The sequence below is a fragment of the Terrisporobacter glycolicus ATCC 14880 = DSM 1288 genome (assembly GCF_036812735.1).
GTDB classification, from domain to species: Bacteria; Bacillota; Clostridia; order Peptostreptococcales; family Peptostreptococcaceae; genus Terrisporobacter; species Terrisporobacter glycolicus.
This window is the reverse complement of record NZ_CP117523.1, coordinates 1-115,343: the sequence shown is the minus strand read 5'-3', so window position 1 is coordinate 115,343 and position 115,343 is coordinate 1. Positions and strand designations below refer to the sequence as shown.

The following is a 115,343-nucleotide window of genomic DNA, read 5'->3' as shown; positions in this document are numbered from 1 at the left end:
AGTATAACTACTGTATCTATAAATATATTCATGCCACCATAATTAAAACATATTATAATTCCTATTATCTGAGTTATGGCAAACATTATTAATACAAATATAAAATTAAACATTAAGCTTCGTTCCCTAAATACTTTCCCATTATAGTTTTTCAATTTTGTATCCCACTCCCCATACTACTTTTAAATATCTTGGTTCTTTTGGATTTATCTCAATTTTTTCTCTTATTCTTCTAATATGAACTGCTACTGTATTTTCCACATTAAAACTTTCTTCATTCCATACTTTCTCGTATATTTCATCTATGGAAAACACCCTTCCTTTATTGGCAATAAGTAAGTTTAATATTTTAAACTCTATAGGAGTTACTTTCACTGTTTGTCCATCTACTTTTACTTCTTTTGTAGACGTATTTAATTCTAAACCACCACTAATTAATACTTCTTTATTATTTGTGTTTTCATTATTATAGGTTCCTAATGCTACATATCTCCTTAAATTTGATTTCACTCTAGCTATAAGTTCTAATAAGTTAAATGGCTTTGTTATATAATCATCTGCTCCTATATTAAGTCCCATTATTTTATCTGTATCTTCACTCTTTGCTGAAACTAATATAATTGGTATATTTTTTTCTTCTCTTATTTTTATTGTTGCTTTTATTCCATCTAGTTTTGGCATCATTATATCCATAAGTATTAGGTGAACATCTTTGTTCACTAGTACATCTAAAGCTTCTATCCCGTTGTATGCTTTATATACGTTATAACCTTCATTTCTTAAAAATATCTCTATCGATTCAACTATTTCTTTATCATCATCTACTACTAATATATTGTACATTCGCCTCATCTCCTTTATACAATTCATTATCACTTGTATTATACACTAGAATCACATACTTTTATAACTTTCATACTTTTTAATATTTTTTTAGATGTATATAAATCATAAAACCTACAAGTGTGCCTAATGAATTTATTAAAGGTTATCGATTCCCGTATATTTTCCACATTTGATAATGCTATTGTAACAATCATGTTCACCCCTTTCTATCTTTTTATACATTTTTTGTCTATACTAATATAATAGAATATAATTCTTACATAATAGTTACTCTATTTCTTAAGGAATTCTTACAAAAAAACTCACAGCAAAAGTGCTATGAGCTTCTAATCAATTAATATTTACTATGCCTCTATTTCTCTTATCAAATTAATCATTTCTATGGCGCCTACTGCACAATCAAATCCTTTATTTCCGGCTTTAGTTCCTGCACGCTCTATGGCTTGTTCTATATTTTCTGTAGTTATAACCCCAAACATCACTGGTATATCACTGTTCAGTGATACATGAGCAATTCCTTTTGATACTTCACTGCATACGTAATCATAGTGCGTTGTATTTCCGCGAATTACTGCTCCTAAGCATATTATTGCATCATATTTATTACTTTTTGCCATTTTTGATGCTATTAGAGGTATTTCAAATGCTCCCGGTACCCATGCAACTTCTATATTATCTTCATCTACATCATGTCGTTTTAGAGCATCTACCGCTCCACCCAATAGCTTAGATGTTATAAATTCATTAAAACGAGCTGCTATTATACCTATTTTTACATCCTTTGATACTAATTTTCCTTCATATATTTTCATGCTTTTTATCTCCTTTTATAATTTTAAACTAAGTAAATTTTATTTTGAGCAACGGATTTGCCTGAAGCTGTAGCGAAGGCATCTCGTTGACGATATGAACTAAGTGAATTTTAATAATTTAAAATATGGCCCATTTTTTCTTGCTTTGTTCTTAAATAAAACACATCATTTATAGTTGGATTCATTTGTATTGGTACTCTTTCTACAATTTCCATACCAAACCCTGATAGTCCATATATCTTTTCAGGGTTATTTGTGAGTAATCTTAGAGTTTTTATACCTAAGTCTCTTAATATTTGAGCTCCTATGAAATATTCCCTCATATCGCCTTCAAATCCAAGAGCCAAATTAGCTTCTAAAGTATCCATGCCTTGATCTTGTAACTCATAAGCACGAAGTTTATTTATAAGACCTATGCCACGTCCTTCTTGTCTCATATAAAGAAGTATTCCTCTTTCCTCCTCTTCTATTTGTCTCATAGCAGCAGCAAATTGTTCTCCACAATCACATCTTAGTGAACCAAAAGCATCTCCAGTTAAACACTCTGAATGTACACGACACAATATATCTTCCCCATCATTTATATCTCCTTTCACTAAAGCTACGTGATGTTCTCCATTTAATTTATTTATATATCCATATGCTCTAAAATCTCCATATGCTGTTGGCATTTTTGTATTGGCTATACACTCTACAAGATTGTCATGCTTTTTCCTATAATCTTGTAAATCTTTTATAGTTATAAATTTTAGGTCCCATTTTTTAGCTAACTCTATTAATTCTATTGTGCGCATCATAGTTCCATCATCTCTCATAATCTCGCAACATAATCCGCATTCTTTCAGTCCTGCTAATTTCATTAAATCAACAGTAGCTTCTGTATGTCCATTACGCTCTAATACTCCATTTTTCTTTGCCAAAAGTGGAAACATGTGACCTGGTCTTCTAAAATCTTCTGGCTTAGAGTTTTCATCCACACATTTCATAGCTGTTATACTTCTTTCTAGTGCAGATATTCCTGTCGTTGTATCCACATGGTCTATGGAAACTGTAAAAGCCGTACTGTGATTATCTGTATTATTGGATACCATTTGAGTAAGTTGCAATTTATCACAAATTTCTTTACTCATAGGCATACATATAAGGCCTTTCGCATGAGTAGCCATAAAATTCACATTTTTTGTTGTCGCAAATTCAGCTGCACATATAAAGTCACCTTCATTTTCTCTATCTTCATCATCAGTAACAATTATTATTTTTCCTTCTCGAAGATCTTGTAAAGCTTCTTCTACTTTATTAAACTCAAACATTCTTATGCCTCCTAAAAACCATTATTTATTAAGAAATCCATTGTTATATTACTTTCATCTTTTTTGTTTTTTTCAAAAGTTATTAACTTTTCCACATACTTACCTATAACATCATTTTCGATATTCACAATATCCCCAACTAACCTGTGGGAAAGTATAGTTTCCTGTGATGTGTGAGGAATAATCGATACACTAAAACTATTTTTATTTACATTTGCAATAGTTAAACTTATTCCATCTATAGCAACAGATCCTTTTTCTACTATATACCTTATTAAGCTATCCTCTACTATGATCGTATACCAAATTGCATTATCATCTCTTTTAATTTTTATTATTCTTCCAGTTCCATCAATATGCCCTGATACAATATGACCACCAAACCTACCACTTGAAGACATTGCTCTTTCTAAATTTACATAACTCCCATTTTTCAAACTTCCCAATGAAGATCTACTCAGAGTTTCATTCATTACATCAGCTGTAAAAGTTTTGTTGCTAAATGTAGTTACAGTAAGGCACACACCATTTACAGAAATACTATCCCCTATATGAATATCTTCAAATATTTTTTTACCTTGTATAGAAAGCACGGAAGATTTATTATTTTTTTTTATACTTTGTATTATTCCTATTTCCTCTATTATCCCTGTGAACATTTATGCGCCACCTCACTTTCTATTAATACATCTTCATCTATTTTTATTATTTTTGTATTCTTTAAATAAAATGAATTCTTAGGATTATCTACACCTCTTCCTGATACTGGAGACTTAGCATTTATGCCTCCAAATATTTTCGGTGCAATATAGGTTTGAACTTTATTAACTATACCACTGTTTAACGCCGACCAATTTAAAGTTCCACCACCCTCTAAAAGAACACTATCTATTTGTTCTTTTCCTAATATAATCATTAATTCTTTCAAATCAATATGATCATCTTTTTTAGGTACAACTATAATCTTACATCCTTTATCTGTGTATGTTTTATGTTTATCTTTACCACTTTCACTTGTAGCTATTATTGTCGGTATCCCATGAGCTGTACTTACTATCTTGCTGTCAATAGGTGTTCTTAGATTAGAGTCACATATTATTCTTGTAGGATTTTTACCATTATCTAATCTACAATTAAGCATAGGATCATCTAGCAATACAGTTCCTATTCCCACCATTATTCCGCTATATTTATGTCTATCTTCATGTACTCTCTTTCTCGAAGCTTCCCCTGTTATCCATTTAGACTGATTAGTATAAGTTGCAATTTTACCATCCATTGTCATTGCATACTTCATTACAACATAAGGTCTTTTTGTTTTTATATAATGAAAAAATACTTCATTTAAATCATCACACTCTTCTTTTAAAAGTCCTTCTATTACTTCCACTCCATTATTTCGAAGTTCTTCTATTCCTTTTCCTCTTACTAATGGATTTGCATCTGATGATCCTATAACAACTTTACTTATACCAACTTCTATTATCGCCTGAGTACATGGTGGTGTTTTTCCATAATGACAGCAAGGTTCTAATGTTACATATATAGTTGCCCCTTTGGGTGATTTTTTACAATTTTTAATTGCATTTCGTTCCCCATGAAACATTCCATAAGCTTTGTGATATCCTTGACCTATTATTTCATTATCCTTTACAATAACAGCACCCACCATAGGATTCGGATTCACAAATCCACAACCTTTTTTAGCAAGCTCTAAAGCCATTTGCATATATTTTTTATCAATCATAGTTCACCTCCAACAAAATTCATACAAATACAAAAAGCCTCGAACAATATGTTCAAGGCAGAATTTCTATAAACTGATTATTCTAATAATATATTCTTATTATAAATCAAAAAACTCTGAAATGATAAATTCATTCCAGAGCATATAATTCAAATTAATAAAAATTAAATTAGATTAATTATTTCATCTTCTTTCATCCAGACTTTACTGTCGGCCTCGGAATCACACCGAATCATGCCATAATGGCTCGTGGGCTATAACCACCGGTAGGGAATTTCACCCTGCCCTGAAGATTTTATTCAATTAAGATAATCATAATTTAATATACTCAATCTGTCAATTAATATTTCATTTCACTTAGAAATAAAATATTAAGAAAAAATACATTTCCATGTTTTAACTTACCATTTTATGGTATATATATAATATAAATAAAAATAGATATTGATTATATAAATTAAATTTGTTAAATCAATGGAGGAGATAATTATGGAATTAAAGGGAAGTAAAACAGAAAAAAATTTACTATCTGCTTTTGCAGGAGAAGCTCAAGCAAGAACTAAGTATACTTATTATGCTTCTAAAGCAAAGAAAGAAGGATATAATCAAATAGCTGATATATTCGAAGAAACTGCAAATAACGAAAAAGAACATGCTAAAATATGGTTCAAACTTTTACATGACGGTATGCCATCAACTCCAGATAACTTAAAGGACGCTGCTTCAGGAGAAAATTACGAATGGACTGATATGTACGCTACTTTTGCTAAAGAAGCTAAAGAAGAAGGGTTCGATAAAATAGCGTATTTATTTAAAGCTGTTGGAGAAATTGAAAAAGAACACGAAGAAAGATACCGTAAACTTCTTGAAAACCTAGAAAATGGAACTATATTCGAAAAAGACGGTGAAGTTTACTGGCATTGTCAAAATTGCGGACACATACATAAAGGTAAGATAGCACCTGAAGTATGTCCTGTTTGTAATCACCCACAGTCATACTTCCAAGTTAGAGCAGAAAACTATAAATAAGCGAGTAATTTATCTCAAATAGATAATTCCAAAACCCAATATTAAGTTAGGCTAACAACTAATAGTTGTTAGCCATTTTTTATAGCTTCATATTATAGCTTCATATTATAGCTTTATATAGTGTTTTCATTAACAATTTAATAAGATACTTTTTTTACTTTTTAATAAATATTTCTTTATTTCCTGAGAAATTATTTAGTTGAAATTTATAATAAAAAAAGATGTATTCCAACATATTGTTGAAATACATCTTGTATATACAATTCGAAAAATTTCCAATATTGAATAAAAACTATCTTTTTGAGAACTGAGGCGCTCTTCTTGCAGCTTTTAAACCATATTTCTTTCTTTCTTTCATTCTTGCATCTCTTGTTAAGAATCCTTCTTTCTTTAAGTCTCCTCTTAACTCAGCATCAGCTTTTAATAAAGCTCTTGATATACCGTGTCTTATAGCTCCAGCTTGTCCAGTGAATCCTCCACCTTCAACCTTTACTATTACATCGTATTTATTTTCATTATTAGTTAAAACTAATGGTTGTTTAACATCTCTTATTAATGTTTCGTAGTTAAAATATTCATTAACATCTCTTCCATTAACTACTATATTTCCTTCACCTGCAACTAATCTAACTCTAGCTACAGAGCTTTTTCTTCTTCCTGTTCCGTAGAATTGAACTTTTTCCATGATAACTCCTCCTTTCACCTATTAATCCTATACGTTTAATTCAACTGGGTTTTGAGCTGCATGTGTATGTTCAGCACCTGCGAATACTCTTAATCTAGTCATCATTCTGCTTCTTAATTTATTTTTTGGTAACATTCCGCTAACTGCATGTGCTACTACTTCTTCTGGTTTCTTTTCCATCATTTCTCTGTAAGTTATTTCTTTTAATCCACCTACATAACCAGTGTGGTATCTATATAATTTTTGATCTAATTTCTTTCCTGTTAAAACTACTTTTGCTGCGTTTACAACAACAACAAAATCTCCACCGTCTACGTGTGGTGTAAATGTTGGTTTATGTTTTCCTCTTAATATAGTTGCTATTTCTGTAGCAAGACGACCTAATGTTTTTCCTTCAGCATCAACTACGTACCAGTTTCTTTGTACGTCAGCTGGTTTAGCTATATAACTTTTCATGGTTGTCCCTCCTTAATTTTCATAATTTTTTTATCTACCGTATATATAAAGTCCGGGGCAATGTGGACTTACTAGCACACTCTTATTCATTTTAATACAATGACCCTGGTGTGTCAAGTTTAATAATGAACTTTTTTAAGAAATAATCCGTGTGCAGGCGCGGTATGACCTGCTTCTCCCCTATCTTGTGAAGCAATTATTTCTTCCAGCGGTTTATCTATTCTTCCTCTGCCTATATCCACCAACGTTCCTACTATAATTCTCACCATATTATATAAAAATCCATTACCCTCCACTTCTAAAACAATTAAGTCTCCACTATACTCAATTGAAATATTATGTATGGTTCTAACTGTATCTTTTACTGATGATCCAGAACTCATAAATCCTTTAAATTCATGTGTCCCAAGTAGCGACTTAGCTTCTAAGCGCATTTTTTCTATATCAAGTTCATATCTGACATGATATGATATATCCTTGTATAATGGGCTTCTATAAGGCTTATTATATATTAAATATCTATATATTTTCCCTGTTGCACTGTATCTAGAATGAAAATCATCAGATACTTCTTGGCAGTCAATTATAGATACATCCTTTGGCAACTTTGCATTTAAGGCATCAGGAATTCTAGCTATGGGTATGCTTGAGTTTGTCTTAAAGTTAGCAACTTGACCTAACGCATGAACACCTGCATCTGTTCTTCCCGATCCTATTATATTTACTTTTTCTTTTGTTATTTCATAGATGGCATATTCTATTGTACCCTGTATACCAGAAGAGTTAGGTTGTTTCTGCCAACCACAATATTTTGTACCATCATATTGTATAGTAAGTTTTAAATTTCTCATTTACTTCCTCATTTATATGAATTTAGTTACTATTATGATTGCCAAAAATACAACTTGTAAAACGTAAGCTATATAATCAGATTTTGTAATTTTAGCTTCTTTCATCTTAGTTCTATTATATCCACCTCTATAACATCTAGCTTCCATCGCCATTGCTAATTCATCGGCTCTTCTAAAAGCACTAACAAATAATGGTACTAATAATGGTACTAAGTTTTTAGCCCTATTTATTATATTACTACTTTCAAAATCAGCACCTCTAGACATTTGTGCTTTCATAATTTTATCAGTTTCATCTAATAATGTAGGTATAAATCTAAGAGCTATTGTCATCATCATAGCTAGCTCATGAACAGGCATTCCTATCTTCTTTAAAGGATTTAACATTCTTTCTATACCATCTGTAAGTTGTATAGGAGAAGTTGTTAATGTAAGTAATGATGTACCAACAACTAAAAATACTAATCTTATAGACATAAAAATAGCCTGTCTTATTCCTTCTTTAGTTAGAGTTAAAAAACCAAACTTCCAAATCACCTCACCAGGTAAAAAGAATATATTTATAACAAATGTAAATAGAATTATCCATCTAAGTGGTTTTATACCTTTTATAATGTATTTAAGAGGTATTTGAGACATTTTTACTACTGCAACTAATGTTGCAGTCACTAATAAATATGGCCAAAATTTATTTACTACAAATAAAGATACCATGAATACTATTGTTGCAATAAGCTTTGTTGTTGAATCTAACTTATGAATACAAGAATTTGCAGGATAATATTGACCTATTGTTATATCTTTTAACATTTCTTTCTTCCTTTCATAAAGTTTAGTATTTCTTCTTTTATTTCTTCTATTGTTAAGACATCAGTTCTTATATCAAAACCTTTATCCTTTAATTTTATAGCTAATTCTAAAACTTGAGGTACATCTAATCCTATTTCTTTAAGTCTTGATGCATGATTATTAAAAATTTGTCTAGGTGTTCCCATAAATTCAATCTTACCATGATTCATAACTATTATAGTCTTAGCTATCTTAGCCATATCATCCATACTATGAGAGGATAGTATTATAGTCATATTACTTTCTTCGTGTAATCTTTTTATTAAAGCAAAGATTTCATCTCTTCCGCCTGGATCCAATCCAGCAGTAGGTTCATCTAGTATTAATAATTCTGGATTCATTGCTATAACTCCAGCAATTGCCACCCTACGTTTTTGACCACCAGATAAATCAAAAGGTGATTTGTCTTTATATTCATTGTAATCAAGTCCTACAGCTTTCATAGACTGTTTTACCCTAATAGATATTTCTTTCTGGTTTAAATTTAAATTAGAAGGTCCGAAAGCTATATCTTTTTCAACTGTTTCTTCAAAAAGTTGATACTCCGGATATTGAAATACTATACCTACTCTTTTTCTAATTTCAGTTAGATTTTGATTTTCACCAGTTATATTAAAATCATTTATGAAAATTTCTCCTGATGATGGTTTAATAAGACCATTTAAGTGCTGTATAAGAGTAGATTTTCCTGATCCTGTATGACCAATTAAACCTACAAAATCTCTATCTTTTATTTCAAATGATATATCATCTATTGCTTTGCTAGCAAAAGGCATACCTTCATCATATATATAAGTTAAGTTTTTTACAACAATTGACATAATTTCACCACCATCTCATCTACTGTTAATACATCATCGTTAATATCCATTCCTTCTTCTTTTAAAGAAGTGGCTAGCTCTGTCATATAAGGAACATCTAAGCCTATTTTCTTAAGCTTTTCTATATTTCTAAACACTTCTTTCGGTGTTCCTTCCAATACTTTTCGTCCTTTATCCATAACTATAACTCTATCAGCTTCTACGGCCTCTTCCATGTAGTGAGTTATGTGTAATACTGTAATATTTTCTTCTTTATTAAGTTTTTTTATTACATTCATAACTTCTTTTCTACCTGATGGATCAAGCATTGCTGTAGCCTCATCAAAAATTATACATTTAGGTCTCATAGCAATTATACCTGCTATAGCAACCCTTTGCTTTTGCCCTCCAGATAATAAGTGTGGCTGTCTATCTTTTAATTCCGTAATTCCTACACTTTCAAGAGCTTCTCTTACTCTTTCTCTAATTATTGAAGGTTCTATACCTAAATTTTCTGGCCCAAAAGCCACATCTTCTTCTACAATAGTTGCAACTATTTGGTTATCTGGATTTTGGAATACCATACCTGCAGTCTGCCTTATATCCCATAGTTTTTCTTCATCTTTTGTATCACTTCCATCTATTAAGATATTACCTTCTGTTGGCATCAAAATAGCATTTAAGTTTTTAGATAAAGTTGATTTTCCAGAACCATTATGCCCAATAATAGCCACGAATTCACCTTGCTTAACATTCAAACTTAAATTATCTATAGCTTTAAAACTAGATTCTTCAGTTATATATTCATATGAAATATTGTTAACGTTTATAATATTGTTCATTTATTCTACTCCTTCTTTAAAGTAGTAATTTAAAATTTGTATCTTAATATTATATCACAGTTCTAATTAAAAAATAATTCCTTTGATTATATAATCTTTTTTAATTAATATTATTTGCATAAAAAAAAGATTAAGCCCATCAAACTTAATCTTTTTTCATATATTTTAACTATTTACTAAACTAATTCAATAAATGCCATTTCAGCTGCATCGCCTCTTCTTGGGCCTTTTTTTATTATTCTAGTATATCCACCATTTCTCTCAGCATATTTTGGAGCTATATCAGTGAATAAGTTATTAACTACTGTTTCATCCATAACGTAAGCTAAAACTTGTCTTCTAGCATGAAGATCTCCTCTTTTAGCAAGAGTTATCATCTTTTCAGCCATTCTACGAGTTTCTTTTGCTCTTGTTACTGTAGTTTCTATTCTACCACATCTTAGTAAGTCAGTTACTAAGTTTCTTAACATAAGGTTTCTGTGTGATGTCACACGTCCTAATTTACGGTAATTAGCCACGCCAATCCCTCCTTTGCTCGCTTATTCTTCGCTAGGTTTAAGTCCTAATCCTAATTCTTCAAGTTTTTGAATAACTTCTTCAAGTGATTTTTTACCAAGGTTTCTAACCTTCATCATATCATCTTCTGATTTATTAGCTAATTCTTCAACTGTATTAATTCCCGCTCTCTTTAAACAGTTGTAAGATCTTACTGATAAATCAAGTTCTTCAATAGTCATTTCAAGAACTTTTTCTTTTTGATCTTCTTCTTTTTCTACCATTATTTCAACGTTGCTTACATGCTCAGTTAAGTCAATGAATAGATTTAAATGCTCAACTAATACTTTAGCTGCAAGAGATATCCCCTCTTGAGGATTAATGCTTCCATTAGTCCATACTTCAAGTGTTAATTTATCATAATCTGATTTTTGACCAACTCTTGTGTTTTCTACATGGTAGCTAACTTTTTGTACGGGAGTGTATATTGAGTCTACAGGTAAAACACCTATAGGCATATTTTCAGTTTTGTTTTCCTCGGCTGGAACATATCCTCTACCTTTGTCAATGTTTATTTCCATATTAAATTTAGCATTATCATCTAAAGTAGCGATTAATAAGTCTTTATTTAATATTTCTACATCTGGTGGGCAGATTATGTCTGCTCCTGTTACAGTACAAGGTCCTTGAGCCTGAATTTTAAGAGTTCTACTTCCTTCACCATCTATAGTTGCAGAAAGTTCTTTTAAAGTTAATATTATTTCAGTAACATCTTCTTTAACCCCTGATACTGTTGAGAATTCATGAAGAACACCATCTATTCTTATTGAATTCACTGCTACACCAGGTAAAGAAGATAATAATATTCTTCTTAGAGCATTCCCTATAGTAGTTCCGTATCCTCTTTCTAAAGGTTCAATGACAAATTTTCCATATCTATAATCTTCACCAAGTTCTACAATGTCTACTTTTGGTTTTTCTATTTCTATCATGGACAAAACCCTCCTTCAAATTTATTAATCCACTGAGGGTAAACACCTCTAAAGAAAAACTTTAGAAGATGCTTATTATTTAGAATAAAGCTCTATGATTAAGTGTTCAGCTATTTCAAGATCTATATCTTCTCTATTTGGAAGAGCAGTTACAGTCGCAGTCATATTTTCTACGTTTGCATCTATCCATCTTGGAGCTACTTTTGTATTTGCTTCTACTATACCTTTGAATTTAGCAGATGATTTAGAAGTTTCTTTAACTGCTATAACATCTCCAACTTTTACAGTTATTGAAGGTATATCAACTTTTTTACCGTTTAAAGTAAAGTGTGCATGAGTTAATAATTGTCTAGCTTCTTTTCTAGAGTTAGCTAATCCCATTCTGTAAACAACATTATCTAATCTTCTTTCTAATAAGCTTAATAAGTTTTCACCAGTTTTACCTGACATTTTCTCAGCACGTTCGTACATGTTTCTGAATTGAGTTTCTAAAACTCCGTATATTCTCTTAACTTTTTGTTTTTCTCTTAATTGTAAACCATAGTTAGAAACTTTCTTTCTCCCTTGTCCATGTTGTCCTGGAGCATAGTTTCTTTTAACTATAGCACATTTATCTGTATAACATCTATCACCTTTAAGGAATAATTTCATTCCTTCTCTACGGCATTGTCTGCATGATGCACCAGTATATCTTGCCATAATTACACCTCCTAATTATACTCTTCTTCTTTTTGGTGGTCTACATCCGTTGTGTGGGATTGGAGTAACATCTTTTATCATTGTTACTTCTAGTCCAGTAGCTTGTAAAGCTCTTATAGCAGCTTCTCTTCCTGAACCTGGTCCTTTTACGAATACTTCAACACTTTTTAAACCGTGTTCCATTGCAGCTTTAGCAGCAGTTTCTGCAGCCATTTGAGAAGCAAATGGAGTTGATTTTCTTGATCCTTTAAATCCTAATTGTCCTGAAGATGCCCATGATATAGCATTTCCATGAACGTCAGTTAAAGTAATTATAGTGTTGTTAAAAGTTGATTGTATATGTGCATGACCACGATCTATGTTTTTACGTTCTCTTCTTCTTACACGAGTAACTTTCTTTTTTTGTTTAGCCATTGTTCGATTTCCCTCCTATCCTAATTTATTATTTTTTCTTCTTACGAGATACAGTTTTTCTAGGACCTTTTCTAGTTCTAGCGTTAGTCTTAGTTTTTTGCCCTCTTAGTGGTAAACCTTTAGCATGTCTTATACCTCTGTAGCATTTTATATCTCTTAATCTTTTTATATTTAAAGCGATTTCTCTTCTTAAGTCACCTTCAACTAAGAAATCAGTGTCTATTATTCTTCTTAATGTATTAACTTCATCATCTGATAAATCTTTGATTCTTATATCTGGATTTATCTCAGCTTTCGCTAATATTTCATTAGCAGTTGCTCTACCTATACCATATATATAAGTTAAGCCTATTTCCGCTCTTTTTTCTCTAGGTAAATCTACCCCAGCGATTCTTGCCATTACTTGCACCTCCTACGACTTAGTTATTTTACTTTTAATTGTTCCACCTGAATATTTATTAAAAAGTATTCAAGTACTGTATTTCCAACGCATCCAGTCAATGTCACATTTAATCATTATAACACATTTAGTGACTTTATGCTAGTAATATTTTCTTATCCTTGTTTTTGTTTGTGCTTAGGATTTTCACATATAACCATTACTTTACCTTTTCTTTTAATGATTTTACATTTTTCGCACATTGGTTTTACTGATGGTCTTACCTTCATTATTATCCCTCCTTAGACTAGTACATAGCCTATTTCTTACGCCAAGTGATTCTTCCTCTTGTAAGATCATAAGGTGAAAGCTCAACATTAACCTTATCACCTTCAAGAATTCTTATGAAGTTCATTCTTAACTTACCAGATAAATGGCATAATACCTCATGTCCATTTTCTAGTCTAACTTTAAACATAGCGTTTGGTAAGTTTTCAATAACTATACCTTCAAATTCTATAACATCTTTTTTGGCCATTATATAATCAGCCCTCCATTTTACATTTAAATACTTAGAACTAAATGCAATTTTTGTGATAGCATCATACTATCCGTTTTATAAACTAGTTAATATAAGAGGTTCACCCTCTGTTATTGCTATCGTGTGCTCATAGTGAGCAGAGTTTTTTCCATCTCCCGTTAATATTGTCCAGCCATCTGCTAAACAGTAAACATGGTGACTTCCTTGATTAATCATAGGCTCTATAGCTAATACCATTCCTGATTTTAACATAGGACCTTTATTAGGTTTACCGAAGTTTGGAATATTTGGAGATTCATGAAGATCTTTACCAATCCCATGTCCAACTAGTGACCTAACTACTGAAAAACCATTTTTTTCTGTGTGTGCTTGTATTGTGTGTGAGATATCCGAAAGTCTATATCCAACTTTCGCGAATTTAAGTCCTTCATAGAAGCTTTCTTTCGTAACTTCTATGAGCTTCCTATTTTCTTCAGATATCAGGCCAACTCCATGAGTCTTCGCAGAGTCACCATGGTATCCTTTATAATAGGCGCCTATATCTATACTTATAATGTCTCCCTCTTTTACTATTTCATTACCAGGAATTCCATGCACAACTTTGTTGTTAATAGAAGCACATATACTTCCTGGAAACCCTCCATAGCCTTTAAAAGATGGTACTGCATTATATTTTTTTATATTTTCTTCAGCTATTTTATCTAACTCTAAAGTAGATATTCCCGGAGTAATAGCATCTCTAATAACTTCATGAGTATCAGCTACGATTTTACCTGCTTCTCTCATAAGTTCAATTTCTGATTTAGATTTTATAATAATCATTAATTATTTACTACTTTCTAAAGCAGATACTATATCATTAAATACTTTATCTATAGATTGTTGCCCATTTATATAAGCTATTATACCTTCCTTAGAATAATAATCCGCTAATGGTTTTGTTTCATCTAAGTAAACTTGTATTCTTTTTGATACAGTTTCTTCATTATCGTCAGCTCTTTGATAAAGCTCACCTTTACATATATCACAAATTCCTTCTTCTTTTGAAGGATTGAATTCTATATGATAAGTAGCACCACAAGATTTGCAGATTCTTCTGCCAACTGCTCTTGCTACTAATTTTTCTTTATCAACTTCTATATTGATAACTCTATCTAATGCCATTCCTGTATTTTTTAAGAAAGCATCTAACTGTTCAGCTTGAGCTACATTTCTAGGAAATCCATCTAACATGAACCCATTTTTACAATCATCTTGAGATAATCTATCTGTAACTAATCCTACAGTTAATTCATCAGGAACTAACAACCCTTGGTCCATAAACTCTTTAGCTTTTTTTCCAAGCTCTGTTCCTTCTTTTATATTTTTTCTGAATATATCTCCTGTTGATATATGAGGTATTTGGTATTTTTCAACTATTCCTGCAGCTTGAGTACCTTTACCAGCCCCAGGAGGTCCTAATAATATAAGTCTCATACTATCATCTCCAATTTATTTTAAAAATCCTTGATAACTTCTCATAACAAGGTGTGACTCTAATTGTCTCTTAAGTTCAAGAGCTACCCCTACAACGATTAGTATAGATGTTCCAGCTAAGCTCATTTGAACATTTAAGAAATGTACTGTGAATGCTGGTATCATCGCAATTATAGCCAAGAATACAGCTCCTGCTAATGTTAGCTTTGATAATATTTTATTTAAATAATCAATTGTAGGCATTCCAGGTCTTACCCCAGGAATAAATCCACCATTGTTTTTCATATTTTCTGCTATATCTTCAGTATTGAATGATATAGTAGTGTAGAAATATGAGAAAAATACTATCAATAGAACTTCTAAAGATCTATATATCCAAAAACCTATGTCTGAACTTGTACTTAGGTAAGTTGATACAAATGTTTGAGCACTTTCTCCCATAAACATTGCTATAGTTTGTGGAAAAGCTAAAAGCGAACTAGCAAATATTATTGGCATAACACCTGATTGGTTTACTTTCATTGGTATATGAGAACTATCTCCTCCATATAACTTTCTTCCAACAACTCTCTTAGCATATTGTACTGGAATTTTTCTAACTGCTTCATTTATATATGTTACTGCCATTATAGTGATTAGCATTACAACAATAATTAATATTGCAGCCCATAAAGCTAAACTCCCTTGATTTACATCTTTTACAGTTCCAATAAGGTCTGTTGGTATTCTTGATATAATACCAACGAATATTATAATTGAACTACCATTACCTAAACCTTTTTCAGTAATTCTGTCACCCATCCACATTACAAGCATACTACCTGCAACTAAAGTTACTATAACTGTACAAATGAAAAATATACTTTTATCAGCTAAAGCTGGTTTAACAATACCAAGAGTTATTCCTATTGCTTGTACAAACCCTAATACTAAAGCTGTATATCTAGTATAAGCATTCATTTTCTTTCTACCTTCTTCACCAGACTTTTGTAGTTCTTTCAAACTATCAAATCCGATTGTAAGAAGCTGTATAATAATTGAAGCTGTAATAAACGGTCCTATACCTAATGCAAATAAAGTAAAGTTACTGAAAGCGCCCCCAACAAACATATTATATAGGGAAAGTAGGCTATTGTTGCCTACCATATCCTTTATAATACTGGTATTGACTCCAGGAACTGGTATAGTAGTACCTATTCTAAATATTAGAATCATCATTAGGGTATATAAAATTCTTTTTCTTACATCTTTCACTTTCCAAGATTGTTTTATCTTTGATAGCACGTAATCACCCCACAAGTGTTGCTAGAAAGCTTAAATTATATTAATTCAGCTTTTCCTCCAGCTTTTTCTATTTTCTCTTGAGCTGATGCTGTGAATTTAGCAGCTTTAACTGTAACAGCTTTTTCAAGATTTCCTTGTCCTAATATTTTTATACCGTCTTTTTCTATTTTACTTACAGCACCTGTAGATTTTAATAATTCTGCAGTTACCTCAGTACCATTTTCGAATCTATTTAAAAGTTCAACGTTAACTTCTGTATATTGCTTTTTAAATATATTTGTGAAACCTCTTTTAGGTAATCTTCTAGCAAGTGGCATTTGTCCACCTTCGAATCCTACTCTAACTCCACCACCTGAACGAGACTTTTGTCCTTTTTGTCCACGTCCTGCAGTTTTACCTTGACCAGTAGCAGTACCTCTACCTAATCTTTTCTTAGCTTTTACTGCTCCTTTAGCAGGTTTTAACTCATGTAGTTTCATGGATTGCACCTCCTTCTTATTCCGTAAATAAATTATTCAGTTATTTCAGTTACTTCAACTAAGTGACTAACTTTTGAGATCATACCTCTCATTTGAGCATTATCTTCTTTAACAACTACTTGTTCTCTTTTTGTTAATCCTAACGCTTCAACGTTTTTTCTTTGGTTAGGAGTAGTTCCTATTGTACTTCTAACTAATTTGATTTGTAATTTAGCCATTTCACACTACCTCCTTAGCCTAAAAGATCTTCAACTTTTTTACCTCTTAGTGCAGCTACATCTTCAGCTGTTTTAAGAGATTTAAGTCCTTCTATTGTAGCATTTACTAAGTTTCTTGGATTTCTAGTTCCTAAGCATTTCGCTCTAACGTCTTTTAATCCAGCTAATTCTAATAAGTCTCTAGCAGCACCACCAGCGATAACTCCTGTACCCTCTTGAGCTGGCATTATTATTATTCTTCCAGCACCGAAGTGTCCGATAACTTCGTGAGGTATAGTAGTTCCTACCATAGGTACTCTTATAAGATTCTTTTTAGCATCTTCTACTGCTTTTCTTATAGCATCTGGAACTTCCATAGCTTTTCCAGAACCTATTCCAACGTGTCCGTTTTCATCTCCAACAACTACTAAAGCTGCGAATCTAAAGTTTCTACCACCTTTAACAACTTTAGTAACACGTCTAACTTCGACAACTTTTTCTTGTAAGTCTAGTTGTTTCGCATCTATTAATTTACGACGCATGTGCATGTCCCTCCTTTTTAATTAGAATTTAAGACCAGCTTCTCTTGCAGCTTCAGCTAATTCTTTTATTCTTCCATGATATAAGTATCCACCTCTGTCGAATACAACTTCAGTTATACCTTTTTCTACAGCTTTCTTAGCCACTAATTGTCCAACTAATTTAGCTGCTTCTTTGTTTCCTGTATGATTAACAGCACCCTTTACATCAGCTTCTAAAGAAGAAGCAGCAACAAGAGTTACTCTATTAGTGTCATCTATTATTTGAGCGTATATATTGTTTGAACTTCTAAATATACATAATCTTGGTCTTTGAGTAGTTCCAGATATTTTTCTTCTTACTCTCTTATGTCTTTGAAGTCTTATAGCATTTTTATCAGCTTTCTTTAACATTGAGCTCACTCCTTTCAACCTTTATTTAATTAGGCTTACTTTTTACCAGTTTTACCTTCTTTACGTCTTACAACTTCACCAGCGTATCTTATACCTTTACCTTTGTATGGCTCTGGTTTTCTCCAGTCTCTTATTTTAGCAGCATAGTTACCAACTAATTGCTTGTCTATACCTTTTACTACTAATTCAGTTTGATTTGGAGCTTCTACAGTTATTCCTTCTGGATCTACCATCTCAACTGGATGAGAGTATCCTAAGTTCATAACTAACTTATTTCCTTGTTTTTGTGCTCTGTATCCAACACCTACTAATTCTAATTTCTTTTCGAAACCAGTATTAACTCCTACTACCATGTTATCTATTAAAGTTCTAGTTAATCCATGTAATGATCTGTGTTGTTTGTTATTTGTTGGTCTTTCAACAGTTATAACATTTCCTTCTTGTTTTATAGTTAAAGCACCATCAAATTGGTTTGTTAAAGTTCCTTTAGGTCCTTTTACAGTTACTGTATTATCAGTAGCTATAGTAACTTCAACACCAGCTGGTACTGTTATTGGTTTAACACCTATTCTTGACATAGTCGCACCTCCTTACTTAGTTCGATTGATTACCAAACGTAGCAGATTACTTCTCCACCAACATTTTCTTTTCTTGCTTGTCTATCAGTTAATATACCTTTTGAAGTAGATATTATAGACATTCCTAATCCGTTTAATACCTTTGGTACTTCATAAGCATTTGTATAAACTCTCATACCAGGTTTAGATATTCTCTTTATACCTTGTATAACTCTTTCGCCTGATTGTCCGTACTTTAATTGTATTCTTATTATTCCTTGTTTCTCATCTTCTATAACATCATAACCTCTAACGAAACCTTCTTCTAATAAGATTCTAACTATCTCTCTCTTTATGTTAGAAGCAGGAACGTCAACAGTTTCATGCTTAACAGTGTTCGCATTTCTTATACGAGTCAGCATATCTGCAATTGGATCTGTCATTGTCATATTGAAACCCTCCTTTCAGTTTAAAAAAATCTTACCAACTTGCTTTTCTTACACCAGGTATTTGACCTTTATAAGCTAATTCTCTGAAGCATATACGGCATATACCAAAGTTTCTTATTACAGAATGTGGTCTACCACATATTGAGCATCTAGTGTATTCTCTTGTTGAATACTTTTGCTTCTTTTGTTGCTTTACAACCATCGCTTTTCTAGCCACTGGAATCCCTCCTTTAATTATTTAGAAAATGGCATTCCTAATAATTTTAATAATTCACGAGCTTCTTCGTCTGTTTTAGCTGTAGTAACGAATATTACATCCATTCCTCTAACTTGATCTATTTTATCATATTCTATCTCAGGGAATATTAATTGCTCTTTAACACCTAAAGCGTAGTTTCCTCTACCATCGAAAGCGTTAGGATTAATTCCTCTGAAATCTCTAACTCTTGGTAAAGAAACAGAAACTAATTTATCTAAGAAGTAGTACATTTTATCAGCTCTTAATGTAACTTTTGCACCTATTGGCATACCTTCTCTTAATTTAAAGTTCGCTACTGATTTTCTAGCTCTAGTTATAACTGGTTTTTGACCAGATATTATTTCCATTTCTTCTACTGCTTTTTCTAATCCTTTTGGATTTTCTTTAGCATTTCCAACACCCATATTGATAACTATTTTATCTAATTTAGGTATTTCCATTATGTTTTTGTATCCAAATTTCTCCATCATTGCTGGAGCAACTTCTTTATTGTATTTTTCTTGTAATCTAGAAGCCATTTAAGGTCCCTCCTTTCAAGCTATATTATATTTCTTTTCCGCTCTTAACTGCTACTCTAACTTTTTTTCCGTCTTTCATTTCAAATCTAACTCTTGTTCCTTTTCCTGTTTCAGGATCAACTGGCATTACATTTGAAACGTGTATAGCAGCTTCTTTGTTTACTATTCCACCTTGTGGGTTTATAGCACTTGGTTTTTGGTGTTTAGTTACTACGTTCACACCTTCAACTATTACTTTATTAGTCTTAGGGAATACTTTAACAACTTTCCCAGTTTTACCTTTATCTTTACCAGCTATAACAACAACTGTATCTTCTCTTTTAACACGCATCATGTCCTATTGCACCTCCTTATTATAGTACTTCTGGAGCAAGAGATACTATTTTCATAAATTCATGATCTCTTAACTCTCTTGCAACAGGCCCGAATATACGAGTTCCTACTGGAGTTTTGTCGTCTTTTATTATAACTGCAGCATTTTCATCAAATGCTATATAAGATCCGTCGTTACGCTTCATACCTTTTTTTGTTCTAACTATAACAGCTTTAACAACTTTACCTTTTTTTACAACTCCACCAGGTGTTGCACTTTTAACAGTAGCAACGATTACGTCACCTACGTTACCATATCTTCTTTTACTTCCACCTAATACACGGATACATAAAAGTTCCTTTGCACCAGAATTGTCAGCAACTTTTAAACGTGATTCTTGTTGTACCATATCGTAATACCTCCTTTTCGAAAAACTACTTAACCTTTTCGATAACTTCTACTAGTCTGAAATATTTATCTTTTGATAAAGGTCTAGTTTCCATTATCTTAACTCTATCTCCGATTGAACATACATTGTTTTCATCGTGAGCCTTGAACTTTTTAGTTCTTTTAACAGGCTTGTTATATAACTCATGACGTACGAAATCTTCAACAGCAACTACTATAGTTTTATCCATTTTGTTACTTACAACACGGCCTATTCTAACTTTTCTTCTTCCTCTTTCCATGTTTAAAAAGCCTCCTCTCCAAATTAAGCTCTAGTTTCGTTTAACTTTCTTTCAGCAAGGATAGTTTTAACTCTAGCTATATCTTTTTTAACAAACTTAATTCTTGCTGTATTTTCTAATTGACCAGTAGCTAATTGGAATCTTAAGCTAAATAATTCACTTTTGAAGTCATTTAATTTGCTAATTAGCTCTTCGCTTGTTAAATCTCTTAGTTCTTTAGCTTTCATCCTATTCACCACCCTTTACTTCTAAATCTTCTTTTTTAACAAATTTACATTTTATTGGAAGTTTATGTGCAGCAAGTCTCATAGCTTCTCTAGCTTTTTCTTCATCTACACCTGCTAATTCGAACATAACTCTTCCTGGTTTAACTACGGCTACCCAATACTCTGGAGAACCTTTCCCAGCACCCATACGAGTTTCAGCTGGTTTTCTTGTTACTGGCTTATGTGGGAATATTTTTATCCAAACCTTCCCGCCTCTTTTTATATATCTAGTCATAGCTATTCTGGCAGCTTCTATTTGATTAGAAGTTATCCATGATGCTTCCATAGCCATTAAACCGAACTCTCCGTAAGTAACTTTGTTACCTTTTTGAGCTTTACCAGCCATGCTTCCTCTATGAACTCTACGACGTTTTACTCTTTTTGGCATTAACATGAGTGTTTCCTCCTTCCTCGAACCTTACTAATTATTTATTACCTTTGTTTTCAGTTCTTTGAGGTCTTTGTCCTTGAGGTCTTTGTCCTTGTTGTGGTCTTTGACCTCTTCTATCAGTTCCTCTAGAATCTCTTCTTCTATTATCTCTTTTGTTATCTCTTCTATCTCTTCTGTTATCTTTTCTTTCTTCTCTTGGATTTATTCCGTTTTTAGTTGGTAATACTTCACCATGACAGATCCAAACTTTTATACCTATTTTTCCATAAGTAGTATCAGCTTCAGCAAATCCATAATCTATATCAGATCTTAAAGTTTGAAGAGGCACATTTCCTTCACTGTATCCTTCAGTTCTAGCCATTTCAGCTCCACCTAGTCTACCTGATGCAGAAACTTTTATACCTTTAGCTCCAGCTTTAAGTGCTCTTTGAACAGCTTGTTTCATAGCTCTTCTGAAAGCAACCCTTCTTTCTATAGCTAAAGCTATGTTTTCAGCAACTAGTTGAGCATTCTTATCTATAGCTCTCACCTCAACTATGTTTACTATTATATTTTTCTTAGTCATTTTTTCTAACTCAGCTTTTAATGCTTCTATTCCTGCACCAGCTCTTCCTATAACAACACCTGGCTTAGCAACATGAAGATCTAATCTGATCTTGTTAGCAGATCTTTCTATTTCTATTCTAGCAACTCCAGCAGAGTATAATTTATTCTTTAAGAATTTACGTATATTGTGGTCTTCTAATAATAACGCTCCGAACTCTTTTTTATCAGTTGTGAACCATCTTGAATCCCAATCTTTTATAACACCGACTCTTAATCCGTGTGGGTTAACCTTTTGTCCCATTTATTTCCCTCCTATCTGTGACTATTTTTTTTCTTTTACAATTACTTCTATGTGAGAAGTTCTTTTTCTTATCATAGTAGCTCTACCTTGAGCTCTAGGCATAAATCTCTTTATTGTTGGCCCTTGGTTAGCAACTATTGATTCTATATATAAATTTTCAGCATTCATTTCGTGATTGTTTTCAGCATTTGCCTTAGCAGATTTTACAACTTTTGCTATATCTGCAGCAGCACCTCTTGGAGTGAATTTTAATATTGCTAATGCTTCATCAACGTTTTTACCTCTAACAAGTGAACATATTTGTCCAGCTTTTCTTGGAGATACACGTACATATTTTGCAATTGCTTTTGCTTCCATTTTTAATATCCTCCTTCCTTAGTAAGAATGGTATTATCTTCTCTTGTTACTCTTTTCGTCGTCTTTGTGTCCTTTAAACGTTCTAGTAGGCACAAATTCTCCTAATTTATGTCCAACCATATCTTCTGTTACATAAACAGGTATATGTCTTCTCCCATCGTGAACAGCTATAGTGTGTTCTACCATTTGAGGGAATATTGTTGAACTTCTTGACCAAGTCTTTATAACTTCCTTATTTCCTGATGCATTCATAGCTTCAACTTTCTTTAAAAGTCTCGCATGTATAAAAGGTCCTTTTTTAGTTGATCTTGACATCTAATTTCCTCCTCTCTGAGTAAAATAAATCCATAAAATCTATTTAATCATCTATTATTTAGTTCTTCTTGAAACTATTAATTTATTAGATGCTTTGTTTTTCTTTCTAGTTTTGTATCCAAGTGCAGGTTTACCCCATGGAGTAACTGGTCCAGATCTACCGATTGGAGCTCTACCTTCACCACCACCGTGAGGGTGATCGCAAGGGTTCATTACAGATCCTCTAACTGTAGGTCTTATACCCATGTGTCTAACTCTACCAGCTTTACCTATAACAATGTTTCCATGTTCTACGTTACCAACTTGTCCTATAGTAGCTTTACACTCTATAGAAACGTATCTCATTTCTCCTGATGGTAATCTTAATAAAGCTTTTGTTCCTTCTTTAGCCATTAATTGAGCAGAAACACCAGCAGATCTAACTAACTGAGCTCCTTTTCCTGGTTTTAATTCTATGTTGTGAATTACTGTACCAACTGGCATATTTTTTAATGCTAATGCATTACCTGGTTTTATATCAGAATCTGGTCCTGACATTAAAGTATCTCCTACTTTTATCCCAACTGGAGCTAATATATATCTCTTTTCACCATCAGCATAGTTTAATAAAGCTATGTTAGCAGTTCTGTTTGGATCATATTCAACAGTTGCAACTTTTGCAGGTATTCCATCTTTATTTCTTTTGAAATCTATTACTCTATATTTTCTTCTGTTTCCTCCACCTCTGTGACGAACAGTTATTTTACCGTGAGCATTTCTACCAGAGTTCTTCTTTAAAGAAACTAAAAGAGATTTCTCTGGTTGGTTAGTTGTTATCTCATCAGATTTTAAAACTGTCATTTGTCTTAAGGCAGGAGAAGTTGGTTTAAACTTTTTAATAGCCATCTTTTATCCTCCTTACGTTAATTAAGGTATTACATTCCTTGGAAGAATTCTATTTCTTTAGAATCAGCAGTTAACTTAACTACCGCCTTCTTGAAACTTGCAGTTCTTCCTACACTTCTACCCATTCTTTTAACTTTTCCATCGTAGTTTAATGTATTTACTTTTTCAACATTAACTCCGAATATAGTTTCTACAGCTTTTTTTATTTCAGTTTTATTAGCATTCTTGCTTACTACAAATGTATATTTGTTTTCAGCCATTTCAGCCATACTTTGTTCTGTAACGATTGGTTTTATTATTATATCGTGTGGATTAGTCATTATGCGTACACCTCCTCCACTTTTTTAACAGCATCTGTTGTTATTACGAAAGAATCGTATTTTAAGATATCATAAACATTTATAGTATTAACTAATGCAGTTTCAACACCTTGTATATTTGCTGCTGATTTTATTACGTTTTCATTTTTCTCAGCCATTACTACTAAAGCTTTTTTACCAGCATTTATGTTTTTTAATACAGCTGCGAAATCTTTAGTTTTAGGAGCTTCCATAGTTAAAGCATCTAATACTATTATTTCGTTGTTTTGTACTTTTGAAGATAAAGCAGATTTCATAGCTAATCTTCTAACTTTCTTAGGTAAAGTATATCTGTAATTTCTTGGTTTTGGTGCAAAAGCAACTCCTCCACCTATCCATTGTACAGCTCTTATAGAACCTTGTCTTGCTCTACCTGTTCCTTTTTGTTTCCAAGGTTTTCTTCCGCCACCTCTAACTTCTGCTCTAGTTTTTGCAGATTGAGTACCTTGTCTTTTATTTGCAAGTTGGTTTTTAACTACTTCATATAAAACATGTTCGTTAACTTCAACATTGAATATAGAATCTGCTAATTCTATTTCACCAACATTTTGTCCATTCATATTCAATACATTTAATTTTGGCATTGTGCATCCTCCTTTCTTAGGTTAGTCTTATTTAGAAGCCTTAACTGCTTCTTTTATTGTTACTACTGAACCTTTAGCTCCTGGTATAGCACCTTTAACTAATATAAAGTTCTTTTCAGAATCAACTCTTACTACTTCTAAGTTTTGAACTGTAACTTTAACGCTACCCATGTGTCCAGCTAGTTTTTTGTTTTTGAAAACTCTACCTGGGTAAGAACAAGCTCCCATTGAACCTGGTCTTCTGTGATATCTAGAACCGTGAGATTCAGGACCTCTTGATTGACCATGTCTCTTTATTGGACCTTGGAATCCTTTCCCTTTAGATATTCCTGTTACATCTATCATTTCACCTGTAGCAAATACGTCAGCTTTTATTTCTTGTCCAACTGTATAAGCATCTACAGACTCAACTCTGAATTCTTTTAAATGTTTTTTTAATGTGTTAGCTGCAGCTAAGTGTCCTTTTTGAGGTTTATTTAAAGATTTTTCTTTAGCATCTACAAAACCTACTTGAACTGCATTATATCCATCATTTTCTATTGTTTTAACTTGTGTTACAACAACTGGTCCTGCCTCAACAACTGTTACCGGGATTACTTCACCAGCTTCAGTAAATACTTGAGTCATACCTATTTTTTTTCCTAATATTCCTTTCATATTAGCACCTCCTATAATTCTTACAGCGGATTACCTAATTGGGTAATCATTCTAAGATAGTCACCTTATAGGATAATATCTTAGGTGTTTGTTCTTATAACTTTATTTCTATATCAACACCTGCTGGTAAGTCTAACTTCATTAAAGAATCAACAGTCTTAGGTGTTGGGTTTGTTATGTCTATTAATCTTTTGTGAGTTCTTATTTCGAATTGTTCTCTAGAATCTTTGTATTTATGAACAGCTCTTAATATAGTAACCACTTGCTTTTCTGTTGGTAGTGGCACAGGTCCTGAAACTTGTGATCCAGCTTTTTTAGCAGTCTCAACTATTTTTCCAGCAGAAAAATCTAATAATTTGTGATCATAAGATTTTAATCTTATTCTTATTTTTTCATTTTTAGCCATGTTTTATTTCCCTCCTTCTTCGCTTGTTTATAATTAGTCCTTATTTATTTTAATACCGATACACAGTTCCGGGTGTTCCTGTTTTTTAAAAGTAAAATATTAAAATTTTAAGACCAATTCTCTTTCCTTATAATTCGTATCTCTCAAGCACACTATTATAGTTTATCTTATTATTAACTTTTTTTCAAGATATTTTTTTATTTTTTGTATACATTATTTTTTTGACCTTTGCATTCCAAAAAATTTTATCTTTTTTTCTTGCAACGACTTGATTAGTATATAATTTTTTTACTCACTTGTCAACATGGTATACAAAAAAAGAGAGGTTTAACCCCCTCTTTATTTCTATATATAAATAACCTATTTATAGATTATTCTATTATTGTTGCTACAACTCCTGAAGCTACTGTTCTTCCACCTTCTCTGATGGCGAATCTTAATCCTTCTTCAACACATATAGAGTTTATTAAATCAACTTCTATAGTTACGTTATCTCCAGGCATTACCATTTCTGTTCCTTCTGGTAATTTACAAGCTCCTGTTACGTCTGTTGTTCTGAAGTAGAATTGTGGTCTGTATCCATCGAAGAATGGAGTATGTCTTCCACCTTCTTCTTTTTTAAGAACGTATATCTCTGCAGTGAACTTTGTATGAGCGTTAACTGAACCTGGCTTAGCTAATACTTGTCCTCTTTCGATATCATCTCTTTGAACACCTCTTAATAATGCTCCTATATTATCTCCAGCTTGTGCGCTATCTAATAATTTTCTGAACATTTCTACACCAGTTACAACAACTTTTCTTGGCTCTTCAGTTAATCCAACTAATTCAACCTCGTCTTGTACTTTTAATACTCCTCTTTCTACTCTACCTGTAGCAACTGTTCCTCTTCCTGTTATAGAGAATACGTCTTCTACTGGCATTAAGAATGGCTTATCTACATCTCTCTCTGGAGCTGGTATATATTCATCTATTTGTTCGAATAATTCAACTATTTTGTCTCCCCACTCTGATGAAGAATCTTCTAATGCTTTTAATGCAGATCCTCTTATTATTGGAGTGTCATCTCCTGGGAATTCATATTCGTTTAATAATTCTCTTACTTCCATTTCAACTAATTCTAATAATTCTTCGTCGTCTACCATGTCACATTTGTTTAAGAATACTACTATGTATGGTACACCAACTTGTCTTGATAATAGTATATGCTCTCTTGTTTGTGGCATTGGTCCATCAGTTGCTGAACAAACTAATATAGCACCATCCATTTGAGCTGCTCCTGTTATCATGTTTTTAACGTAGTCAGCATGTCCTGGGCAGTCAACGTGAGCATAGTGTCTGTTTGGAGTTTCATATTCAACGTGAGCTGTTGATATTGTGATTCCTCTTTCTCTTTCTTCTGGAGCTTTATCTATATTAGCGAAATCTACAGCTTCTCCTAATTGATATCTATCAAATAATGTTTTTGTTATTGCAGCTGTTAATGTAGTTTTACCGTGGTCAACGTGACCTATTGTTCCTATATTAACGTGTGGTTTATTTCTTTCAAATTTAGCCTTAGCCATTGTGAAATACCTCCTAATATATTTTATTATTATAATTTATTATCATAAGACGAGGATAAACCTCGTCTTACTAATTTATTTATTTACAAAGAAAATAATTATTATTTTCCTTCAGCAACTTTCTTAGCAACACTTGCTGGAACTTGCTCATAGTGATCAAATATCATTGTGTATGTTGCTCTACCTTGAGTAGTAGATCTTAATTCAGTAGAGTATCCGAACATTTCTGAAAGTGGAACAAATGCATTTATAACTTGTGCTCCGTTTCTAGCTTCCATACCTTGGATTAGACCTCTCTTAGAGTTTAGTCCACCCATAACGTCTCCCATGTACTCTTCTGGAGTAACAACTTCAACTTTGAAGAATGGCTCAAGTAATACTGAATTACCTTTCTTAAGAGCTTCTTTCATTGCCATTGAACCAGCCATTTTGAACGCCATTTCTGATGAATCGACTTCATGGTAAGAACCATCGTATAATTCAACAGCAACGTCAACAACTGGGTAACCAGCTACTAAACCAGATTGCATAGCACCTTGTATACCAGTATCAGTTGGTCCAACATATTCTTTAGGTACAGATCCTCCAACAGTTTTGTTTTCGAATTTGTATCCAAGACCTGGCTCTTGTGGGTTAACTCTAAGCTTAACATGTCCATATTGTCCTCTACCACCTGATTGTTTAGAGTATTTGTACTCTACATCAACTGGTTGAGTTATAGTTTCTCTGTAAGCAACTTGAGGCGCACCAACATTAGCTTCTACTTTGAACTCTCTTAATAATCTATCAACTATTATCTCTAAGTGTAATTCACCCATACCTGATATTATAGTTTGTCCTGTTTCTTCATCAGTCTTAACTGTGAAAGTTGGATCTTCCTCAGCTAGTTTTTGAAGAGCTATACCCATCTTTTCTTGAGCTGCTTTAGATTTTGGTTCTATAGCAACAGATATAACTGGTTCAGGGAATTCCATAGATTCAAGTATTATTGGATTAGCTGGATCACATAAAGTATCTCCAGTAGTAGTATCTTTAAGACCTACTGCTGCAGCTATATCCCCAGCGTATACCTCTGTTATTTCTTCTCTTGTATTAGCATGCATTTGAAGGATACGACCTATTCTTTCTCTCTTACCTTTAGTAGAGTTAAGAACATAAGATCCACCTTGCATTATACCAGAGTAAACTCTAAAGAATGCTAACTTTCCAACGAATGGGTCAGTCATTATTTTGAATGCTAAAGCTGAGAATGGTTCTTCATCTGATGAGTGTCTTTCATCTTCAGTTCCATCTTCTAATATACCTTTTATTGCAGCTATATCAGTTGGAGCTGGTAAATAATCAACAACACCATCTAATAATAATTGAACACCTTTGTTCTTGTATGCAGAACCACAGAATACTGGGTTCATTTCACATGCTATAGTAGCTTTTCTTATAGCAGTTTTTATTTCTTCTATTGAGAATTCTTCACCTTCAAGATATTTCATCATTAACTCTTCGTCAGTTTCAGCTACAGCTTCAACTAATTTTTCTCTCCACTCAGCAGCTAATTCTTGCATATCTTCTGGTATTTCAGTTCTTTCTATTTCTCTTCCTAAGTCGTCTTTATATATGTGAGCACACATTTCTACTAAGTCAACTTCACCTTCTAACCAATCTTCTTTACCTATTGGTAATTGAACTGGTACAGCATTTGCATTTAATCTGTCTTTCATCATTTGTACAACGTTGTAGAAATCTGCACCCATGATGTCCATTTTATTTACGAATGCCATTCTAGGTACTCCGTAGTTATCTGCTTGTCTCCATACGTTCTCAGATTGAGGTTCAACCCCACCTTTAGCACAGAATACAGCAACAGAACCATCAAGAACTCTTAGAGATCTCTCAACTTCAACAGTGAAATCCACGTGTCCTGGAGTATCTATTATATTTATTCTATGACCTTTCCATTGAGCAGTAGTAGCGGCAGAAGTTATTGTTATACCTCTTTCCTTTTCTTGCTCCATCCAGTCCATTTGAGAAGCTCCTTCATGAGTTTCTCCTATTTTATGAGTTTGTCCAGTATAGAACAGGATTCTTTCTGTAGTAGTAGTTTTTCCTGCATCTATATGGGCCATTATTCCTATATTTCTTGTTTTCTCTAAAGGAAACTGTCTAGCCATGGTTATCCTCCTTAAGATATCCTTTATTATTTCATATCAAACAAATTCTATTCTTTATTTGTATAAAATTAGAATCTGTAATGAGCAAATGCTTTATTAGCTTCTGCCATTTTATGAGTATCTTCTCTCTTCTTAACTGATGCACCAGTGTTATTAGCTGCATCCATTATTTCTTTAGCAAGTTTTTCAACCATACCTTTTTCACCACGAGCTCTAGTATAGTTTACTAACCATCTTAAACCTAAAGTTTGTCTTCTTTCTGGTCTAACTTCTATTGGAACTTGATAGTTAGCTCCACCAACTCTTCTTGCTTTAACTTCTAAAACTGGCATTACGTTGTCCATAGCTTTGTTGAATACTTCTAAAGCATCTTCTCCAGTTTTTTCAGCAACTATAGCAAAAGCATCATACACGATTGTTTGAGCTTTTCCTTTTTTTCCGTCTATCATTAAATTGTTTATTAATTTACTTACCACTTTACTTCCATACATTGGATCTGGTAAAACTTCTCTTTTTGGAACATTACCTTTTCTTGGCATTTTGCTTCCCTCCTTAATTATTAAATCTTAAATCATAGGTACTCGACATAATAAAATGCCGTGATGCCATAAATACGAATATATATTTAAAGCACCGCACTATAATATTGTCATTTTATTGTTTAGTTTAGTAATCTATTTTTTTGCAGCTTTAGGTCTCTTAGCACCATACTTAGATCTTGATTGCATTCTCTTATCAACACCTGCAGTATCTAATGTACCTCTTAATATATGGTATCTAACCCCTGGAAGGTCTTTTACTCTTCCTCCTCTTATAAGAACAACACTATGCTCTTGTAAGTTATGTCCTTCTCCTGGTATATAAGCAGAAACCTCTATACCATTAGTTAATCTAACTCTGGCAACTTTTCTTAAAGCTGAGTTAGGTTTCTTAGGAGTAACTGTTTTTACTGAAGTACAAACTCCTCTTTTTTGTGGAGCACTAGCATCAGTAGATTTTTTGTGTAAAGAGTTGAACCCTTTTTGTAATGCTGGAGCAGTAGATTTCTTTTCTATTGCTTTTCTACTTTTACGAACTAATTGGTTAATTGTTGGCATCATCTGCACCTCCTTTTCAATATTTTCGATCTTAAATGACCGCCAACTAAATCAATATGAATTCATACTGACTTTGTAATAGTTTGTCACTATAAAAGGCCACTATAAATATAGGGCAACATTTAATAGTTTGGTACTTATAGTTCTTTAATTATATATAAATGCTTATTTAAAAGTTTACTAAAAACCAGTGGTTTCAGTAAACTTTTAAATTTCACACTTTTACATTTTAACATCACCGTCAATCGATGTCAAGAACTCTTTAATTTGCATTTTTGTATTATTCTTCTATCTTTTCAACGGCTATATTTCTATATTTTTTCATTCCTGTTCCTGCTGGAATCAGCTTACCTAATATAACATTCTCTTTTAATCCTATTAAATGGTCTTCTTTTCCTTTTATTGCAGCTTCAGTTAAAACCCTTGTAGTTTCTTGGAATGAAGCAGCTGATAAGAATGATTCTGTCGCAAGAGATGCTTTAGTTATTCCAAGTAATACTCTCTTAGCAGTCGCTGGTCTAAGCCCACTAGCTATAGCTTCATCATTACATTTTTCAAATGTTAATACATCTTCATAACCACCTGGTAATAAATCTGTATCTCCTGGGTCTTCAACTTTAACTTTAGATAGCATTTGTCTTACTATAACTTCTATATGCTTATCGTTAACGTCAACCCCTTGAAGTCTATAAACTCTTTGAACCTCTTTAACTATATACTCTTGAACTCCACCTATACCTTTAACTCTTACGATATCATGTGGATTTATAGAACCTTGCGTTAAAGCATCTCCAGCTTTAACCATTTGACCTTGCTTAACTCTTAATCTAGAGTTATACGCTATGGCGTAAACTTGTTTTTCACCTTCATGTGGTACAACTATTATTTCTTTTCTCTTGCCTGTTTCATCTATTTCAACTCTACCATCTATTTCAGCTATTACAGCTAAACCTTTAGGCTTTCTTGCTTCAAATAACTCTTCAACCCTTGGAAGACCCTGAGTTATATCTCCACCGGCAACCCCACCTGTATGGAATGTACGCATTGTAAGCTGCGTACCCGGTTCACCGATTGATTGAGCAGCTATTATACCTATAGCTTCACCTATATTAACTTCTTTTCCAGTAGCTAAGTTTCTACCATAACATTTTGAACAAACACCATGTCTAGTTTTACAGTTAAGAACAGTTCTTATTTGAACTTCTTCTATCCCTGCTGCTACCATCTCTTCAGCTTGTTCTTCCATTATCATAGCATCAGCTTCCACTATAACTTCACCAGTATTAGGATTTACTATAGGATCTATAGTATATCTTCCTACTATTCGGTCATAGATTTCTTCAATAACTTCGTTACCTTCCTTTATAGCTACGATTGTTGAAGTATCAGTAGTTCCACAATCATAATCTCTAACTATAACATCTTGAGAAACGTCAACAAGTCTTCTTGTTAAGTATCCTGAATCGGCTGTACGAAGAGCTGTATCTGAAAGTCCTTTTCTAGCACCATGTGATGATATAAAGTATTCCATAACTGATAACCCTTCACGGAAGTTAGATTTAACCGGGATCTCTACTGTTTTACCAGATGCATTGGCCATAAGACCACGCATACCAGCTAACTGTCTTATCTGGTTTTTAGAACCTCTGGCTCCTGAATGGGCCATTATATAAATATTGTTCATTCTTTCAAGTCCATTCATAAGTGCGTCAGTTACTTTATTAGTAGTTTCTGTCCAAGTTTCTATAACTTTCTCATATCTTTCTTCATCAGATATAAGTCCTCTTCCGTAAGCTTTTTCAAACTTATCAACTTGTTTTTCAGCAGCAGCTATATATTCTGCTTTTTCTTTTGGTACTTTCATATCTGCAACAGCAACTGTTATACCACCAACTGTAGAATATTTAAATCCTAAAGCTTTTATGTGGTCTAGAACTTCTGCAGTTTTTGTATTACCATGTCTTCTAAAGCATTTGTCTATTATTTTACCTAATGCTTTTTTATCAACTAAGAAATCTATTTCTAATTTAAATTTATCTACATTTCTATCTACAAATCCTAAGTCTTGAGGCATATTTTCATTAAATATGAATCTACCTACAGTACTTTCTATTAATCCTTTTGTTCCATCTGGGAATACTTTTCTTACTTTAACAGTAGCATGTAATTCCACAGCTTTAGTTTGGTAAGCCATTAATAATTCATTGTAGTCTTTAAATATACTTCCTGTTCCTTTTTCTCCACCTTGTGATTCTATTGTTAAGTAATAACTTCCTAGAACCATATCTTGAGATGGAGTAGTTATAGGAGAACCATCTTTAGGCGCAAGTATATTATTTACAGAAAGCATTAAGAATCTTGCTTCTGCTTGTGCTTCAACAGATAAAGGAACGTGAACGGCCATTTGGTCACCATCGAAGTCAGCATTATATGCTGTACATACAAGTGGATGTAACTTAATCGCTTTTCCTTCAACTAATATTGGTTCAAATGCCTGTATACCTAATCTGTGTAGTGTCGGTGCACGGTTAAGTAAAACTGGATGGCTCTTGATTACATCTTCAAGTACATCCCATACTTCTGGTTTTACTTTTTCAACTATAGACTTAGCACTCTTAATATTGTGTGCATAACCTTCTTTAACTAATCTATCCATTACGAATGGCTTGAATAGTTCAAGTGCCATTTTTCTTGGAAGACCACATTGATAGAATTTAAGTTCTGGTCCAACAACGATAACAGAACGTCCTGAGTAGTCAACACGTTTACCAAGTAAGTTCTGACGGAAACGTCCTTGCTTACCTTTTAACATGTCTGATAAAGACTTAAGTGGTCTATTACCAGGTCCAGTTACCGGTCTTCCTCTTCTACCATTGTCTATTAGAGCATCTACTGCTTCTTGAAGCATTCTCTTTTCATTTCTAACGATGATATCAGGAGCTCCAAGTTCTAATAATCTTTTAAGTCTGTTATTTCTGTTTATAACTCTTCTATATAAGTCATTTAAGTCAGAAGTTGCAAATCTACCTCCATCTAATTGAACCATAGGTCTTAAATCTGGTGGAATTACTGGTATAGCATCTAATATCATCCATTCTGGTTTATTTCCAGATTTTCTGAATGCTTCAACAACTTCTAATCTTCTTATTGTTCTTACTCTTTTTTGTCCAGTACTGTCTTTTAAGTCATCTCTTAACATTTTAGACTCTTTTTCTAAATCTATTTTTTGTAAAAGTTTCTTAACAGCTTCTGCACCCATTCCAACTTCAAAAGTGTTTCCGTGTTCTCTGTAAACAGTTCTAAACTTATCTTCGTTTATTAACTCTTTTTCATTTAATCCTGTTTCTCCTGGATCAATAACAACATAAGAAGCAAAATATAATATTTTTTCTAGTGATCTAGGTGACATGTCAAGTAAAAGACCCATTCTACTTGGTATTCCTTTGAAATACCAGATGTGAGACATAGGAGCTGCAAGCTCTATATGTCCCATTCTAGATCTTCTTACTTTAGATTTAGTGACTTCAACACCACATCTATCACATATTACACCTTTATATCTAACTCTTCTGTATTTCCCACAATGACATTCCCAGTCTTTTTGTGGTCCAAATATTCTTTCACAGAATAAACCGTCTTTCTCTGGCTTTAAAGTACGGTAGTTTATCGTTTCTGGTTTCTTTACTTCACCATAAGACCATTCTCTTATTCTTTCTGGAGAAGCTAATCCTATTTTAATCGACTCGAAATTGTTTAATTCAAACAAGGAGTTCTCTCCCTTCTATTTGATATTTATTTTATAAAACTACATTTCATAATCATCGTTCCCATCATTACTGTAGTCAAAATCATCGTAACTCATATCATCTAATAATTCTTCATCTTCTTCAACTTCTATTTCTTCTATCATGTGATTTTCCTGAACATCAGTATCATCGCTAACTACTGAACCTTCAAAATCACCTTCTGGTTCATCGAAGTCAACATTTTCTTTAACTTCTAATTCTTCATCTTCTTCTGATAATATTTTTACATCTAAACATAAAGATTGAAGTTCTTTTATTAATACTTTAAATGATTCTGGTATACCTGGTTCAGGTATGTTTTCACCTTTAACGATAGCTTCGTAAGTTCTAACACGGCCAACAACATCATCTGACTTAACAGTAAGTATCTCTTGTAGGATGTGAGACGCACCATATGCTTCTAACGCCCAAACCTCCATCTCACCGAATCTTTGTCCACCAAATTGTGCTTTACCACCAAGCGGTTGTTGAGTAACTAGTGAGTATGGTCCTGTACTTCTTGCATGTAACTTATCATCTACTAAATGGTGAAGTTTTAAGTAGTACATGTATCCAACTGTTATTCTGTTGTCAAATGTTTCGCCTGTTCTACCATCAAATAAAGTTAATTTTCCATCTCTTGAATATCCTGCCTCTTCAAGAGCATCTTGAATATCATACTCATTCGCTCCATCGAATACTGATGTAGCAACATGCCATCCTAATTTCTTAGCTGCAAGCCCTAAGTGCATTTCAAGAACCTGACCAATATTCATACGAGATGGTATACCCTGAGGATTAAGAACTATATCCATAGGTGTTCCGTCTTCCATAAACGGCATATCTTCTTCTGGTAATACTCTTGAGATAACCCCTTTATTACCATGACGTCCAGCCATTTTATCTCCGACTTTTATTTTTCTTTTCTTAGCGATGTAACATCTTACACTTTCGTTTACACCTGGTGATAAGTCATCGCCATTTTCTCTTGTGAATACTTTTATATCAACTATTATACCAGATTCTCCATGAGGAACTTTAAGAGATGTATCTCTAACTTCTCTTGCTTTTTCTCCGAATATTGCACGAAGTAATCTTTCTTCTGCAGTAAGTTCAGTTTCTCCTTTTGGAGTTACTTTACCAACTAATATATCTCCTGAATCTACTTCAGCACCTATTCTAATTATACCTCTTTCATCTAAGTTCTTAATGGCATTCTCAGATACGTTTGGTATATCTCTAGTAATTTCTTCTGGTCCTAGTTTAGTATCTCTTGCTTCACATTCATACTCTTCTATATGAATTGTTGATAATCTATCTTCTTTAACAAGTCTTTCATTTATTAAAACAGCATCCTCATAGTTGTATCCTTCCCAAGTCATGAAGGCTATCAGGCAGTTTCTTCCTAAAGCTACTTCTCCTAAGTCTGTTGCTGGACCATCTGCTATAACATCACCAGCTTCTATCATATCATTTTTGCTTATGATAGGAGTTTGGTTAACACATGTACCAGAGTTAGATCTTTTGAATTTAAGCAGTTTATATTTGTCTTTATTTCCATCTTCTCTTTTTATTATTATTTCATCTGCAGTAACTCTTTCTGCTATACCAGAATGTTTAGCTACCACAACTGCTCCTGAGTCTTTTGCTGCTCTATATTCACAGCCAGTTCCTATGATCGGTGCTTCTCTTCTTACAAGAGGCACGGCTTGACGTTGCATGTTTGATCCCATTAGGGCACGGTTGGCATCATCATTTTCAAGGAATGGTATCATAGCCGTAGCTATAGAAACAACTTGTTTTGGAGATATATCCATAAAATCTACTCTATTAGCAGGAAGTAATTCAACAGTACCATTAACTGTTCTACAAACTACTCTATTGTTTACAAACTCACCATTTTCATTTAATGGTTCATTCGCTTGGGCTCTTACAAATATATCTTCTTCATCAGCAGTTAAATATTGAATTTCATCTGTTATTCTTCCAGTTTCTTTATCATATTTTCTGTAAGGAGATTCTATAAATCCATATTCATTTATTTTAGCATAAGTTCCTAGAGAGTTTATAAGACCGATATTTGGTCCTTCTGGAGTCTCTATAGGACACATTCTACCGTAATGAGAATGATGAACGTCACGCACTTCGAATCCAGCTCTTTCTCTTGAAAGTCCACCTGGTCCTAATGCTGATAATCTTCTCTTATGAGTTAATTCTGACAATGGATTTGTTTGATCCATGAACTGAGATAACTGAGAGCTACCAAAGAATTCTTTAATCGCAGCTGAAACAGGTCTTATATTTACTAATGCTTGTGGAGTTATAGATTCCATGTCTTGTACAGTCATTCTTTCTCTTATAACTCTTTCCATTCTTGAAAGACCAATTCTTACTTGATTTTGTAATAATTCACCAACAGATCTTATTCTTCTATTTCCTAAGTGGTCTATATCATCTATAGTTCCAACATCACAAAATAGATTAAATTGATAGTTTATAGATGCTATAATATCGTCTAATAAGATATGTTTTGGTATTAATTCCCTCATTCTTATTCTTAAAGCTTCTTTTATTTCTTCTTCAGTAGTACATTCAGCTAAAATTTCTTTTAATGTTGGATAATGTACTTTTTCTTTGATTTTTAAATCATCTATATCAAATTTAATATGAGACTTGATGTCTACAAAATTATTTCCTATTACTTTAACTTTTTTGTCTTCTTCAGCTAAAACGCGAACAACGTTTATACCCGAATTTTGTATCTCGCAAGCTTTTTCGTAAGATATTTTTTCTCCATCTTTTACGAAAACTTCTCCTGTTTCAGGATTTATTATGTCTTCGCAAGATATTCTGTTCATTATTCTATAAGCTAATGCTAATTTCTTATTGAACTTATATCTTCCTACTTTTGCTAAGTCATATCTTTTTGCATCAAAGAATAAAGCATTAATTAATGATGATGCACTCTCTACAGTAGGTGGTTCACCTGGTCTTAATTTCTTATAAATTTCAACTAAGCCTGACTCTACTGAATTAGTATTGTCTTTGTCTAATGTAGCTAGCAATCTTTCATCTTCACCTAATAGCTCTTTTATTTCTTCATCTGTTCCTATACCTAATGCTCTTAAAAGAACTGTTACAGGTTGTTTTCTTGTTCTATCAACTCTTACATAGATAACATCATTAGTATCAGTTTCATATTCTAACCATGCTCCTCTATTTGGTATAACAGTTGAAGATATCATTTTTTTACCAGTTTTCATATCTCTATCAAGTGCATAGTATACACCAGGAGATCTAACCAGCTGACTTACTATAACTCTTTCCGCTCCATTAATAACAAAAGTTCCTCTATCTGTCATAAGAGGGAAATCTCCCATGAAGACCTTTTGTTCCTTAATTTCTCCAGTCTCTTTATTTATAAGTCTTACTTTTACATTTAGAGGTGCATGATATGTAGCATCTCTTTCTTTACACTCTTCTATATCGTATTTTGGTTTTTCGTCTAAAGAGTAATCTACGAATTCTAATATTAAATTTCCTGTGTAGTCTTCTATTGGAGAAATGTCCTCAAATACTTCTTTTAAACCTTCTTCTAAAAACCACTTATAGGAATCAACTTGTATTTCTATAAGATTTGGTAAATCAGCTATTTCTTTTATTTTAGAAAAGCTCATTCTAGTTCTCTTACCTATCGTGACAGGGTATGGCATTCACTTTTCACCTCTCAATAATTAAAAATAAAACCATTGTGATTCTAACGCATCTAGGAATTATACCACAAATCTGACTAAATTTCAATATTCTTATTGCCCAATCTTTTTAATTTTATGTATTAAAATTTTATCACAAAATATGCATTATTTATTATGCTCAAAAAATCAAACAATAATTCTAGTTTTTTAAAAAATTTCCAAACTAGAGAATAGAAAACAGAAGTAAGTTTACATCTACTTTCTATTCTCTAGTTTATCATTTCATTTTTAGCTTAAAAAAAGGCATCTAACTAAGATGCCTTTTATATTTTTATATTAGCTTTTAATAACTATATTATAATTATTTAACTTCTACAGAAGCTCCAGTTTCTTCTAATTTAGCTTTCATTTCTTCAGCTTCTTCTTTAGAAACTCCTTCTTTTAATGTTTTAGGAGCGTTATCAACTAATTCTTTAGCTTCTTTTAATCCTAAACCAGTTATTTCTCTAACAGCTTTTATAACTTTAACTTTTGATGCACCAGCGCTAGCTAATACTACATCAAATTCAGTTTTTTCTTCAGCAGCAGCTCCACCAGCAGCACCAGCAACCATTACTGGAGCAGAAGCAGATACACCGAATTTTTCTTCTGCAGCTTTTACTAATTCATTTAATTCTGTAACTTTCATTTGCTCTATAGCTTCTAATATTTGTTCTATTGTCATTTTTCGCACCTCCGAAATTATTTTCTAATTTTTTATTATTATCTTTTATAATTGTTAATTTTTAATTAACTGACAATTAAGCTTCTTGTCCTTCTTTTTCTTTTATTAACGCGTCTAATAAGTAAGCAAAGTTAGACATTGGAGCTTTTAAGCTACCAAGTAACTTAGCAAGAAGAACTTCTCTTGGTGGTATGTTAGCAAATTCAACGATTTGAGCTTCGTTATAGAATGCACCTTCAACAACACCCATTTTTAATTTCATTTTTGGATGAGAATCCATAAATTCTTTTATAACTCTAGCTGGAGCTATTGGATCTTCGTAACCGAATGCTATAGCATTAGTTCCTACTAATAATTCATCATTGAACTCAGATATTCCAACTTCTTGAGCTGCTCTTCTTACTAAAGTATTTTTGTATACTTTGTATTCAACACCAGCTTCTCTCATTTTCTTTCTAAGTTCTGTAACTTCTTCAACTGTAAGTCCTTTGTAATCAACAACTATAGTAGAAGATGATTTTTGTAATTTTTCAACTATCTCTGCAACAACTTGTGATTTTATTTGTAAAGCTTCTCTCATCTAGATGTGCACCTCCTTCACCATGTAGGTTATAATTCGCCGCGATTCATCATATAAAAAGCTTTTATATTATCTATTGCATAGACCACATAAAAGCTTTAGTATTATCATTTATCTAAAACCTCGGTAGGGTATTTAAGCTAAAGCACCTACTGTCTACGGCAAATTTATTCAATTTTATATCAACAAATGTTATATTAACATTTTTGTTAACTTGTGTCAACTGGAATAATTAATCAATAATTAGTCAGTTATCTTAGCTGCGTTTATTTTTACCCCAGGTCCCATTGTAGAAGCAACTGTTATACTTCTTAAGTAAGTTCCTTTTGCTGAAGATGGCTTAGCTTTTACTATAGCAGACATTAATGTTGCAAAGTTTTCAGCTAGTTTTTCTCCACCGAAAGATACTTTCCCTACTGGAACGTGAACTATATTGTTTTTGTCTAATCTGTATTCAACTTTACCAGCTTTTATTTCTTCTATAGCTTTAGTAACATCAAATGTAACTGTTCCTGATTTTGGGTTTGGCATTAAACCTTTTGGTCCTAATACTCTACCTAATCTACCAACTACACCCATCATATCTGGAGTAGCAACAACTACATCAAAGTCAAACCAGTTTTCTTTTTGTATTTTTTGTACTAAATCTTCAGCACCTACGAAATCAGCACCTGCAGCTTGAGCTTCTGCAGCTTTTTCTCCTTTAGCGAAAACTAAAACTTTTTTAGTTTTACCAGTTCCGTGAGGTAATACTATAGCACCTCTAACTTGTTGGTCAGCATGACGTCCGTCAACACCTAATTTTATATGAGCTTCTACAGTCTCATCAAACTTAGCTGCAGCTATTTCAGCAACTAAATCTAAAGCTTCTTTTGAATCATATAATTTTGTTCTATCTATTTTTGCTAATGCTTGAGCATATTTTTTACTTTTATTAGCCATTTTATTTTCCTCCTGTGGTTTATTTACGGTTTTGCAACCTCCCACTTCTATACGAAGTGTCTAATCAAAAATTAGTCTTCTACTATGATACCCATACTTCTTGCAGTACCAGCTATCATTCTCATAGCAGCTTCTACTGAAGCAGCATTTAAGTCTGGCATTTTTAATTCAGCTATTTCTCTAACTTGAGCTGAAGTTAAAGTTGCAACTTTCTTTTTATTTGGTTCTCCAGACGCAGTGTCTAAACCAGCAGCTTTCTTTAATAATACTGCAGCTGGTGGAGTTTTAGTTATGAAGCTGAAAGATCTATCTTGATATACAGTTATAACAACTGGTATTATCATTCCAGCTTGATCTGCAGTTTTTGCATTGAATTCTTTAGTGAATCCCATTATGTTAACCCCATGTTGTCCTAATGCTGGACCAACTGGTGGAGCTGGAGTAGCCTTTCCTGCAGGTATTTGTAATTTTATTTGACCTATAACTTTTTTAGCCATTACGATCGCACCTCCTCAGATTTCCTATTGCGTTATTATATTCTTTCTATGTTTTTAAGACTCATCTCAAGTGGTGTTTCTTTCCCACCAAATGCGTCTATACATATTCTTGCTGTGTCATTATTTGTGTCAACATGTTTAACAGTTCCTGTTTGACCTACAAATGGGCCAGTTGTAATTTTTACAACTTCACCAACTTCTAAATCTTCTGGACCGTTTACTTTAAATACCGTTAAATCAATTCCCATTGCTTCAACTTCGGCTTCACTTAGTGGTACCGGTTTAGATCCAGGCCCTACAAATCCCGTAACGCCTTTAGTATTTCTTACTATATACCAAGATTCATCAGTTATTATCATTTTGATTAAAACGTAACTTGGATATATTTTTCTTTGTCTAACTTTTTCTTTTCCTGTTTTTGTAGTTTCCACTACATCTTCAGTTGGTACAACCACATCTGTTATGAATTGTTCCATGCCTCTTGTTTTTACGGCTTTTTCTATGGTAGCTTTAACTTTGTTTTCATGTCCTGAATAAGTATGAACTACATACCATCTTGCTTCTTGTAACTCTGACATTTGTTTTCTCCTTTTAATCTATTTTAGTATTAATCCTAGTGCACCAGATAATACAGTGTCTAATCCCCATACTAATATAGTAAACGAAATAATTGTAGCTAAAACTATACCTGTGTTTTTTAGCAATTCGGTTTTGGTTGACCATGTAACTCTTGAAAGTTCTTGCTTAGTACCTTTTAAATATCCCACTAAACCAGACTTTTTCTTAACCTTTTGGCTCTCTTGAGTTGCCATCCACACTCACATCCTTAAAATAAGACTATTTTGTTTCTTTATGAGTAGTATGTTTCTTACAGAATTTACAGTATTTGTTTAACTCAATTCTGTCTGGATTGTTCTTTTTGTTTTTTGTAGTGTTGTAGTTTCTTTGCTTACATTCTGAACAAGCTAAAGTTACTTTTACTCTCATCTGCTACACCTCCAAATTTGTAAATACAATAATATATATTGTTAAATAATATCTTAAGCATTTATTTTTAAAATCAACGCTAGATATTATCACCTTCCTTAAATCATTACTTTGTATAAGTTATCACAAATTTATATTGATGTCAATGTTTTTGTAAGTTTACTGCTAAAAAAAGAGAGGCCTTAACCCCTCTTTATTTCTATATATAAATAACCTATTTATAGATTATTCTATTATTGTTGCTACAACTCCTGAAGCTACTGTTCTTCCACCTTCTCTGATGGCGAATCTTAATCCTTCTTCAACACATATAGAGTTTATTAAATCAACTTCTATAGTTACGTTATCTCCAGGCATTACCATTTCTGTTCCTTCTGGTAATTTACAAGCTCCTGTTACGTCTGTTGTTCTGAAGTAGAATTGTGGTCTGTATCCATCGAAGAATGGAGTATGTCTTCCACCTTCTTCTTTTTTAAGAACGTATATCTCTGCAGTGAACTTTGTATGAGCGTTAACTGAACCTGGCTTAGCTAATACTTGTCCTCTTTCGATATCATCTCTTTGAACACCTCTTAATAATGCTCCTATATTATCTCCAGCTTGTGCGCTATCTAATAATTTTCTGAACATTTCTACACCAGTTACAACAACTTTTCTTGGCTCTTCAGTTAATCCAACTAATTCAACCTCGTCTTGTACTTTTAATACTCCTCTTTCTACTCTACCTGTAGCAACTGTTCCTCTTCCTGTTATAGAGAATACGTCTTCTACTGGCATTAAGAATGGCTTATCTACATCTCTCTCTGGAGCTGGTATATATTCATCTATTTGTTCGAATAATTCAACTATTTTGTCTCCCCACTCTGATGAAGAATCTTCTAATGCTTTTAATGCAGATCCTCTTATTATTGGAGTGTCATCTCCTGGGAATTCATATTCGTTTAATAATTCTCTTACTTCCATTTCAACTAATTCTAATAATTCTTCGTCGTCTACCATGTCACATTTATTTAAGAATACTACTATGTATGGTACACCAACTTGTCTTGATAATAGTATATGCTCTCTTGTTTGTGGCATTGGTCCATCAGTTGCTGAACAAACTAATATAGCACCATCCATTTGAGCTGCTCCTGTTATCATGTTTTTAACGTAGTCAGCATGTCCTGGGCAGTCAACGTGAGCATAGTGTCTGTTTGGAGTTTCATATTCAACGTGAGCTGTTGATATTGTGATTCCTCTTTCTCTTTCTTCTGGAGCTTTATCTATATTAGCGAAATCTACAGCTTCTCCTAGTTGATATCTGTCAAATAATGTTTTTGTTATTGCAGCTGTTAATGTAGTTTTACCGTGGTCAACGTGACCTATTGTTCCTATATTAACGTGTGGTTTATTTCTTTCAAATTTAGCCTTAGCCATTTTAAAATACCTCCTGTTGTATTTAATATAATTTAAAATGCTTACTATAAGCCTATGATAAGTATTTTACTATTAATCATTCCTGTTTTCAAGATGTTTTTCCAATTTTCTCTTCACTCTTTGAAGAGCATTATCTATTGATTTTACATCTCTATCAAGCTTGTCCGCAATATATTGATAAGACTTCCCATTTAAGTATAATTCCAGTACTTCAAGTTCTAAATCACTAAGAAGTTCATTCATTTTATTTTCTATGTTTCTTAGTTCTTCTTTGCTTATTATTAGTTCTTCTGGATCAGTAACTATACTAGTTGCTATAATATCCAAAAGAGTTCTATCTGACTCTTCATCATAAATAGGTTTATTCAAAGATACATACGAGTTAAGAGGTATATGTTTTTGTCTTGTTGCTGTTTTAATTGCAGTTATTATCTGCCTAGTAATACAAATTTCAGCGAAACACTTAAATGAATTTGTTTTACTTCCATCAAAATCTCTTACCGCTTTATACAGGCCTATCATTCCCTCTTGAATTATATCTTCCTTATCAGCACCTACCAAAAAGTAGGATTTTGCCTTTGCTTTAACAAAGTTCTTATATTTTGTAATAATGTATTCTAATGCTATTTTATCCCCATTGCTTGCTTTTAATACAATATTATACTCATCCTGCTGGTTATTATCTAAGACTCTGTAATCATTATCATTAGCTACTAACATTAAAATCTCCCCCAATTAAAAGTTTCATAAGTACATTATAGCTTATGAAACTTAGTGTTTTCAATGCTTTCTACGAATGTTCTCAAGTTTCGACAATATATCTTTATCTAACCGTTCTTCCAAAAAATTTCGCTGTATTTTTTGCTGGCGTTTTCCTTGTTCTTCTTTAATTTTTACTATTGCACTGTCTACATAGAGTTTTAACTCTCTCGCTGATATTCTAGAAGCCCCTTTACCTAAAACAATTTGTTGTTCTGCATAGTCGCTAGTGGCAACTTCTATATCGTCATACTTTGATAATGAACTTATGTATTTTTCTATGAAACTGTCTGCTGTTTGATGTTCTTTTGTATAAACTATAGTTATATATTTTCTTTCTTCTATTTTTTCTTTAGAACTTTTCACATTATAAGCATCAAATACTATTATCGCTTTTTTCCCAGTATACTGTGCATATTCAATAATGTAATGAATCAGCTTTTCTCTAGCATCTTCCAAATCATCTTTAGATATTTCTTTTAAATTATCCCATGCGTTTATAATATTGTAACCATCTATTATTAAATAAGCGTTTCTATTGTGTCTCCTCATTTTTTAATTTTTAGCCTTTATTTCTCTGTCTAAATATTTCATAAAGAAGTATTCCTCCTGCTACAGAAGCATTCAGAGATGTTACATTACCTGTCATCGGCATTTTTACAGTAAAGTCACAATTTTGTTTTACTAACCTGGATATACCGAATCCTTCACTTCCTATAACTAGTCCAATAGGACCTGTTAAATTTTGTTCATAGAAAACTTCTCCATCCATATCTGCTGCAGCTATCCAAAGACCTTCTTCTTTTAATCTTTTTATTGTGTTGACTATATTGGTTACTTTACAAACAGGTACATATTCCACAGCTCCAGCTGATGCTTTAGCAACAACAGGAGTAATATGTACAGATCTTCTCTTTGGTATTATAACTCCATGAGCTCCAACAGCATCTGCTGTTCTAATTATAGTTCCTAAATTATGTGGATCAGTAATTTCATCTAATATTATAAAGAACATATCTTCTTTTGTACTTTTTGCTTTTTCTATTAATTCTTCTAACTCATAATATTCATACTCACTTACAACAGCTATTACACCTTGATGTGCATGACTTGTACTTATTTCATCTAATTTATTTTTATTAACATATTGTACAACTACATTTTTATCCTTAGCCATTCCTATTATCTTTTTTATAGAACCTTCTTTTGCTCCATTTGCAATCATTATTTTATCTATCTGTCTATCACTTTTTAAAACTTCAATTACGGGATTTCTTCCCTCTATATTTGTCAATTTCGTTCACCGCCTATAAATTTTTGAATTTTTCCCTTATGCTGACTATTTCACCACAACTCATTTTTCCTTCTGGACATGGTCCTTTTACACACTTCGGTCCACAGTTTTTAAATAGTATTGGTGCAACTGTTTTTACTTCTTTTAGCATCTGCGTTGCTAACTCTCTTATTTCCCACTGTGCTCTTTCACAGCATCTATGTTCAAAGAAATTATATAAACTTCTTGTATTTATTGTAAATACCATTTTAGTTTCACAAGCATTAGGAAATACATATCTAGCATCCTCGATAGCTATTTTTTCACCTTGAGATTTAGCTTCTTTTTCACTTTTACCTTCTTCTATTAATTTCTTATATTTTTTTTCAAATAGTATATCAACTAATTTATCATAATCTTCTTGATCTTTTTTCATAGACTGAATAAATATTTTTTTAGCTTCTTCTATTTTTTCAATTTGTGGAGGAATAATGTACTCAAACTGATCTAGCTTAACATACCTCTGACTTTGCTGAGAAAAACTAGCTATTCTATGTCTTACTATTTGGTGAGAACAACTTCTAGATATTCCTTCTATCCCAAATGTAAATGATACATGCTCTAACGGAGATTCATGTCCCATATTAATCAACACATTTAAAAACTTTTCTATGCTTTCATCACTTAAATTTTCTTCTATTTCATCTACTCCTACTGGAGAATAACAAAGCTTAGCTGCCATAGCTATAACTTTTTCAGGCTGTGGAGTATGTGCTAATAGTTTTACTTTCATCCATTTACCTCCTAGTTCTATTGTTATAAATATATTATACTATATTACCATATAGTTTACGGAATATTTTAAAAAATGATATATAATTCTCTTTATTTCAATAGGTTTACCAACTAAATAAAAAAGTATTGCACAAATGGCAATACTTTTTTTATTACATATTACTTTCTATTATAGAAATCCCTTTATATACTATATATTCAAGTCTTTCTTTATCTTCTTTTAAATATAGGTATCCCACTAGAGCTTCAAATCCAGTTGCACATTTATAATCTATAATGTCTGCATTTTTAGGAGATGTATGAGACTTTTGATTTCTTCCTCTTTTGTATATTCTATTTTCTTCTTCCGTAAGCTCTTCAGCCATACCATGTATTATGGATGCTTGAGCCTTTGCATTTGAATATTTAATTGCAGTTTTGTGTAAATCATTAACTTTTTTATTACAATTGTCTCTTATTAAATATTCTCTTATATAAGATTCATATACTGTGTCTCCTAAATAAGCTAATACCAACGGTGACATTGTCACTAATTGTGTTTTATCCATTTTATGCTCTTCTCCATTTAACTCCTTGTCTTGTGTCTTCAAGTACAATACCTTTTTCTAATAGTTCATCTCTGATTTGGTCAGCTAGTTTAAAATCTTTATTTTTCTTAGCATTTGTTCTCGCTTCTATTAATTTTTCTATTTCTTCATCTAATATATCTTCTTGTTTTTTGTTCACAACATTTAGTACTTCAGTTAATTCATTAAATTCAGCTAAAACTTTATTAGCAAACTCTTTAGTTGAATTTTCATTAACATTAGAGTTCATAAACTTAGCTAATTCAAATATTATACTTACAGCATCAGCTGTATTTAAGTCATCATCCATAGCCTCTATAAATCTTTGTCTAAATGAATTTAATTCTTCTTCTAGTTTTAATTCTTCAGCATTTTCAGCATCATCACTTAATTTACTTATTATGAATTCTAATCTTTCCTTAGCATTGTATAATCTTTCAAGTCCAGCTTTAGATTGATTTAAGATTTCATCACTAAAGTTGATTGGATTTCTATAATGAGTTGATAGCATGAAAAATCTAACTATCTCTAAGTCATATAACTTTGATATATCTCTTACTGTAAAGAAATTCCCTTTTGATTTGCTCATCTTTTCATTATTAATGTTGATGTATTCATTGTGCATCCAGTAGTTTGAGAATGTTTTTCCACTTCTAGCTTCACTTTGGGCGATTTCATTTTCATGATGAGGGAATTTCAAGTCTTGCCCTCCAGCGTGTATATCTATAGTATCTCCTAAATATCTACGAGACATAACAGAACACTCTATATGCCATCCTGGTCTACCTTCCCCCCATGGACTCACCCATCCTGGTTCACCTTCCTTTTTTGCTTTCCATAAAACGAAGTCCATTGGATGTCTTTTTTGGTCATTTACTTCTATTCTTGAACCAGCTTCTAATTCTTCTTGTTTTATACCAGAAAGTTTTCCATAGCCATTGAATTTTTGAGTATCAAAATATACATCTCCATTTACTGCATATGCATATCCTTTTTCTTCTAACTCTTTAACAAACTCAATTATTTCCTCTATATTTTCTGTGACTTGTGGGTGTACAGTTGCTCTTTTTACTCCAAGTCCATCTGCATCTACAAAGTATTCCTCTATATATTTTTTAGCAACTTCTTCTGGTTTTATATTCTCTTCATGACCTCTTTTTATTATTTTATCATCTACATCTGTAAAGTTTTGAACATAAGTTACGTCATATCCTCTATATTCTAAATATCTTCTTAATGTATCAAAGATTATAAATGGTCTAGCATTGCCTACATGAATGTAGTTATATACTGTAGGACCACAAACATACATTTTAACCTTTCCTTCTTCTAATGGTTTAAACTCTTCTTTTGCTCTTGTCATGGTATTAAATAGTTTCATTTTCCCATCTCTCCTTTCTATTTAGTTTCCTTTTTATTATGTATTTAAAATATTATTCTATAAATAAATTTATTTCTTTTTAAGAGTAATGATATTATTATACCCTTATATATTTTGTTTCTAACTTTAATTTTGCTCACATAATCCAAAGAAAATACAAATATTTTCTAATAATTTTGCTCTACTATATTATTATACATAATTAACTCTTTATAAAAAACCTATTCTTTAACTTTTGTTAAATTAAAGCAAAAGAATTGCTACCTTTTTGATAGCAATTCTTATTTATTTATAATATGTTGTTTTTTACATAAGCTAATCTATTTAAGCAAGTATTTTTTCCTATAACTTCCATTATTTTATTAAGATCTGGACCATGCATTTGTCCTGTTAAACTTATTCTTGATCCCATAAATAAGTTTTTACCTTTTATTCCATGCTCTTTTTGTATTTCTTTAAGCATAGCTTTTGCAGTTGATTCATTTAAAACTTCCATGTTAGATAATTTTTCTATTAAGGCATCTACTAAAGTAGGTATATGCTCTAATTTTAAGAAGTCTCTACATTCTTCAGTTTCTAATTCAACCTTATCTCCAAAGAATATCGAAGCATGATCAGTTATTTCTTTTACATATTGCAATTTTTCTTTAAGAACCGAAACCATTCCTTTTAAGAAATCATATTTTTCTTTAGCTTCTTCTTCTGTTACGAAACCAGATTCCACTAAGAATGGTATAGCTAAGTTAGTTAAAACTTCGTCATCTCCATCTTTCATATAGTGTTGGTTAACCCAGTTTAATTTTTCTGTATCAAACACTCCACCGCTCTTAGAAACTCTCTCTATAGAGAAAGCTTGTTCAAGTTCTTCCATAGAGAATATTTCTTGGTTTTCTTCTGGAGACCAACCAACTAGTGCAACATAGTTAACTAATCCTTCTGGTAAGTATCCTTTTTGTTTGAAGTCTTCTACTGCAACGTCACCTTGTCTTTTACTTAATTTTTTCTTTTCTTTATTAAGTATGTTTGGTAAATGTACAAATGTTGGAGCTTCCCATCCGAATGCTTCATATAAGTATACATGTTTAGGAGTAGAAGAAACCCATTCTTCTCCTCTTATTACATGAGTAATACCCATTAAGTAATCATCAACTACAACAGCAAAGTGGTAAGTTGGGAATCCATCAGTTTTTATTAAAACTTGATCATCTAAATCATTAGTATTAAACTCAGTTTCTCCTCTAACACCATCCATGAATTTTATAACATGATTTTCTGGTAATCTAAGTCTTATAACATAAGGCTCTCCAGCTGCTATTTTGGCTTCAACTTCTTCTTTAGAAAGGTCTCTACAGTGACCATCATATTTAGCAGTTTCTCCTGCTTCTCTTTGTTTTTCTCTTACTTCATCTAATCTTTCTTTTGTACAGAAACAGTAGTAAGCTTTACCGTTATCTAAAAGTTCTTGAATATACTTTTGATATATATCTAATCTTTCAGATTGGATATATGGTCCACAATCACCTTTTTGCACCACATTTCCATTGTCATCTAACATAACTCCTTCTGTGTGATTTACGCCAGCCCATTTCATAGCATTTAGCATATTTTCTATTGCACCATCAACAAGTCTTGTTCTATCAGTATCTTCCACTCTTAATATGTATTCACCACCCATTTTTTTAGCGAATAAATAGTTATAAAGAGCTGTTCTTAAACTACCTATATGAACAAATCCTGTGGGACTTGGAGCAAATCTTACTCTAACATTACTCATCTTTTGCCTCCTAAAACTAACCTATTATAATCTTACGTTATTTTTTTTGAATTCTTCTCTAATTCTAGCTTCTATATCTTCTAAAGCTATTAATTCTTTTTCACCAGTTTCTCTTAATACAAATTCAACTTTTCCATCTACTATATCTTTACCAACTGTAATTCTCATTGGTATACCTATTAATTCTGCATCTTTGAATTTGAACCCTGGTCTTTCATCTCTATCATCTAATATAGTTTCAACACCCATAGATTCTAATTGCTTGTAGATTTTTTCTGCATTTTCTACTTGCTCTTCTTTTTTCATATTTACTGGTACAACTATAACATGATATGGTGCTACTGATAAAGGCCATTTTATACCATTTTCATCGTAGTGTTGCTCTATTATAGCTGCTGCTGTTCTTTCAACACCTATTCCATAACATCCCATTTGTATTGGATGTGATTTTCCTTCTTTGTCTACAAAGGTACAGTTCATTGCTTCAGAGTACTTAGTTCCTAATTTGAAGATGTGACCAACTTCAACACCTCTCATTATCTCTAATTCTCCACCACACTTAGTACATTTATCTCCATGTTGTACAGATCTGAAATCTCCTACTACACCTTCGAAATCTCTTCCGTAGTTAGCATTTTTTATATGATATTCAGTTTTGTTAGCACCAACTATTAAGTTAGATTGGTCTACAACCTCTTGGTCTATGAATAAATAATCAGCTTTTATTCCTATTGGTCCAGCGAATCCTGTTTCAGCACCAGTAACTGCTTTAACCATTTCTGCACTTGCCATATCCATTTCTATAACTCCACCTATAGCATTAGCAACCTTAGTATCGTTAACATCTCTGTCTCCTCTAACAACTACTGCTACAGATTTACCGTCTGCATCAAATATTAAAGTTTTAGCACATTTGCTTGCATCTGTATTCATAAAGTTTTGTAATTCTTCTATTGTTTTTACTTCTGGAGTATGAATTTCTTCTAACGCTAACATTTCTTCTTTACATGGTTCATGATTTACTGATTCAGCCTTTTCTATATTAGCTGCATAATCACATTCTTTACAGAATACTATTTCATCTTCTCCAACTTCTGATTTAACCATGAATTCTGCTGAGAAAGCTCCACCTATAGCTCCTGAATCCGCTTGAACTGGTGAATTATCAAGACCACATCTAGCAAATATTTTTGTATATGCATCAAACATGTCTTGATATGACTTGTCTAGTCCTGCTTCATCCATATCAAAACTATAAGCATCCTTCATTAAGAATGTTTTAGTTCTCATAACACCAAATCTTGGTCTTCTTTCATCTCTGTATTTTGCTTGTATTTGATATAAATTTACTGGAAGGTCTTTGTAAGATTTTACTTCTTGTCTTATTGTGTCCGTAAATACTTCTTCATGTGTTGGTCCAAGACAGTAATCTTTCCCAGTTCTATCCTGTAATCTGAACATTTCTGGTCCCATAGCTTCCCATCTACCAGATTCTTGCCATAATTCAGCAGGTATTATACCTGTACAGAATATCTCATTAGCATCTTTTGCATTCATTTCTTCTCTTATTATGTCGCTTATTTTTCTAAATACTCTTAGCCCTAATGGTAAATGATTATAAAGTCCTGAAGACATTTTTTTAATCATTCCTGATCTTAGCATTAACTGATGACTTGTTATCTCTGCATCAGCTGGAACTTCTTTTAATGTTGGTATAAACATTCTTGACATTCTCATATTAAATTACCTCCTAAAATTTATTTTTTAATATAAAGTTTGCTCTGCGCATTTTGAGCAATTAGAAATTATAATTTCTTTAAAAATATAAAAAAGCCCTTCATCTCTAAAAATAGAGACGAAAGGCTGACTTTCCGCGGTACCACTCTAATTAATCATAACAGTTTATGATTCTCTCAAAGGATGTAACGGTCCTGACCCGTAAAAACTTTTTACCGTTTTTATACTAAAAGACTGGTTCAAAAACTTCCTCTTAGGAACTCTCACCAATGTTCCCTCTCTGTAAAGATTTCATTTTTTACTATTTCTTTATTGTTGTTTTTAGTCTTACTTAAGTTGTTTCAAAATATAATAATTTAATGATATAGCATTTCATTTTTATTGTCAACTTCAACTTTTAAATAATATCATTATAATTTTTAGTGTATATTTCAAAATAATTTTATGTTTCTTATATTTTTCTATATGGAAATTATTATATCCAGTAAGTAATACTAATATACTATTTATGAAAAGTTTTTGTGCTAATTTTTTTCTATTTTGTTTACCCTTCTTACTTTTTATTCAGTAAACAAATACTTTGAGATGAAATCCCTTGTTTTTCACCGGTAAAACCAAGGCCTTCTTCCGTAGTTGCCTTCACACTTATATTTTCTATATCTGTATTTAGTACTATTGCAATATTTCTTCTCATTTGTTCTATATGTGGAGCCATCTTAGGACTTTGAGCTACTATTATACTGTCTATGTTATTTATTTCATATCCTTTTTCATTTATTAAGTCATTAACACATTTTAAAAGTTTCATACTATCTGCACCCTTATATTTTTCTTCTGTATCTGGGAAGTGCTTACCTATATCACCCAAAGCCAGTGCCCCTAGCATACCATCCATTATAGCGTGAATCAATACATCTGCATCAGAATGTCCAAGAAGTCCCTTTTCATGTGGAACATTTACTCCTCCTATGATCAAAGGTCTTCCTTCAACAAGTTTGTGTACGTCATATCCTAAACCAATTCTCATTTAAATTTTCTCCTTTTCATATTAATTTTCTCTTAAAATTTCTTCCGCTATTTTTAAATCTTCCGGGGTAGTTATCTTTATATTATTATAAGAACCCTCTACCACTTTAACATTATGTCCTAAATGCTCCATTAACATTGAATCGTCTGTTCCATAATATTTATCATGTTTAGCTTTTTCGTGAGCCTTTATAATAAGTGAGTAATCAAAAACTTGCGGAGTTTGAATTGACCATAATGTACTTCTATTTGGAGTATCACACACCTCATTATTTTTATTTACTATTTTTATAGTATCTTTAACAGGAACCCCTACTATTGCACTATTGTATTCTTTCGCACAAATTATAGATTTTTCTATAATTTCATTAGTTACAAAAGGTCTTGCTCCATCATGAATTAAAACTATTTTACATTTTTTATCTATTTGTTTTAATCCATTATATACAGAGTCTTGCCTTTCTTTTCCTCCAAGAGCAACCTTTATATTTCTATATCCATACTTATTTATAATATTTTTTTGGAAGAATTCTTCTTCATCTTCCCTAATTACTATAATTATTTCTCCAATATTTTTATTTTTATAAAATTTATCTATAGTATGGGCTATTACTTCTTTACCCCTTATTTTTAGAAATTGTTTGTTTATATCAGCCTTCATTCGACTTCCTTTTCCTGCACTAACAATAACTACACTATTCATAATCTCACCTCTTTTTATTACTCATTAATTTATTCTAATAAGTTAAAAAAGCCTTCTAGTCATAGAAGGCCTTTTATATTAATTCTTAGGTTTTCCAAATATCATTCTTCCTGCAGAAGTCTGAAGTACCGATGTAACTAATACATTTATTGTTTCACCAATATGTTTTCTTCCACCTTCTACAACTATCATTGTTCCATCATCTAGGTAAGCTATTCCTTGATTAGACTCTTTACCTTCTTTTACAACTTGAGCTACCATTTCTTCTCCTGGTATTGCAACAGGTTTAACAGCATTAGCAAGTTCATTTATGTTTAGAACTTCTACTCCTTGGAATTGAGCTACTTTATTTAGGTTATAATCATTTGTCACGACTTTTCCATTCATTACTTGAGCAAGCTTAAGAAGTTTACTATCAACTTCTGGTATATCATCAAAATCTTTTTCAGTTATTTCAACTTCTATATCTAATTCTTTTTGAATTATATTAAGTATGTCTAAACCTCTTCTCCCTCTAACTCTCTTTAAATCATCCGAAGAATCTGCAATATGTTGTAATTCATTTAAAACAAACTTAGGTATAATAAGTTTTCCTTCTACAAAACCGGTCCTGCAAATATCGGCTATTCTACCATCTATTATTACACTAGTATCTAGTACTTTTGGTGGTATTGATTTTATAGCATTATCTTTTTTACCTAACTTATCTTTTCCTAAACCTGTAGATAATCTACTTAATTTACCAATATTAAATAAATCTTCTCTACTTTTTAAAGTTATTTTTACACCTATATAACCCATAAATATGTAGATTATTATAGATAAAATTGTTTTGATTAAAGGCATTCCTGAAATTGATCCAAATAATCCACCTACTATTAAATATGCTATAACAAGACCTACTATTAATCCTACTACTCCTAATAATATATCTGTTTGTGGATATTTAGATATTTCTGTATCTAAAATTTTTACAAATCTTCTTACTTTATTGAAAAACCACGGACTTATTAGGTAGAAAAATATCCCTACTAATAGACCTGCTACTAAACTTACTAAATATACATTTTCTATTCCAAAACTAAGTTGTGGAAATATTTTAGCTAAACTTAAATATGAAGTTGTTCCTAATATAACTCCTAAAAGAGATATTAATACTCTTATTATTTTGCTTATCAAAACTTCACCCCCTATAGTGTGATTTATATGATACATCATATATGTGAATTTTTTATTAATTTTTTCTTAAAATTACATTATATTTGCATATCTAGCGATGCCATTCTTTCCATTTTTATAAGTCCATTTTTTATATAAGTTGCTCTTATTTCACCTATCCCTTCAACTTCATCTAAATCCTCAATTGAAGCCGCTTGAATACTTTTGAAGTCATCAAAATAATTAATAATATTCTCTATAATTCCACTTGGTAACCTATGAATTTTATTTAAAACTCTATATCCTTTTGGTCTAATTTCCATATCCATACTCTCAGTTATGCCAGAGTAACCTAAGATCTTTGCTACTTTTACTAAATCAAGTAATTCATCATCTGTCAAACTTTTCATTTTTCTTTGTATTTCTTTTAACTCTACATTGTCTTTTTTATAATCCATATAAATCATCATTCTATCTTTTTTTGTAGTTCCCATTAGTTCTTCTAGCTGCATTCTTACTAGTGTTCCTTCTTCTCCTAGCTCAATTACATATTTTTCAATTATATTTATTATTCTCATAACCATTTCTATTTTTTGAACTACTAGTGCTACTTCATAGATAGTAACCATATCTTTAAATTCAAATGAATTAAGATTTAAAATAGCTTGATCTAAAACTGATTTATACTTTTCTAATGTTTGTAAAGCTTGATTAGCCTTAGTAAATATCTTTGATATTTCTTCAACTACGTATTTTTGTTCTCCCCTGTATACAGTAATTATATTTCTTCTTTGAGAAATAGATATTACTATAGCACCTGTCTGTTTTGCTACCCTTTCTGCTGTTCTATGTCTAGTTCCAGTTTCTGATGTTTGTATTGAATAGTCAGGTATTAACTGTGCATTTGCCAATAATATTTTCTTTACATCATCACTTAAAACTATAGCACCGTCCATTTTAGCCAATTCATACAAATATGCTGGAGAATAGTCTGCATCTATTTTAAAACCACCATCTACGATTTCAGATATTTCATCATCACTGGCCAATACTATAAGTCCACCAGTCTTAGCTCTAAGTACATTATCAAGTCCTTGTCTAAGAGGAGTTCCTGGAGATATTTTTCTAAGTGCATGAAGTAAGTTTTTATTATCCATAATATTATCGATATTATACATTCTTATTCATCACCCCCTTAATACTAGGTTTATAGCTTGTCTTAGATTATCTACAGGTATGATTTCTATTCCTTTTGTATCTTTTACTGTAGCATAATTATTTTTGGGTATAACTATCTTTTTAAATCCTAATTTTTTGCATTCAGCTATTCTTTTTTCTATATAGCTAACAGCTCTAACTTCTCCTGTTAACCCTACTTCGCCTGTTACAACTATATCTCCATCAATAGATATATTTCTAAAACTAGAAGCTACAGATAATATTATGCCTAAATCCATTGAAGGTTCATTGATTTTTATACCTCCAACAACATTTATGTACACGTCTTGATTTTGTATTTGTAATCCTACCCTTTTTTCTAATACAGCTAATAATAAAGCTACTCTGTTGTAGTCAACTCCTGTTGCTGTCCTTTTTGCGATTCCAAAACTTGTTGGAGATACTAATGCTTGTAATTCTAAAAGCATTGGTCTTGTTCCTTCTACAGTTGATATTATCACTGATCCTGATACATCTTTAGGTTTTTCAGAAATTAGAACTTCTGATGGATTTGTTAGTTCTATTAATCCTATATCTTTCATTTCAAATACACCTAATTCATTTGTTGAACCAAATCTATTTTTTACAGCCCTAACAAGTCTATATGTATTATATCTTTCTCCTTCAAAATACAAAACTGTATCAACCATGTGCTCTAGTAATTTAGGTCCTGCTAATGAACCTTCTTTAGTCACATGTCCAACAATAAAAGTAGATATGCCCATCTTCTTAGAAATCTTCATAAATCTAGATGTTCCTTCTTTTATTTGACTTACAGTTCCTGGCGCTGAAGATATTTCTGGGCTGTATACAGTTTGTATTGAGTCTACAATTATCAAATCTGGGTTTATACTATCTAAATAGGCTTCTATTATGCTTAAATTATTTTCTGAAAAAATAAATAAGTTATCAGTATTAACACCTAATCTATGAGCCCTCATTTTTATTTGAGATTGTGATTCTTCACCAGATATATATAATACTTTTTTTCCTGCACAGGCAACATTTCTAGATACTTGCATCAATAATGTGGATTTTCCTATACCAGGGTCTCCACCTACTAAAACTAAAGAACCTTTTACAATTCCTCCACCTAGTACTCTATCTAACTCTTCTATCTCTGTAGAAAATCTTTCTTCATGTTTTATCTCTATGGAGTTTATGCTTATAGGTTTTGAATCTCCTTTGCTTATTACAAAAACTTCCCTTTGAGATTTTTTTTCTTCTATTTCTTCAACAAATGTGTTCCACTTTGTACATTCAGGACATTTTCCTAGCCATTTACTAGTTTCATATCCGCATGATTGGCATACATACTTTGTTTTAATTTTTGCCATTATTATTCACCCTTAAATGCTTTATTATTACTTTATTGTACTATATATTGTTAATATCTGCATATAATATTATTCTGATTTATGTTAAATATATCAAAAAATCTTTATTAAACCTTAAATAGAGGGAGTCTTCTCCCTCTATTTACTAAAAAATTATTTTACTTCAAAAGCCATCTTACCTTCTTTTACAGTAGCTTCAACAGTATCACCTGATTTTATTGTTCCCTGTAATATAAGTTCTGACAATTCATTTTCTAGCTCTTTCTGAATAGATCTCTTTAATGGTCTTGCTCCATATTCCAAATCAAAACCTGATTTTGCAATTAAATTTATAGCCTCTTCATCCATCTCTAGTCTTATAGTCATTTCTTCTAATCTTTCAACTAATGTCTTGCACATTAATTTTACGATTTTAGATATGTCTTCTTTATTAAGAGAATGGAACACTATTATGTCATCGATTCTATTTAAGAATTCTGGCCTAAATTGCTTTTTAAGCTCGACCATAATATTTTCTTTCATTTTTTCATATTCATCTTTTTCTTTGTCTTCCTCATTTGGACTTCCAAATCCTAATGTTTTTTGTTTTTTAATAGTTTTAGCTCCTACATTTGATGTCATTATTAATATTGTATTTTTAAAATCTACAGTTCTGCCTTTAGAATCTGTTAGTCGACCATCATCTAATATTTGTAATAAAATATTAAATACATCCGGATGAGCTTTTTCTATTTCATCAAATAATACAACTGAGTATGGATGCCTTCTAACCTTTTCTGTTAATTGACCACCTTCATCATAACCTACATAACCTGGAGGAGAACCAATTAATCTAGACACTGAGTGTTTTTCCATATACTCTGACATATCTATACGTACTATTTGATTTTCATCACCAAACTCAGCTTCTGCCAAAGCCTTGCTAAGTTCTGTTTTTCCTACTCCTGTTGGACCAAGGAATAAAAATGAACCTATAGGTCTATTCGGATCTTTTAGACCTGCTCTAGCCCTTCTAATAGCTGTAGAAATAGATTTTATTGCCTGATCTTGACCTATAACCCTTTCGTGTAATATATCTTCAAGCTTAAGCAGCCTTTCTGTTTCTTCTTCCATCATTCTATTGACTGGTATTCCTGTCCATAAGCCAACTACTTCTGCAATTACTTCTCCATCTACCATATTGGCGTATTTAGATGATTTGTTCCATCTATCTCGAATTTTTTCTAACTGCTCTTGAGCTTTTCTTTGTTCATCCCTTAATTTTGCAGCTTTCTCAAAATTTTGTCCTCTTACTGATTCTTCTTTTTCTTTTTTAATACTATTTATCTTTTCTTCTAAATCTTTTATATCTTTTGGTGGTGTATTTTCTTTTAGTCTTACCTTTGAAGCTGCTTCATCTATTAAATCTATAGCTTTATCTGGTAAAAATCTATCTGTTATATATCTTACGGACAATTCTACTGCTGCCTTAATAGATTCATCTGTTATTTTCACTTTATGATGAGCTTCATATTTATCTCTAAGGCCTTTTAATATTTCTATAGTATCTTCCTTTGTTGGCTCTTCTATTAAAACTGATTGAAATCTTCTTTCTAATCCAGAATCTTTCTCTACATGTTTTCTATACTCATCTATTGTTGTAGCTCCTATAACCTGTATTTCTCCTCTAGCTAAACAAGGTTTTAATATATTTGAAGCATCTATAGAACCTTCTCCTGTAGCTCCAGCACCTATAATTGTATGCATTTCGTCTATGAATAAAACTATATTTCCTTTTTTAACAACTTCATCTATAACTTGTTTTATTCTCTCCTCAAATTCACCTCTATATTTTGCTCCTGCTAACAGTGAGCCCATATCTAGAGTGTAAAGAACTTTATCCTTTAATGTATCTGGTACCTTTCCTTGTGATATGTCAATTGCCAAACCTTCTGCTATTGCTGTTTTTCCCACACCAGGGTCTCCAATTAGTACCGGGTTGTTTTTTGTTCTTCTACTTAAAATTTGGATTATTCTTTCTATTTCTTTTGACCTTCCTATTACAGGGTCTATTTTATCTTGTTTAGCACTCTCAGTAAGATTTCTACCATACTTATCAAGTAATTTTGATGAAGTACTTTCTGGCGTAGATGATGTTTTATTTACTACTTTGGGTTCAATCGAATAATTATCTATACCCATCATATCTATAATACTTTCAGCAATATCTCTTGAGTCTATATTTAATGATGCTAAAATTCTCATCCCAAGTCCTTCTCCTTCTTGAGCCAGCGCTAATAATATATGTTCCGTACCTATGTAATTTGTCTTAAGTTTATTAGCAAAAGCTCCTGATAGCTCTAGTATCTGCTTTGACCTAGGACTTAATGTTACATCTGTTGTAGTTGCATCATTTTTACCCTCTATTTCTATAATCTTTTTTTCTAGAATATCTTCAGTAACTCCTAATTTATTCAAAACTTTAGCTGCTATTCCATCTTTTTCTTTTAGAAGACCTAGAAGTAAATGCTCTGTTCCTACAATCTTATGTCCAAAGCTTTTTGCTGACTCCACACCTAAGTCAATTGCAGTTTTAGCTCTTTGAGTAAATCTATTGAAGTACATTTTCATCCCTCCTATTTCTTATTTCTATTAGCTAGACTAAACTCTTCTCTTAAAAAATCAGCTCTTTTGGTGTCGCTATAACAAGTCATAGGTGACATTAATCTTAAGGCTGGCTTCATACCTTTCATTAAGTTAATTATTTTTTCCATGTTGATGTCTTTAATATATTCCATCTCAATACCTAACTTAATATTAGACAAGTGCTTCATAGCTTCGTATGCAGATATAATTCTAGCATTTTGTAATATTCCTAAAGATCTATAAACCTCATCTTCTAATTCTATAGAGGCTTCCATTTTTACAATATTTCTAGATTCTTTTTCTTTTGTTACAATATCTTTTGTTAAACTTCTTAGACTTTCAATAATATTTTTTTCTGATCTTCCAATAACTGATTGATTGCTTATTTCATACATATTACCTAATATATTTGATTTTTCATTTGAAATACCTTTTATATTTGCACCTAATTTGTGTGCTATATTGGAATAAGTGTCTACTTTTCTTTGCAAAGACAGCACCGGCAAATGAACTATAATAGAAGTTTTAAGCCCTGTACCCGCATTAACTGGACAACTAGTTAGGTATCCCAACTTATCATCAAAAGCATAGTCTAGCTTACTTTCTAATATATCATCAATTTTATTTGCAATTATAAAAGCATCATCCACATTAAATTTGTCTTCGTATATCTTGATTTTTATATGATCTTCATCATTAACTATTATGCATTTTGTTTTATCTTTGTTAATGATAATTGAACCTATATCATTTGATGAAAATTTATTACTTATAATATTTCTTTCTATTAATGTATTTTTCTCTATTTGACTAATGTCATTTATATTGTATGCAATAAAGTCTTCTTGAAATAAATCTTCTGATTCTAATATTATATTGCTAATTTTATTTGCTATGACTTGAGATTCTGATTGACTTAATTTATGTGGAAAAGGATAATTAGTAATATTTCTAGATAAATCTATTTGAGTACCTATAATTATGCTATCTTCCATAATTCCCTCCTCCTATTCATTACATTCTTCCAGCTCTTTTATTTTATCTCTAATATCAGCTGCTTTTTCATATTCTTCTTGCTCCACAGCCCTATTTAAATCTTCTTTTAGAACTCTCATTTCTTTACTTGTGTATATGTGACTGTTATCTTTTTTAGGCGATTTTCCTATGTACCCTTCATATCCATATATATTTCTAAGTATAGGCTTTAACTGTTTTTCAAACACTTCGTAACATTTACTACATCCTACTTTTCCTGTTTGTCTGTATTCATCATATGTACTGTAGCAATTTGGACATATAATCTCTTTTTCTTCACAGTCCTTATCTATCGCTAATAAATTTTTATTTTTGGTATCTATTGAATCACCTTCACTTATATCAAATTTTTCCATAACATCCTTTATGGAAAATGGATCTTGTGAATTAAATTTAAATAATGGATAGTCCTTAGCACAATCATTACATAAATACATTCGTGTTTCTTGACCATTTATTATGGAGCTAATAAAAACTGACGCTGTTTTCTTATGACATTTTTGACATAACATAATATCACTCCTCTATATTAAATAATTCTTCTATAATATTTTTTAAGATTTTTGCCCTTACTATGTCATTTAATCCATGTATAGGTGAATTTAGAGATTTATCATCTATAGCACATAATATTATTTTTGATTCTCTATTATTAATTAAATTTGTATCTAATAACCACTTAACAAGTACTTTTCCTTGTATATATGTTATTTCTTTATCTATTTTTTTATGTAAGATATGTAAAATTTGTTCTTGATTTGATTTTACAATCTTATCTATTTTTACATATCCTCCTCCACCTTTTTTGCTTTGGATATCATATCCTTTTTCTCTTGAAAACCGAGTTGTCAAAACATAATTTATTTGAGATGGAGCACAATCAAACAAATTAGCAAGTTCATTTCTTTGAATTTGAACTGTATTGCTGTCTTCCATTAAATCTTTAATAAATTTTTCTATTATATCGCTAATTGAAGCCATCCGCATCACCACTTAAATAATTTTTTACTTTGACTTTCTTTGACTATTATTTAATATATATTATATACATATTTTAGTCATATAATCTAATTATTATAAACAAAACAAATTTTTATTTTATATAAAATAAAAAATAAACGGCATGATATTTTTTAATATCATGCCGCTTTCAATATATATTTTTTAATTATTAGCTACACCAATTATTTTTGATGCTAGTTGCTGAGGTACTTCACTATATTTTTCTAATTCCATTTCAAAGAATCCTCTACCTTGAGTCATAGATCTTAAATCAATTGCATATTTAAATGTTTCACTTTGAGGTGCTTCTGCATAAATTACTTGTCTACCCTTCTCATCGGGTTCCATTCCTAGTATTTTTCCTCTTCTCTTATTAATATCACCCATTACATCTCCCATATACTCTTCTGGAACAGTTATAGTTAATTTCATCACAGGTTCTAATAGAATTGGTTGAGCTTCTTCCATTCCTTTTTTAAATGCTATTGATGCTGCCATTTTAAATGCCATTTCTGATGAGTCAACGTCATGATATGATCCATCATATAATGTTGCCTTTATATTTGTAACAGGATATCCTGCAAGTATTCCTTTTTGCATAGAATCTTTTAATCCTTTTTCTACTGCAGGTATATAAGATTTTGGAACAGACCCTCCAAATATCTCTTCAGCAAATTCAAAGTCATCATTAGATCTTGTAAATTTAATTTTTACATCTCCATATTGACCATGACCACCAGATTGTTTTTTATGTTTTCCTTGAACATCAGAATCACCTTTTATAGTTTCTCTATAAGCAACTTTAATATCTTCTAAATCAACATCAACACCAAATTTTTCTTTTAATTTATTTTTAACTGTATTTATATGAAGCTCTCCTTGACCACCAACTAACGTTTGCTTGGTTTCTGGGTTTCTATACCAATGTATAGTAGGGTCTTCTTCTGATATTTTGTTTAATGAAGCTCCTATTTTGTCTTCTTCACCTTTATTTTTCGGTACTACAGAGTAATATATCTGTGGTTTTGGTAAAATAGCCTCTTCTAATAGTGAAGCATTTGCATTTTGTGCTATAGTATTTCCCGTTTGTAGAGAATTTATTTTTGTAACTATAACTATATCACCTGCATTAGCACAATCTATTTCTTCTAACTCTCCATTCTTCATTGTATATATATTAGCAATTTTTTCTTTTACATCTTTATTTATATTAATTACTTCAGTATCTTTTTTCATTTTTCCTTCAACTATCTTTATGTAAGATAATTTTCCCATAAATGGGTCCACCATTGTTTTAAATACTAAAGCTCTTAAAGGATTTTCTTTTTCAATAGCTTTTGGTTGTATATATGAACCTATAGTTTGTAGTATCTCTTGTGACCCTATATTATTTATTGTAGAGCCACATATTACAGGTATTATATCACCACTTTGTATTCCTATTATTATTCCTTTTTGTATTTCCTCTGGAGTTAATTCTTCTCCATTAAAATACTTATCTAAAACTTCATCGTCAGTTTCAGCAATATGTTCCATTAAAGCTTCTTTAACACTTGAAACTTGCTCTTTGAATTCTCCATCTAAATCGTCATCCAAGTTTTCTAATACATTATGTAATTTAACAAATTGTTTATCTTTATATATAGGGCTTATCATTGGTACTATCTTATTGTCATATTTTTCTCTTAGCATTTCTATTGCATCTTTATATCTTGCCTTTTCATTGTCTATTTTGTTTATGAACATAATCTTAGGCATGTTTTCAGTTAATTCTAGTGATTTTTCAGTTCCAACCTGTATAGGAGAAGTTGCATCTATAACTATAATAGCTGCATCACTTGCTCTTAAAGAAGAAATTACTTCACCGCTAAAATCAAAATATCCTGGTGTGTCTAATAAATTATACTTGATACCGTTGTATTCTATGGGAGCTAGTCCTATACTGTAAGTCATATTTACTTTGTCAGATAACTTAGGCATCTTTTTTGAAATATTTGTAGTGTATGCTAGAGCATCAATTAAATTAGATTTCCCACATCCACTATGTCCTAGTATTGCAACATTTCTTAAATCGTTACTATCATAGACTTTCATATTAGCACCTACCTTTTTTAATTATATAAAATTATCAAGTGTTATAAATAATTTTATACTATTTACATGTATAATATTCCCAATTATGTAAGATAAGATGAGATTACCTTATTTTGAGAGAAAATAATTTGACATTCTCTCCCTTGGATTTAAAATATATTTCTACACACATGTGTATTTTTCCTCTTTTTTATATAAAAAAACTCTAAAGTAGTTATTTACTCTACTTTAGAGTTTTTTAGTTCATTATCATTCTATTCTAATGTCATTAATAGTTGTTTATCACAAACCATTTCATTTTCTTTTACTTGTATAGATTTTATTTTTCCATTTGTTTTTGATACTATATTAGTTTCCATTTTCATAGCTTCTATAACAATTAATGGTTGATGCTCTTCTACTTCATCTCCTTCTTTAACAAGAACTTTTATTACCTTTCCAGGAATACTAGCCCCTATTTGTAAAGGATTATCCATATCAGCAGTTTCTACTTGTTTAATACTTCCTGCATAGTTATTATCTTTTATTTCTACTTCTCTATGCATTCCATTTAAATCAAATACTATTGTTCTATATCCGTTTTCTTTTACATCTCCTATATTTCTTAAACTAATAGTTAACATTTTTCCTTCTTCTATTTCCACATCACATTCTTCACCTATATCAAGACCATAGAAGAACACATCGCTTTCTAGTTTAGAAATATCATTATATCCTTGTAAATGTTTTAAATATTCTTCATATACTTTTGGATATAACTCATAGCTTAGTATGTTTCTTATATTCGATCTCATATCAAATTTTTCATTTAAATAATCTTTATCTTTATCAAAATTAGCTGCAGGTATTAATGATCCAGGTCTTACAGTAATGGCTTCTTCACCTTTTAATACTACCTCTTGTAAGTTTTTTGGTATTCCACCTTCTGGTTGACCTATCATACCTTTACAGTAGTCTACTACGGAATCTGGGAATGATAATTTTTTCCCTTCTTCAATAATATTTCCTCTATCCAATTTATTCTTTGTCATAAATATGGCTAAATCCCCTACAACTTTTGAAGATGGTGTAACTTTAATTATATCTCCAACTATTTGGTTAGCCTCTTTGTAGTTTACCTTAAGAGTATCAAAGTTATCTCCTAATCCAAAGCTATCAGCTTGGGCTTTTAGATTTGAATATTGTCCTCCTGGCATTTCATATTCATATATTTCAGCAAAAGAAGTACTCATGCCACTTTCGAATTTTTTATAAATTTGTCTTAAATCTCCGTAGTAACTTGATAGCTCTTCATATCCATATAAGTCAATATTAGTATCTCTCTCTGTATGTTTTAAAGCTTCTACTATGGCATTTAAAGATGGTTGGCTTGTTAAACCTGACATAGTTTGTAATGCAGCATCTACTATGTCTACACCTGCTTCTGCTGCCATTAAGCATGTTGCCACACCATTTCCACTTGTATCATGAGTGTGTAGGTGAATTGGTGTTTTAACATTTTCCTTTAATGACTTAATCAAAGTATGTGCGGCATATGGTTTTAAAAGGCCTGCCATATCTTTTATACAAATTATATCTACTCCTAAAGATTCTAACTCTTTAGCCATTTTTATATAGTATTCTAAGTTATACTTTGACTTATTAGGGTTTAATATGTCTCCTGTGTAACACATTGTACCTTCTACTATTTTTCCAGTTTCAAGTCCTGCTTCTATAGACAATTTCATATTTTCAACCCAGTTTAATGAATCAAATATTCTTATAATATCTATCCCTTGATAAGCAGATTCTTTTATAAAATCTACTATCACATTGTCAGGATAATTTGTATATCCCACGCCATTAGATGCTCTAAATAACATTTGGAACATTATGTCTGGTATTTCCGCTCTTAATTTTTGTAGCCTTCTCCATGGAGATTCTTTTAAGAATCTATAAGCCACATCATATGTAGCTCCTCCCCACATCTCTAGTGAAAATAAATCTTTTTGATACTCATTTGTTTCTTTAGCAACCTGTAATAAATCATAAGTTCTAAATCTTGTTGCAATAAGAGATTGATGTGCATCTCTCATGGTAGTATCTGTTAATAATAATTTCTTTTCATTTTTTATTTTTTCAATATATGCTTTCTTCCCTAGTTTTTCAAACTGAACTCTACTACCTTCTACTTTAGGCACTCTTTCAGTTATTATTCTTGGTTGATGCAATGTTTCAAACTTAGGTTTAGGTATACATTTGTTTTCATTTACTATAACATCACCTATAAATTGAAGTAATTTAGTTCCTCTATCTTTACTTTCTTTTATTTTAAATAATCTAGGATGTTCATCTATAAATTTAGTACTACATCTACCAGCTCTAAACATAGGATCTTGTAAAACATTCACTAAAAATCCAATATTAGTTTTTACTCCTCTAACCCTAAGTTCATTTATAGATCTAATCGTCTTATTAATTGCTCTTTCAAATGTTCTATCCCAAGATATAGTTTTAACTAATAAACTATCATAATATGGACTTATGCTAAATCCTGCACACCCATTTCCTCCATCTAGTCTAATTCCTGCACCAGACCCAGTTCTATATACTTGTATTTTTCCAGTATCAGGCATGAAGTTATTCTTAGGATCTTCAGTTGTAATTCTACATTGTATAGCATATCCTGTTATTGTTACATCATCTTGTGATTTTATATCAATCTCTTTACTATCTAAACTATATCCTTCTGCTACAAGAATTTGACTTTGAACAATATCTATTCCTGTAACCTCTTCTGTTACTGTATGTTCAACTTGAATTCTAGGGTTCATTTCTATGAAATAATGATTATCTTTGCTATCAACTAAAAACTCTAATGTTCCTGCACTTACATATCCTACTTCTTTAGCTATTTTAACTGCATCTGCACAAATTTCATCTCTTATTCTTTTATCTATAGAAAATGCTGGCGCATATTCAATTATTTTCTGATGTCTTCTTTGTACTGAACAATCTCTTTCATACAAATGAACTAAGTTTCCATGCTTATCTCCTAATATTTGAACCTCTATATGTTTAGGATCTTCTATATATTTTTCTATAAAAATCAAATCTGCTCCGAATGCCTTTCTTGATTCACTACATGCTGTTTCATATTCAAGTGCTAAATTTTTTTCATCATAAACTACCCTCATACCTCTACCGCCTCCGCCATTAGAGGCTTTTATCATTACTGGATATCCTACAAAGTTTGCAACTTCCTTTGCTTGTTCAACACTTTTAATTACTTTTTCTACTCCAGGTATAGTTCCTACTCCAACACTATGAGCAACTTTTTTAGAATTTATTTTGTCACCCATTCTTTCCATTATCTCGGCAGATGGACCTATAAATGCAATTCCGTTCTCTTCACATTTTCTTACAAACTCTGGATTTTCTGCTAAGAAACCATACCCCGGATGTATAGCATCTACATTTTTGGCTTTGGCAAGCTCAATAATTCCATCTATATCTAAATAAGCCTCTATCGGTCCTTTATCTTTACCTATTAAATAAGATTCATCAGCTTTCGTTCTAAATAAACTATATTTATCCTCTTTACTATATATCCCAACACTTTTAATTCCTAATTCATGGCATGCTCTAAATATTCTTATAGCAATTTCTCCTCTATTAGCTACTAGTACTTTTTTAAATTTTTTAAGCATATTATCCCCCTTTTCCATATTTAAGTTGTAATATTAAAGATTATAGTCCATAAAACTTTATTTTTGAACCCCTATGAAAGAGTTTCTTAATAATTAATACAAATTCATAAAAATAGGTAAATATATTTTGTGTTTTGGTAAATCTCTATTTCTTAATTAAGTGAAAATAGAATGTTTTTATCATACTTTTCTATAATATTCTGATTGTCATGAATATATATTCCCTTATAAAAAAATAAATCCATATTTATTTTATATTAATAAACATGGATTTATCTTACTTATTATATTAACTTATATCTTATTTCATTACTTTAAATGATAATAGTTACTAAACAATTTATATTTTGTTCTATTTATTTAGAAACTGCGAAAAGTATTTCTAATCTAACTCATTTAGTAATCTTCTAGATACATCATTTAACTTTAATTGTCCTAAGCCTATATATGCCATCGTGAATACTGTTTTAACTACGTCAGATGAATTATCCCATTTATAGGAGATAGAATTTACTAAAGAGTGCTTTGGCATAAAATCTTGCAATCTTATAGCCATTTCTTCTGATAAGCTTATATACTCTTCGAATAAATCTTCTTCACTTATTTCATCTAAATTATAATCTTGATTTAACTCTTCATTTAAAATTTTTACTGGTATGCTTAATTGGTACGCCACAACATCTTCCCTTTTTGTTCCCTTGCACATATCTCTATCTACTTTGAAATCACTATTACCTTCAATTGTTTCTCTTATTTCTTCACTGTCTACTATCTCTTCTCCAAATATAATATACATAATAACACCTTCCTTAGTTTTTATATAAAAGATCTCTATTTTTCATTCATTTTATTTTTGATTAAAACAGTAATATTTATAACTTATTTTATATATTAAAAAACCTCTAGTTAACAAACTAGAGGATAATTGGTGGGACCAACAGGGCTCGAACCTGTGACCCCCTGCTTGTAAGGCAGGTGCTCTCCCAGCTGAGCTATGGTCCCGGGATTTTTATTAATAAGTGGTGCGCCCAGAGGGACTCGAACCCCCAACCTTCTGATTCGTAGTCAGACACTCTATCCAGTTGAGCTATAGGCGCGCGTTTAAATGGAGGCGACACCCAGATTCGAACTGGGGATGAAGGAGTTGCAGTCCTCTACCTTAGCCACTTGGTCATGTCGCCCTTTTTATATTGGTGACCCATCGGAGATTCGAACTCCGGACACCTTGATTAAAAGTCAAGTGCTCTACCGACTGAGCTAATGAGTCATATGTTTTATGGGGTGGATAATGAGATTCGAACTCACGGCCTCCAGAGCCACAATCTGGCGCTCTAACCAACTGAGCTATACCCACCATAATCTAATGCACTAGTTTTTTGTTTTTTTAGTTGATGGTCGAGGTGAAGGGACTCGAACCCCCGGCCCCATGGTCCCAAACCAAGTGCGCTACCAAACTGCGCTACACCTCGAACTAAAAAAGTGGTGGACCATCAGGGACTCGAACCCCGGACCTACCGGTTATGAGCCGGGCGCTCTAACCAACTGAGCTAATGGTCCACGTTATGTGTTATTAAAGTTTAAATGGTAGCGGTAACAGGAGTCGAACCTGTGACCTTTCGGGTATGAACCGAACGCTCTAGCCAACTAAGCTATACCGCCACGTTATTTGAATATGGTGCCCAGAGGCGGAATCGAACCACCGACACGGGGATTTTCAGTCCCCTGCTCTACCGACTGAGCTATCTGGGCATCTGGCGGAGAGGGTGGGATTCGAACCCACGGTGCCGTTAAGCATCACTGGTTTTCAAGACCAGCTCCTTAAACCACTCGGACACCTCTCCTTATAGTTTCCCTATATGCTCTATCAAGCGAGCACTAAGTTGCTAATTTAATATGGCTGGGGATGCAGGACTCGAACCTACGCATGCATGAGTCAAAGTCATGTGCCTTACCGACTTGGCTAATCCCCAATATATAAGTGGTGAGCGCACAGGGATTCGAACCCCGGACACACGCCTTAGAAGGGCGTTGCTCTATCCAGCTGAGCTATGCACCCACATTATAAAAAAAGTGGTGCGGATGAAGGGAGTCGAACCCCCACGCCAATGGCGCTAGATCCTAAGTCTAGTGCGTCTGCCAATTCCGCCACATCCGCGTACTTTAAGTTGGTGGAGGATGGTGGATTCGAACCACCGAAAGCACAGCTAACAGATTTACAGTCTGCCCCCTTTGGCCACTCGGGAAATCCTCCGCATATATAAATGGAGCTGGTGATAGGAATCGAACCTACAACCTGCTGATTACAAGTCAGCTGCTCTACCGTTGAGCCACACCAGCTTAGATAAAATTAAATGGCGACCTGGAAGGGGTTCGAACCCTCGACCTCCAGCGTGACAGGCTGGCATTCTAACCAACTGAACTACCAGGCCGCGTTTGTGTTTTTATGGTGGGACCAACAGGGCTCGAACCTGTGACCCCCTGCTTGTAAGGCAGGTGCTCTCCCAGCTGAGCTATGGTCCCGGGATAAATTAAAATTGGAGCGGGTGAAGGGGATCGAACCCTCACAGCCGGCTTGGAAGGCCGGAACTCTACCATTGAGCTACACCCGCATGGTGACTCATAGGGGAATCGAACCCCTGTTACCGCCGTGAAAGGGCGGTGTCTTGACCGCTTGACCAATGAGCCATTCATATGTCATTTACTTTTTTGCGTCTACCCATTCGTCTCGCAAAATTGGTGCCGAAGACCGGAATCGAACCGGTACGAAAGTATAAGTTTCGCAGGATTTTAAGTCCTGTGCGTCTGCCAGTTCCGCCACTTCGGCACTTTCTTGGCTCCAAGGGAGGGACTCGAACCCTCAGCCTATCGGTTAACAGCCGAGTGCTCCACCGTTGAGCTACCTTGGAATATGGAGGCGACACCCAGATTCGAACTGGGGATGAAGGAGTTGCAGTCCTCTACCTTAGCCACTTGGTCATGTCGCCATATTTAGTGGTGACCCATCGGAGATTCGAACTCCGGACACCTTGATTAAAAGTCAAGTGCTCTACCGACTGAGCTAATGAGTCATATGTTTATGGGGTGGATAATGAGATTCGAACTCACGGCCTCCAGAGCCACAATCTGGCGCTCTAACCAACTGAGCTATACCCACCATAATTGATAAAAGTGGTCGAGGTGAAGGGACTCGAACCCCCGGCCCCATGGTCCCAAACCAAGTGCGCTACCAAACTGCGCTACACCTCGAACTAAAAAAGTGGTGGACCATCAGGGACTCGAACCCCAGACCTACCGGTTATGAGCCGGGCGCTCTAACCAACTGAGCTAATGGTCCACGTTATATTATTAAAATTAAAATGGTAGCGGTAACAGGAGTCGAACCTGTGACCTTTCGGGTATGAACCGAACGCTCTAGCCAACTAAGCTATACCGCCACAATATTTAAATATGGTGCCCAGAGGCGGAATCGAACCACCGACACGGGGATTTTCAGTCCCCTGCTCTACCGACTGAGCTATCTGGGCATCTGGCGGAGAGGGTGGGATTCGAACCCACGGTGCCGTTAAGCATCACTGGTTTTCAAGACCAGCTCCTTAAACCACTCGGACACCTCTCCAGGTTAATGGTGACCCATCGGAGATTCGAACTCCGGACACCTTGATTAAAAGTCAAGTGCTCTACCGACTGAGCTAATGAGTCATATTTATATGGCTGGGGATGCAGGACTCGAACCTACGCATGCATGAGTCAAAGTCATGTGCCTTACCGACTTGGCTAATCCCCAATATATAAGTGGTGAGCGCACAGGGATTCGAACCCCGGACACACGCCTTAGAAGGGCGTTGCTCTATCCAGCTGAGCTATGCACCCACATATATTGTTTGTTTTGTTGGAGCGGGAAACGAGATTCGAACTCGCGACTTCAACCTTGGCAAGGTTGCGCTCTACCACTGAACTATTCCCGCATTTTAGGTATAGTTAAAAAGTGGTGCGGATGAAGGGAGTCGAACCCCCACGCCAATGGCGCTAGATCCTAAGTCTAGTGCGTCTGCCAATTCCGCCACATCCGCATACTTCTTTTGGTGGAGGATGGTGGATTCGAACCACCGAAAGCACAGCTAACAGATTTACAGTCTGCCCCCTTTGGCCACTCGGGAAATCCTCCGTATTATGGAGCTGGTGATAGGAATCGAACCTACAACCTGCTGATTACAAGTCAGCTGCTCTACCGTTGAGCCACACCAGCATATTATTCTTAGAAGTATTATGGCGACCTGGAAGGGGTTCGAACCCTCGACCTCCAGCGTGACAGGCTGGCATTCTAACCAACTGAACTACCAGGCCGCATTTATATTTTTTTGGTGGGACCAACAGGGCTCGAACCTGTGACCCCCTGCTTGTAAGGCAGGTGCTCTCCCAGCTGAGCTATGATCCCGGGATAAATTAAAATGGAGCGGGTGAAGGGGATCGAACCCTCACAGCCGGCTTGGAAGGCCGGAACTCTACCATTGAGCTACACCCGCATGGTGACTCATAGGGGAATCGAACCCCTGTTACCGCCGTGAAAGGGCGGTGTCTTGACCGCTTGACCAATGAGCCATATATATTAAAATGGTTGCGGAGACAGGACTCGAACCTGTGACCTTCGGGTTATGAGCCCGACGAGCTGCCAACTGCTCCACTCCGCGATATTAATTTGGTGCCGAAGACCGGAATCGAACCGGTACGAAAGTATAAGTTTCGCAGGATTTTAAGTCCTGTGCGTCTGCCAGTTCCGCCACTTCGGCACTTTCTTGGCTCCAAGGGAGGGACTCGAACCCTCAGCCTATCGGTTAACAGCCGAGTGCTCCACCGTTGAGCTACCTTGGAACATTACGTGGCTACGTGCTACTCTCCCAGGAGGTCGCCCTCCAAGTACCATCGCCGCTCAAGAGCTTAACTTCTGTGTTCGGAATGGGAACAGGTGTATCCTCTTTGCTATAATAACCACATTTTTTTGCTGAACAAGTATTATAATAACATTTTTTTTAAATCTTGTCAACTTTTTTTTCATTTTTTGAAAGTTTTAGTGCTTTCAAAACTGCTAACATTTAATGTTTACATCATATTTATTGGTCAAGTCCTCGACCTATTAGTATCAGTAAGCTACATATGTTACCACACTTCCACCTCTGACCTATCAACCATGTAGTCTTCATGGGGTCTTAACCTTACGGTGGGAAATCTTATCTTGAAGTAGGCTTCGCGCTTAGATGCTTTCAGCGCTTATCCTTTCCGTACTTAGCTACCCAGCTATGCCCTTGGCAGAACAACTGGTACACCAGCGGTACGTCCATCCCGGTCCTCTCGTACTAAGGACAGGTCTCCTCAAATTTCCTACGCCTGCGACGGATAGGGACCGAACTGTCTCACGACGTTCTGAACCCAGCTCGCGTACCACTTTAATGGGCGAACAGCCCAACCCTTGGGACCTACTACAGCCCCAGGATGTGATGAGCCGACATCGAGGTGCCAAACCTCCCCGTCGATGTGGACTCTTGGGGGAGATCAGCCTGTTATCCCCAGGGTAGCTTTTATCCGTTGAGCGATGGCCCTTCCATGCGGTACCACCGGATCACTAAGTCCGACTTTCGTCCTTGCTCGACCTGTATGTCTTGCAATCAAGCTCTCTTCTGCCTTTACACTCTACGTACGATTTCCGACCGTACTGAGAGAACCTTTGAGCGCCTCCGTTACTCTTTAGGAGGCGACCGCCCCAGTCAAACTGTCCACCTGACAGTGTCCCACTACCTGATTCAAGGCAGCTGGTTAGAATCCCAGTACTACAAGGGTGGTATCCCAAGGATGGCTCCACACAGACTGACGTCCATGCTTCATAGCCTCCCACCTATCCTGTACATGTAGCACCGAGACTCAATGTCAAGCTACAGTAAAGCTCCATGGGGTCTTTCCGTCCTGTCGCAGGTAACCGGCATCTTCACCGGTATTACAATTTCACCCAGTCTGTTGTTGAGACAGTGCCCAAATCGTTACGCCTTTCGTGCGGGTCGGAACTTACCCGACAAGGAATTTCGCTACCTTAGGACCGTTATAGTTACGGCCGCCGTTTACTGGGGCTTAAGTTCACTGCTTCGGTTACCCTAACAGATCCCCTTAACCTTCCAGCACCGGGCAGGCGTCAGCTCCTATACATCGTCTTGCGACTTAGCAGAAACCTATGTTTTTGGTAAACAGTCGCTTGGGCCTATTCTCTGCGGCCATGTTTCCATGGCACCCCTTCTCCCTAAGTTACGGGGTCATTTTGCCGAGTTCCTTAACAACAGTTCTCTGGCTGGCCTTAGGATACTCTCCTCACCCACCTGTGTCGGTTTGCGGTACAGGCACCTTTAACCTCGATAGAGACTTTTCTCGACAGTGTGAAATCAGCTACTTCGCTACTAAATTTCGCTCCGCATCGTACTCCAGCATTATTCAGGCGGATTTGCCTACCTGAACTGCCTCAATACTTGCCCGCACATAACCAACAGTGCGGTTAGCTTATCCTACTGTGTCATCCCATTTCTCAAACGGTTATTGGTGGTACAGGAATATCAACCTGTTGTCCATCACCTACGCCTTTCGGCCTCGGCTTAGGTCCTGACTAACCCAGGGCGGACGAACCTTCCCCTGGAAACCTTGGGTTTACGGCCTGTGGGATTCTCACCCACATCTCGCTACTCATGCCAACATTCTCACTTCTATACAGTCCACATCTCCTTACGGTAATGCTTCAATCCATATAGAAAGCTCTCCTACCCATCATAAATGATGCCGTAGCTTCGGTAGTACGTTTTAGCCCCGGAAATTTTCGGCGCAGGATCACTCGACCAGTGAGCTATTACGCACTCTTTAAATGAGTGGCTGCTTCTAAGCCAACATCCTGGTTGTCTGTGCAATCCCACATCCTTTACCACTTAACGTACATTTAGGGACCTTAGCTGACGATCTGGGCTGTTGCCCTTTTGACTATGAATCTTATCACCCACAGTCTGACTCCCAAGCATAAGAATACGGTATTCGGAGTTTGATAGTCTTCGGTAAGTGCAATACCCCCTAGGACATTCAGTGCTCTACCCCCGTTTCTCTAAATCTTGAGGCTAGCCCTAAAGCTATTTCGGAGAGAACCAGCTATCTCCGGGCTCGATTGGAATTTCACCGCTATCCACAGGTCATCCCCGAGCTTTTCAACGCTCGTGGGTTCGGTCCTCCACGAAATTTTACTTTCGCTTCAACCTGCCCATGGATAGGTCGCCCGGTTTCGGGTCTACGTCAACTAACTATACGCCCAGTTAAGACTCGCTTTCGCTGCGGCTCCACACCTTAAGTGCTTAACCTTGCTAGGTAACGTAACTCGTTGGCCCGTTCTACAAAAAGTACGCAGTCACACAAATAATGTGCTCCTACAGCTTGTAAGTGTAGGGTTTCAGGTTCTCTTTCACTCCCCTCCCGGGGTTCTTTTCACCTTTCCCTCACGGTACTATACGCTATCGGTCACTAGGTAGTATTTAGGCTTGGAGGATGGTCCCTCCTGCTTCCCACAGGGTTTCACGTGTCCCGTGGTACTCTGGATCATATCTGAAGTCTTCTTGTTTTGACTACGTGGCTTTTACACTTTATAGCGGAGCTTTCCAACTCTCTTCGTCTACAATAGCCTCTTCGTTATGATATGTCCGCAACCCCAGTGAAGAAAACTTCACTGGTTTGGCCTGTTCCGCGTTCGCTCGCCGCTACTTACGGAATCGAATTTCTTTCTCTTCCTCCGGGTACTTAGATGTTTCAGTTCCCCGGGTTCCCCTCGCATAGCTATGTATTCACTATACGATACTTAGACATTACTCTAAGTGAGTTTCCTCATTCGGAAATCTTGGGATCACAGTTTACGTGCAACTCCCCCAAGCTTATCGCAGCTTATCGCGTCCTTCATCGGCTCCTAGTGCCAAGGCATTCGCCCTACACCCTTAATAACTTGACCAGTTATTAAATTTGATATTTTTAAAAGTTATCTTCTTTATATGATATATTTTTTAAGAAGTTTATCTTCTTCTTTATATAATGTCATATCACTAAATGTTATGCAGTTTTCAAAGTACTAAAATGCTTACTTAATAAGCACTAATTTTGAGTTTTCATAAAGAACCCTCAAAATTAAACAGTAGGTTAATTCTCCCTAGAAAGGAGGTGATCCAGCCGCACCTTCCGATACGGCTACCTTGTTACGACTTCACCCCAGTTATTGATTTCACCTTCGACACTCGCTTCCCAAAAGGGTTAGCTAAGTGGCTTCGGGCGCCCCCAACTTCCGTGGTGTGACGGGCGGTGTGTACAAGACCCGGGAACGCATTCACCGCAGCATTCTGATCTGCGATTACTAGTAACTCCAGCTTCATGTAGGCGAGTTTCAGCCTACAATCCGAACTGAGAATGGCTTTAAGGGATTAGCTCGGCCTCACGACTTGGCTGCCCTCTGTACCACCCATTGTAGCACGTGTGTAGCCCTAAGCATAAGGGGCATGATGATTTGACGTCATCCCCACCTTCCTCCAGGTTATCCCTGGCAGTCCCTCTAGAGTGCCCAACTTAATGCTGGCAACTAAAGGCAAGGGTTGCGCTCGTTGCGGGACTTAACCCAACATCTCACGACACGAGCTGACGACAACCATGCACCACCTGTCACTTCTGTCCCCGAAGGGAAAAATGCGATTAGGCATCGGTCAAAAGGATGTCAAGCTTAGGTAAGGTTCTTCGCGTTGCTTCGAATTAAACCACATGCTCCGCTACTTGTGCGGGTCCCCGTCAATTCCTTTGAGTTTCACTCTTGCGAGCGTACTCCCCAGGCGGAGTACTTAATGCGTTAGCTGCGGCACCGAGGGGGGTAACCCCCGACACCTAGTACTCATCGTTTACGGCGTGGACTACCAGGGTATCTAATCCTGTTCGCTCCCCACGCTTTCGTGCCTCAGTGTCAGTTACAGTCCAGAAAGCCGCCTTCGCTACTGGTGTTCCTCCTAATATCTACGCATTTCACCGCTACACTAGGAATTCCACTTTCCTCTCCTGCACTCAAGTCTCCCAGTTTCAAGAGCTTACTACGGTTGAGCCGTAGCCTTTCACTCCTGACTTAAGAAACCACCTACGCACCCTTTACGCCCAGTAAATCCGGATAACGCTAGCCCCCTACGTATTACCGCGGCTGCTGGCACGTAGTTAGCCGGGGCTTCCTCCTCAAGTACCGTCATTATCTTCCTTGAGGACAGAGTTTTACGACCCGAAGGCCTTCATCACTCACGCGGCGTTGCTGCATCAGGCTTTCGCCCATTGTGCAATATTCCCCACTGCTGCCTCCCGTAGGAGTTTGGACCGTGTCTCAGTTCCAATGTGGCCGATCACCCTCTCAGGTCGGCTACTGATCGTCGCCTTGGTAAGCCGTTACCTTACCAACTAGCTAATCAGACGCGGGTCCATCTCATACCGCCGGAGCTTTGATAAGAAATACATGTGAATCTCTTATATTATCCTGTATTAGCATACCTTTCGGTATGTTATCCATGTGTATGAGGCAGGTTACCCACGCGTTACTCACCCGTCCGCCGCTCTTCACCGAAGTGAATCGCTCGACTTGCATGTGTTAGGCACGCCGCCAGCGTTCATCCTGAGCCAGGATCAAACTCTCATAAAAAAGTTGTCCATCGCTCAGACTAATCATTATCTGAATATCTGGCTTGGTTTGTTTGTTGTTTCAGTTTAATTCTTAAAGAATTAATTTATTGTTAACCTACTGTTTAATTTTCAAAGTTCTTTGCTTATTTCAGCTTCTTTATTTTACCAAAGCTGTTTTTCTTTGTCAACTACTTTTTTAACAAATTTTTGTTGACCTTTTGTCCCTGTCTCAAGGACAAGTAATACTATATCATCCTATTAATTACTAGTCAATACTTTTTAAAAACTTTTTTTACTTTTTTACTACCTTTAGTGTTTACTCTTTTTACTTTTTTATACTTTTATTTTTTAATTTGACTAATATATACATTTATATGCCAGCCAGTTGCTTAATTCTATTAACATCAAATCCTAGTATATCTTGATTATTTACTACTATAACTGGAACAGATAAATATCCCTTTTTTATTAATTCACGCTTATATTCTTCATTAGAAGATATATTATACTCTATAAATACTATATTGTTATTTTCAAAATATTCCTTTGCTTTTTTACATTGTATACAAGTATCACTAGTATAAATCTCTACTTTTTTCATTTACTGTCTCCTTAAAACGTTTATTACCTTGTTTTTTTGTCAATATTGTATTAGATTATTATTAACTTTAATTATTTATTAATTATCATAATAAATTACTTTTTATATTACATAATTTTTTTTAACAATGCAATATAACTCTAAAATTTATAGGAGGATTTTTTCATGCAGAAAAAAGTTTTAATAATGTCAGCTTCCACTGGTGGTGGTCACAATAGAGCAGCGAGAGCCATAAAAGAAGAATTAACTAACAAATCAATTAATGGTATAACTATTGATTGTGAAATCATCGATAGTTTAAAAATAGTTAATGGAACTATGGATAAACTAATATCTAGAGGCTATGAAAAATCAGCTAAATATACACCTAAAGCTTGGGGTGGTGTTTATAAGTTAACCGAAAGTAGCCTAGTATCTAAAAACGAATTCAAAGATAACCCTTTAACTTCTTTAATATCTAGGAAATTAAAAAAGTTAGTAGAAAATAAAAAACCAGATTTAATCATAGGTACTCATCCTTTTCCTATGATAGCGCTTAGTACTTTAAAGAAACATTCTCAACTTTATGCTAATTCAGAATCAATTACTTTTACTGAAAGTCTACATAAATATTATAAAAATTTAGATATTCCACCTCTTGTAACAGTTTTAACTGATTACACAACTCATTCTGCATATATACAAAATGAGATTAGTTATTATATTGCGGGACATGAATATGTAAAAGAACTATTAATTGAAGATGGCATTGATAAGGATAAAATTAAAGCGTACGGTATACCTGTTGAAAAATCATTCTTATCACATAGAGATAGAGAAATTGTATTATCAGAACTTAATTTAGATCCAAGTAAATTTACAGTTCTTTTAATGGGAGGTAGCTTCGGTGCAGGCAGTATAAAAGACACACTTGCTGAATTAATTTCTATTGATAGAGATTTCCAAATCATAGTTATAACTGGAAGAAATAAATCTTTAAAAGAGAAACTAGAAAAGATCTTAGCTGCTGATGAAGATAAGATCAAAAAGAAAATATGTGTACTTGGATTTACAGATAAAATGAATGATTTACTAGCATCAGTAGATATATTAGTTTCTAAGCCAGGAGGGCTTACTACTACTGAGTCTTTATTAAAAGAAGTTCCTATGATTGTCCCTTATTTCATTCCTGGTCAAGAGGAAGAAAATTTAGACTTCCTTTCTAATTGCGGTGCTTCGTTAAGAACATCTAAAAAATATTCTTTAAGCGTACTATTAAAAGTTCTTATTGATGACCCAAAGAGAATCGAAATGACTAAAGAAAACATAAGAGCTATAAAAAAACTTAATGCATCGCAAGATATTGCTAAGTTAGCCTTTGATATACTATCGAGAGATTAAAATAAGCGTATGAAAATTTAAATTTTCATACGCTTTTATTTTCCTAATATGGCTCGTAGAAATCTTCTTCATAGTCATATTGATAGTTTTTATAGTTATTTCTAAATGCTCCACTATTACCATTCTTATTGAGAGATTTTTTACTTTTTTTATTTTCCAACGAGTTTTTATCAATGTTTTTTGATTTATCTTTGGATTTAATCTTTTTTTCTCTCTTTTCTTTCATTGCATTATGTTCTTCTAAGTTCATAGTCGTTTTCATACTACACCCCTATAAATTTTTTTAATAATTACTATAATTATATAATACAAATTACATTTGTCAATAAATTAATTTTATAATCATTTAGATTCCAATATAAATAAAAACCAAGGATATACCTTGGTTTTTTTATATTTCTCTTCTACCTTCTAACGCTTTCGAAATGGTCACTTCATCAGCATATTCTAAATCTCCACCTACAGGCAAACCATGAGCTATTCTTGTGACTTTTATTCCCATAGGTTTAACAAGTCTCGATATGTACATAGCCGTAGCTTCACCTTCTATAGTTGGATTAGTTGCCATTATTAACTCTTTCACATCTTGATTTGCTAATCTAGTAATCAACTCTCTAATTCTTATCATATCTGGTCCTATACCATCCATAGGAGATATTACTCCATGAAGTACATGATACTGACCTTTGAACTCTTTAGTTCTTTCCATAGCAGCAACATCTCTAGGATCTTCTACTACACATATGACACTAGCATCTCTATTTTTATTAGAACACATACTACATATTTCTTGATCTGATATATTACAGCAAATTGAACAATATTTTATTTCTCTTTTTGCATCTAATATCGCTTTTGATAAAGACTCTACATCATTGTTATTCATATTTATAACATGAAAAGCTAACCTTTGCGCTGTTTTCCTTCCTACTCCTGGTAGTTTAGAAAACTCCTCTATAAGCCTATTAATAGGCTCTGTATAAATTTGCATACTTATCACCTACTAGAATAATCCTGGAATATTCATTCCTCCAGTAACCTTACTCATTTGATTTTGTTGCATATCATCAACTTTTCTTAACGCTTCATTAACTGCACTTAGTACTAAATCTTGTAACATTTCTATATCATCTGGATCTACTACCTCTGGTTTTATAGCTATATCTATAACTTCTTTTTTACCATTAACTTTAACTGTAACAGCTCCACCACCTACTGAAGCCTCAACTTCCTTTGATTCTAACTCTTCTTGCATCTTTTGCATATTTTCTTGCATTTTTTGAGCTTGCTTTAGTATGTTATTCATGTTTCCTGGCATTCCACCAAATCCTTTTTTAGCCATCTTATATACTTCCTCCTTAAATTTCTAATTTATTTTATATCACAATATAATTTTTATCATTTATTATATTATTTTTCAATACTGTCTTTTACTTCTAGTATATTTTCATTCACTATACCTTTAAGTATTTCTTCTCCTTCATCGCTTTTACTGCTAGTTTCTTCTAAGTTCATACTAGCAATTTCAGATTTCAGATATATTTTAAGATGAAAACTTCTATTCAATACTTCTCTTATAATTTGTTCAACATATTTTATAGTTTCTTCTGAACTAAGCCTAGATCTGGCAAAAGAAAAATTATCATTAAATATTATAAATAAAGCATTTTCTTTTACATAAAAACTGCTAACTTCTTTTAGAAGAGCATATATACTTGGTCTTTTATCTTCTTTTATTTTTTGAATTATTTTTTTCCATGATGCTTCTACTAGTTTTACATCTTCACTCTTTACTTGTTCATATATTATATCTTGTTTTTCTTCTTGATTATTTATTTTTTCATTTTTTTTATTTAAACTTGATTCAGGTTCATCTTGTGTTGTTACTACTTTTATATTTCCACTTTCTATTATTTGCTCTAAATTTTCAATTCTTTTTATCAACGCTTCTTTACTTTCATCAAACATAGGTTGTGCTATTTTCATCATAGTAACTTCAGCTAGTATTCTTGTGTTCGAAGATGATTTCATTGAATCTTGTGTCTCTGATAATATATTTAATATTCTTATCAAGTCATTTATATTAATAGTTTTAGCTTGTTCCTTTAATCTTTCTATAGTTTCTTCAGGTAATGATATAATTTCATCCAGATCTTTAGATACTTTACAAACCATTAAATTCCTAAAATGATCTATTAAATCATTTATTAAATTTCTTATATCTTTTCCCCAAATAATAAATTCATTTAATATTTGAAGTGTTTTTTTAGTATTTTCATTTATAATTGCTTCAGATAATTCAAATAATTCATCAATATTAACAGTCCCCAATAATTCTATTACATCATTATACTCTATTATTTCACTTCCAAATGACATGCATTGATCAAGTATACTCAAAGCATCTCTTAGGGCTCCTTGTGAATTTCTAGCTATTAGACTCAGTGCTTTTTCCTCTGCTTGAATATTTTCTTTTTCACATATATACCCCATTCTATTTGCAATATCTTTTGATGATACTCTTTTAAAATCAAACCTTTGGCATCTAGATAGTATGGTTGCTGGTATCTTATGTGGCTCCGTTGTAGCTAATATAAAAATCACATATGATGGTGGCTCTTCTAGAGTTTTTAATAAGGCATTAAAGGCTCCTTGAGATAACATATGAACCTCATCTATAATGTAAACTTTATATTTGGCTTTTGAAGGAGTATATTTTACACTTTCCCTTAACTCTCTTATATCATCTACACTATTATTTGATGCTGCATCTATTTCTACTATATCCATGATATTATCATTTAATGTGTCTACACATATTTCACACTCATTACAAGGTTCTTCATCAATAGAGTTTAAACAGTTAACTGCTCTAGCAAATATTTTAGCTGTAGATGTTTTACCAGTACCTCTAGTTCCAGAGAATAAATATGCATGACCTATATTACTATTTTTTATCTGATTTTTTAAAGTTTTTACTATGTGTTCTTGTCCGACTACATCCTTAAATGTTTTGGGCCTATATACTCTATACAACGCTTTATGCATATTTACATCTCCTTCAAAACTATTTTTACTTTATAAAAAAATCTATCTATAATTTTTTCCAATCCAAATACATTTATATCATATATTTTATAATAAATAAAAATATTTGTTAATTATTTTTATGTACAAAAAAATCCCTATTAAAGGGATTATTATATTTATATATAAATGCTGTACACCATCTATTGATTAATACTTCATAGACGTTACCAAAACAGTTAGCTCAACCTAGGCACTCCTATGTCACATGCAAGGAATCACTTACCGCTGCTTCCTTCCGGATCTGACGGGGTTCATGAGCTTACATTGCACAGGACCTAAGCATCAACACCACTTATTCTGGGCAGCTCTACAAAGTAAAAACCTCTAGATGGAATTCAATCCTGCTATAGCGGATTGCAGGTTACAGGGCACCGCTACCTCCCCATCTAGTACAGCAAAATTACAACCATATTTACTTGTTGGCGGAGAGAGTGGGATTTGAACCCACGATACGTTTTACCGCATACTCACTTTCCAGGCGAGCGCCTTCGACCCCTCGACCATCTCTCCTCAATGTTTGTTTCTAAGAGTCTTGAAAAATTCTTGCAAAATATGCGAACACTCGTCTTTCAGTACACCAAAGGTTACTTCAATATTATTATCTTTATAATAATCCATTTTAAACTCGTGTTGTTTTTCCATTTTTAAGTTTTTTATATGTTTAGCTCCAATAATTAAATTCTTTATTCTAGAATTAATTATAGCTCCACTACACATTATACACGGTTCCATAGTAACATACAAGTCACAATTTATAAGTCTCCATCCACCTAACACTTCAGAAGCTTGTTTTATAGCCAGCATTTCAGCATGAGCTGTACTATCTTTTAATTCTTCTGTAAGATTATGTGCTCTAGCTATAATCTGGTCATCCTTAACTATAACTGCTCCTATTGGAGTTTCTCCTTTATTATATGCCTTATATGCCTCTTTTAAAGCTTCTTCCATGTATAACGATTTCTCCATGATACCTCCTAAACATATAACACATTAATATTATCATAAGTTCTATTATAATTCAACTCATTTATTTTTAATTGAATTTTTTACCATTTTATATGTTTTAGCGATTCGTTTCTCATGAAACATTTGATTTTATTTGTATATTAAAAATAGACAGACTTACAAGTCTATCTTTTTATATCCTTTTACTAATATATAAATTAGTAAAAAAAGATTACGTGGCTACGTGCTACTCTCCCAGGGGGTCGCCCCCCAAGTACCATCGCCGCTCAAGAGCTTAACTTCTGTGTTCGGAATGGGAACAGGTGTATCCTCTTTGCTATAATAACCACATAATCTTTATATAAAGTATTAACTTTTATTAGTACTTTCAAAACTGCTAACATTTAATGTTTTCATTAACTATTTTTAGCAACTGAAATCTTCCTTATAATTATATAATCAAAGATTTAGTTGGCGATATAAACCTTTAGGTTTATTTTGGTCAAGTCCTCGACCTATTAGTATCAGTAAGCTACATATGTTACCACACTTCCACCTCTGACCTATCAACCATGTAGTCTTCATGGGGTCTTAACCTTACGGTGGGAAATCTTATCTTGAAGTAGGCTTCGCGCTTAGATGCTTTCAGCGCTTATCCTTTCCGTACTTAGCTACCCAGCTATGCCCTTGGCAGAACAACTGGTACACCAGCGGTACGTCCATCCCGGTCCTCTCGTACTAAGGACAGGTCTCCTCAAATTTCCTACGCCTGCGACGGATAGGGACCGAACTGTCTCACGACGTTCTGAACCCAGCTCGCGTACCACTTTAATGGGCGAACAGCCCAACCCTTGGGACCTACTACAGCCCCAGGATGTGATGAGCCGACATCGAGGTGCCAAACCTCCCCGTCGATGTGGACTCTTGGGGGAGATCAGCCTGTTATCCCCAGGGTAGCTTTTATCCGTTGAGCGATGGCCCTTCCATGCGGTACCACCGGATCACTAAGTCCGACTTTCGTCCTTGCTCGACCTGTATGTCTTGCAATCAAGCTCTCTTCTGCCTTTACACTCTACGTACGATTTCCGACCGTACTGAGAGAACCTTTGAGCGCCTCCGTTACTCTTTAGGAGGCGACCGCCCCAGTCAAACTGTCCACCTGACAGTGTCCCACTACCTGATTCAAGGCAGCTGGTTAGAATCCCAGTACTACAAGGGTGGTATCCCAAGGATGGCTCCACACAGACTGACGTCCATGCTTCATAGCCTCCCACCTATCCTGTACATGTAGCACCGAGACTCAATGTCAAGCTACAGTAAAGCTCCATGGGGTCTTTCCGTCCTGTCGCAGGTAACCGGCATCTTCACCGGTATTACAATTTCACCCAGTCTGTTGTTGAGACAGTGCCCAAATCGTTACGCCTTTCGTGCGGGTCGGAACTTACCCGACAAGGAATTTCGCTACCTTAGGACCGTTATAGTTACGGCCGCCGTTTACTGGGGCTTAAGTTCACTGCTTCGGTTACCCTAACAGATCCCCTTAACCTTCCAGCACCGGGCAGGCGTCAGCTCCTATACATCGTCTTGCGACTTAGCAGAAACCTATGTTTTTGGTAAACAGTCGCTTGGGCCTATTCTCTGCGGCCATGTTTCCATGGCACCCCTTCTCCCTAAGTTACGGGGTCATTTTGCCGAGTTCCTTAACAACAGTTCTCTGGCTGGCCTTAGGATACTCTCCTCACCCACCTGTGTCGGTTTGCGGTACAGGCACCTTTAACCTCGATAGAGACTTTTCTCGACAGTGTGAAATCAGCTACTTCGCTACTAAATTTCGCTCCGCATCGTACTCCAGCATTATTCAGGCGGATTTGCCTACCTGAACTGCCTCAATACTTGCCCGCACATAACCAACAGTGCGGTTAGCTTATCCTACTGTGTCATCCCATTTCTCAAACGGTTATTGGTGGTACAGGAATATCAACCTGTTGTCCATCACCTACGCCTTTCGGCCTCGGCTTAGGTCCTGACTAACCCAGGGCGGACGAACCTTCCCCTGGAAACCTTGGGTTTACGGCCTGTGGGATTCTCACCCACATCTCGCTACTCATGCCAACATTCTCACTTCTATACAGTCCACATCTCCTTACGGTAATGCTTCAATCCATATAGAAAGCTCTCCTACCCATCATAAATGATGCCGTAGCTTCGGTAGTACGTTTTAGCCCCGGAAATTTTCGGCGCAGGATCACTCGACCAGTGAGCTATTACGCACTCTTTAAATGAGTGGCTGCTTCTAAGCCAACATCCTGGTTGTCTGTGCAATCCCACATCCTTTACCACTTAACGTACATTTAGGGACCTTAGCTGACGATCTGGGCTGTTGCCCTTTTGACTATGAATCTTATCACCCACAGTCTGACTCCCAAGCATAAGAATACGGTATTCGGAGTTTGATAGTCTTCGGTAAGTGCAATACCCCCTAGGACATTCAGTGCTCTACCCCCGTTTCTCTAAATCTTGAGGCTAGCCCTAAAGCTATTTCGGAGAGAACCAGCTATCTCCGGGCTCGATTGGAATTTCACCGCTATCCACAGGTCATCCCCGAGCTTTTCAACGCTCGTGGGTTCGGTCCTCCACGAAATTTTACTTTCGCTTCAACCTGCCCATGGATAGGTCGCCCGGTTTCGGGTCTACGTCAACTAACTATACGCCCAGTTAAGACTCGCTTTCGCTGCGGCTCCACACCTTAAGTGCTTAACCTTGCTAGGTAACGTAACTCGTTGGCCCGTTCTACAAAAAGTACGCAGTCACACAAATAATGTGCTCCTACAGCTTGTAAGTGTAGGGTTTCAGGTTCTCTTTCACTCCCCTCCCGGGGTTCTTTTCACCTTTCCCTCACGGTACTATACGCTATCGGTCACTAGGTAGTATTTAGGCTTGGAGGATGGTCCCTCCTGCTTCCCACAGGGTTTCACGTGTCCCGTGGTACTCTGGATCATATCTGAAGTCTTCTTGTTTTGACTACGTGGCTTTTACACTTTATAGCGGAGCTTTCCAACTCTCTTCGTCTACAATAGCCTCTCCGTTATGATATGTCCGCAACCCCAGTGAAGAAAACTTCACTGGTTTGGCCTGTTCCGCGTTCGCTCGCCGCTACTTACGGAATCGAATTTCTTTCTCTTCCTCCGGGTACTTAGATGTTTCAGTTCCCCGGGTTCCCCTCGCATAGCTATGTATTCACTATACGATACTTAGACATTACTCTAAGTGAGTTTCCTCATTCGGAAATCTTGGGATCACAGTTTACGTGCAACTCCCCCAAGCTTATCGCAGCTTATCGCGTCCTTCATCGGCTCCTAGTGCCAAGGCATTCGCCCTACACCCTTAATAACTTGACCAGTTATTAAATTTGATATTTTTAAAAGTTATCTTCTTTATATGATATATTTTTTAAGAAGTTTATCTTCTTCTTTATATAATGTCATATCACTAAATGTTATGCAGTTTTCAAAGTACTAAAATGCTTACTTAATAAGCACTAATTTTGAGTTTTCATAAAGAACCCTCAAAATTAAACAGTAGGTTAATTCTCCCTAGAAAGGAGGTGATCCAGCCGCACCTTCCGATACGGCTACCTTGTTACGACTTCACCCCAGTTATTGATTTCACCTTCGACACTCGCTTCCCAAAAGGGTTAGCTAAGTGGCTTCGGGCGCCCCCAACTTCCGTGGTGTGACGGGCGGTGTGTACAAGACCCGGGAACGCATTCACCGCAGCATTCTGATCTGCGATTACTAGTAACTCCAGCTTCATGTAGGCGAGTTTCAGCCTACAATCCGAACTGAGAATGGCTTTAAGGGATTAGCTCGGCCTCACGACTTGGCTGCCCTCTGTACCACCCATTGTAGCACGTGTGTAGCCCTAAGCATAAGGGGCATGATGATTTGACGTCATCCCCACCTTCCTCCAGGTTATCCCTGGCAGTCCCTCTAGAGTGCCCAACTTAATGCTGGCAACTAAAGGCAAGGGTTGCGCTCGTTGCGGGACTTAACCCAACATCTCACGACACGAGCTGACGACAACCATGCACCACCTGTCACTTCTGTCCCCGAAGGGAAAAATGCGATTAGGCATCGGTCAAAAGGATGTCAAGCTTAGGTAAGGTTCTTCGCGTTGCTTCGAATTAAACCACATGCTCCGCTACTTGTGCGGGTCCCCGTCAATTCCTTTGAGTTTCACTCTTGCGAGCGTACTCCCCAGGCGGAGTACTTAATGCGTTAGCTGCGGCACCGAGGGGGGTAACCCCCGACACCTAGTACTCATCGTTTACGGCGTGGACTACCAGGGTATCTAATCCTGTTCGCTCCCCACGCTTTCGTGCCTCAGTGTCAGTTACAGTCCAGAAAGCCGCCTTCGCTACTGGTGTTCCTCCTAATATCTACGCATTTCACCGCTACACTAGGAATTCCACTTTCCTCTCCTGCACTCAAGTCTCCCAGTTTCAAGAGCTTACTACGGTTGAGCCGTAGCCTTTCACTCCTGACTTAAGAAACCACCTACGCACCCTTTACGCCCAGTAAATCCGGATAACGCTAGCCCCCTACGTATTACCGCGGCTGCTGGCACGTAGTTAGCCGGGGCTTCCTCCTCAAGTACCGTCATTATCTTCCTTGAGGACAGAGTTTTACGACCCGAAGGCCTTCATCACTCACGCGGCGTTGCTGCATCAGGCTTTCGCCCATTGTGCAATATTCCCCACTGCTGCCTCCCGTAGGAGTTTGGACCGTGTCTCAGTTCCAATGTGGCCGATCACCCTCTCAGGTCGGCTACTGATCGTCGCCTTGGTAAGCCGTTACCTTACCAACTAGCTAATCAGACGCGGGTCCATCTCATACCGCCGGAGCTTTGATAAGAAATACATGTGAATCTCTTATATTATCCTGTATTAGCATACCTTTCGGTATGTTATCCATGTGTATGAGGCAGGTTACCCACGCGTTACTCACCCGTCCGCCGCTCTTCACCGAAGTGAATCGCTCGACTTGCATGTGTTAGGCACGCCGCCAGCGTTCATCCTGAGCCAGGATCAAACTCTCATAAAAAAGTTGTCCATCGCTCAGACTAATCATTATCTGAATATCTGGCTTGGTTTGTTTGTTGTTTCAGTTTAATTCTTAAAGAATTAATTTATTGTTAACCTACTGTTTAATTTTCAAAGTTCTTTGCTTATTTCAGCTTCTTTATTTTACCAAAGCTGTTTTTCTTTGTCAACTACTTTTTTAACAAATTTTTGTTGACCTTTTGTCCCTGTCTCAAGGACAAGTAATACTATATCATCCTATTAATTAAGAGTCAATACTTTTTTTAAAAGTTTTTTAATTATTTTATTTTTATTTATTAAAATCATCGCAAACACTTATAATACATAACTTTTAAAAATAAATAACTATGAAAAATATCTTTAATTTTTCATAGTTATTTTTATTATTTTATAAGCTTATTAAATATTTTCTCAAAAATTATAGAATTTATACAAATTATTATTCCAAAGCCAATTACTATGTACAGGAATATTATTTGCCCCCAATAACTACTAAATAAATTAATTAGTAAAAATGGGCTTAAATTTAAAAATAAAATTATTACTGTATAAGGCAGGTTTTGTATAGATATAAGAACAGAATTTATCATAGTATTTTTTATAGTATTTTCAAATTTAGATATTATAGGAAATACATATGTTAGCGTAAAAGTATATATTATACTTATCATAGTAAATATAAACTGTAAAATCTTACTTATCGATTCATTTGAGACGAATCTAGACATATAAAAGTCAAACATCAGTACGCCTCCTATTACTATCATAGTAATCCATACTATGGAGCTAGTTTTAAAGTTTTCTTTAAAACTTCTAATAAATTCTTTTACTATGTATGTTTCTTCATCTTTTGTCATCTTCATTGCAACAGAATACGTAGCTGTAATTGATGCTCCTATAGTTACAATTGGTAAACATGAGATTATACATAGTAAGTTAAGTATAACTATATCTGTTATCTTTCCTAAAATTTCAAAAAATTTGTTGTCATATCTGAATAAATTATCCATAAAAACCCTTCCTCTTAATTAAAAATATATTAAATAAAACTGCCATTTTCGTGATTATAGCAGTTTATTTTATATTTTTATTAATTTGTTATTACATCCCCTGTTTCATTATCAAATATATGGACTTTTCCCATATCAAGTTTAAACTTTACTTTATCCCCTACTCTTGCTTGAGTTGTAGCTTTTACTCTTGCAGTCATAGCTGATTGTTCTATATTAAAATATAAGTACACTTCTGATCCTAGCAATTCATATACATTTATAGTTGTATCAATTTCTCTTCCTGAACTTTCTTCATTTAATTCAGTTAAATCATGCACGTTTTCTGGACGTATACCCATACATACTACTTTATTTATATATCCACCATCAATTAGTGATTTACCTTTAGTTTCTGGAAGTATTAATTCATGTTTTCCTATTTTTAATACAATATCATTACCATTTTTACAAACTATTGCATCTAAGAAGTTCATTTGTGGTGAACCTATGAATCCAGCAACAAATTTATTTTGTGGTGCATTGTATAAGTTTTGCGGTGTGTCAACTTGTTGAACTATACCATCTTTCATTACTACAATTTTAGTACCAAGAGTCATAGCTTCTGTTTGGTCATGAGTTACATATATCATAGTTGCTCCCAATCTTTCATGTAACTTAGATATTTCTGTACGCATTTGAACTCTTAGTTTAGCATCAAGATTTGATAAAGGTTCATCCATCAAGAACACTTTTGGTTTACGAACTATTGCTCTTCCCATGGCGACCCTTTGTCTTTGTCCACCTGATAGTGCTTTAGGTTTGCGATGTAATAGTTTTTCAAGGTCTAGTATTTTAGCAGCATATTTAACTTTTTCATCTATTATTTTTTTTGGGACTTTCTTTAATTTTAGTCCAAAAGCCATATTATCATATACACTTAAATGTGGATATAATGCATAATTTTGGAATACCATTGCTATATCTCTATCTTTAGCTTCCACATCATTTACTACCTTATCATCTATTTTTAAAGTTCCTTTACTTATATCTTCTAATCCTGCTATCATTCTTAATGTTGTAGATTTACCACAGCCTGATGGACCTACAAATATTATAAAGTCTTTGTCTTCTATTTCTAAATTAAAATCTTTTACAGCTTCAAAACCATTTGGATATATTTTACTTATATTTTGTAATGATAAGCTTGCCATCTTTTAATCCCCCTCATATATACTTAATGGTACTAAAATTATCTATTTAATTCTGAAGTTGACTCTCTCTCTATTAATTCCCCTTGAAAAACTCGATGCTGATTTTTTGTCTTCTTATTAATTAAATCAAATAAGATTTTAGTAGTTTCTCTTGCCATCTCTTCCACAGGCTGACGTATAGTACTAATAGAAGGATTATAATAATATGTAATATCTAATCCATCAAATCCTACAATAGAATAATCCTGAGGAATCCTTTTTCCATCTTCTAATATAGCTTTACTTGCTCCAATTGCCATACTATCAGAAATAGAATAAACTGCTGTAAACTCTTCTCCTGATGCTAAGAGCTCTTTCATAAGTTTATATCCGTTTTCCATAATTTGAATATTTTCATTATCATTAATATGTCTAATTAAATTTTCATTTATAGGTATATTTCTTTTAATTAAGGCACTGCGATAGCCCTGTATACGTAATTTACTAATACTCTGGTCACTTCTGCCTGCAGCTAAAATTGCAATTTTTGTATGACCTTTATCACATAGGAAATTAACTACTTTTTCACTTTCATTTTCATCATCTACACATACTGAGGAATATAAATTTTTATTTACATTGCCTGCTATAGCTATAGTACTTAAAACAAAAGGTATATTGATTTCTTTTAGCTTCTCTTCTTGATGAGAAAAATTCCCTCCTAAAAATACAATTCCCTTTAACCTTTTTTCTTTTATTAGTTCTAAAGCTACTTCAACCTCATCTTGATTTGAATCAACTCTATGTAATATAAAGGAATATCTTCTGTCTTGTATCTCTTCTTCAAATACTTTTATCATATTTTGAAAAAACGGGTTGTCTATACCCTTTATTAATACAGCTATGGTTTTAGTATCTAAAAGTTTTAAATTTCTAGCACTTTTGTTTGGAACAAAATTACTTTCTTTTATAACTTCCATTATCATAGTTCTGGTTTCTTCACTTATGTCAGGATGATTGTTAATGGCTCTTGAAACTGTGCTTACTCCGACACCACATTTCTTAGCTATATCTTTAATTGTGATTGCCTTCATATTAACACTATCCTTTCATTATTGTATTTTGCTATATCAGTTTATCACATAATAGAGACTAAAGTTATATTCTTGCATATAATTTAGTTAACATCTTTATTTTCTTTATCATTTTCTTAGATAAACAATCTTTCTTCATTCTCCATTTCCAGTTCTCACCTAGAGTAGAAGGTGTATTTATTCTAGCTTCTGAACCTAATCCTAGGTAATCTTGAGCTGGTATTATACAAGTATCTGCTATGCTTCTCATAGCTAAACATATAAAATCCCAATGTATCGCATTATCACGAGTATATTTATTATTCATATAATTAATAGACATTCTTTTATCTTCTTTACTGATTTCTTTATACCATCCACAAATAGTATTGTTGTCATGTGTTCCAGTATAAACTATACAATTTCTATTATAATTATGAGGTAGGTAATCACTATCCTCTCTTGAATCAAAGGCAAACTGTAATATTTTCATACCAGGATAGCCTGTATCTTTAAGAAGTTGTTGCACACTTTCTGTTAAAAAACCTAAATCCTCTGCTATTATGTCTACATTTCCTAGTTCTTTTTTTAAATATTTAAATAACTCTATACCAGGTCCCTTTTTCCATATTCCGTTTACTGCCGTTAAATCGCCATATGGTATAGAATAGTATTCGTCAAAACCTCTAAAGTGGTCTATTCTTACAGTGTCATATAATTCAAATGACTGTTTTATTCTTTTTATCCACCACTCATAATCTGTAAATTTATGATATTCCCAATCATATAAAGGATTGCCCCATAACTGACCTGTTTCACAGAAACTATCTGGCGGACAACCTGCAACAGCTATTGGCATACAATCTTTATCTAATTGAAATAGTTCAGGGCTTGCCCATGTATCTGAGCTATCTAATGATACATATATTGGAATATCTCCTATAATAGAAATTCCTTTTTTATTTGCATAAGCTTTTAATTTATTCCATTGCTCAAAGAATAAGTATTGTAAATACTTATAAAATTCAATTTCTTCCTGCAAGTCTTTTTCATATGCTAATATGGATCCTTCTCTTCTTTCTCTTATATCTTCGTTCCATTCTATCCATGACTTTCCACCATAAGAATCTTTTATAGCCATATACAGCGCATAGTCATGTAACCACCATTTATTTTTCTCACAATATGCATTAAACTTTTTATTTGATCCTATATTACTTCTTTTATACGCTACTTTTAATATTTTAAATCTTGATAAATAAATTTTTTCATAGTCAATATATTCTTCATTGTCTCCCCAATCATAGCTGTTACATTCCTCACTAGACAATAAATTTTCTTTAACTAATTCATCTAAGTCTATAAAATATGGATTACCTGCAAAAGTAGAAAATGATTGATATGGAGAGTCACCATATCCAGTAGGTCCAAGAGGCAGAATCTGCCATAAACTTTGACCTGCATCGTGTAATATATCTATAAAATCATAAGCTTCCTTTGAGAAAGCTCCTATACCATATTTTGATGGTAAACTTGCAACAGGTAATAACATCCCACTTCTTCTCATGATGTCCCTCCTATAATACTTTTTATTATCCTTTCACAGCTCCAGCAACAACACCTTCTATAATATGTTTTTGGCAAACTAGGTAGAAAACTATTATTGGTATAATTGCTAATACAAGCATTGCCATCATAGCTCCCATATCTCTATTTCCATTTGATCCTACAAGCATTTGTATTACTACTGGAATTGTTTTATATTTTGTCGATAAACCTATTACTAAATATGGTAATAAGTAATCATTCCATATCCACATTGCGTTTAGTATAGCAACTGTTATAGATGTTGGTTTTAATATTGGTAATACTATATAGAAATAGGTTTGTAACGGATTACAACCATCTATCATAGCGGCTTCTTCTATTTCTAACGGTATTGATTTTATAAACCCACTAAACATAAATACTGATAATCCTGCCCCAAAACCAAGATATAATGCAATCATACCTATTGGATTTGACAAATTTAGTCCATCTGCCAATTTTACCATTGGGAACATTACCATTTGAAACGGTACTATCATTGAAAATACAAATAAATAATAAATAGCACTGGTTAATTTACTTTTTACTCTCGTTATATAATAAGCCGTCATAGATGTGAAAAATATTATTACTACAACAGATCCTATTGTTATAAAGAATGACCATCCAATGGCACTTAAAAATCCTGTTCTTTCTAGCCCATTAATATAGTTTGTAATTCCCACAAATGTTTCTGGTGTAGGAAATGAAAATGGATTATCACTTATAAAAAATTTACCCTTAAATGAATTTATAACTATAAATAAAATAGGAGCTAAAAAAACCACTACTAATGCACAAAGTATTAAAAATGTAATGCTATTTCCCCTGCTTTTCTTTCTTGGAACTAGGTTTTGCATTAATGTTCTACCTCCTTCTTTCTCGTATAATATAGTTGTATAAGAGCAATAAGAGCTACTATCACAAAAAACATAACTGCCTTAGCCTGTCCTACGCCTTCAAAGTTACTTCTTCCATAGAATGAATTAACTATATTTAATGCTAACATTTCCGTTTTATGCATCGGTGCGCCATTAGTTAATGCTAAGTTTTGATCATATAGCTTGAAGCTGTTTGATAATGTTAAGAAAAGACAAATTGTTATTGATGGCATTACCATTGGTATTGTTACATATCTCAATGTTTGCCACTTTGTTGCTCCATCAATTTTTGATACTTCTATTAACTCTGTTGGTACATTTTGAAGACCTGCAATATATATAATCATCATATATCCTATCATTTGCCAGTTCATCAATAGTATTAATCCAATAAGCCCATACTTTCCGTTAGCAACTAAAGTTGTTCCATAGTTTGCTAAAACAGCATTTATCATGGATTGCCAAGTATAACCTAATACTATACCACCTATTAAGTTAGGCATGAAAAATACTGTACGGAAAAAGTTTGTTCCTTTTATCTTCTTTGTTAATAAGTAAGCAAGTGTAAATGCAATTATATTAACTGTTACTATAGATATAATAGTAAAGAAAGTTGTGAAACCAAAGGATTCTATAAATCTTTGACTTGGATCAAATGCAGTTATATAGTTTTGTATACCTACAAACTTTGCATTACTTACTGTAGTAAAATCACAAAATGATAAATACAATCCTGTTATGAATGGGATTATAAATGCAATAGCAAATGCAATTAGTGTTGGTAATAAAAATACAGCAAAATATCTTTTCAATGTTTTTTGCATACTATACCTCCTATTATTAATAAAAAGTAAGTGCTATAAAATCTTCTTAGTTAAATAAAAGACTTAGTTCATAAATAGTATCACCTTCTTTAATTAACTAGGACTTAATCCTTTATTTTGTTTAACGGTAATATACTGTTATTTATGGCTAAGCCTTTTATCTCTTAAATTAATTTAATTTCACTATCTTTAAAATAGGGTTAGATTATTATAAAAAATAATAATCTAACAATTCTTAAAAATACACTTACAAGTATTTATCGGCCTATTAATTATTTTTATTTAGCTGCTTCTTTTTCATTAGCCCACTCATCAACTACTTTTGATTTAACATCTTCCCATTTCAGATTTCCATTAGCATACTCAAGTAAAGCTGATCCAAAATCATCTTTAAATGTTTGACTTGGGAAAGAAACAAAGTTCCAGTCTACATTGTATAAATCTTTATTTCCTAAGTATCTTAAAACTTCTTTAGCTAAAGGATCTTGTGGTGTTTCAGCATCCTTAAATGTATCAAATGGAGCTATAAATCCTAATTCTTCTGTTACATGTTTTTTACCAGTTTCAGAAGTAAATAACCACTCAACGAAAGCTATAGATGCTTTTTGGTCAGCTTCTGAAGCTTTGTTGTTTATAGAGAAGAAGTTTTCAGTTCCTATAGAAATACCTTGTTTTTCTTCACCTTTAACACCTGTATATATAGGCATGAATTTAACATCGTCTTCTTTAACAGTATTTCCTTCAACTTCTGCTATTTGACTCCATGCCCAGTTACCATTTTGAACCATAGCTGCTTTGCCTAGTGCAAATTCAGCCATTGAATCAGATACTGTTTTACTTCCTAATAAAGTAGGAGCACAAGTAGAATTGTTTATGTATAAATCAAATATATTTTTGTATTGATCAGCATAAGTAAAATCTATCTTATCTAGATCAGTTACATCTTTATCTTTATATTCATAATATATAGGTAAGTTAGCTAAGTGAGTTTGCCATCTCCAGTCTTCCCCAGGAGTTAATGATGTAGAAGCAAATACACCATCTATTCCTAACTTATCTTTTTTAGTTTGCATATCTTCTGCTACTTCTTTTAATTTATCATAGTTATTTATCTCATCCATAGATTTAGCTTTTGCACCATCTAATTTAAAATATTTTTCCATTATTGCATTATTATATATAATCCCATATCCCTCTTCAACATAAGGTATACCATACACTCCATCTCCATCTTTAACAGCCATATCTTCGTTTAATAAGTGCTTATATAATTCTGTATCTTTTAAATCAAGGCAATAATCTTTCCATGATTGATATCCTACTGGACCATTTATTTGGAATAGTGTTGGAGCATCTTCTTTAGCTATTTCTGATTTTAAAGTTTGTTCATAAGTCCCACTCGCAGCTGTAACTACTTTTACTTTTACGCCTGTTTCTTTTTCATAATCTTCAGCTATTTTTTTCCATTGTTCTTCCTGTTCTGGTTTGAAGCTTAAGTAGTATACTGAACCTTTTTCATCGTCTTTGGAGCCATCACCAGAAGACGAACAACCCGTTAATGCTACAGTTGCCATAACTGCAGATAAAGCAATCGTTAAATACTTTTTAAGTTTTATCATGATATTTCCCCCTCATATATTTTTATTCTATCTCCGGAAAGGTTTCCGATAACGTTTCCAAAATAACGTTTTCCCTTCCAGGTAATAAAATAGTAACACCCATTTTTCTAAAAATCAATAATTTTCACAATATATTTTTAATTATATGAAATCAGCTATGTACACATATAAATTTATCTTTTATAGTGGACATAGCCACTTATCTTCTATTTTAATTTCCAAATATCATTATTATATTCTGCAATAGTTCTATCTGAAGAAAAATACCCAGCTTTACTAATATTGACTAACATTTTCTTTGACCATTTTTCCCTATTTTCATATTCTCTAAATACCTCCTCTTTTTTCTCACAATATGATTGGAAATCTAATAGGGCCATAAACCAGTCTTTTCTCATTATTTCCTTATATAGTCTTATAAGATTTTCTTCACAGCCAATGTTCATAAGGTTATCACTAACAATAAAATCTACCACTTCTTTTATATTTTTATTTTTTATATAGAAATCAAGAGGATCATAGTCTCCATCTACATAATGTTTTATTACATTATCACTGCTTTCTCCAAATATGAATATATTTTCATCTCCAACAAGTTCATGTATTTCTACATTAGCACCGTCTTCTGTTCCAAGAGTTAATGCACCATTTAACATAAACTTCATATTCCCTGTTCCACTTGCCTCTTTTGATGCTAATGATATTTGCTCTGATATATCACATGCAGGTATTAGTTTTTCAGCTGCAGTTACATTATAATTTTCTACCATTACAACTTTTAAATATTTACTCACTTCTTTATCATTATCTATAAGTTCTTGTAAACACAAAATTAAATGTATTATGTCTTTTGCTATTGTATAAGCCGGGGCTGCTTTTGCACCAAATATAACAGTTATAGGTGTTGTTGGTATATTTCCTTTTTTGATTTGTAAATATTTATAAATTACATATAAAGTATTCATCTGCTGTCTCTTATACTCATGTAGCCTTTTTATTTGAATATCAAATATAGAGTTTTCATCAATTTCTATATTTTGAACTTTCTTAAGATAATTTTTAAGCCTTCTCTTATTCTCCTGTTTAATATCTAATAACTGTTGAAGAACTTCTTTGTTATCAATATGTTTAATTAAGTCTTGTAATTTTTCTCCATCCGCTTTAAATTCATTTCCTATTAGCTCTTCTATCATCTTAGTTAATTTAGGATTACAATGCACTAGCCATCTTCTAAATGTTATTCCATTTGTTTTATTGTTAAATTTTTCGGGATATATTTCATAAAAGTTATTTAATTCATTGTTTTTTAATATATCAGTATGAAGCGATGCAACTCCATTTACACTAAATGTATAATGTATGTCTATATGAGCCATATGAACATTTTTATTTTTATCTATTATATATAATGATTCCTCATCATATTTTCCTCTAATTTTTTTATCTAATTCTTTAATTATTGGTACAAGTTGTGGAACAGCTTTTTCTAAATATGCTATAGGCCACTTTTCTAATGCTTCTGCTAATATAGTATGATTAGTATAAGCGCATGTTTTAGATACTATTTCTATAGCTTCATCCATTTCAATTCCTTTTTCAACTAAAATACGTATAAGTTCAGGAATAACCATAGTTGGATGGGTATCATTTATTTGTATTACAGCATAATCATATAAATCATGAAGGTTACATCCCTTTGCAATACATTCATCTAGTATGAACCTAGCTCCATTACTAACCATAAAATATTGTTGGTAAATACGAAGAAGTTGTCCTTTTTCATCACTATCATCTGGATATAAGAATAAAGTAAGATTTTTCTTAATATCTTCTTTGTCAAAATTAATTCCGTCTTTTACTATACTTTCATCAACTGTTTCAATATCAAATAAATGAAGTTTATTCGTTGTATTATTATATCCGGTTATATTTATATCATATAATCTAGACTTTAATGAAAATCCATGAAAATCAATATCATAAGTTATATTTGTTTTTTTCAACCAACTATGTTTTTCAATCCATTCATTTATTTCTTCGTTTTGTAAATTATTTTTAAATATTTGTTTAAATAAACCAAAATGATAATTTAATCCTATTCCATCTCCTGGAAGACCTAAGGTAGCTATAGAATCTAAAAAACATGCAGCTAATCTTCCAAGTCCGCCATTTCCCAAAGATGGTTCCGGCTCTACTTCTTCTATCTCAGATAGACTTTTTCCATTGTCATTTAATTTTTTTTTAATTTCATCATAAATACCTAAATTTATTAAGTTATTTGATAATAACTTTCCAATTAAAAACTCTGCTGAAATATAATATAGCTTTTTTTTATCTTGCTTTTCATTTACCTTATTTTCCCCAAACTCTTGTACCATTTCTAATATAGCATAGTAGATTTCTTCATTTGAACAAAATGAAATATCCTTATTGCACTTAGACTTTAATATTTTTGATAAATTCAAAGATAATCTCCCCTCCTGATTCTCATCTATCGTTGGAAACGTTTTCGGTAACGTTTCCAAGGAAACCCAAATCTATTTTCTATATCATTTGAGTTATATTGTTTATGCTTTTTTAGAATCATTGTTTTAAGGTTATTATAATTTATAAACTTTTTTTTTACAACAATATTTATTTTATAAATTTATATAATAAAAAAGCATACCAAATAGGTATGCATGTAAATATATTTCTAAATAAAAGATTACGTGGCTACGTGCTACTCTCCCAGGGGGTCGCCCCCCAAGTACCATCGCCGCTCAAGAGCTTAACTTCTGTGTTCGGAATGGGAACAGGTGTATCCTCTTTGCTATAATAACCACATAATCTTTATATAAAGTATTAACTTTTGTTAGTACTTTCAAAACTGCTAACATTTAATGTTTTCATTAACTATTTTTAGCAACTGAAATCTTCCTTATAATTATATAATCAAAGATTTAGTTGGCGATATTAACCTTTAGGTTTATTTTGGTCAAGTCCTCGACCTATTAGTATCAGTAAGCTACATATGTTGCCACACTTCCACCTCTGACCTATCAACCATGTAGTCTTCATGGGGTCTTAACCTTACGGTGGGAAATCTTATCTTGAAGTAGGCTTCGCGCTTAGATGCTTTCAGCGCTTATCCTTTCCGTACTTAGCTACCCAGCTATGCCCTTGGCAGAACAACTGGTACACCAGCGGTACGTCCATCCCGGTCCTCTCGTACTAAGGACAGGTCTCCTCAAATTTCCTACGCCTGCGACGGATAGGGACCGAACTGTCTCACGACGTTCTGAACCCAGCTCGCGTACCACTTTAATGGGCGAACAGCCCAACCCTTGGGACCTACTACAGCCCCAGGATGTGATGAGCCGACATCGAGGTGCCAAACCTCCCCGTCGATGTGGACTCTTGGGGGAGATCAGCCTGTTATCCCCAGGGTAGCTTTTATCCGTTGAGCGATGGCCCTTCCATGCGGTACCACCGGATCACTAAGTCCGACTTTCGTCCTTGCTCGACCTGTATGTCTTGCAATCAAGCTCTCTTCTGCCTTTACACTCTACGTACGATTTCCGACCGTACTGAGAGAACCTTTGAGCGCCTCCGTTACTCTTTAGGAGGCGACCGCCCCAGTCAAACTGTCCACCTGACAGTGTCCCACTACCTGATTCAAGGCAGCTGGTTAGAATCCCAGTACTACAAGGGTGGTATCCCAAGGATGGCTCCACACAGACTGACGTCCATGCTTCATAGCCTCCCACCTATCCTGTACATGTAGCACCGAGACTCAATGTCAAGCTACAGTAAAGCTCCATGGGGTCTTTCCGTCCTGTCGCAGGTAACCGGCATCTTCACCGGTATTACAATTTCACCCAGTCTGTTGTTGAGACAGTGCCCAAATCGTTACGCCTTTCGTGCGGGTCGGAACTTACCCGACAAGGAATTTCGCTACCTTAGGACCGTTATAGTTACGGCCGCCGTTTACTGGGGCTTAAGTTCACTGCTTCGGTTACCCTAACAGATCCCCTTAACCTTCCAGCACCGGGCAGGCGTCAGCTCCTATACATCGTCTTGCGACTTAGCAGAAACCTATGTTTTTGGTAAACAGTCGCTTGGGCCTATTCTCTGCGGCCATGTTTCCATGGCACCCCTTCTCCCTAAGTTACGGGGTCATTTTGCCGAGTTCCTTAACAACAGTTCTCTGGCTGGCCTTAGGATACTCTCCTCACCCACCTGTGTCGGTTTGCGGTACAGGCACCTTTAACCTCGATAGAGACTTTTCTCGACAGTGTGAAATCAGCTACTTCGCTACTAAATTTCGCTCCGCATCGTACCCCAGCATTATTCAGGCGGATTTGCCTACCTGAACTGCCTCAATACTTGCCCGCACATAACCAACAGTGCGGTTAGCTTATCCTACTGTGTCATCCCATTTCTCAAACGGTTATTGGTGGTACAGGAATATCAACCTGTTGTCCATCACCTACGCCTTTCGGCCTCGGCTTAGGTCCTGACTAACCCAGGGCGGACGAACCTTCCCCTGGAAACCTTGGGTTTACGGCCTGTGGGATTCTCACCCACATCTCGCTACTCATGCCAACATTCTCACTTCTATACAGTCCACATCTCCTTACGGTAATGCTTCAATCCATATAGAAAGCTCTCCTACCCATCATAAATGATGCCGTAGCTTCGGTAGTACGTTTTAGCCCCGGAAATTTTCGGCGCAGGATCACTCGACCAGTGAGCTATTACGCACTCTTTAAATGAGTGGCTGCTTCTAAGCCAACATCCTGGTTGTCTGTGCAATCCCACATCCTTTACCACTTAACGTACATTTAGGGACCTTAGCTGACGATCTGGGCTGTTGCCCTTTTGACTATGAATCTTATCACCCACAGTCTGACTCCCAAGCATAAGAATACGGTATTCGGAGTTTGATAGTCTTCGGTAAGTGCAATACCCCCTAGGACATTCAGTGCTCTACCCCCGTTTCTCTAAATCTTGAGGCTAGCCCTAAAGCTATTTCGGAGAGAACCAGCTATCTCCGGGCTCGATTGGAATTTCACCGCTATCCACAGGTCATCCCCGAGCTTTTCAACGCTCGTGGGTTCGGTCCTCCACGAAATTTTACTTTCGCTTCAACCTGCCCATGGATAGGTCGCCCGGTTTCGGGTCTACGTCAACTAACTATACGCCCAGTTAAGACTCGCTTTCGCTGCGGCTCCACACCTTAAGTGCTTAACCTTGCTAGGTAACGTAACTCGTTGGCCCGTTCTACAAAAAGTACGCAGTCACACAAATAATGTGCTCCTACAGCTTGTAAGTGTAGGGTTTCAGGTTCTCTTTCACTCCCCTCCCGGGGTTCTTTTCACCTTTCCCTCACGGTACTATACGCTATCGGTCACTAGGTAGTATTTAGGCTTGGAGGATGGTCCCTCCTGCTTCCCACAGGGTTTCACGTGTCCCGTGGTACTCTGGATCATATCTGAAGTCTTCTTGTTTTGACTACGTGGCTTTTACACTTTATAGCGGAGCTTTCCAACTCTCTTCGTCTACAATAGCCTCTTCGTTATGATATGTCCGCAACCCCAGTGAAGAAAACTTCACTGGTTTGGCCTGTTCCGCGTTCGCTCGCCGCTACTTACGGAATCGAATTTCTTTCTCTTCCTCCGGGTACTTAGATGTTTCAGTTCCCCGGGTTCCCCTCGCATAGCTATGTATTCACTATACGATACTTAGACATTACTCTAAGTGAGTTTCCTCATTCGGAAATCTTGGGATCACAGTTTACGTGCAACTCCCCCAAGCTTATCGCAGCTTATCGCGTCCTTCATCGGCTCCTAGTGCCAAGGCATTCGCCCTACACCCTTAATAACTTGACCAGTTATTAAATTTGATATTTTTAAAAGTTATCTTCTTTATATGATATATTTTTTAAGAAGTTTATCTTCTTCTTTATATAATGTCATATCACTAAATGTTATGCAGTTTTCAAAGTACTAAAATGCTTACTTAATAAGCACTAATTTTGAGTTTTCATAAAGAACCCTCAAAATTAAACAGTAGGTTAATTCTCCCTAGAAAGGAGGTGATCCAGCCGCACCTTCCGATACGGCTACCTTGTTACGACTTCACCCCAGTTATTGATTTCACCTTCGACACTCGCTTCCCAAAAGGGTTAGCTAAGTGGCTTCGGGCGCCCCCAACTTCCGTGGTGTGACGGGCGGTGTGTACAAGACCCGGGAACGCATTCACCGCAGCATTCTGATCTGCGATTACTAGTAACTCCAGCTTCATGTAGGCGAGTTTCAGCCTACAATCCGAACTGAGAATGGCTTTAAGGGATTAGCTCGGCCTCACGACTTGGCTGCCCTCTGTACCACCCATTGTAGCACGTGTGTAGCCCTAAGCATAAGGGGCATGATGATTTGACGTCATCCCCACCTTCCTCCAGGTTATCCCTGGCAGTCCCTCTAGAGTGCCCAACTTAATGCTGGCAACTAAAGGCAAGGGTTGCGCTCGTTGCGGGACTTAACCCAACATCTCACGACACGAGCTGACGACAACCATGCACCACCTGTCACTTCTGTCCCCGAAGGGAAAAATGCGATTAGGCATCGGTCAAAAGGATGTCAAGCTTAGGTAAGGTTCTTCGCGTTGCTTCGAATTAAACCACATGCTCCGCTACTTGTGCGGGTCCCCGTCAATTCCTTTGAGTTTCACTCTTGCGAGCGTACTCCCCAGGCGGAGTACTTAATGCGTTAGCTGCGGCACCGAGGGGGGTAACCCCCGACACCTAGTACTCATCGTTTACGGCGTGGACTACCAGGGTATCTAATCCTGTTCGCTCCCCACGCTTTCGTGCCTCAGTGTCAGTTACAGTCCAGAAAGCCGCCTTCGCTACTGGTGTTCCTCCTAATATCTACGCATTTCACCGCTACACTAGGAATTCCACTTTCCTCTCCTGCACTCAAGTCTCCCAGTTTCAAGAGCTTACTACGGTTGAGCCGTAGCCTTTCACTCCTGACTTAAGAAACCACCTACGCACCCTTTACGCCCAGTAAATCCGGATAACGCTAGCCCCCTACGTATTACCGCGGCTGCTGGCACGTAGTTAGCCGGGGCTTCCTCCTCAAGTACCGTCATTATCTTCCTTGAGGACAGAGTTTTACGACCCGAAGGCCTTCATCACTCACGCGGCGTTGCTGCATCAGGCTTTCGCCCATTGTGCAATATTCCCCACTGCTGCCTCCCGTAGGAGTTTGGACCGTGTCTCAGTTCCAATGTGGCCGATCACCCTCTCAGGTCGGCTACTGATCGTCGCCTTGGTAAGCCGTTACCTTACCAACTAGCTAATCAGACGCGGGTCCATCTCATACCGCCGGAGCTTTGATAAGAAATACATGTGAATTTCTTATGTTATCCTGTATTAGCATACCTTTCGGTATGTTATCCATGTGTATGAGGCAGGTTACCCACGCGTTACTCACCCGTCCGCCGCTCTTCACCGAAGTGAATCGCTCGACTTGCATGTGTTAGGCACGCCGCCAGCGTTCATCCTGAGCCAGGATCAAACTCTCATAAAAAAGTTGTCCATCGCTCAGACTAATCATTATCTGAATATCTGGCTTGGTTTGTTTGTTGTTTCAGTTTAATTCTTAAAGAATTAATTTATTGTTAACCTACTGTTTAATTTTCAAAGTTCTTTCTGGTGGACCATCAGGGACTCGAACCCCAGACCTACCGGTTATGAGCCGGGCGCTCTAACCAACTGAGCTAATGGTCCACTTTTTTGGTGCCGAAGACCGGAATCGAACCGGTACGAAAGTATAAGTTTCGCAGGATTTTAAGTCCTGTGCGTCTGCCAGTTCCGCCACTTCGGCATGCACCAAATTTGGCTACGTCCTACTCTCCCAGGAGGTTGCCCCCCAAGTACCATCAGCGCTCAAGAGCTTAACTTCTGTGTTCGGAATGGAAACAGGTGTATCCTCTTTGCTATAATAACCAAATTTTATTTTCCTTTTTTAGTACGAGTATTATATTAACATTTTTCAAAACTTTTGTCAAATGTTTTTTACTCTTTTTAATTTTTCTTATTTAAGAAAAATTAACCTATCACCTAAGTGATACTTTTCTTTTGCTCCATTTCTCTGGCGCAATAAATAATATACACTATATTAAGTGATAGGTCAATAGTTTTTTATATATTTTTTTCATATTCTTTTTTTAGCTTTTCTATTATCTTTCTTTCAAGTCTAGAAATAGTCATTTGAGATATATTCAATTCTTTTGCTAGAGCTGATTGTGTTTTTTCCAAATAGAACCTGCCTTTAAAAATCTGAACTTCTAATTCATTTAATGTTTCTATAAATTTTTCTAAGAAATCTTTATATTCTATATCATTAAAACTTTCTTCTTTGTCTGCTATTTTATCCATTAAAGATATATTTTCTTCTGAATCACTGTTAGTAGTTGCATCTAACGATACTGGTTGATATCCATAAGATGCCTCCATAGACTCTAATACTTCTTCCTCTGTGCATCCTAAATATTCAGCAATTTCTTTTACTTTAGGATGTTTTTTATTTTGTTGTTCTAGTACAACTTTAGCTTCACTTACCTTTTTACTTAGTTCTTGAACCCTTCTGGGAACTCTTAGGGTCCACACTTTATCTCTAAAGTACTTTTTTATTTCACCCACTATTGTAGGTGTAGCAAAACTTGAAAATTCAAATCCTTTTTCTATATCATATCTATCTATAGCGTATATTAATGCTAAAGAAGCAACTTGGTATATATCATCAAATTCTACTCCTTTATTAATATACTTTTTTGCTAAGATATTAACTAAATATAGATGTCTTTCAATTAATATATCTCTTACTTCTCTATTCTTTTCTTTGCTATAAAGTTTAAAAAGTTCTTTAGTTTCCATATTTAGGTAATCTGTAGCATTAGCTACCCTCTTCATTACATATCAACTCCTAAATACTTTGTCATTTTTATACTAGTTCCCTTTCCTTCTTGTGATTCAACAATTACTTCATCCATAAGAGATTCTATTATAAATAGTCCCATCCCACTCTCTTTAAGATTATCTATATCTGGTTCACTTACAGAGCTTCTATCATATCCTTTACCATTATCTATTATTTCTATAGTTAATCCATTTTCTATCATTGAGTATATAATTGTAAATCGATCTTCTGAGCTATGTTTTATAGCATTTGTACAAGCTTCGGATATAGCCACTTTTAAATCCTCTATATCATCAATACAAAAGCCTACTTTATTTGCAATACCAGAAGTAGTTAATCTTATTATACTTACATACTCTGGATTTGCTGTAATCTCCATTTTTATTGTTTCGCAAGTCAAAACTATCCCTCCAATTTAAAAATCTTATCTAAACCTGTTATATTGAATATTTTTCTTACGTTATTCTTAGGTCTTTCTATATAGACTTCTTTATTCTCTATCTTTAATCTTTTTAGAATTCCTATCATTACTCCAAGCCCAGTTGAATCTATATATTCTAAATCTTCAAGATCTAACCTCATGTCTATATTTTTCTCGTCAACTAATTTATGTAGGCATTTTTTTAATTCATCTGCTGTAGATACATCTAATTCTCCTTCAAGTGAAACTTTCCAGAAATCATTTGCTGTATCTAATATTGAATTTATTTTTATTGACATTATTTTACCTCCTGTTTAATGTGCTATTTTTTAAAAAACTTGAATACTCTAAATAAGCTACTAATCTTAGTTACTATATCCATAATTTCTCTCACACTTTTTGTTATATGTGCAGCATTGTCTATTATATCGGTTATATGTCTTTCATTAACATCTATTAATCTATTTGTTCTTTCTACAACCTTATTGGCGCTATTCAATACTTTTGCTAAATATATAGCTACTATAAAAAAGCTAGCACCAAATAAAACTGCCCCTATTTGCCAGCCTAATGCATTCATTACTTATCTCCCTCTTCAAAGCTCTTACTTATTAATATATCTTCTTCTGATATTTCTATATTACTATCTTCTATTATTTCATCTTTTATAGATATGATTTTTTCTTTAACGCTATCAAATGTTTCATGTAGAACATCTTTTGGATTTTCTTTTACTTCTATTAATTTTTCTTTAGCTTCTTTTCTTATTTCAGAACCTTCTTTAGGTGCTAAACATAATCCTGTTACAAATCCAGCTACTGCTCCTAATACTAAGTATAATCCCTTTTTTGAACTCATAGTAATTTCTCCTTTTTATATTTATTAATTATATATTACAAATAAATATGGAAAAAGAATAGGATAAAATCCTATTCTTCATCTATATTTATTTTTGCAATCGAAACTACATTTACTTCGTCTTCGGTCTTCATTAATTTAACCCCACTTGTTACTCTTCCATAAATTGAAATTCCTTCAACTTCCAGTCTTATAAGTATTCCATTAGAGTTAATCATCATTATTTGATCTATCTCTGAAACCATTTCAGCTCCAACGATTTTACCTGTCTTTTCAAATATATTATATGTTTTTATTCCTTTTCCAGCTCTACTTTGAACTCTATATTCGTTAATATCTGTTCTTTTGCCGAATCCTTTTTCACTTACTACTAATAATTCCTGACCTTCGTCTGTTAAGTTCATAGAAACTACTCTATCGTCTCCTGATAAAGTTATACCTTTTACACCCATGGCTGTTCTACCCATATGTCTTATATCTGTTTCATTAAATCTTATAGACATTCCGTTTTCAGTAACTAAAAGGACATCTTTTTCACCGTTTGTAATTTTAACATCTATTAATTCATCATCACTTCTAAGCCCAATTGCTATTAATCCTGATTTATTAATATTTTTAAATTCTTCACGTTTAGTTTTCTTTACGATACCTTTTTTAGTAGCTAATAGTAAGAATAGCTCATCATTATTTGAATTATCTACTGGAATTAGAGTAGTTATTTTTTCATTTGGTGCTAATTGTAATAGATTTACTATAGCGGTTCCTTTTGCCTTTCTCTTTCCTTCTGGAATTTCAAAAGCATCTAGTCTAAATACTCTACCTTTATTTGTAAAGAATAATAATCTACTATGTGTAGTTGTTGTAACTAAATGTTTTACAAAGTCTTCTTCTCTAGTAGACATTGCTGATATTCCTTTACCACCTCTATTTTGACTCTTATATGTATCTAGAGGTACTCTCTTTATGTAACCAAAATGAGTAAGAGTAATTGCTATTTCTTCATCATCAATTAAATCTCTCATATTGATTTCACCTTCAGCATGTCTTATTTCTGTTCTTCTCTCATCTGCATATTTTTGTCTTATAGCTATAATTTCTTCTTTTATAACACCTAAAAGTAGTTGTTCATCTGCTAATATAGATCTTAAATATTCTATTTTTTTCATTAACTCACTGTATTCATCTTCTATCTTTTCTCTCTCTAATCCAGTTAGTCTTTGTAATCTCATATCTAAGATAGCTTGAGCTTGTACATCTGTTAATCCGAATTTTTCTATTAGTCCATTTTTAGCTTCTTGAGTTGTCTTAGAAGCTCTTATTAGACTTATTACAGCGTCTATATTATCTAGTGCTATTCTTAATCCTTCTAATATATGTGCTCTTGCTTCTGCTTTATTTAATTCAAATTTAGTTCTACGTGTAACAACATCTTTTTGATGTTCAACATAGTAATATAGCATTTCTTTTAAATTTAATACTTTAGGTACACCATTAACAAGTGCAAGCATTATTATACTGAAAGTATCTTCCATTTGAGAATGTTTATACAGATTGTTAAGAACTATGTTAGCATTAGCATCTCTTTTTAGTTCTATAACGATTCTCATACCATTTCTATTACTTTCATCTCTTAAATCAGAAATACCTTCTAATTTTTTATCTTTAACTAGTTCAGCTATTCTTTCAACTAATCTAGCTTTATTTACTTGGTAAGGAATTTCTGTAACAACTATTTGTTGTCTTCCTTTCGGTAATTCTTCTATCATAGCTCTAGATCTAACTTTTACTTTACCTCTACCAGTTCTATAAGCTTCTGCTATATTTTCTTTTCCCATTATTATTGCTGATGTTGGGAAATCTGGTCCTTGTACATACTTCATTAATTCTTCTATGCTACAATCTGGATTATCAATTAAATGTACTGCTGCATCAATTGTTTCACCTAAGTTATGCGGTGGAATAGATGTAGCCATACCAACTGCTATACCATTAGATCCATTTACTAATAAGTTTGGATATCTTGATGGTAATACTGATGGCTCTTTTAAAGACTCATCAAAGTTTGGTACAAAGTCTACAGTTTCTTTATCTATGTCTCTAAGTAATTCCATAGCTAATTTACTCATTTTTGCTTCTGTATAACGCATTGCTGCTGGTGAGTCACCATCTACAGAACCAAAGTTACCATGACCATCAACTAAAAGTCCTCTAGTTGAGAAGTCTTGAGCCATTCTTACCATTGCAAAGTATACTGCTGTGTCTCCATGTGGATGGTACTTCCCTAGAACGTCCCCAACAATACGTGCTGATTTTCTATAAGGTTTATCTGGCGTTAAATTTAAATCATTCATAGAGTAAAGTATTCTTCTATGAACAGGCTTTAATCCGTCTCTTACATCTGGTAATGCACGACCAACTATAACACTCATGGCATAATCAATATAGGATTTCTTCATTTCACTTGCTATTTCTATAGGGAGTATCTTTTTATTTTCTTCCATTTTTACTCATCCCCTTTCTTATATATCTAAGTTTGTAACATATGTTGCATTTTCTTCTATAAATTCTTTTCTTGGTCCAACCTTATCTCCCATTAACATAGAGAATACTTGATCTGCAATTACAGCATCTTCAATTGTAACTTGTAATAATGTTCTTGTTTCTGGGTTCATTGTTGTATCCCATAGTTGCTCAGCGTTCATCTCTCCAAGACCTTTGTATCTTTGAAGTTCAACACCAGTTCTTCCTATTTCCTCTAATAAAACTTCTAACTCTTTATCTGAATAAACATAGTATTCTTTCTTTTGTTTTTTAACCTTGTATAGAGGTGGTTGTGCTGCATAAACATATCCATTCTCTATAAGAGGTCTCATGTATCTAAAGAAGAATGTTAATAATAGTGTTCTAATGTGAGCACCATCTACATCGGCATCGGTCATGATTATAATTTTGTGATATCTAGCTTTTTCTAAATCAAAGTCATTTCCTACGCCACAGCCGTAAGCGGTTATCATATTTTTTATTTCATCGGAAGATAATATTTTATCTAATCTTGATTTTTCTACGTTTAATATCTTACCTCTAAGTGGTAGTATTGCTTGTGTATGTCTATCTCTACCTTGTTTTGCAGATCCACCGGCAGAATCCCCTTCGACTAAGAATATTTCACTTTTTGCAGGATCTTTCTCTGCACAGTCTGCTAATTTCCCAGGTAATGATGTACTCTCAAGAACACTTTTTCTTCTTGTTAGTTCTCTAGCTCTTTTTGCAGCCTCTCTAGCTCTTTGAGCTCTTAAACCTTTATCAACTATAATTCTAGCTGTTGTTGGATTTTCTTCTAAGAATGCTCCTAGTTCTTCTACTGTTACGCTATCTACACTACCTCTCATATATGTATTACCTAATTTAGTCTTTGTTTGACCTTCAAATTGAGGTTCTGGTAGTTTAACTGATATAACAGCTGTAAGACCTTCTCTTATATCTTCACCTGTTAAATTTCCCTCATTTTCTTTTATTAACTTATTACGCTTAGCATAGTCATTTACAGTTTTAGTTAATGCTGTTTTAAATCCTGCTAAGTGAGTTCCACCTTCGTGTGTATCAATATTATTTGCAAATGAGAATATATTTTCTGTATATCCATCAGTATATTGCATTGCTATTTCAACGATAGAATCGCCTATTTTTTTATCTATGTGAACTATATCTTCATGTATAGCTGTTTTTGTTTTGTTTAAGTATTTAACAAACTCTACTAGACCACCATCGTAATGGAATTCTTTTTTACGCTCACTATCTACTCTTTTATCTTCAAATACAATTCTTACTCCCTTATTTAAGAAAGCAAGCTCTCTAAGTCTATGTTCTAATATTTCATATTTGAATTCAACTTCATCGAATATAGTTTCATCTGGCATGAAGCTTATTATTGTTCCTGTATGATGAGACTCTCCAACTACTTCTAATGCTGAAGTTGCCATCCCTTTTCCATAATTTTGTCTATATATCTTTCCATCTCTATATACATCTGCAACTAACCATTTTGACAATGCATTAACTACAGATATACCAACTCCGTGAAGTCCACCAGATACCTTGTATCCTCCTCCACCAAATTTACCTCCTGCGTGTAAAACTGTTAAAACTGTTTCTAAAGTAGATTTTCCAGTCTTAGGATGAGTTTCAACAGGTATTCCTCTACCATCATCCTTTACAGTTACACTACCATCATCATTTAGACTAACATATATTCTGTCGCAATAACCTTGTAATGCTTCATCTATACTATTATCAACAATTTCATAAACTAGATGGTGTAATCCTCTTGGTCCAGTAGATCCTATATACATACCAGGTCTTTTTCTAACTGCTTCTAGACCTTCTAGTACCTGAATCTGACTTGCGCCATACTCTTGTTGTTTCATTTAGTTACCTCCATTCTGTATACTAATTACTTTACCTTTTTCTATATTAAAAATAGTAGTATTATCTTTATTAAATATACTTTTATGCGCTATTTCTGCTGTAGTTATAAACATTTGTACATCTTCTAAATTTTCTACTAGTAGTTTTTGCCTCGTTTCATCCAATTCACTAAATACATCATCTAGTATTAATATAGGATTTTCTCCAACCTCATTTTTAATTAGCTCTATTTCTGATAATTTCAATGAAATAGAAGCTGTCCTTTGTTGCCCTTGTGAACCATATAGTCTTACATCTAATTTATTAACAAATATATTTAAGTCATCCTTATGAATACCATATCTTGTAGTTCTCACTTCCATATCATGTTCTCTACTTTCAATTAACTTATTATAAAATCTTTCTTTCACTTCCATAACAGTATCTTCATCACTTATATTCATTTGATTCTTATAAGTAATTTGTAAGTCTTCTATATTGTTAGTTAATCTAGTATGCATAGAATTTGCTATGTTAGAAATTTTCTTGATAAAATCTCTTCTAATAATATATATATAGCTACCATATTGAGACAAGCTTTCATCATAAACATCTAATAAGTTCGTATCTATATTTCTATTTTTAAGAACTCTATTTTTTTGACTTAATATTTTATTGTAATTTATTAAATAATTATAATATTTGGGCATTATTTGACTTATTTCTTTATCTATAAATGATCTGCGTTCTCTTGGGCCATCTTTGACTAACCTTAAATCTTCTGGAGAAAAAATTACTACATTTAAATTTCCAAGTAATTCTTGAATTTTTTGGATGTGTATCTTATTTACTTTAATTCCCTTTTTATTTTTTCCAATTGCAACTTCTATTAAACCATTTGTATCGTATTTAGTATAATTTCCTCCAACATACAAACTTTCCGTATCAAATTTAATAATTTCTTTATCTTTACTCGTCCTAAAAGATTTGCCAAAAGATAGCATATAAATAGATTCCACTATATTTGTTTTTCCCTGTCCATTTTTACCAACTAAGAGATTAACATTTTTATTAAAATCTATGTACAGATTGTCATAATTTCTAAAGTTCATTAATTTTAAGCTATTAAGCTGCATTAAAGGGACTCCTTTTTACACTACCATTATTGAGTTTCCTTCAACTTCAATAAGATCTCCTGGTCTGATTTTTTTTCCTCTTCTTGTTTCAACTTCGCCATTAACTTTTACTACGCCTTCTTGTATTAAAAATTTGGCATGTCCGCCAGTTGAAGCAATATCAGCAAGTTTTAAGAATTGATCTAACTTAATATACTCTGAATCTATGGCTATTTCTATCATGTTGACTCCTCCTATTTCTTATTCGTTAAGTATTTATTATACCATAAAAATAATAAAAACCCAACTAAATGCAGTTGGGTTCCAAGTCTTATATATTTGAAGCTATCCTTACAGGAAGTAATAAATATATATATTTAATACCATCAACTGGCTTAATTATACATGGATTAACATTAGTGGTAAATTCGATGAATATTTCTTCACTTTCTATATTTTTTAATCCTTCTAATAAATATCTTGAGTTAAAAGCAATATCTAAGTAATCTCCCTCTAATTCTAAATCTACTTCTTCGTAAACATTACCTTTTTCAGTATTAGATGTTATTGCCAGTGTATTATCTCTTATTGATAATTTTATTAGATTATTTCTCTCTGATTGTGATAATAAAGATGCTCTCTCTATACTATTAAGTAAGCTTCTAGTATTTAATTTAATCCTAGTATTATGTTCTCTTGGAAGTAATTTTTTATACTCAATAAATTCTCCATCTAGTAATCTTGTTATTATTTTTGTTTCATTTATCATGAAAATTGCATTTTTATCGTCAAATCCAATTTGAACTTGTTCCTCTGTGGATAAAAGACTGTTTACATCATTTAAAGTTTTTCCTGGTATTATAACTTTTGCATTTGCATTTAAGTTTTCCACAGAACAACTTCTTACTGCTAGTCTATAACCATCTATAGCAACTAAACTAACTTCTCCATTAACTATCTCTAATAACTCTCCCATTAAAACTGGTTTTGTTTGATCTTGAGATATGGCAAATACAGTTTGTTTAATCATATTTTTTAGGATATCTTGTGGCACGTTATATAAGTTATCTTTACTTACGTTAGGTAACACAGGATACTCCTCTGAGCTATCTCCCTTAATTTTGAATTTTGAGTTTAAACAATTTATATAAACGTTATTATCATTATCTGTTTCAATTTCAACAAATGAATCTGGTAGTTTTCTTATTATATCTCCAAAAAGTCGAGCATCTATAACAATGCTTCCCTCCTCCGATATTTCTGCTTGTGCATAAGTTTCTATACCGATTTCTAAATCATATCCAGTTAAAACTATTTGATCTCCTTTAGCTACTATTAAAATTCCTTTTAACAAATCAAAGTTTGTTTTTCCATTAATAGCTTTTTGTACAATACTTATTTTATGAGCTAATAGTTTTTGATTACAAATTATTTTCAATGTGGATAACCTCCTTGTAGCATTTTAATAAAAATATATATAAAAACAATAGTAGTTGTAGTAGTAGGTGCTGTGGATAAAGTGGATAAACATATCAATCCAAATAAAGCAAAAGATATTAACCTGTATACAAAATGTTAATATCTTATAAAAACCCTCTTAATTACATTGTGAACAAAATCTTAACAAAAAATCTATTAACATTGCAGCAATAGTTATTAACAGACAAAATGTGAATAAATTATCCCTTTAAATCTGAGATTATTTTATCTATTTTGTCCTTTATTTGTTGGTTTTCTTCTATATCCTTAGTTATTTTATCATGAGCATGAATTACTGTTGTATGGTCTCTTCCACCAAACTCACTTCCTATCTTAGGTAATGACAAATCAGTAAGTTCACGGCAAATATACATTGCTATTTGTCTAGGATATGCTATTGTTCTTGTTCTTTTTTTAGAATTAAAGTCGTCCATTTTTATGCTAAAAGCTTCTGAAACTTTTTCCTTTATTCTGTTTACTGTTATTTCTTCACTTTTTGGATTTGATATTATATCCTTTAAAGCCTCAGTTGCAAGCTCAAGTGAAATATTTTTGTTTGTAAGAGACGAATATGCAACAACTCTAGTTAGAGCACCTTCTAATTCTCTTATATTTGATTTAATGTACTTAGCTATGTAAGTCATTACTTCATTTGGAACATTTATGTTTTCTAATTGTGCTTTTTTTCTAAGTATGGCAATTCTCGTTTCGAAATCCGGTGGTTGAATATCAGTTATAAGACCCATTTCGAATCTTGATCTTAATCTGTCTTCTAATGTAGGGATTTCTTTTGGTGGTCTATCACTAGATATGATTATTTGTTTATTTGCTTCATGTAATGCATTAAATGTATGGAAAAATTCCTCTTGAGTTCCTTCTTTTCCAGCAATAAACTGTATATCATCTATTAATAGAACATCAACATTTCTATATTTATTTCTGAATTCTTCATTTTTATCATTTTTTATTGAGTTTATAAGCTCATTTGTAAATTTTTCTGAAGAAACATAAACAACCTTAGGGTCTTCTTGTTGACACATTATATGATGTCCGATAGCATGCATTAAATGCGTCTTTCCAAGACCAACTCCTCCGTACAAAAACAAAGGATTATATGCTTTAGCTGGAGATTCAGCTACTGCTACACAAGCTGCATGGGCAAATCTATTACTATTACCTATTACAAAGGTATCAAAAGTGTATTTAGGATTTAAATTGGGATAACTTTTTTTGATAGTAGTAGATTTATCTTCTTCATTAGTATCTTGTATTTCTTTTTCGTCTAAAATAAATTTGATCTGATATTTTTTTAGGGATAATTGGCTTATACAACTTTCAATTAAGTTTAAGTATCTATTTTCAAGTATGTTTTGTATAAATTCGTTTGGAGCCAAAAAAATAAGCTCATTAGATATTTGTTTTAAAGGTTTTATTTCCTTAAAAAAAGCATTAAAGCTGGCTGTAGATACCTCACCTTTTATTAGTTGCAAAGTTTTTTCCCATAAAGAAACTATATCCAT

Annotated in this window: 104 protein-coding genes, 46 tRNA genes, 10 rRNA genes, 1 other RNA gene, 1 riboswitch and 2 other annotated features (1 of these 164 running past the window's edge); of the genes, 2 read left to right on the top strand and 159 right to left on the bottom strand. The window is 33.8% G+C overall.

The genetic code is table 11. The annotated features are described in order from the left end of the window. The 6 genes from TEGL_RS00805 to ribD form a co-directional block, all read right to left on the bottom strand. Positions 1 to 113, bottom strand: partial view of a hypothetical protein gene (locus tag TEGL_RS00805; RefSeq protein ID WP_154650624.1) — the 5' portion only. 40 nt of this gene lie to the left of the window's left edge; only the first 113 of its 153 coding nucleotides appear in the window; it begins with the start codon at positions 111 to 113; its stop codon lies off the left edge, out of view. Between the two features lie 28 nt (positions 114 to 141). Next, complete coding sequence (locus TEGL_RS00800; protein ID WP_018590408.1) at positions 142 to 843, bottom strand: response regulator transcription factor; 702 nt, start codon at positions 841 to 843, stop codon at positions 142 to 144. A gap of 347 nt (positions 844 to 1,190) precedes the next feature. Beyond that, positions 1,191 to 1,658 carry a 6,7-dimethyl-8-ribityllumazine synthase gene (ribE, locus tag TEGL_RS00795; protein ID WP_018590407.1) on the bottom strand — a complete coding sequence of 156 codons (468 nt, stop codon included), beginning with the start codon at positions 1,656 to 1,658 and terminating at the stop codon, positions 1,191 to 1,193. Positions 1,659 to 1,768: 110 nt separating this feature from the next. After that, complete coding sequence (locus TEGL_RS00790) at positions 1,769 to 2,968, bottom strand: bifunctional 3,4-dihydroxy-2-butanone-4-phosphate synthase/GTP cyclohydrolase II (RefSeq protein ID WP_018590406.1); 1,200 nt, start codon at positions 2,966 to 2,968, stop codon at positions 1,769 to 1,771. An 11-nt stretch (positions 2,969 to 2,979) separates the two neighbouring features. Next, the gene (ribE, locus tag TEGL_RS00785; protein WP_018590405.1) at positions 2,980 to 3,627 is read right to left on the bottom strand and encodes a riboflavin synthase; all 648 of its coding nucleotides are present in this window, start codon (positions 3,625 to 3,627) and stop codon (positions 2,980 to 2,982) included. Next, positions 3,612 to 4,715: a bifunctional diaminohydroxyphosphoribosylaminopyrimidine deaminase/5-amino-6-(5-phosphoribosylamino)uracil reductase RibD gene (gene ribD / locus TEGL_RS00780; protein ID WP_018590404.1), complete on the bottom strand. Its 1,104-nt coding sequence runs from the start codon at positions 4,713 to 4,715 to the stop codon at positions 3,612 to 3,614. Before ribD ends, ribE (TEGL_RS00785) begins: the two co-directional genes overlap by 16 nt. Before the next feature lie 181 nt (positions 4,716 to 4,896). Continuing rightward, a riboswitch (FMN riboswitch) is annotated at positions 4,897 to 5,013 on the bottom strand. A 191-nt stretch (positions 5,014 to 5,204) separates the two neighbouring features. Here ribD and rbr point away from each other — a divergent pair. Next, positions 5,205 to 5,744, top strand: coding sequence for a rubrerythrin (gene rbr / locus TEGL_RS00775; protein WP_018590403.1), 540 nt, complete (start codon positions 5,205 to 5,207; stop codon positions 5,742 to 5,744). Positions 5,745 to 6,036: 292 nt separating this feature from the next. Here rbr and rpsI read toward each other — a convergent pair whose 3' ends face one another. The 118 genes from rpsI to TEGL_RS00185 all read right to left on the bottom strand — a co-directional run bounded on the left by rpsI (position 6,037) and on the right by TEGL_RS00185 (position 77,895). After that, positions 6,037 to 6,429 (bottom strand): 30S ribosomal protein S9, encoded by a 393-nt coding sequence (rpsI, locus tag TEGL_RS00770; protein WP_026255080.1) that lies wholly within the window; start codon positions 6,427 to 6,429, stop codon positions 6,037 to 6,039. 27 nt (positions 6,430 to 6,456) lie between these two features. Continuing rightward, the gene (gene rplM, locus TEGL_RS00765; RefSeq protein WP_018590401.1) at positions 6,457 to 6,885 is read right to left on the bottom strand and encodes a 50S ribosomal protein L13; all 429 of its coding nucleotides are present in this window, start codon (positions 6,883 to 6,885) and stop codon (positions 6,457 to 6,459) included. A 119-nt stretch (positions 6,886 to 7,004) separates the two neighbouring features. After that, a complete protein-coding gene (gene truA / locus TEGL_RS00760; protein WP_018590400.1) occupies positions 7,005 to 7,736 on the bottom strand; it encodes a tRNA pseudouridine(38-40) synthase TruA in 732 nt (243 codons plus the stop codon). A gap of 12 nt (positions 7,737 to 7,748) precedes the next feature. After that, a complete protein-coding gene (locus TEGL_RS00755) occupies positions 7,749 to 8,546 on the bottom strand; it encodes an energy-coupling factor transporter transmembrane component T family protein (RefSeq protein ID WP_018590399.1) in 798 nt (265 codons plus the stop codon). After that, entirely contained in the window at positions 8,540 to 9,406 is an 867-nt protein-coding gene (locus TEGL_RS00750; RefSeq protein ID WP_018590398.1) for an energy-coupling factor transporter ATPase, read from the bottom strand. The genes TEGL_RS00755 and TEGL_RS00750 overlap by 7 nt, the downstream gene beginning before the upstream one ends. Then, positions 9,391 to 10,227: an energy-coupling factor transporter ATPase gene (locus tag TEGL_RS00745; protein WP_018590397.1), complete on the bottom strand. Its 837-nt coding sequence runs from the start codon at positions 10,225 to 10,227 to the stop codon at positions 9,391 to 9,393. The genes TEGL_RS00750 and TEGL_RS00745 overlap by 16 nt, the downstream gene beginning before the upstream one ends. A gap of 176 nt (positions 10,228 to 10,403) precedes the next feature. Continuing rightward, positions 10,404 to 10,745, bottom strand: coding sequence for a 50S ribosomal protein L17 (gene rplQ, locus TEGL_RS00740; RefSeq protein WP_018590396.1), 342 nt, complete (start codon positions 10,743 to 10,745; stop codon positions 10,404 to 10,406). 21 nt (positions 10,746 to 10,766) lie between these two features. Beyond that, on the bottom strand, positions 10,767 to 11,714 hold the full coding sequence (locus TEGL_RS00735; RefSeq protein WP_018590395.1) for a DNA-directed RNA polymerase subunit alpha: 948 nt from the start codon (positions 11,712 to 11,714) through the stop codon (positions 10,767 to 10,769). A 75-nt stretch (positions 11,715 to 11,789) separates the two neighbouring features. Further along, positions 11,790 to 12,413, bottom strand: a complete 624-nt coding sequence (gene rpsD / locus TEGL_RS00730) for a 30S ribosomal protein S4 (protein ID WP_018590394.1) — start codon at positions 12,411 to 12,413, stop codon at positions 11,790 to 11,792. 15 nt (positions 12,414 to 12,428) lie between these two features. Then, positions 12,429 to 12,827, bottom strand: a complete 399-nt coding sequence (rpsK, locus tag TEGL_RS00725; RefSeq protein ID WP_018590393.1) for a 30S ribosomal protein S11 — start codon at positions 12,825 to 12,827, stop codon at positions 12,429 to 12,431. Positions 12,828 to 12,855: 28 nt separating this feature from the next. Next, positions 12,856 to 13,227, bottom strand: a complete 372-nt coding sequence (rpsM, locus tag TEGL_RS00720) for a 30S ribosomal protein S13 (RefSeq protein WP_018590392.1) — start codon at positions 13,225 to 13,227, stop codon at positions 12,856 to 12,858. 155 nt (positions 13,228 to 13,382) lie between these two features. Continuing rightward, positions 13,383 to 13,496: a 50S ribosomal protein L36 gene (gene rpmJ, locus TEGL_RS00715; RefSeq protein ID WP_018590391.1), complete on the bottom strand. Its 114-nt coding sequence runs from the start codon at positions 13,494 to 13,496 to the stop codon at positions 13,383 to 13,385. 29 nt (positions 13,497 to 13,525) lie between these two features. Then, positions 13,526 to 13,744, bottom strand: coding sequence for a translation initiation factor IF-1 (gene infA, locus TEGL_RS00710; RefSeq protein ID WP_018590390.1), 219 nt, complete (start codon positions 13,742 to 13,744; stop codon positions 13,526 to 13,528). Positions 13,745 to 13,822: 78 nt separating this feature from the next. After that, the gene (gene map / locus TEGL_RS00705; protein WP_018590389.1) at positions 13,823 to 14,569 is read right to left on the bottom strand and encodes a type I methionyl aminopeptidase; all 747 of its coding nucleotides are present in this window, start codon (positions 14,567 to 14,569) and stop codon (positions 13,823 to 13,825) included. 3 nt (positions 14,570 to 14,572) lie between these two features. Beyond that, positions 14,573 to 15,223: an adenylate kinase gene (locus tag TEGL_RS00700; protein WP_018590388.1), complete on the bottom strand. Its 651-nt coding sequence runs from the start codon at positions 15,221 to 15,223 to the stop codon at positions 14,573 to 14,575. 15 nt (positions 15,224 to 15,238) lie between these two features. Then, on the bottom strand, positions 15,239 to 16,507 hold the full coding sequence (gene secY, locus TEGL_RS00695) for a preprotein translocase subunit SecY (protein WP_018590387.1): 1,269 nt from the start codon (positions 16,505 to 16,507) through the stop codon (positions 15,239 to 15,241). Positions 16,508 to 16,542: 35 nt separating this feature from the next. Beyond that, positions 16,543 to 16,986, bottom strand: a complete 444-nt coding sequence (gene rplO / locus TEGL_RS00690) for a 50S ribosomal protein L15 (RefSeq protein WP_018590386.1) — start codon at positions 16,984 to 16,986, stop codon at positions 16,543 to 16,545. 32 nt (positions 16,987 to 17,018) lie between these two features. Further along, complete coding sequence (gene rpmD / locus TEGL_RS00685) at positions 17,019 to 17,204, bottom strand: 50S ribosomal protein L30 (protein ID WP_018590385.1); 186 nt, start codon at positions 17,202 to 17,204, stop codon at positions 17,019 to 17,021. 14 nt (positions 17,205 to 17,218) lie between these two features. Then, positions 17,219 to 17,725 (bottom strand): 30S ribosomal protein S5, encoded by a 507-nt coding sequence (gene rpsE, locus TEGL_RS00680; RefSeq protein WP_018590384.1) that lies wholly within the window; start codon positions 17,723 to 17,725, stop codon positions 17,219 to 17,221. Positions 17,726 to 17,746: 21 nt separating this feature from the next. Beyond that, the gene (rplR, locus tag TEGL_RS00675) at positions 17,747 to 18,115 is read right to left on the bottom strand and encodes a 50S ribosomal protein L18 (RefSeq protein WP_018590383.1); all 369 of its coding nucleotides are present in this window, start codon (positions 18,113 to 18,115) and stop codon (positions 17,747 to 17,749) included. 35 nt (positions 18,116 to 18,150) lie between these two features. Then, on the bottom strand, positions 18,151 to 18,693 hold the full coding sequence (gene rplF / locus TEGL_RS00670; RefSeq protein ID WP_018590382.1) for a 50S ribosomal protein L6: 543 nt from the start codon (positions 18,691 to 18,693) through the stop codon (positions 18,151 to 18,153). A 29-nt stretch (positions 18,694 to 18,722) separates the two neighbouring features. Beyond that, positions 18,723 to 19,121: a 30S ribosomal protein S8 gene (gene rpsH / locus TEGL_RS00665; protein ID WP_018590381.1), complete on the bottom strand. Its 399-nt coding sequence runs from the start codon at positions 19,119 to 19,121 to the stop codon at positions 18,723 to 18,725. A 31-nt stretch (positions 19,122 to 19,152) separates the two neighbouring features. Beyond that, positions 19,153 to 19,338 (bottom strand): type Z 30S ribosomal protein S14, encoded by a 186-nt coding sequence (locus TEGL_RS00660; protein ID WP_018590380.1) that lies wholly within the window; start codon positions 19,336 to 19,338, stop codon positions 19,153 to 19,155. Between the two features lie 17 nt (positions 19,339 to 19,355). After that, positions 19,356 to 19,898, bottom strand: a complete 543-nt coding sequence (rplE, locus tag TEGL_RS00655; RefSeq protein WP_018590379.1) for a 50S ribosomal protein L5 — start codon at positions 19,896 to 19,898, stop codon at positions 19,356 to 19,358. 25 nt (positions 19,899 to 19,923) lie between these two features. Then, positions 19,924 to 20,229 carry a 50S ribosomal protein L24 gene (gene rplX / locus TEGL_RS00650; protein WP_026255079.1) on the bottom strand — a complete coding sequence of 102 codons (306 nt, stop codon included), beginning with the start codon at positions 20,227 to 20,229 and terminating at the stop codon, positions 19,924 to 19,926. A gap of 22 nt (positions 20,230 to 20,251) precedes the next feature. Next, positions 20,252 to 20,620, bottom strand: a complete 369-nt coding sequence (gene rplN / locus TEGL_RS00645; protein WP_018590377.1) for a 50S ribosomal protein L14 — start codon at positions 20,618 to 20,620, stop codon at positions 20,252 to 20,254. A 25-nt stretch (positions 20,621 to 20,645) separates the two neighbouring features. Then, positions 20,646 to 20,900 carry a 30S ribosomal protein S17 gene (gene rpsQ / locus TEGL_RS00640; RefSeq protein WP_018590376.1) on the bottom strand — a complete coding sequence of 85 codons (255 nt, stop codon included), beginning with the start codon at positions 20,898 to 20,900 and terminating at the stop codon, positions 20,646 to 20,648. Between the two features lie 23 nt (positions 20,901 to 20,923). Further along, on the bottom strand, positions 20,924 to 21,127 hold the full coding sequence (rpmC, locus tag TEGL_RS00635) for a 50S ribosomal protein L29 (RefSeq protein ID WP_018590375.1): 204 nt from the start codon (positions 21,125 to 21,127) through the stop codon (positions 20,924 to 20,926). 1 nt (position 21,128) lies between these two features. Then, positions 21,129 to 21,560, bottom strand: coding sequence for a 50S ribosomal protein L16 (gene rplP, locus TEGL_RS00630; protein ID WP_018590374.1), 432 nt, complete (start codon positions 21,558 to 21,560; stop codon positions 21,129 to 21,131). Between the two features lie 31 nt (positions 21,561 to 21,591). Next, positions 21,592 to 22,404 (bottom strand): 30S ribosomal protein S3, encoded by an 813-nt coding sequence (rpsC, locus tag TEGL_RS00625; protein ID WP_018590373.1) that lies wholly within the window; start codon positions 22,402 to 22,404, stop codon positions 21,592 to 21,594. Between the two features lie 21 nt (positions 22,405 to 22,425). Continuing rightward, positions 22,426 to 22,761: a 50S ribosomal protein L22 gene (gene rplV / locus TEGL_RS00620; RefSeq protein WP_018590372.1), complete on the bottom strand. Its 336-nt coding sequence runs from the start codon at positions 22,759 to 22,761 to the stop codon at positions 22,426 to 22,428. A 33-nt stretch (positions 22,762 to 22,794) separates the two neighbouring features. Continuing rightward, a complete protein-coding gene (rpsS, locus tag TEGL_RS00615) occupies positions 22,795 to 23,076 on the bottom strand; it encodes a 30S ribosomal protein S19 (protein WP_018590371.1) in 282 nt (93 codons plus the stop codon). Between the two features lie 54 nt (positions 23,077 to 23,130). Next, on the bottom strand, positions 23,131 to 23,961 hold the full coding sequence (gene rplB / locus TEGL_RS00610) for a 50S ribosomal protein L2 (protein ID WP_018590370.1): 831 nt from the start codon (positions 23,959 to 23,961) through the stop codon (positions 23,131 to 23,133). Positions 23,962 to 23,990: 29 nt separating this feature from the next. Beyond that, complete coding sequence (rplW, locus tag TEGL_RS00605; protein WP_018590369.1) at positions 23,991 to 24,281, bottom strand: 50S ribosomal protein L23; 291 nt, start codon at positions 24,279 to 24,281, stop codon at positions 23,991 to 23,993. Continuing rightward, positions 24,281 to 24,904 carry a 50S ribosomal protein L4 gene (gene rplD / locus TEGL_RS00600; RefSeq protein ID WP_018590368.1) on the bottom strand — a complete coding sequence of 208 codons (624 nt, stop codon included), beginning with the start codon at positions 24,902 to 24,904 and terminating at the stop codon, positions 24,281 to 24,283. The genes rplW and rplD overlap by 1 nt, the downstream gene beginning before the upstream one ends. A gap of 27 nt (positions 24,905 to 24,931) precedes the next feature. After that, the gene (rplC, locus tag TEGL_RS00595) at positions 24,932 to 25,561 is read right to left on the bottom strand and encodes a 50S ribosomal protein L3 (protein ID WP_018590367.1); all 630 of its coding nucleotides are present in this window, start codon (positions 25,559 to 25,561) and stop codon (positions 24,932 to 24,934) included. Positions 25,562 to 25,655: 94 nt separating this feature from the next. Beyond that, positions 25,656 to 25,967, bottom strand: a complete 312-nt coding sequence (rpsJ, locus tag TEGL_RS00590) for a 30S ribosomal protein S10 (RefSeq protein WP_018590366.1) — start codon at positions 25,965 to 25,967, stop codon at positions 25,656 to 25,658. A gap of 371 nt (positions 25,968 to 26,338) precedes the next feature. Beyond that, a complete protein-coding gene (gene tuf / locus TEGL_RS00585) occupies positions 26,339 to 27,532 on the bottom strand; it encodes an elongation factor Tu (protein WP_103980790.1) in 1,194 nt (397 codons plus the stop codon). 101 nt (positions 27,533 to 27,633) lie between these two features. Further along, positions 27,634 to 29,700 carry an elongation factor G gene (gene fusA, locus TEGL_RS00580; protein ID WP_018590912.1) on the bottom strand — a complete coding sequence of 689 codons (2,067 nt, stop codon included), beginning with the start codon at positions 29,698 to 29,700 and terminating at the stop codon, positions 27,634 to 27,636. 68 nt (positions 29,701 to 29,768) lie between these two features. Continuing rightward, positions 29,769 to 30,239: a 30S ribosomal protein S7 gene (rpsG, locus tag TEGL_RS00575; protein WP_018590911.1), complete on the bottom strand. Its 471-nt coding sequence runs from the start codon at positions 30,237 to 30,239 to the stop codon at positions 29,769 to 29,771. A gap of 135 nt (positions 30,240 to 30,374) precedes the next feature. Beyond that, the gene (gene rpsL, locus TEGL_RS00570; protein ID WP_018590910.1) at positions 30,375 to 30,797 is read right to left on the bottom strand and encodes a 30S ribosomal protein S12; all 423 of its coding nucleotides are present in this window, start codon (positions 30,795 to 30,797) and stop codon (positions 30,375 to 30,377) included. Between the two features lie 280 nt (positions 30,798 to 31,077). Further along, positions 31,078 to 34,563, bottom strand: a complete 3,486-nt coding sequence (gene rpoC / locus TEGL_RS00565; RefSeq protein WP_018590909.1) for a DNA-directed RNA polymerase subunit beta' — start codon at positions 34,561 to 34,563, stop codon at positions 31,078 to 31,080. Between the two features lie 39 nt (positions 34,564 to 34,602). Then, complete coding sequence (rpoB, locus tag TEGL_RS00560; RefSeq protein ID WP_026255109.1) at positions 34,603 to 38,295, bottom strand: DNA-directed RNA polymerase subunit beta; 3,693 nt, start codon at positions 38,293 to 38,295, stop codon at positions 34,603 to 34,605. A 343-nt stretch (positions 38,296 to 38,638) separates the two neighbouring features. Then, entirely contained in the window at positions 38,639 to 39,001 is a 363-nt protein-coding gene (gene rplL, locus TEGL_RS00555) for a 50S ribosomal protein L7/L12 (RefSeq protein WP_018590907.1), read from the bottom strand. Between the two features lie 76 nt (positions 39,002 to 39,077). Further along, positions 39,078 to 39,581: a 50S ribosomal protein L10 gene (gene rplJ, locus TEGL_RS00550; protein ID WP_018590906.1), complete on the bottom strand. Its 504-nt coding sequence runs from the start codon at positions 39,579 to 39,581 to the stop codon at positions 39,078 to 39,080. Positions 39,582 to 39,626: 45 nt separating this feature from the next. Then, positions 39,627 to 39,761 (bottom strand) — a sequence feature (ribosomal protein L10 leader region). Positions 39,762 to 39,824: 63 nt separating this feature from the next. Beyond that, a complete protein-coding gene (gene rplA / locus TEGL_RS00545; RefSeq protein ID WP_018590905.1) occupies positions 39,825 to 40,523 on the bottom strand; it encodes a 50S ribosomal protein L1 in 699 nt (232 codons plus the stop codon). 71 nt (positions 40,524 to 40,594) lie between these two features. Further along, positions 40,595 to 41,020 (bottom strand): 50S ribosomal protein L11, encoded by a 426-nt coding sequence (gene rplK, locus TEGL_RS00540; protein ID WP_018590904.1) that lies wholly within the window; start codon positions 41,018 to 41,020, stop codon positions 40,595 to 40,597. Between the two features lie 35 nt (positions 41,021 to 41,055). Then, on the bottom strand, positions 41,056 to 41,598 hold the full coding sequence (nusG, locus tag TEGL_RS00535; protein ID WP_018590903.1) for a transcription termination/antitermination protein NusG: 543 nt from the start codon (positions 41,596 to 41,598) through the stop codon (positions 41,056 to 41,058). 18 nt (positions 41,599 to 41,616) lie between these two features. After that, positions 41,617 to 41,832 carry a preprotein translocase subunit SecE gene (gene secE, locus TEGL_RS00530; protein WP_018590902.1) on the bottom strand — a complete coding sequence of 72 codons (216 nt, stop codon included), beginning with the start codon at positions 41,830 to 41,832 and terminating at the stop codon, positions 41,617 to 41,619. Positions 41,833 to 41,857: 25 nt separating this feature from the next. Beyond that, complete coding sequence (gene rpmG, locus TEGL_RS00525) at positions 41,858 to 42,007, bottom strand: 50S ribosomal protein L33 (RefSeq protein ID WP_018590901.1); 150 nt, start codon at positions 42,005 to 42,007, stop codon at positions 41,858 to 41,860. Positions 42,008 to 42,232: 225 nt separating this feature from the next. Beyond that, positions 42,233 to 43,426, bottom strand: coding sequence for an elongation factor Tu (tuf, locus tag TEGL_RS00520; protein WP_103980790.1), 1,194 nt, complete (start codon positions 43,424 to 43,426; stop codon positions 42,233 to 42,235). Between the two features lie 72 nt (positions 43,427 to 43,498). Further along, on the bottom strand, positions 43,499 to 44,146 hold the full coding sequence (sigH, locus tag TEGL_RS00515) for an RNA polymerase sporulation sigma factor SigH (protein ID WP_018590472.1): 648 nt from the start codon (positions 44,144 to 44,146) through the stop codon (positions 43,499 to 43,501). A gap of 60 nt (positions 44,147 to 44,206) precedes the next feature. Next, complete coding sequence (locus tag TEGL_RS00510; RefSeq protein ID WP_018590471.1) at positions 44,207 to 44,737, bottom strand: NYN domain-containing protein; 531 nt, start codon at positions 44,735 to 44,737, stop codon at positions 44,207 to 44,209. Between the two features lie 10 nt (positions 44,738 to 44,747). Beyond that, on the bottom strand, positions 44,748 to 45,479 hold the full coding sequence (gene rlmB, locus TEGL_RS00505; protein WP_018590470.1) for a 23S rRNA (guanosine(2251)-2'-O)-methyltransferase RlmB: 732 nt from the start codon (positions 45,477 to 45,479) through the stop codon (positions 44,748 to 44,750). Positions 45,480 to 45,492: 13 nt separating this feature from the next. Next, positions 45,493 to 46,251 (bottom strand): FAD-dependent thymidylate synthase, encoded by a 759-nt coding sequence (gene thyX / locus TEGL_RS00500; protein ID WP_018590469.1) that lies wholly within the window; start codon positions 46,249 to 46,251, stop codon positions 45,493 to 45,495. 154 nt (positions 46,252 to 46,405) lie between these two features. Then, positions 46,406 to 46,801, bottom strand: a complete 396-nt coding sequence (locus TEGL_RS00495; RefSeq protein WP_018590468.1) for a Mini-ribonuclease 3 — start codon at positions 46,799 to 46,801, stop codon at positions 46,406 to 46,408. A 1-nt stretch (position 46,802) separates the two neighbouring features. Further along, positions 46,803 to 48,200, bottom strand: a complete 1,398-nt coding sequence (gene cysS, locus TEGL_RS00490) for a cysteine--tRNA ligase (protein WP_018590467.1) — start codon at positions 48,198 to 48,200, stop codon at positions 46,803 to 46,805. 289 nt (positions 48,201 to 48,489) lie between these two features. Next, on the bottom strand, positions 48,490 to 49,974 hold the full coding sequence (gene gltX, locus TEGL_RS00485; protein ID WP_018590466.1) for a glutamate--tRNA ligase: 1,485 nt from the start codon (positions 49,972 to 49,974) through the stop codon (positions 48,490 to 48,492). A gap of 24 nt (positions 49,975 to 49,998) precedes the next feature. Next, positions 49,999 to 51,711, bottom strand: a complete 1,713-nt coding sequence (locus tag TEGL_RS00480; RefSeq protein ID WP_018590465.1) for a proline--tRNA ligase — start codon at positions 51,709 to 51,711, stop codon at positions 49,999 to 50,001. 111 nt (positions 51,712 to 51,822) lie between these two features. Continuing rightward, positions 51,823 to 52,036 (bottom strand) — a binding site (T-box leader). 228 nt (positions 52,037 to 52,264) lie between these two features. Beyond that, entirely contained in the window at positions 52,265 to 52,738 is a 474-nt protein-coding gene (gene ispF, locus TEGL_RS00475; RefSeq protein ID WP_018590464.1) for a 2-C-methyl-D-erythritol 2,4-cyclodiphosphate synthase, read from the bottom strand. A gap of 21 nt (positions 52,739 to 52,759) precedes the next feature. Further along, a complete protein-coding gene (ispD, locus tag TEGL_RS00470) occupies positions 52,760 to 53,440 on the bottom strand; it encodes a 2-C-methyl-D-erythritol 4-phosphate cytidylyltransferase (RefSeq protein WP_018590463.1) in 681 nt (226 codons plus the stop codon). 78 nt (positions 53,441 to 53,518) lie between these two features. After that, complete coding sequence (locus tag TEGL_RS00465) at positions 53,519 to 54,619, bottom strand: PIN/TRAM domain-containing protein (protein WP_018590462.1); 1,101 nt, start codon at positions 54,617 to 54,619, stop codon at positions 53,519 to 53,521. Between the two features lie 77 nt (positions 54,620 to 54,696). Continuing rightward, positions 54,697 to 55,767 (bottom strand): DNA integrity scanning diadenylate cyclase DisA, encoded by a 1,071-nt coding sequence (gene disA / locus TEGL_RS00460; protein WP_026255082.1) that lies wholly within the window; start codon positions 55,765 to 55,767, stop codon positions 54,697 to 54,699. Between the two features lie 18 nt (positions 55,768 to 55,785). After that, positions 55,786 to 57,153, bottom strand: a complete 1,368-nt coding sequence (gene radA / locus TEGL_RS00455) for a DNA repair protein RadA (RefSeq protein ID WP_018590460.1) — start codon at positions 57,151 to 57,153, stop codon at positions 55,786 to 55,788. Between the two features lie 153 nt (positions 57,154 to 57,306). After that, the gene (locus TEGL_RS00450) at positions 57,307 to 59,757 is read right to left on the bottom strand and encodes an ATP-dependent Clp protease ATP-binding subunit (RefSeq protein ID WP_018590459.1); all 2,451 of its coding nucleotides are present in this window, start codon (positions 59,755 to 59,757) and stop codon (positions 57,307 to 57,309) included. 11 nt (positions 59,758 to 59,768) lie between these two features. Further along, complete coding sequence (locus TEGL_RS00445; protein WP_018590458.1) at positions 59,769 to 60,773, bottom strand: hypothetical protein; 1,005 nt, start codon at positions 60,771 to 60,773, stop codon at positions 59,769 to 59,771. A gap of 12 nt (positions 60,774 to 60,785) precedes the next feature. Then, positions 60,786 to 61,325, bottom strand: coding sequence for a UvrB/UvrC motif-containing protein (locus TEGL_RS00440; protein WP_018590457.1), 540 nt, complete (start codon positions 61,323 to 61,325; stop codon positions 60,786 to 60,788). Positions 61,326 to 61,329: 4 nt separating this feature from the next. Then, complete coding sequence (locus TEGL_RS00435) at positions 61,330 to 61,794, bottom strand: CtsR family transcriptional regulator (RefSeq protein WP_018590456.1); 465 nt, start codon at positions 61,792 to 61,794, stop codon at positions 61,330 to 61,332. Between the two features lie 183 nt (positions 61,795 to 61,977). Then, a complete protein-coding gene (locus TEGL_RS00430) occupies positions 61,978 to 63,909 on the bottom strand; it encodes an elongation factor G (RefSeq protein WP_018590455.1) in 1,932 nt (643 codons plus the stop codon). A 254-nt stretch (positions 63,910 to 64,163) separates the two neighbouring features. After that, a complete protein-coding gene (locus TEGL_RS00425; protein WP_018590454.1) occupies positions 64,164 to 67,598 on the bottom strand; it encodes a pyruvate carboxylase in 3,435 nt (1,144 codons plus the stop codon). 382 nt (positions 67,599 to 67,980) lie between these two features. Next, positions 67,981 to 68,394: a hypothetical protein gene (locus tag TEGL_RS00420; protein WP_018590453.1), complete on the bottom strand. Its 414-nt coding sequence runs from the start codon at positions 68,392 to 68,394 to the stop codon at positions 67,981 to 67,983. A 130-nt stretch (positions 68,395 to 68,524) separates the two neighbouring features. Further along, positions 68,525 to 68,600: transfer RNA gene (locus TEGL_RS00415), tRNA-Val, on the bottom strand. An 18-nt stretch (positions 68,601 to 68,618) separates the two neighbouring features. Next, positions 68,619 to 68,695: transfer RNA gene (locus TEGL_RS00410), tRNA-Arg, on the bottom strand. 9 nt (positions 68,696 to 68,704) lie between these two features. Beyond that, a tRNA-Cys gene (locus TEGL_RS00405) sits at positions 68,705 to 68,779 on the bottom strand. 10 nt (positions 68,780 to 68,789) lie between these two features. Continuing rightward, positions 68,790 to 68,865 (bottom strand) — tRNA-Lys (locus tag TEGL_RS00400). Positions 68,866 to 68,875: 10 nt separating this feature from the next. Then, positions 68,876 to 68,952 (bottom strand) — tRNA-His (locus tag TEGL_RS00395). A 38-nt stretch (positions 68,953 to 68,990) separates the two neighbouring features. Further along, positions 68,991 to 69,067: transfer RNA gene (locus tag TEGL_RS00390), tRNA-Pro, on the bottom strand. 11 nt (positions 69,068 to 69,078) lie between these two features. Continuing rightward, positions 69,079 to 69,155, bottom strand: a tRNA-Ile gene (locus tag TEGL_RS00385). 25 nt (positions 69,156 to 69,180) lie between these two features. Next, positions 69,181 to 69,257, bottom strand: a tRNA-Met gene (locus TEGL_RS00380). A gap of 14 nt (positions 69,258 to 69,271) precedes the next feature. Then, positions 69,272 to 69,347: transfer RNA gene (locus TEGL_RS00375), tRNA-Phe, on the bottom strand. Between the two features lie 3 nt (positions 69,348 to 69,350). Continuing rightward, positions 69,351 to 69,439: transfer RNA gene (locus TEGL_RS00370), tRNA-Ser, on the bottom strand. 53 nt (positions 69,440 to 69,492) lie between these two features. Then, a tRNA-Gln gene (locus TEGL_RS00365) sits at positions 69,493 to 69,568 on the bottom strand. Positions 69,569 to 69,577: 9 nt separating this feature from the next. After that, positions 69,578 to 69,654 (bottom strand) — tRNA-Arg (locus TEGL_RS00360). A gap of 15 nt (positions 69,655 to 69,669) precedes the next feature. Further along, positions 69,670 to 69,753: transfer RNA gene (locus TEGL_RS00355), tRNA-Leu, on the bottom strand. 11 nt (positions 69,754 to 69,764) lie between these two features. Next, a tRNA-Tyr gene (locus TEGL_RS00350) sits at positions 69,765 to 69,849 on the bottom strand. Between the two features lie 11 nt (positions 69,850 to 69,860). Beyond that, positions 69,861 to 69,935 (bottom strand) — tRNA-Thr (locus TEGL_RS00345). 15 nt (positions 69,936 to 69,950) lie between these two features. Beyond that, positions 69,951 to 70,027: transfer RNA gene (locus TEGL_RS00340), tRNA-Asp, on the bottom strand. A 15-nt stretch (positions 70,028 to 70,042) separates the two neighbouring features. Next, a tRNA-Val gene (locus TEGL_RS00335) sits at positions 70,043 to 70,118 on the bottom strand. A gap of 15 nt (positions 70,119 to 70,133) precedes the next feature. Then, positions 70,134 to 70,207: transfer RNA gene (locus TEGL_RS00330), tRNA-Gly, on the bottom strand. 1 nt (position 70,208) lies between these two features. Next, a tRNA-Glu gene (locus tag TEGL_RS00325) sits at positions 70,209 to 70,283 on the bottom strand. A gap of 49 nt (positions 70,284 to 70,332) precedes the next feature. Further along, a tRNA-Leu gene (locus TEGL_RS00320) sits at positions 70,333 to 70,422 on the bottom strand. Positions 70,423 to 70,429: 7 nt separating this feature from the next. After that, a tRNA-Asn gene (locus tag TEGL_RS00315) sits at positions 70,430 to 70,504 on the bottom strand. Positions 70,505 to 70,507: 3 nt separating this feature from the next. Beyond that, a tRNA-Cys gene (locus TEGL_RS00310) sits at positions 70,508 to 70,582 on the bottom strand. An 8-nt stretch (positions 70,583 to 70,590) separates the two neighbouring features. After that, positions 70,591 to 70,666: transfer RNA gene (locus TEGL_RS00305), tRNA-Lys, on the bottom strand. A 9-nt stretch (positions 70,667 to 70,675) separates the two neighbouring features. Next, positions 70,676 to 70,752: transfer RNA gene (locus tag TEGL_RS00300), tRNA-His, on the bottom strand. 15 nt (positions 70,753 to 70,767) lie between these two features. Beyond that, positions 70,768 to 70,844, bottom strand: a tRNA-Pro gene (locus TEGL_RS00295). 11 nt (positions 70,845 to 70,855) lie between these two features. Continuing rightward, positions 70,856 to 70,932 (bottom strand) — tRNA-Ile (locus tag TEGL_RS00290). A 23-nt stretch (positions 70,933 to 70,955) separates the two neighbouring features. Further along, positions 70,956 to 71,032 (bottom strand) — tRNA-Met (locus TEGL_RS00285). 14 nt (positions 71,033 to 71,046) lie between these two features. Then, a tRNA-Phe gene (locus TEGL_RS00280) sits at positions 71,047 to 71,122 on the bottom strand. 3 nt (positions 71,123 to 71,125) lie between these two features. Then, positions 71,126 to 71,214: transfer RNA gene (locus tag TEGL_RS00275), tRNA-Ser, on the bottom strand. 7 nt (positions 71,215 to 71,221) lie between these two features. Continuing rightward, positions 71,222 to 71,297, bottom strand: a tRNA-Lys gene (locus TEGL_RS00270). A 9-nt stretch (positions 71,298 to 71,306) separates the two neighbouring features. After that, a tRNA-Gln gene (locus TEGL_RS00265) sits at positions 71,307 to 71,382 on the bottom strand. A 9-nt stretch (positions 71,383 to 71,391) separates the two neighbouring features. After that, a tRNA-Arg gene (locus TEGL_RS00260) sits at positions 71,392 to 71,468 on the bottom strand. Positions 71,469 to 71,488: 20 nt separating this feature from the next. Next, positions 71,489 to 71,563: transfer RNA gene (locus TEGL_RS00255), tRNA-Gly, on the bottom strand. Positions 71,564 to 71,584: 21 nt separating this feature from the next. Then, positions 71,585 to 71,668, bottom strand: a tRNA-Leu gene (locus tag TEGL_RS00250). 10 nt (positions 71,669 to 71,678) lie between these two features. Next, positions 71,679 to 71,763 (bottom strand) — tRNA-Tyr (locus tag TEGL_RS00245). A 6-nt stretch (positions 71,764 to 71,769) separates the two neighbouring features. After that, positions 71,770 to 71,844 (bottom strand) — tRNA-Thr (locus tag TEGL_RS00240). A 21-nt stretch (positions 71,845 to 71,865) separates the two neighbouring features. Beyond that, positions 71,866 to 71,942, bottom strand: a tRNA-Asp gene (locus TEGL_RS00235). Positions 71,943 to 71,957: 15 nt separating this feature from the next. Continuing rightward, positions 71,958 to 72,033: transfer RNA gene (locus TEGL_RS00230), tRNA-Val, on the bottom strand. A 14-nt stretch (positions 72,034 to 72,047) separates the two neighbouring features. Continuing rightward, positions 72,048 to 72,121 (bottom strand) — tRNA-Gly (locus TEGL_RS00225). A gap of 1 nt (position 72,122) precedes the next feature. Then, positions 72,123 to 72,197 (bottom strand) — tRNA-Glu (locus TEGL_RS00220). Positions 72,198 to 72,210: 13 nt separating this feature from the next. Next, positions 72,211 to 72,286: transfer RNA gene (locus TEGL_RS00215), tRNA-Met, on the bottom strand. Between the two features lie 9 nt (positions 72,287 to 72,295). Continuing rightward, positions 72,296 to 72,385, bottom strand: a tRNA-Leu gene (locus tag TEGL_RS00210). A gap of 7 nt (positions 72,386 to 72,392) precedes the next feature. Further along, positions 72,393 to 72,467 (bottom strand) — tRNA-Asn (locus TEGL_RS00205). Between the two features lie 5 nt (positions 72,468 to 72,472). Continuing rightward, positions 72,473 to 72,589 (bottom strand): 5S ribosomal RNA (rrf, locus tag TEGL_RS00200). Between the two features lie 120 nt (positions 72,590 to 72,709). Further along, positions 72,710 to 75,609 (bottom strand): 23S ribosomal RNA (locus TEGL_RS00195). A gap of 199 nt (positions 75,610 to 75,808) precedes the next feature. Beyond that, positions 75,809 to 77,313, bottom strand: a 16S ribosomal RNA gene (locus TEGL_RS00190). Together the 16S, 23S and 5S rRNA genes with 43 tRNA genes alongside form the textbook arrangement of a ribosomal RNA operon. Before the next feature lie 351 nt (positions 77,314 to 77,664). Further along, positions 77,665 to 77,895, bottom strand: a complete 231-nt coding sequence (locus tag TEGL_RS00185) for a glutaredoxin family protein (RefSeq protein ID WP_018590933.1) — start codon at positions 77,893 to 77,895, stop codon at positions 77,665 to 77,667. A gap of 165 nt (positions 77,896 to 78,060) precedes the next feature. On the opposite strand from TEGL_RS00185, the gene TEGL_RS00180 reads away from it, so the two are divergent. Then, the gene (locus tag TEGL_RS00180) at positions 78,061 to 79,275 is read left to right on the top strand and encodes an MGDG synthase family glycosyltransferase (RefSeq protein ID WP_018590934.1); all 1,215 of its coding nucleotides are present in this window, start codon (positions 78,061 to 78,063) and stop codon (positions 79,273 to 79,275) included. A gap of 43 nt (positions 79,276 to 79,318) precedes the next feature. Here TEGL_RS00180 and TEGL_RS00175 read toward each other — a convergent pair whose 3' ends face one another. The 35 genes from TEGL_RS00175 to dnaA all read right to left on the bottom strand — a co-directional run bounded on the left by TEGL_RS00175 (position 79,319) and on the right by dnaA (position 115,343). Next, on the bottom strand, positions 79,319 to 79,537 hold the full coding sequence (locus TEGL_RS00175) for a hypothetical protein (RefSeq protein WP_018590935.1): 219 nt from the start codon (positions 79,535 to 79,537) through the stop codon (positions 79,319 to 79,321). A gap of 129 nt (positions 79,538 to 79,666) precedes the next feature. Next, the gene (gene recR / locus TEGL_RS00170; RefSeq protein ID WP_018590936.1) at positions 79,667 to 80,266 is read right to left on the bottom strand and encodes a recombination mediator RecR; all 600 of its coding nucleotides are present in this window, start codon (positions 80,264 to 80,266) and stop codon (positions 79,667 to 79,669) included. 12 nt (positions 80,267 to 80,278) lie between these two features. Beyond that, the gene (locus TEGL_RS00165) at positions 80,279 to 80,617 is read right to left on the bottom strand and encodes a YbaB/EbfC family nucleoid-associated protein (protein WP_018590937.1); all 339 of its coding nucleotides are present in this window, start codon (positions 80,615 to 80,617) and stop codon (positions 80,279 to 80,281) included. A gap of 68 nt (positions 80,618 to 80,685) precedes the next feature. After that, a complete protein-coding gene (dnaX, locus tag TEGL_RS00160) occupies positions 80,686 to 82,323 on the bottom strand; it encodes a DNA polymerase III subunit gamma/tau (RefSeq protein WP_018590938.1) in 1,638 nt (545 codons plus the stop codon). A gap of 171 nt (positions 82,324 to 82,494) precedes the next feature. Further along, an RNA gene (gene ffs, locus TEGL_RS00155) (signal recognition particle sRNA large type) lies at positions 82,495 to 82,760 on the bottom strand. A 25-nt stretch (positions 82,761 to 82,785) separates the two neighbouring features. Continuing rightward, a tRNA-Ser gene (locus TEGL_RS00150) sits at positions 82,786 to 82,875 on the bottom strand. Beyond that, positions 82,876 to 83,331, bottom strand: coding sequence for a nucleoside deaminase (locus tag TEGL_RS00145; RefSeq protein WP_018590939.1), 456 nt, complete (start codon positions 83,329 to 83,331; stop codon positions 82,876 to 82,878). Positions 83,332 to 83,544: 213 nt separating this feature from the next. Further along, positions 83,545 to 83,661: ribosomal RNA gene (gene rrf, locus TEGL_RS00140) — 5S ribosomal RNA — on the bottom strand. A gap of 147 nt (positions 83,662 to 83,808) precedes the next feature. Beyond that, positions 83,809 to 86,708: ribosomal RNA gene (locus tag TEGL_RS00135) — 23S ribosomal RNA — on the bottom strand. A gap of 199 nt (positions 86,709 to 86,907) precedes the next feature. Continuing rightward, positions 86,908 to 88,412 (bottom strand): 16S ribosomal RNA (locus tag TEGL_RS00130). Positions 88,413 to 88,794: 382 nt separating this feature from the next. Continuing rightward, the gene (locus TEGL_RS00125) at positions 88,795 to 89,421 is read right to left on the bottom strand and encodes a YesL family protein (protein ID WP_018590914.1); all 627 of its coding nucleotides are present in this window, start codon (positions 89,419 to 89,421) and stop codon (positions 88,795 to 88,797) included. A gap of 80 nt (positions 89,422 to 89,501) precedes the next feature. Beyond that, positions 89,502 to 90,614, bottom strand: a complete 1,113-nt coding sequence (locus TEGL_RS00120) for an ABC transporter ATP-binding protein (RefSeq protein WP_018590915.1) — start codon at positions 90,612 to 90,614, stop codon at positions 89,502 to 89,504. Positions 90,615 to 90,652: 38 nt separating this feature from the next. Next, positions 90,653 to 91,687, bottom strand: a complete 1,035-nt coding sequence (locus TEGL_RS00115) for a LacI family DNA-binding transcriptional regulator (protein ID WP_018590916.1) — start codon at positions 91,685 to 91,687, stop codon at positions 90,653 to 90,655. A 64-nt stretch (positions 91,688 to 91,751) separates the two neighbouring features. Continuing rightward, on the bottom strand, positions 91,752 to 93,233 hold the full coding sequence (gene malQ / locus TEGL_RS00110; protein ID WP_018590917.1) for a 4-alpha-glucanotransferase: 1,482 nt from the start codon (positions 93,231 to 93,233) through the stop codon (positions 91,752 to 91,754). 25 nt (positions 93,234 to 93,258) lie between these two features. Beyond that, complete coding sequence (locus TEGL_RS00105) at positions 93,259 to 94,113, bottom strand: carbohydrate ABC transporter permease (protein ID WP_018590918.1); 855 nt, start codon at positions 94,111 to 94,113, stop codon at positions 93,259 to 93,261. Beyond that, the gene (locus TEGL_RS00100) at positions 94,113 to 94,958 is read right to left on the bottom strand and encodes a carbohydrate ABC transporter permease (RefSeq protein WP_018590919.1); all 846 of its coding nucleotides are present in this window, start codon (positions 94,956 to 94,958) and stop codon (positions 94,113 to 94,115) included. The genes TEGL_RS00105 and TEGL_RS00100 overlap by 1 nt, the downstream gene beginning before the upstream one ends. 278 nt (positions 94,959 to 95,236) lie before the next feature. Then, a complete protein-coding gene (locus TEGL_RS00095; RefSeq protein WP_018590920.1) occupies positions 95,237 to 96,577 on the bottom strand; it encodes an ABC transporter substrate-binding protein in 1,341 nt (446 codons plus the stop codon). 206 nt (positions 96,578 to 96,783) lie between these two features. Further along, positions 96,784 to 99,042: a glycogen/starch/alpha-glucan phosphorylase gene (locus TEGL_RS00090; protein ID WP_018590921.1), complete on the bottom strand. Its 2,259-nt coding sequence runs from the start codon at positions 99,040 to 99,042 to the stop codon at positions 96,784 to 96,786. Positions 99,043 to 99,286: 244 nt separating this feature from the next. Then, a 5S ribosomal RNA gene (gene rrf / locus TEGL_RS00085) occupies positions 99,287 to 99,403 on the bottom strand. Positions 99,404 to 99,550: 147 nt separating this feature from the next. Continuing rightward, a 23S ribosomal RNA gene (locus TEGL_RS00080) occupies positions 99,551 to 102,450 on the bottom strand. Between the two features lie 199 nt (positions 102,451 to 102,649). After that, a 16S ribosomal RNA gene (locus TEGL_RS00075) occupies positions 102,650 to 104,154 on the bottom strand. A 123-nt stretch (positions 104,155 to 104,277) separates the two neighbouring features. Beyond that, positions 104,278 to 104,354, bottom strand: a tRNA-Ile gene (locus TEGL_RS00070). 7 nt (positions 104,355 to 104,361) lie between these two features. Further along, positions 104,362 to 104,451 (bottom strand) — tRNA-Leu (locus tag TEGL_RS00065). A 9-nt stretch (positions 104,452 to 104,460) separates the two neighbouring features. Continuing rightward, positions 104,461 to 104,577: ribosomal RNA gene (gene rrf / locus TEGL_RS00060) — 5S ribosomal RNA — on the bottom strand. 191 nt (positions 104,578 to 104,768) lie between these two features. Continuing rightward, complete coding sequence (locus TEGL_RS00055) at positions 104,769 to 105,539, bottom strand: SigB/SigF/SigG family RNA polymerase sigma factor (RefSeq protein ID WP_018590064.1); 771 nt, start codon at positions 105,537 to 105,539, stop codon at positions 104,769 to 104,771. Continuing rightward, positions 105,539 to 105,946 carry an ATP-binding protein gene (locus TEGL_RS00050; RefSeq protein ID WP_018590065.1) on the bottom strand — a complete coding sequence of 136 codons (408 nt, stop codon included), beginning with the start codon at positions 105,944 to 105,946 and terminating at the stop codon, positions 105,539 to 105,541. The genes TEGL_RS00055 and TEGL_RS00050 overlap by 1 nt, the downstream gene beginning before the upstream one ends. Positions 105,947 to 105,948: 2 nt before the next feature. After that, positions 105,949 to 106,266: an STAS domain-containing protein gene (locus tag TEGL_RS00045; protein WP_018590066.1), complete on the bottom strand. Its 318-nt coding sequence runs from the start codon at positions 106,264 to 106,266 to the stop codon at positions 105,949 to 105,951. A gap of 23 nt (positions 106,267 to 106,289) precedes the next feature. Then, on the bottom strand, positions 106,290 to 106,547 hold the full coding sequence (locus TEGL_RS00040) for a DUF948 domain-containing protein (RefSeq protein ID WP_018590067.1): 258 nt from the start codon (positions 106,545 to 106,547) through the stop codon (positions 106,290 to 106,292). Then, complete coding sequence (locus tag TEGL_RS00035) at positions 106,547 to 106,825, bottom strand: YtxH domain-containing protein (protein ID WP_018590068.1); 279 nt, start codon at positions 106,823 to 106,825, stop codon at positions 106,547 to 106,549. The genes TEGL_RS00040 and TEGL_RS00035 overlap by 1 nt, the downstream gene beginning before the upstream one ends. Positions 106,826 to 106,896: 71 nt before the next feature. Beyond that, positions 106,897 to 109,326, bottom strand: coding sequence for a DNA gyrase subunit A (gene gyrA / locus TEGL_RS00030; protein WP_018590069.1), 2,430 nt, complete (start codon positions 109,324 to 109,326; stop codon positions 106,897 to 106,899). Between the two features lie 18 nt (positions 109,327 to 109,344). Continuing rightward, positions 109,345 to 111,249 (bottom strand): DNA topoisomerase (ATP-hydrolyzing) subunit B, encoded by a 1,905-nt coding sequence (gene gyrB / locus TEGL_RS00025; protein WP_018590070.1) that lies wholly within the window; start codon positions 111,247 to 111,249, stop codon positions 109,345 to 109,347. Next, positions 111,250 to 112,365, bottom strand: coding sequence for a DNA replication/repair protein RecF (gene recF, locus TEGL_RS00020; RefSeq protein ID WP_018590071.1), 1,116 nt, complete (start codon positions 112,363 to 112,365; stop codon positions 111,250 to 111,252). Between the two features lie 15 nt (positions 112,366 to 112,380). Further along, a complete protein-coding gene (gene yaaA / locus TEGL_RS00015) occupies positions 112,381 to 112,587 on the bottom strand; it encodes a S4 domain-containing protein YaaA (RefSeq protein ID WP_018590072.1) in 207 nt (68 codons plus the stop codon). An 88-nt stretch (positions 112,588 to 112,675) separates the two neighbouring features. Beyond that, complete coding sequence (dnaN, locus tag TEGL_RS00010; RefSeq protein WP_018590073.1) at positions 112,676 to 113,782, bottom strand: DNA polymerase III subunit beta; 1,107 nt, start codon at positions 113,780 to 113,782, stop codon at positions 112,676 to 112,678. 241 nt (positions 113,783 to 114,023) lie between these two features. Continuing rightward, positions 114,024 to 115,343, bottom strand: a complete 1,320-nt coding sequence (gene dnaA / locus TEGL_RS00005) for a chromosomal replication initiator protein DnaA (protein WP_018590074.1) — start codon at positions 115,341 to 115,343, stop codon at positions 114,024 to 114,026.

Excerpts from the sequence above, each read along its gene's own strand:
- TEGL_RS00800 (WP_018590408.1), bottom strand. The coding sequence starts at position 843 with ATGTACAATATATTAGTAGTAGATGATGATAAAGAAATAGTTGAATCG.
- ribE (WP_018590407.1), bottom strand. The coding sequence starts at position 1,658 with ATGAAAATATATGAAGGAAAATTAGTATCAAAGGATGTAAAAATAGGT.
- TEGL_RS00790 (WP_018590406.1), bottom strand. The coding sequence starts at position 2,968 with ATGTTTGAGTTTAATAAAGTAGAAGAAGCTTTACAAGATCTTCGAGAA.
- ribE (WP_018590405.1), bottom strand. The coding sequence starts at position 3,627 with ATGTTCACAGGGATAATAGAGGAAATAGGAATAATACAAAGTATAAAA.
- ribD (WP_018590404.1), bottom strand. The coding sequence starts at position 4,715 with ATGATTGATAAAAAATATATGCAAATGGCTTTAGAGCTTGCTAAAAAA.
- rbr (WP_018590403.1), top strand. The coding sequence starts at position 5,205 with ATGGAATTAAAGGGAAGTAAAACAGAAAAAAATTTACTATCTGCTTTT.
- rpsI (WP_026255080.1), bottom strand. The coding sequence starts at position 6,429 with ATGGAAAAAGTTCAATTCTACGGAACAGGAAGAAGAAAAAGCTCTGTA.
- rplM (WP_018590401.1), bottom strand. The coding sequence starts at position 6,885 with ATGAAAAGTTATATAGCTAAACCAGCTGACGTACAAAGAAACTGGTAC.
- truA (WP_018590400.1), bottom strand. The coding sequence starts at position 7,736 with ATGAGAAATTTAAAACTTACTATACAATATGATGGTACAAAATATTGT.
- TEGL_RS00755 (WP_018590399.1), bottom strand. The coding sequence starts at position 8,546 with ATGTTAAAAGATATAACAATAGGTCAATATTATCCTGCAAATTCTTGT.
- TEGL_RS00750 (WP_018590398.1), bottom strand. The coding sequence starts at position 9,406 with ATGTCAATTGTTGTAAAAAACTTAACTTATATATATGATGAAGGTATG.
- TEGL_RS00745 (WP_018590397.1), bottom strand. The coding sequence starts at position 10,227 with ATGAACAATATTATAAACGTTAACAATATTTCATATGAATATATAACT.
- TEGL_RS00735 (WP_018590395.1), bottom strand. The coding sequence starts at position 11,714 with ATGATAGAAATAGAAAAACCAAAAGTAGACATTGTAGAACTTGGTGAA.
- rpsD (WP_018590394.1), bottom strand. The coding sequence starts at position 12,413 with ATGGCAAGATATACTGGTGCATCATGCAGACAATGCCGTAGAGAAGGA.
- rpsK (WP_018590393.1), bottom strand. The coding sequence starts at position 12,827 with ATGGCTAAACAAAAAAAGAAAGTTACTCGTGTAAGAAGAAGAGAACGT.
- rpsM (WP_018590392.1), bottom strand. The coding sequence starts at position 13,227 with ATGGCAAGAATCGCTGGGGTAGATTTACCTAGAGAAAAAAGAGCGGAA.
- rpmJ (WP_018590391.1), bottom strand. The coding sequence starts at position 13,496 with ATGAAGGTAAGACCATCAGTAAAACCAATGTGCGAAAAATGTAAAATC.
- infA (WP_018590390.1), bottom strand. The coding sequence starts at position 13,744 with ATGGCCAAAAAAGATGTTATAGAATTTGAAGGTATAGTTATTGAAAAC.
- map (WP_018590389.1), bottom strand. The coding sequence starts at position 14,569 with ATGATTATTATAAAATCTAAATCAGAAATTGAACTTATGAGAGAAGCA.
- TEGL_RS00700 (WP_018590388.1), bottom strand. The coding sequence starts at position 15,223 with ATGAGACTTATATTATTAGGACCTCCTGGGGCTGGTAAAGGTACTCAA.
- rplO (WP_018590386.1), bottom strand. The coding sequence starts at position 16,986 with ATGAAACTACATGAGTTAAAACCTGCTAAAGGAGCAGTAAAAGCTAAG.
- rpmD (WP_018590385.1), bottom strand. The coding sequence starts at position 17,204 with ATGGCTAAATTACAAATCAAATTAGTTAGAAGTACAATAGGAACTACT.
- rpsE (WP_018590384.1), bottom strand. The coding sequence starts at position 17,725 with ATGCGTCGTAAATTAATAGATGCGAAACAACTAGACTTACAAGAAAAA.
- rplR (WP_018590383.1), bottom strand. The coding sequence starts at position 18,115 with ATGTTAAAGAAAGCTGATAAAAATGCTATAAGACTTCAAAGACATAAG.
- rplF (WP_018590382.1), bottom strand. The coding sequence starts at position 18,693 with ATGTCAAGAATAGGTGTTAAACCAATAACAGTACCAGCTGGTGTTGAA.
- rpsH (WP_018590381.1), bottom strand. The coding sequence starts at position 19,121 with ATGACAATGACAGATCCAATTGCAGATATGCTGACTCGTATAAGAAAT.
- rplE (WP_018590379.1), bottom strand. The coding sequence starts at position 19,898 with ATGGCTTCTAGATTACAAGAAAAATACAATAAAGAAGTTGCTCCAGCA.
- rplX (WP_026255079.1), bottom strand. The coding sequence starts at position 20,229 with ATGCGTGTTAAAAGAGAAGATACAGTTGTTGTTATAGCTGGTAAAGAT.
- rplN (WP_018590377.1), bottom strand. The coding sequence starts at position 20,620 with ATGGTACAACAAGAATCACGTTTAAAAGTTGCTGACAATTCTGGTGCA.
- rpsQ (WP_018590376.1), bottom strand. The coding sequence starts at position 20,900 with ATGGAAAGAGGAAGAAGAAAAGTTAGAATAGGCCGTGTTGTAAGTAAC.
- rpmC (WP_018590375.1), bottom strand. The coding sequence starts at position 21,127 with ATGAAAGCTAAAGAACTAAGAGATTTAACAAGCGAAGAGCTAATTAGC.
- rplP (WP_018590374.1), bottom strand. The coding sequence starts at position 21,560 with ATGTTAATGCCAAAAAGAGTAAAACGTCGTAGAGTTCATAGAGGAAGC.
- rpsC (WP_018590373.1), bottom strand. The coding sequence starts at position 22,404 with ATGGGACAAAAGGTTAACCCACACGGATTAAGAGTCGGTGTTATAAAA.
- rplV (WP_018590372.1), bottom strand. The coding sequence starts at position 22,761 with ATGGAAGCAAAAGCAATTGCAAAATATGTACGTGTATCTCCAAGAAAA.
- rpsS (WP_018590371.1), bottom strand. The coding sequence starts at position 23,076 with ATGTCAAGATCAACTAAAAAAGGACCTTTTATACATGCGAGACTTTTA.
- rplB (WP_018590370.1), bottom strand. The coding sequence starts at position 23,961 with ATGGCTATTAAAAAGTTTAAACCAACTTCTCCTGCCTTAAGACAAATG.
- rplW (WP_018590369.1), bottom strand. The coding sequence starts at position 24,281 with ATGACTAATCCACACGATATAATAATAAAACCAATCGTTACAGAACAA.
- rplD (WP_018590368.1), bottom strand. The coding sequence starts at position 24,904 with ATGCCAAAATTAAATGTATTGAATATGAATGGACAAAATGTTGGTGAA.
- rplC (WP_018590367.1), bottom strand. The coding sequence starts at position 25,561 with ATGAAAGGAATATTAGGAAAAAAAATAGGTATGACTCAAGTATTTACT.
- rpsJ (WP_018590366.1), bottom strand. The coding sequence starts at position 25,967 with ATGGCTAAAAATGAAAAAATAAGAATAAGATTAAAATCTTATGATCAC.
- tuf (WP_103980790.1), bottom strand. The coding sequence starts at position 27,532 with ATGGCTAAGGCTAAATTTGAAAGAAATAAACCACACGTTAATATAGGA.
- fusA (WP_018590912.1), bottom strand. The coding sequence starts at position 29,700 with ATGGCTAGACAGTTTCCTTTAGAGAAAACAAGAAATATAGGAATAATG.
- rpsG (WP_018590911.1), bottom strand. The coding sequence starts at position 30,239 with ATGCCAAGAAAAGGTAATGTTCCAAAAAGAGAAGTTTTACCAGATCCA.
- rpsL (WP_018590910.1), bottom strand. The coding sequence starts at position 30,797 with ATGCCAACAATTAACCAATTAGTTCGTAAAAGTAGAAAAGCAATAGAA.
- rpoB (WP_026255109.1), bottom strand. The coding sequence starts at position 38,295 with ATGCCATACCCTGTCACGATAGGTAAGAGAACTAGAATGAGCTTTTCT.
- rplL (WP_018590907.1), bottom strand. The coding sequence starts at position 39,001 with ATGACAATAGAACAAATATTAGAAGCTATAGAGCAAATGAAAGTTACA.
- rplJ (WP_018590906.1), bottom strand. The coding sequence starts at position 39,581 with ATGAGAGAAGCTTTACAAATAAAATCACAAGTTGTTGCAGAGATAGTT.
- rplA (WP_018590905.1), bottom strand. The coding sequence starts at position 40,523 with ATGGCTAATAAAAGTAAAAAATATGCTCAAGCATTAGCAAAAATAGAT.
- rplK (WP_018590904.1), bottom strand. The coding sequence starts at position 41,020 with ATGGCTAAAAAAGTTATAGGTCAAATAAAATTACAAATACCTGCAGGA.
- nusG (WP_018590903.1), bottom strand. The coding sequence starts at position 41,598 with ATGTCAGAGTTACAAGAAGCAAGATGGTATGTAGTTCATACTTATTCA.
- secE (WP_018590902.1), bottom strand. The coding sequence starts at position 41,832 with ATGGCAACTCAAGAGAGCCAAAAGGTTAAGAAAAAGTCTGGTTTAGTG.
- rpmG (WP_018590901.1), bottom strand. The coding sequence starts at position 42,007 with ATGAGAGTAAAAGTAACTTTAGCTTGTTCAGAATGTAAGCAAAGAAAC.
- tuf (WP_103980790.1), bottom strand. The coding sequence starts at position 43,426 with ATGGCTAAGGCTAAATTTGAAAGAAATAAACCACACGTTAATATAGGA.
- sigH (WP_018590472.1), bottom strand. The coding sequence starts at position 44,146 with ATGTTAGTAGCTAATGATAATGATTACAGAGTCTTAGATAATAACCAG.
- TEGL_RS00510 (WP_018590471.1), bottom strand. The coding sequence starts at position 44,737 with ATGAGGAGACACAATAGAAACGCTTATTTAATAATAGATGGTTACAAT.
- thyX (WP_018590469.1), bottom strand. The coding sequence starts at position 46,251 with ATGAAAGTAAAACTATTAGCACATACTCCACAGCCTGAAAAAGTTATA.
- TEGL_RS00495 (WP_018590468.1), bottom strand. The coding sequence starts at position 46,801 with ATGGATAAAACACAATTAGTGACAATGTCACCGTTGGTATTAGCTTAT.
- cysS (WP_018590467.1), bottom strand. The coding sequence starts at position 48,200 with ATGAAACTATTTAATACCATGACAAGAGCAAAAGAAGAGTTTAAACCA.
- gltX (WP_018590466.1), bottom strand. The coding sequence starts at position 49,974 with ATGAGTAATGTTAGAGTAAGATTTGCTCCAAGTCCCACAGGATTTGTT.
- TEGL_RS00480 (WP_018590465.1), bottom strand. The coding sequence starts at position 51,711 with ATGAGAATGTCAAGAATGTTTATACCAACATTAAAAGAAGTTCCAGCT.
- ispF (WP_018590464.1), bottom strand. The coding sequence starts at position 52,738 with ATGAGAATTGGTTTAGGATATGACGTACACAAACTTGTTGAAGGAAGA.
- ispD (WP_018590463.1), bottom strand. The coding sequence starts at position 53,440 with ATGAATAGTGTAGTTATTGTTAGTGCAGGAAAAGGAAGTCGAATGAAG.
- radA (WP_018590460.1), bottom strand. The coding sequence starts at position 57,153 with ATGGCAAAAATTAAAACAAAGTATGTATGCCAATCATGCGGATATGAA.
- TEGL_RS00450 (WP_018590459.1), bottom strand. The coding sequence starts at position 59,757 with ATGTACTTCAATAGATTTACTCAAAGAGCTAAAACTGCAATTGACTTA.
- TEGL_RS00445 (WP_018590458.1), bottom strand. The coding sequence starts at position 60,773 with ATGGAAGATAGCATAATTATAGGTACTCAAATAGATTTATCTAGAAAT.
- TEGL_RS00440 (WP_018590457.1), bottom strand. The coding sequence starts at position 61,325 with ATGTTATGTCAAAAATGTCATAAGAAAACAGCGTCAGTTTTTATTAGC.
- TEGL_RS00435 (WP_018590456.1), bottom strand. The coding sequence starts at position 61,794 with ATGGCTTCAATTAGCGATATAATAGAAAAATTTATTAAAGATTTAATG.
- TEGL_RS00430 (WP_018590455.1), bottom strand. The coding sequence starts at position 63,909 with ATGAAAGTCTATGATAGTAACGATTTAAGAAATGTTGCAATACTAGGA.
- TEGL_RS00425 (WP_018590454.1), bottom strand. The coding sequence starts at position 67,598 with ATGCTTAAAAAATTTAAAAAAGTACTAGTAGCTAATAGAGGAGAAATT.
- TEGL_RS00420 (WP_018590453.1), bottom strand. The coding sequence starts at position 68,394 with ATGTATATTATATTTGGAGAAGAGATAGTAGACAGTGAAGAAATAAGA.
- TEGL_RS00185 (WP_018590933.1), bottom strand. The coding sequence starts at position 77,895 with ATGAAAAAAGTAGAGATTTATACTAGTGATACTTGTATACAATGTAAA.
- TEGL_RS00180 (WP_018590934.1), top strand. The coding sequence starts at position 78,061 with ATGCAGAAAAAAGTTTTAATAATGTCAGCTTCCACTGGTGGTGGTCAC.
- TEGL_RS00175 (WP_018590935.1), bottom strand. The coding sequence starts at position 79,537 with ATGAAAACGACTATGAACTTAGAAGAACATAATGCAATGAAAGAAAAG.
- recR (WP_018590936.1), bottom strand. The coding sequence starts at position 80,266 with ATGCAAATTTATACAGAGCCTATTAATAGGCTTATAGAGGAGTTTTCT.
- TEGL_RS00165 (WP_018590937.1), bottom strand. The coding sequence starts at position 80,617 with ATGGCTAAAAAAGGATTTGGTGGAATGCCAGGAAACATGAATAACATA.
- dnaX (WP_018590938.1), bottom strand. The coding sequence starts at position 82,323 with ATGCATAAAGCGTTGTATAGAGTATATAGGCCCAAAACATTTAAGGAT.
- TEGL_RS00145 (WP_018590939.1), bottom strand. The coding sequence starts at position 83,331 with ATGGAGAAATCGTTATACATGGAAGAAGCTTTAAAAGAGGCATATAAG.
- TEGL_RS00125 (WP_018590914.1), bottom strand. The coding sequence starts at position 89,421 with ATGGATAATTTATTCAGATATGACAACAAATTTTTTGAAATTTTAGGA.
- TEGL_RS00120 (WP_018590915.1), bottom strand. The coding sequence starts at position 90,614 with ATGGCAAGCTTATCATTACAAAATATAAGTAAAATATATCCAAATGGT.
- TEGL_RS00115 (WP_018590916.1), bottom strand. The coding sequence starts at position 91,687 with ATGAAGGCAATCACAATTAAAGATATAGCTAAGAAATGTGGTGTCGGA.
- malQ (WP_018590917.1), bottom strand. The coding sequence starts at position 93,233 with ATGAGAAGAAGTGGGATGTTATTACCTGTTGCAAGTTTACCATCAAAA.
- TEGL_RS00105 (WP_018590918.1), bottom strand. The coding sequence starts at position 94,113 with ATGCAAAACCTAGTTCCAAGAAAGAAAAGCAGGGGAAATAGCATTACA.
- TEGL_RS00100 (WP_018590919.1), bottom strand. The coding sequence starts at position 94,958 with ATGCAAAAAACATTGAAAAGATATTTTGCTGTATTTTTATTACCAACA.
- TEGL_RS00095 (WP_018590920.1), bottom strand. The coding sequence starts at position 96,577 with ATGATAAAACTTAAAAAGTATTTAACGATTGCTTTATCTGCAGTTATG.
- TEGL_RS00055 (WP_018590064.1), bottom strand. The coding sequence starts at position 105,539 with ATGAAGAGGGTAGCTAATGCTACAGATTACCTAAATATGGAAACTAAA.
- TEGL_RS00045 (WP_018590066.1), bottom strand. The coding sequence starts at position 106,266 with ATGTCAATAAAAATAAATTCAATATTAGATACAGCAAATGATTTCTGG.
- TEGL_RS00040 (WP_018590067.1), bottom strand. The coding sequence starts at position 106,547 with ATGAATGCATTAGGCTGGCAAATAGGGGCAGTTTTATTTGGTGCTAGC.
- TEGL_RS00035 (WP_018590068.1), bottom strand. The coding sequence starts at position 106,825 with ATGAGTTCAAAAAAGGGATTATACTTAGTATTAGGAGCAGTAGCTGGA.
- gyrA (WP_018590069.1), bottom strand. The coding sequence starts at position 109,326 with ATGGAAGAAAATAAAAAGATACTCCCTATAGAAATAGCAAGTGAAATG.
- gyrB (WP_018590070.1), bottom strand. The coding sequence starts at position 111,249 with ATGAAACAACAAGAGTATGGCGCAAGTCAGATTCAGGTACTAGAAGGT.
- recF (WP_018590071.1), bottom strand. The coding sequence starts at position 112,365 with ATGCAGCTTAATAGCTTAAAATTAATGAACTTTAGAAATTATGACAAT.
- yaaA (WP_018590072.1), bottom strand. The coding sequence starts at position 112,587 with ATGATAGAAATAGCCATAGATTCAGAGTATATTAAGTTAGATCAATTC.
- dnaA (WP_018590074.1), bottom strand. The coding sequence starts at position 115,343 with ATGGATATAGTTTCTTTATGGGAAAAAACTTTGCAACTAATAAAAGGT.